The following is a 115,343-nucleotide window of genomic DNA, read 5'->3' as shown; positions in this document are numbered from 1 at the left end:
CCCGGATTATTACTACCGCGACCGCGACAATCGGGATCGGGATCGCGACCGAGATCGGGATAACCGGGATCGCGACCGTAACTGGCGCGAGCGGGATGGCGACCGAGATGGGCGCGACCGCGATCACGACTGGCGCGGCGACAATCAAAGGGACGATCGGCAACGGGACGATCGGCAAAGAGGTGAACGGCAGAGGGACGACCGGAGAGGCGATGATCGCAGGCCGGACCGCAGGGACTTTGATTGCCGCCCCGGCGATCCCTCCTGCGACGAATGAAACAGAAAGGGCACGGCAGCGCCGTCCTCTTTTGAGGTTTGCCAAGCCAAAGGGAAACACCCAAGAAAAAGCCCGGCGCTCCCTTGGGAGGGATGCACCGGGCCTGATGTCGATCGGCGCGCGTTGAGGGGAGACGGCCGATCATTCGCGGGACGTGAGGGGTTGTCCCGCTTCTCCATAAACAATCGCGAAGCCTATTGGTTCCGCCTGCTGCATAATTCCTTAAATCGGAGCGTCCTTTAGGCGTCTCGAAAAGACGCGCGGCGCGGTAATGTATGTCGTATCGCACGTAACTCACGCCACAGACTTCGGGCCTTTGTTTTCACGACGCGCGCCGCTTCGCCGGCGAGCGCAAGACAGGCGCCGCGGGGGAAGCATCGATCCCCGAATGCGGTCACCGACAATTTGATGTGAAGCCATCGCGAGGCTCTTGTTTTGCGGAATTCTTTAATGCAGTTTTGTGAAGTTGCGGATTGATTTTAATCCGTTCGAGGCTGGACCCTGATGACGCAAGACTACCTGGCTTTCTTCGGGCTTTTCGCCCCTCGGGCAGCCGCCATAGATGTTACCGTTTGGCATAAACATAACACACTCCTGCCTGTACGCCTTACCGATGGGGCGAACCTCAACCCTTCCGGCCAGATCTGGCGTCGCTTTCATCTGGGCGAGTGGGAATATAAGCAGGACCCGGAAACGCTCGACGATTACGAGGCCCGGCAGTTCTGAAGGCCAATACTGTCGCCCGGCGCGATATGCTTTACTTTCCATTGTTAACACCCCGTTAAATCGCCGCATTTACAGTTCAGTCGGGTGATCACGGTGCCTGCTGCAGCGCGCTTTGTGCGTCTGGAAAGACGCGCGGCGCTGCAGAAGAGGATCGTTATGCGAAGTTGGCTTCGCGATCGAACATGGGGTGTGACCGGTCCGCGATGGCAGGCAGAGGCAGATCAGGCGACAGAATAGAACCCTCCTTCAGCGGCCGCCCGGCGCGCGACGATGACGAATTCTCGCTCGATGCCGACGATCGCATCGCCGGAGGCCGATCTCAGCGCCGCGGCGGCTCGAAACCCCCGCCGCAACGCGCCGCCCCCCGGCGGCGGCGCGAGCCGCGGGAGCGTGAAGGCGGCGTTTTTTTCGGCTTCCTGCGCCGTGTGATCTACTGGTGCGTCGTGCTTTTCATCTGGGCCGGCATCGGCGTTGCCGGGCTTGTGGTCTATTATGGCTCGCGCATGCCGAGCGCCAGCACATGGGCAATCCCGGAGCGGCCGCCGAACGTCAAGATCACCGCCGTCGACGGTAGCGTCATCGCCAATCGCGGTGCCACCGGCGGCGAGGCGCTGTCGCTCGAAAACATGTCGCCCTATATTCCGGAAGCCGTCATCGCCATCGAAGATCGGCGTTTCTATTCGCATTTCGGCGTCGATCCGCTCGGCCTCGGCCGGGCTGTCGTGACCAATCTCACGGCTGGTCACATGGTGCAGGGTGGCTCGACGCTGACGCAGCAGCTTGCCAAGAACCTCTTCCTCTCCCCCGAGAGAACGCTGGAACGCAAGGTGCAGGAAGTGCTGCTGTCGCTCTGGCTGGAGCAGAAATACACCAAGGACCAGATCCTTGCCATGTATCTCAACCGGGTGTTCTTCGGATCGAACGCCTATGGCGTCGAGGCCGCCTCGCGCCGGTACTTCAACAAATCGGCGCGTGACGTAAACCTCGGCGAGGCCGCGGTGCTGGCCGGCCTGCTCAAGGCGCCGTCGCGGCTTTCACCGGCCCGCGATGCCGATGCGGCGAATGCCCGCGCCCAGCTCGTGCTCGCGGCGATGCGCGAGCAGGGTTTCATCACCGATTCCGAGGTCAAGACGGCGATGTCGCAGACCCCGGCTTCGGCCAAGAGCTACTGGTCGGGCGCCGGGCACTATGTCGCCGACATGGTGATGGACGAGCTGCCGGGTCTGATCGGCGACGTCAAGGAAGACGTCATCGTCGATACGACCATCGACAAGTCGCTGGAAAAGAAGGCCGAGCAATCGCTGGTCGACGTACTGGACAAGGAGGGCGGCAAGCTCGACGCCTCGCAGGCGGCCCTCGTCTCGATCGACGGCACCGGCGCGATCCGAGCGCTCGTCGGCGGCAGGGATTATGCGACGAGCCAGTTCAACCGCGCCGTCAAGGCCAAACGCCAGCCGGGTTCCTCGTTCAAGCCCTTCGTCTATGCCGCAGCACTCGAGAAGGGGCTGACGCCGTATTCGGTGTTCAACGACGCGCCGATCCGGATCGGCGACTGGACGCCCGAAAATTACGAAAAAAAATACAATGGCGAAGTGACGCTGGCGACCGCGCTTGCCAAATCGCTGAACACGGTGGCTGCGCAGCTGGTGATGTATGACGGGCCGGATCAGGTGATCAAGCTTGCCCACCGGCTCGGCATCGAAAGCGAGCTGCAGCCTAATGCCTCGATCGCGCTCGGCACGTCCGAAGTGTCGCTGATGGAACTCACCGCCTCCTATGCCGCCTTCATGAACGGCGGCTACAAGGCGACGCCGCACGTCATCCGCCGGGTGACGACGGCCGAGGGCAAGGTTCTCTACGAAAATACCTATGACAGCCCGCCGCGCGTGCTCTCCGAGCAGATCGTCGCCCAGATGGATACGATGATGATGGGCGTCATCGAGAGCGGCACCGGGAAAAGCGCCAAGATCCCCGGTTGGCAGGCGGCGGGAAAGACCGGCACGACGCAGAATTCGCGCGACGCGCTCTTCGTCGGTTTCACCAGCAACCTGACCACGGGCGTCTGGTTCGGCAATGACGACGGCAAGCCGATGAAGAAGGTGACCGGCGGCGGCTTGCCCGCCAAGGCCTGGAAGGAATTCATGATCGCCGCCCACAAGGGTCTTTCGCCGGCACCTCTCTTCGGCAACGGCCAGTTGATCGCCGATCCGAACAATGGTCAGCCAATGGCTGAGGCACCGGGCAATGGGCAGTTGGGCAGCGGGCAACCGATGACGGCCGAAGCGCCGCCTTCGACGATCGGCGGCATTATTTCCGGCGTCTTCGGCGGCGACGACAATGCAAACCGCTATCCGCAAGCGCCTGCCCGGCAGCAAGGGGCAAGCTTCGGCAATGGCGGCCCGGTTCCGCCCGCAGACATTGCCGAAGGCGGGGGTCCGAACTATGAGGGCATGGTTCCACCCGGCGATGTCGGGGGCGCGCAGACAACCTCTTCCGTCCAGCCGCGGCGCACGACGCTGCTCGATCTGATCATGGGCCAGTGAGATCTTTGCTGCATGTCCGGCACACGCCCGATGCTTTAAAGCGCGCCGCAATCTTTCAGATTCGCGCCTCGCGCTTAAGGTCTTTGTTTTACGCATGTCGTTGTCGCAAAACCGCCACACAGTTTTGCGCGACATGCCGTAAAAAACGACCGCTTTCCGGACATGGGGCGACCTCTTTCCCGGCTACTGTAAAAATTGAACGCAACACATTCGTTTTGCTGGATTCCGGGGCATTTCTCGCCTTGCAGTCCAGAAAACCGCTCCTTATATACGCCGCATCACCGCAATCACGATTGCGTAATCTCAAGTAGACCCATCCCGTAAGGGGCTGTCAGGGAAATGCCTTCTCGGGGTTCCGACAGCTTGCTTCAAGGAGAGAATGACATGGCAAAAGTAATTGGTATCGACCTTGGAACGACGAATTCCTGCGTCGCAGTCATGGACGGCAAGGACGCGAAGGTTATCGAGAATGCGGAAGGTGCACGCACGACCCCTTCCATGGTGGCATTTTCCGAAGATGGCGAACGCCTCGTCGGCCAGCCGGCCAAGCGCCAGGCAGTCACCAACCCGACGAACACGCTCTTTGCAGTCAAGCGCCTGATCGGCCGCCGATACGAAGATCCGACCGTCGAGAAGGACAAGCACCTCGTTCCCTTCACCATCGTCAAGGGCGACAATGGCGACGCCTGGGTCGAAGCCAATGGCAAGGGCTACTCGCCCGCACAGATTTCCGCGATGATCCTTCAGAAGATGAAGGAAACCGCCGAATCCTATCTCGGCGAAAAGGTCGAGAAGGCCGTCATCACCGTTCCCGCCTACTTCAACGACGCGCAGCGCCAGGCCACCAAGGATGCCGGCCGCATCGCTGGTCTTGAAGTCCTGCGCATCATCAACGAGCCGACCGCCGCAGCGCTAGCCTACGGCCTCGACAAGAAAGAAGGCAAGACGATTGCCGTCTACGACCTTGGCGGCGGCACCTTCGATATTTCGATCCTCGAGATCGGTGACGGCGTCTTCGAAGTGAAGTCCACCAACGGCGATACTTTCCTCGGCGGTGAAGACTTCGACATGCGTCTCGTCGAATATCTCGTCGGTGAGTTCAAGAGGGACAACGGCATCGACCTGAAGAACGACAAGCTTGCCCTGCAGCGCCTCAAGGAAGCTGCGGAAAAGGCAAAGATCGAGCTTTCGTCCTCGCAGCAGACCGAAATCAACCTGCCGTTCATCACCGCCGACGCCTCCGGCCCGAAGCATCTGACGCTGAAGCTGACCCGCGCCAAGCTCGAGAGCCTGGTCGACGATCTCGTCCAGCGCACGATCGCGCCGTGCAAGGCAGCGCTCAAGGATGCCGGTGTCACCGCTGCCGAAATCGACGAAGTGGTTCTCGTCGGCGGCATGAGCCGCATGCCGAAGGTGCAAGAAGTCGTCAAGCAGCTGTTCGGCAAAGAGCCGCACAAGGGCGTCAACCCGGATGAAGTCGTGGCGCTTGGCGCCGCCATCCAGGCCGGCGTTCTGCAGGGCGACGTCAAGGACGTCCTGCTCCTCGACGTGACGCCGCTGTCGCTCGGCATCGAGACGCTCGGCGGTGTCTTCACCCGCCTGATCGAACGCAACACGACGATCCCGACGAAGAAGAGCCAGACGTTTTCGACCGCCGAAGACAACCAGCAGGCTGTGACCATCCGCGTTTCGCAGGGCGAGCGTGAAATGGCTGCCGACAACAAGCTGCTCGGCCAGTTCGACCTCGTCGGCCTGCCGCCGTCGCCGCGCGGCATGCCGCAGATCGAAGTCACCTTCGACATCGACGCCAATGGCATCGTGCAGGTTTCAGCCAAGGACAAGGGCACCGGCAAGGAACAGCAGATCCGCATCCAGGCTTCCGGCGGTCTTTCCGACTCCGACATCGAGAAGATGGTGAAGGATGCCGAAGCCCATGCCAGCGAAGACAAGAAGCGCCGCGAGGCGGTCGAAGCCCGGAACCAGGCTGAAAGCCTGATCCATTCCTCGGAAAAGTCGCTGAAGGATTATGGCGACAAGGTTTCCGAGGCCGACCGCACCGCGATCTCGGATGCGATCGCCGCGCTGAAGACGGCGTCGGAAGCATCGGAGCCCGATGCCGACGACATCAAGGCCAAGACCCAGACGCTGATGGAAGTGTCGATGAAGCTCGGCCAGGCGATCTATGAAGCACAACAGGCCGAAGGCGGCGCTGCTGGCGATGCCTCCGCGGAAGGCGGCGACAATGTCGTCGATGCCGACTACGAGGAAATCAAGGACGACGACCGCAAGAAGTCCGCGTAATCCGCGACGGCGTGGTTATGCTTCAACACCTGATCCGGCTGCTCACCATGGCAGCCGGAAAATCCATTTCCGGGGTTTAATCCTTAATGGCAAAAGCGGACTTTTACGAAACTCTGGGTGTAGCCAAGACGGCGGACGAGAAAGAGCTGAAAAGCGCCTTTCGCAAATTGGCGATGAAATTCCATCCGGACAAGAACCCGGATGACAAGGACGCCGAGCGGAAGTTCAAGGAAATCAACGAAGCCTACGAGATGCTCAAGGACCCGCAGAAGCGGGCGGCCTATGATCGCTATGGCCATGCGGCCTTCGAGCATGGCGGAATGGGCGGCGGTGGCGGCGGATTTGCCGGCGGCGGTTTCTCCGACATTTTCGAGGATATCTTCGGCGAGATGATGGGTGGTGGGCGCGCGCGCCAGCGCTCGTCGGGCGGCCGCGAGCGTGGCGCCGATCTTCGCTACAACATGGAAATAACGCTGGAAGAATCTTTCTCCGGCAAGACGGCGCAGATCCGCGTTCCGACATCGATCACCTGCGACGTCTGTTCCGGTTCAGGCGCCAAGCCCGGCACGCAGCCGAAGAACTGCGGCACCTGCCAGGGAACGGGACGCGTGCGCGCGGCACAGGGCTTCTTCTCGATCGAGCGGACCTGCCCGACCTGCCACGGCCGCGGCCAGATCATTCCCGATCCCTGCCCAAAGTGCCACGGCCAGGGCCGGGTGACGGAAGAGCGTTCGCTCTCGGTCAATATTCCCGCCGGCATCGAGGACGGCACCCGCATCCGCCTGCAGGGCGAAGGCGAGGCCGGCGCCCGGGGCGGACCGGCGGGCGATCTCTATATCTTCCTGTCCGTCAAACCGCATGAATTCTATCAGCGCGACGGAGCCGATCTCTATTGCGCCGTTCCGATCTCGATGACGACGGCGGCGCTCGGCGGCACCTTCGACGTGGCGACGCTCGACGGCACCAAGTCGCGCGTGACGGTGCCCGAGGGCACGCAGGTCGGCAAACAGTTTCGACTCAAGAGCAAGGGCATGCCGGTGCTGCGTTCGGTGCAGACGGGCGACCTCTACATACAGATCCAGATCGAGACGCCGCAAAAGCTCACCAAGCGCCAACGCGAACTGCTTCAGGAATTCGAGCAGCTTTCCTCCAAGGAGAATAATCCCGAATCGACGGGCTTCTTTGCCCGCATGAAAGAATTCTTCGAAGGCTGAGCCGCGACCGACATGCCCATTAAGAAAAGCCGGGACGGAAACGTTTCCGGCTTTTTTGTTTTAAGAATCCTGATTTGCGACATTCGCCGTCCATGCCGGCGAATCTGTCCCGGATCGATACGGCGGCGGGCGGGACGACGACTTGCGTTAACGCAGCCAGATGATGCCGCTTGCAAGTTTTCCAAATGAATTCAGTCTCTGCCGTCAGTGCATGACCCCGAGAATCGGAATCGATTTCGGGGTCATGCACCAAATCAAAGTGATAGAGCGTCCTTAGCGCTAGCGGGAACAAACAAACCAAGGGTATCGACCATGGCGCCAGCCTATTCATCTCAGTCCGAAGACGTCGACGTTCTCGCCGGCGCCATCTACACATGGTGCGCCGAGCGCAACATCAAGCTTCGCAGCCAGCAAGGCCTTTCCATCGCCAGCATCGCGATCGACCTCTATCATGCCGGCCACCAGACGCAGGACGATCTGCTGATGGCGCTGCACGAATGCGAGATTCACTGAAGCGCGCGGCATCGAACCTCAATCAGGCGGTCTGCTACCGGTCTTTGTCCTGATGCACGTCATCCCTCCAAGACCACATGCACACCTGCACGTGTCCGGAAATCATCCAGATCTTGAATAGGTCGTGCTTTTCCGTGGGAATCCTGATTGCCCAGTGGAATCAGGCGGCGGTTTCGGCCGCTTCGCCCGTCATGAGGGTGACGATCGTCTTGACCGCTTCCTTGCCTGCCGGTGAGTTCAGCTTGTCGTAGCTCAGCGCGAGCGCATAGGCGTCGGGGCTGAGTTCGACGCGGCTGCCGAATGGCGACATGCCGGCACCCTCGAAGAGAGCAGAGATCTCGACGTCGAGAAAAACCGCGATCTGATGCAGCTTGCTGGCGGAAACGCGGTTCGCCCCCTTTTCGTATTTCTGGATCTGCTGGAAAGTCAGTCCGAGTGCTTCGCCAAGCTCGAGCTGGGAAACACGGCGAAGGGCGCGAAACTGTCTGACGTTGCGACCGACGATAATATCAACCGGATCTGGCACTTCATCACTCTCTTATACATAAACGGTTCGTTTACCATATCGTCTGCGCCAGATAACTCAACCCTGCAGTTGCAAAATTCAACCGACTTTTTTTGGGCATTACGTAACGTCAATAGCCTTAAGGGATGGCGGCAAACCTTGAATATCCGGCGCTGGAAGACATTGCCAATGACTGTCGACGGGATCGGTTTGGCGATGTCAAACCATCTCCGGTGGTTGTATTTTTAACCGAATTTCGAAAGTGCCATGGCTGTCGTTCCATCGGGGGGATGTCGGACACAAGGGCTTTGGTCACGGGATCATCTGGAATATATGTCCTGTGTGGCGCCAGCCGCTGCGTCCCTACATACCATCAAAGACTTAATTTCCCGCAGCGCCGATGGTGCGCGATCCACGGCCAAAGAGCTGCCAGCCTTGCCATCAGCGCCGCTTCGGCTTAGCTGTCACGCTTTACGATTCCGGACATTCGATGCCGCACAAGGTTTCTCTTTCCCGTCTGAAGCTGACAGACTTCCGCAACTATGCGGCGGCGGCCCTTACCCTTGATGGTCGGCATGCCGTACTGACGGGAGACAACGGCGCCGGCAAGACCAATCTCATGGAGGCAGTTTCTCTGCTTTCGCCTGGCCGCGGTCTGCGCCGCGCGGCCTATGGCGACATTACCCGTGTCGGCGCCGCCGGCGGTTTTTCGATCTTCGCCGCACTCGACGGCATGGAAGGCGACGTCGAGATCGGCACCGGCATCGAAACGAGCGAGGAGACCACCGCCCGCAGGCTGCGCATCAATGGCACGACGGCAAAGACTGCCGACGAACTCACCGACCATCTGCGCCTTCTCTGGCTGACACCGGCAATGGACGGCCTCTTTACCGGCGCCTCTTCCGACCGACGCCGCTTTCTCGACCGGCTGGTGCTGTCGCTCGATCCCGCCCATGGCCGCCGCGCCAGCGATTTCGAGCGCGCCATGCGCAGCCGCAACAAATTGCTGGACGAAGGGCGCTTTGATCCCTCCTGGCTTGCTGGCATCGAGGAGCAGATGGCAAGCCTCGGCATCGCCATGGCGCTCGCCCGGCAGGAGATGCTCGGCCTGCTGACCCGGCTGATCGAGGAAACACGGGAAAGCTCGCCCTTCCCTTCGGCAGCGCTGCAGCTCTCGGGCTTCATGGACGGTCAGTTCTCGCGCCCCTCGGTCGACCTCGAAGATGACTACGCGGCGATGCTGGCGGAGAGCCGCTACCGCGATGCCGGCGCAGGGCGCACGCTCGAGGGGCCGCATCGGGCCGATCTCATCGTGCATCACCGCGAAAAGGCGATGGAGGCGGAGCGTTGCTCCACCGGCGAGCAGAAAGCGCTGCTAGTCGGCCTGGTGCTTGCGCATGCGCGGCTCGTCGGCAACCTCACCGGCCATGCGCCGATTCTGCTGCTCGACGAGATCGCGGCGCATCTCGATGAGGGCCGCCGCGCCGCGCTATTCGACCTTATCGACGGGCTCGGCGGCCAGTCCTTCATGACCGGAACGGATCGCGCGATGTTTGCGGCACTCGGCGACAGGGCGCAGTTTTTCACGGTTTCCGACGGAAGAGTGTTCGAATGACGGAGGCAGCTTTTCCCGGCGTCGGGCGTCATGATAACATCGGCGCCATGGAACCGCTCAGCCCGGAAGAAATCGCGCGCTATCACCGCCATATCCTGCTGCCCGAGATCGGCGGCGCCGGCCAGCAGAAACTGAAAGCCGCCCGGGTGCTGGTGATCGGCGCCGGCGGTCTCGGTGCGCCGGTCCTGCAATATCTGGCCGCAGCCGGCGTCGGCACGCTCGGTATCGTCGACGACGACCGGGTGTCGCTGTCGAACCTGCAGCGCCAGGTGATCCATGATTCCGGCACGATCGGCGAATTGAAGACGGAGAGTGCCGCCTTCGCCATCGCCAGGCTCAATCCGCATGTCCGGTTGATCCGCTTCGAGGAACGCTTCTCCCCGGAGGCGGGCCGCCGTCAGCTCTCCGGTTTCGATCTGCTGATCGACGGCTCCGACAATTTCGACACCCGTTATGCCGCCGCGGATGCCGCGGATGAAGGGCGCATCCCGCTCGTCACCGGCGCCGTCGGGCGCTTCGACGGTTCGCTGACTGTTCTCAAGCCCTATGAGACGGCTGAGGACGGAACGCCCAACCCCAGATATCGTGACCTGTTTCCGGAAGCGCCGCCGGCCGGGTTGATTCCCGCCTGCGCCGAGGCCGGGATCATCGGCGCGCTGACCGGCGTCATCGGCACGATGATGGCAATGGAGGCAATCAAGCTCGTCACGGGCACCGGTGAACCGCTGGTCGGACGGTTGCTGCTCTACGACGCGCTCTCGGCCCGGTTCGACACCATCCGCTACAAACGACGCCGTACGACACAGAGACAGGCCGGATGACGATTATTTCTCTTAATCAGACCTTCACGCGCTGGGACGAATTGCTGACACTCATCCTCGCCTCCTTCGCCTCGATGAACGGCAGGATCGACCCGCCATCTTCGGCGCTCAAGCTGACGACGGAATCACTGGCCGAAAAGGCCAGGACCGAGATCGGCCATGTCGCCATCGACGGCGAAAAACTGATCGGCTGCCTCTTCCTGCGGCCGGAGGCCGATTGTCTCTATGTCGGCAAGCTCGCCGTCCTGCCTGAGGTACAGGGCAAGGGCCTCGGCAAGCGGCTGCTGACGATTGCCGAGGAGACGGCTGCGGCGCTCGGCCTTCCCGCCTTGCGGCTGGAAACGCGCATCGAACTCACCGACAATCACGCCGTCTTTGCCGCCTGGGGATTTTCCAGAACCGCCGAAAAGGCGCATCCCGGTTTTGCCAGGACGACGTTCGTCGAAATGCGCAAGGTTCTTGCGCCTCCAATCTGCGTCGCCTGACTTACAGCATTCTTCAACGACCCGGCAGTACCCGATTCGGCGGCCTGTGACCGTCGATGAAGGTGCGGATATTGATGATGACCTTGTCGCCCATGTCGATGCGGCCTTCGATCGTCGCCGAACTCATATGCGGCAGCAGCACGACCTTGCCCTCATTGGCGAGCTTGATGAGCCTCGGGTTGACGGCGGGCTCGTTTTCGAAGACGTCGAGGCCGGCGCCGGCGATCCGGCCCTCCCTCAGGCACTTGATCAGTGCAGCTTCATCGACCACGTCGCCGCGCGCAGTGTTGACGAGATAGGCTGTCGGCTGCAGCAGCGCCAGACGGCGGGCCGAGATCAGGTGGAAGGTCGCCGGCGTCGACGGACAATTGATCGAAACGATGTCGACGCGGGCGAGCATCTGGTCGAGGCTTTCCCAATAGGTCGCCTCCAGTTCGTCCTCGACGGCCGGATTGACGCGCTTGCGGTTGTGATAGTGGATCGACAGGCCGAAAGCCTTGGCACGGCGGGCCACTGCCGTGCCGATGCGGCCCATACCGACGATGCCGATGCGCTTGCCGTGAATGCGCCGGCCGAGCATCCAGGTGGGAGACCAGCCTGCCCACTCGCCCGGCTTGTCGGTCAGCACGCGCGCACCTTCGCCGAGCCTTCTCGGAACAGCGAGAATCAGCGCCATGGTCATATCGGCGGTGTCCTCTGTCAGGACGTTCGGCGTGTTGGTGACGGTGATGCCCTTGCGCGCCGCCGCCTCGACGTCGATGTGATCGGTGCCGTTGGAGAAGCTCGCAATCAGCTTCATCTGCGGTCCCGCCTCTTCGATCAGCGCCGCGTCGATGCGATCGGTGACGGTCGGCACCAGCACGTCGGCGGTCTTGACCGCGGCGATCAGCTCGGCAACGGAGCGCGGCGCGTCGTCGATGTTCAGCTCGGCGTCGAAGAGTTCGCGCATCCGGGTTTCGACGGCATCCGGCAGCTTGCGGGTGATGTAGACCTTGGGTTTTTTCTTCGCTGTCATGGCTGCCTGTGGTGCCTTGTTCAGAGGTCTTTAACCAAGAGGGGTGATAATTTTCCCATCCGGGCATTTTCTACCAGACCCGCACGCGAAGACAAACAAAACTCGTGGTGCAGCCGGGGAATGTCAGAGCCCGGACCGCGAACAGGCCGGGCCTGCCCGCGAATTCGAGCAAACGGAAACTTCCATGCGCAGCAAAGTCCTGACGTCCTGCCTCGCCCTTGCCATCGTTCTGGCTGCATCCATGGGAAGCGTCGAGTTCGCCCATGCGCAGGCGGCCAAGGGGCCAAGCGGGCTGCCATTGCCGCGTTTCGTCACGCTGAAATCCAAGCGCGTCAACCTGCGCATCGGTCCGGGAACGGATTACGCCGTGTCGTGGATGTACCTGAAATCTGGCCTGCCGGTGGAGATTATCCAGGAATACGACAATTGGCGCCGTATCCGCGATGCCGACGGCACCGAAGGCTGGGTCAACCAGTCGCTGCTGTCAGGCCAGCGCGCGGCGATCGCCGCCCCGTGGATGAAGACCAAGGGCAAGGGCATCTATGTCAATCTGCGCCGCGAGGCGCAGCCCTCCGCCTCGATCGTCGCGAAGCTCGAACCCGGCGTGATGCTGACGATCGGCGAATGCAACGGCGACTGGTGCCGCGCCGAATCCGACGGCGCCTCTGGCTGGGTGGCGCAGTCGGAGATCTGGGGCGCCTATCCCGGCGAAGCCTTCAAATAAGCCCTGCCTGTTTGGCGGCCTCGGAAAGCGAGCTCATCGGACGCGGGCCGATCTGCTGGATGACGATGCCGGCAGCCAGGCAACCGAGCTTGCCGCAATCCTCAAGTGAACGGCCCTGCGTATAGCCATAGAGGAAGCCGGAGGCGAACAGATCGCCGGCGCCTGTCGTATCGACCACTTCCCTGATCCTGATGGCGTCGACGTAATAACGCTCTTTGCCCTGGAGGATGACGGCACCGTCCTCGCTCATCGTGACGGCGGCGATCTTGCAATCGGCCGCGATCCTGTTCAGCGCCTCTTCGAAATCGTCGGTCTCGTAGAGTGACAGCGCCTCCTGGCGATTGGCGAAGACGATATCGACCTTGCCTGAGCGCATCAGATCGAGGAATTCGTCGCGATAGCGGCCGACGCAAAAGCTGTCCGACAGCGTCATCGACACTTCGCGGCCGTTTTCATGGGCGATGCGGGCACAATCGAGGATCGCTTCCTTGGCGCGTGGCGGATCCCAGAGATATCCTTCGAAATAGGTAACCTTGGCGTCGGCCACGACGTCGGTCTCGACATCCTCCGGGCCGAGCTCGACGCAAGCGCCGAGATAGGTGTTCATCGAACGCTCGCCGTCCTCGGTGACGAAGATCATCGAACGCGCCGTCGGCGGGAAGGTGCCCTTCGGCCGGGTCTGGTAGTGGACGCCCTGGGCGCGGATGTCGTGCGCGAAGATGTCGCCGAGCTGGTCTTGGGCGACATTGCCGAAATAGGCAGCCTTGCCGCCGAGGCTGGCAACGCCCGCCGCCGTGTTGCCGGCGCTGCCGCCGGAAGCTTCGAGCGCCGGTCCCATGCGCGAATACAAGAGTTCGGCGCGTTCGGCATCGATGAGGTTCATCGCCGCCTTGGTGATCTGGTTGTCAATGAGGAACTGGTCGTCGCAACGGGCAATGATATCCACGATTGCGTTGCCGACTGTCAGAACATCGAATCTTGTCATGAAATGGGGGGTCCCGGAGTTTGTGATAGCCGGGGTTTGGTCTTAGCGAAATTTCCGCGGTTTGGAAGGATAAATGGTGGATGGCCTCTCTATTTCTTCGCAAAAGTGCCGCCTATTCGTCATGTCCCTGTCACTTTCGAAATCTAGAAATGCTCGCAAGAAGACCGGCATGAGCAGCTTTCAGTTGCAGCCGGGCGCACGAGGGATGATCCCTTCGATCTTACCGGCGCGTTGCTGACCACGGATGAACTGGCAGCTTCGTGATCCGGGTATCCGGCAAGGCCGGAGCGGAAAAGCGGGCTATGCCCGCTTTTTTTGTTTTGCCGATGCGCCTGATTGGACGGCGGTTGCCTTTTCAATCCAAGCAGTTTGCTGCTACTGCATAATTCCTTAAATCGGAATCGATTTAAGGAATTATGCAGCAATTCAAAGTGCTACAGCGTCCTTTGCGCGCCTGAAAAGACGCGCGGCGCTGTAGACGTCGAATATTCCCCCGCGCAGAGCAGCCTCCCCTATGTCAGCCATCATTCTCGACGTCCTTCCCATCTTCATCCTGATTCTCATCGGCTGGGTGATCGTCCGCAGCGGGTTGATGGCGTCGAATGTCGGCGAAGCGCTCAGCGAATTCGTCTTCAAGATCGCCGTGCCGCTTCTACTTTTCCGCACCATCGCCGAGGCGGATTTTCATGGCGCCTCGCCTTTTCGTCTCTGGGTCGTCTACTTTTCCGGCGTCGCCATCACCTGGACAGCCGGCCATATCGCCGCGACACGGCTCTTCGGCCGCGACGAACGTATCGGCGTGCTGGCCGGCGTCTCCTCGGCCTTCGCCAACAATATCTTCATCGGCCTGCCGCTCGTCGAGCGGACCGTCGGCGACGAAGGGCTGGTGGCGCTGTCGATCCTGCTTGCCGTGCATCTGCCCGTGATGATGGTCGCCGGCACGGTGTTGATGGAGCATGCGGAGCGCAAGATCGCCGGCAAAAGCGATCGCAGCATGATGCTCGTGCTCCGCCAGATCGCGGTCAATCTCGTGCGCAACCCGCTGGTGATCGGCCTTGCGGCCGGCATGGCCATGCACCTTTCCGGTCTCACCATGCCGACGACGCTGGCAACGGTCGTCGGGCAGATCGCCGGCATTGCCGGCCCGGCGGCGCTGATATCGCTCGGCATGGCGCTGGAGAGATACGGTGTCTCCGGCAATCTCGGCATCGCCAGCGTCACCTCAAGCCTGAAGCTGCTGCTGCTGCCTGGCTGCGTGTGGGCGGCGAGCCGTCTCCTCGGTCTCAGCCCCGAATGGACGGCAGCGATCGTGCTGACCTCCTCCGTCCCGACAGGCGTCAACGCCTGGCTGATCGCCAATCGCTTCGGCGTCGGTCACAGCCTCGCCGCCTCGACGATCACCGTGACGACGGCGCTCGGCGCCATCACGGTCTCGCTCTGGGCCTATTTCCTCGGCGCCTGAAGCGCGTCGTAGTCTAAAAACGGCTGCACAGTTTTGCGCGACATGTTTTAATTGGTTCTCTGCACAGCAAAAAGCCCGGCTTGCGGGCCGGGCTTCGATGTCATCCGATTGTCTGCCGCGTCACTGGGTCGCGGCGTTCGGATCCGGCAGCGGCACCGGCGAATCGGCGAGCGTGTGCAGGTAGAGAATGACGTTGGCGCGGTCCTGATCCTTCGCCAAACCGGCAAAGCCCATGGCGGTGCCCGGGACGTCCTTCTTCGGTGCCAGCAGGAACTTGTTGAGATATTCGAAGGTCCACTTCTCGCTGCTGCCCTTGGAGAAATCCTTCATGGGAGCGGAATAGGCGAAGCCTGCATGCGAGGCGATCGGGCGATCTACGACACCAAAGAGGTTGGGACCGACCTTGTTCGGTCCCCCTTTGGTGCCGTCATGACAGGCCTGACACTTCTTGAAGACCGTTTCACCGGCCTTGGCATCTGCAGAAGCGAGCAATTGCGCGATCGGAACGGCAACGGCAGGCGCAGCCTCGCCGCCAGCGGCGGGCGCCTCTTCGGCAACGATCGCGAAACCTTCCTTTTCCGGTGCTTCGGAATGGAAGATCCCTTCGGACGCGATGGAGACCGACATCAGAACGAAAATCGTTCCGAGCAGCGCCCCGACGGCCGTATTGACGTATGAATTCATCTGCAATGCTCCCCTTGCAGCCGGCAGACCATAAACCGGACCATCTTGAAATCGCGCGGAACCTATGTCTTTTGGTTGATCGTTGCAACTGTCTAAATGGTCTTGTGCGTGAGACTTTTTGACACTTTTCAGCCCGGAATAGAAGGCCCGAACAATGAGTGATTCAAATTTAGACGGTGTGCTCGTATTGATCCCGGCGCGCATGGCCTCCACCCGGCTTCCGGGCAAGCCGTTGGCCGATATTTGCGGTCTGCCGATGATCGTTCAGGTGGCGCTGCGCGCCAGGGAGGCAGCCATCGGCCGTGTCGTCGTCGCCGTCGACGACGCCCGAGTGTTCGATGCGGTGGCCGCCGCCGGCTTCGAAGTCGTCATGACCAGCACGGATCACCAGTCGGGTTCCGATCGGATCTTTGAGGCGCTGACGAAAGTCGATCCGGAGGGCAAGGCGAAAATCATCGTCAACGTCCAGGGCGATCTGCCGACGATCGATCCGGAAACAGTGCGCGCGGCTTTGCGCCCGCTCGAGAACGAGGCGGTCGATATCGGAACGCTGACAACCGAAATCGACAACGACGAGGACAAGACCGCGCCGCACATCGTCAAGATTGTCGGCTCGCCGATTTCCGGCAACCGGCTGCACGCGCTCTACTTCACGCGCGCAACCGCGCCTTACGGCCAGGGGCCGCTCTACCATCATATCGGCCTTTATGCCTATCGGCGTACGGCACTGGAACGGTTCGTCTCGCTCGGTCCCTCGACACTCGAAAAGCGCGAATCGCTGGAGCAGCTGCGGGCGCTGGAAGCCGGCATGCGCATCGACGCCGAGATCGTTGACACGGTTCCGCTCGGTGTCGATACTCCCGCCGACCTCGAAAAAGCGCGGCGCATCCTCTCCGCAAAGTCGAACTGACGGAACCATCATGAACATCAAGACCAACAGGATCGCCTTCCAGGGCGAATTCGGCGCCAATTCCGACATGGCCAGCCGCGACATGTTTCCGACCATGGAGCCGCTGCCCTGCCAGACCTTCGAGGATGCGTTCACGGCGGTCGACAACGGCGATGCCGATATCGGGATGATCCCGATCGAGAACACGATCGCCGGGCGCGTCGCCGATATCCACCATCTGCTGCCGGAGTCGCGGCTGCACATCATCGGCGAATATTTCATGCCGATTCGCTTCCAGCTGATGGTACTGCCCGGTGTTACCAAGGACGAGATCCGCACGGTCCACAGCCATATCCACGCGCTCGGCCAGTGCCGCAAGATTGTTCGCGCCAATGGCTGGAAACCGGTGATCGCCGGCGATACCGCAGGGGCGGCAAAGCTCGTGCAGGAAACCGGCGACCGCTCGATGGCCGCCTTGGCGCCCCGCCTTGCCGCCGATCTCTACGGGCTCGAGATCATCGCCGAAAATGTCGAGGATACGGAAAACAATGTGACCCGTTTCGTCGTTCTGTCCCGCGACGAGGAATGGGCGCAACGGAATTCGGCGGAAGAAAAGGTCGTCACCACCTTCGTCTTCAACGTCCGCAACATTCCGGCCGCGCTCTACAAGGCGCTCGGAGGTTTTGCCACCAACAACATCAACATGACGAAGCTCGAAAGCTACCAGCTCGGCGGAAAATTCGTGGCGACGCAGTTTTACGCCGATATCGAAGGCCATCCGAACGATCCGAACGTGCGCCGGGCATTGGAGGAACTGCGGTTCTTTTCCGAGAAAGTGCGCATCCTCGGCGTCTACAAGGGGCATGCGATGCGAGGCCTGCTTTAGACAGGATGATTTCAGGCCGGGTCGGCCTAAAATCATCCTGTCTAAATTAATAGTTGGAGCATGATGTTGTCCGAAAACCGCTCACACTTTTCGGCATCATGCTCTCGACAGGCCTCGCGTGTCCCTTAAATTATTTATCCGGCTCACAGACACGCAGCCGATGCCCATCCGGATCGAGCACGACGAAGGTCGGGCCGAAATCCAGTTCGGTCAGTTCCTGGGCGATCGGCAGGCCGCGCTGGCGCCAGTCTTCGTAGTGCCTGGCGACAGCATTTTCTCCCTCGACCATGAAGGCCACTTCGCCGCGATTGCCGATGGCGGAGGGCTGCGGTTCGACCTTGCTGCGCCGCCAGAGACCGAGCGTGAAGCCGCCCTCAAGCGGAAAAGCGACGAAATTCGGCGCCTCCACGGCCGGTTCGCGATTAAGCAGGTTCCGGTAGAAGCTGGCGCTTTCACCTGGGTCCTTGACGTAAAGAATAATGAGATTGGGGCTGGTCATTTCGGTTCTCCCGTTGTTGTAGAATGGCGCCGCGAGGGATCACCTGCTGACAATGGATGGCAGCAGAGTGCAGAGGGCGCAGCGGTCGCAACGCCCCCGTTCTCGTCGGGTGGAATGTTGATAAGGCTAGGGTGGCCTAAAGCGTCGCGATCTTCAGATTCGCTCCTGGCGCTTTAGGTCTTTGTTTTTACGCATGTCGTTGTCGCAAAACCGCGGCGCACTTTTGCGCGACATGATTTAGAGCGGGTAACGGTCCTCGCAATGCGGGTCGCGTCCATCCATGAAGCCAAGGTCGCGCTTCAGGTAGTCCGGAGTCGCGTCAAGGTCGAGGCTGGTGCGCTCTCCCCTGCGAAATCGGAAAACGTTCATCAACAAGTCCAGCAGGCCGGAGCGCGCTGACTGGCGGACATCGGCAAAAGTCTCGGCCGAAATGACATCGGCAAAGGACTCGGCAGTAAAACGGTCGTTCGCGAAATGAATGGCTGGAGGCGTTACCATGATCAGTACTCCTTTCCTGTTGGATTGGTACTGATAATAACCCCTCCTGCTGACAGTTTATGGCAGCAGCGTTCAGCTCTCGATCGGTACGTCCTGCGTCTCGCGCCATTCCTTGAGGAGCACCGTGCGGCGGCGCGGATAGCGCCCCTCATGCAACGCCATGTCGATGATGCGGTCGGTGCGGAAATGGCGAAAATCCTGGCGCAGTTCGCACCAGGCCATGAGGACGCGCACATGCTCATAATAGCCGAGCCCGAAAGGCCAGACGCGGCGGCGTGAGATACGGCCTTGCTCGTCGCCATAATGCAGTTCGAGGATACGCTCCAGGCGGATCGCCCTGCGGATGGCCGAAACGTCAGCCTTGTCCTCGTCCCTGCGTTTGGGACCGACAAAAAGCGCTGCCGAATCGATCATCTCGCGCATATCGGCCGGCAGCACGGCGGCAATCTTGGCCAGTGCATCGGCGCCGGCACCGGCAAGGCGCGGCTCGGCGGCGCGGGCCACCCAGCGCGAGCCGAGCACCAATGCCTCCAGCTCTTCTTCGGAAAACATCATCGGCGGCAGCATGAAGCCGGGCTTCAGCACATAGCCGATGCCGGCTTCGCCTTCGATCATCGCGCCCTGGGCCTGCAGGCTGGCAATATCGCGATAGAGCGTGCGCAGGCTCACCCCGGTCTCTTGTGCCAGCACCGTTCCGGTCACCGGTCGCCGGTAACGCCGGAGCGTCTGGAGCAGCGTCAGCAGCCGTTCCGAGCGGGCGACCGGCATGGCGCTAGCGCTTCCACTCCACCCAGTCGCGCATCAGGCGGTGGGCGATCGCCCCTTTCGGCGGCGAGGCCTTGCCTGTCGCGCTCGGGCGTTCCAGCATCTCGATCGTTTCCTCGCGGGTGAACCAGCGGCAATCTTCCAGCTCGGTCTCGTCGCGGCTGATTTCGGTCGATTTCGCCTCGGCATAACAGCCGATCATCAGGGAATGCGGCATCGGCCAGGGCTGCGAGGCATGATAGCGGATGCGGCCGGTGCGGATGCCGGATTCCTCCAGCGTTTCCCGACGCACGGCGTTCTCGATGGTCTCGCCGGGTTCGAGGAAGCCGGCAAGACAGGAATACATACCGGGCGCAAAATGCGGGCTGCGGCCGAGCAGGCAGAGGTCGCGCTGCTCGTCAACCGTCAGCATGATGACGACGGGGTCGGTGCGGGGGAAGATCATGTGCTCGCAGGCGGCACAGACGCGCTTATAGCCGCCGATGTGGATCTCCGTCGCCGAGCCGCAGCGGCCGCAGAAGCGGTTGTCACCGTTCCAGCGGATGAGGCTCGCGGCCTGGGCGAATTCGCCGAGCAACACCTCGTCGATCAGCATTTCGCGAAACAGCGTGCGGCCGTCGGCAGGCTTGTACTGGCTGGTGAGGTCGTCGACATCGATGCCGACGGGAACGGCAAGGCGCGGCTCGCCGGTCTTGCGGTAGCCGAGAAGCACCGTTGCATCCCAATCCGGCTGCAATCCCTGCAGCTCATAGCGGGCAAAGAGCGGGTCGAGCACCTGGCCGTCATGCTTCAGCACCAGCTTATCCCCCGCGAAGGCAAAGATATGGGTGCCTTCCTTGGCCAGCGCCTTTTCGACGGATTGTTCGTCGCGATGCTCGGAATCGCGGTTGAGGTCGTTGGCGGCAAAGGCCGTGAGATTGCTGGGTTCCGGATGCGGCACATCCGAATCGAAAAGCGAATGACTCATGATGAAAGGGCTTCCCGCAGCTTCGCTATAAATTCGTCTCTCTTTCCGTCTTCGTAGGGTTCCGCGCGCCCGAAGCCCCAGACGGGACCCGGCCAATTGGCATCGCCTTCGAAGCGGGCAATGACATGAACATGAAGCTGGCGGACGATATTGCCAAGAGCCCCGACATTGATTTTTGTCGCGCCGGTGATCTCCTTCAGCGCCTTGGCGACCAGCTCCGTCTCGAAGGCAAGCAGCACCTGGTCGAGCGGCGTCAGCTCGAAGATTTCGGTGATGTCAGCCCGGCGCGGCACGAGAATGAGCCAGGGCCAGCGGGCGTCCCTCGACAATCTCAGGTCACAGAGACCGGTGACCATGATGCTGACGCTGTCGTTTTCCAGCCGGGGATCGAGCGCGAAACCTTTCAAAGGGCATTCTCCTCATGTTTTCCAACGACTAGCAGTTTTTTCGCATGTTGGCTTGCTTTTGATGACGATATTGCCGATATGTGCATCCGGGAGGTTGGTGGTGGACGAGCCACTCGCCAACCGGGTCAGGTCCGGAAGGAAGCAGCCCTAACGAGCCCGGCACGGGTCATCGTGCCAGCCTCCCACCTTCTCTCCACGAAGTGCCCGATAGCCGGGCGACAAGCAGGGCGATGAGCGACACCGAGCGACAATCAAAAGATGCCGCCTCGACGGGCACCGGATACCGAGTGCTGGCTCGCAAATACCGCCCCAAGGATTTCACGGACCTGATGGTCGGCCAGGAGCCGATGGTCCGCACCCTCACCAACGCCTTCGAGACCGGTCGCATCGCCCAAGCCTACATGCTGACCGGCGTGCGCGGCGTCGGCAAGACGACGACGGCGCGCATCCTGGCGCGGGCGCTGAACTACAAGACATCAGAAATCGACAAGCCGACGATCGACCTTCGCACGCCGGGCGAGCACTGCCAGGCAATCATGGAAGGCCGGCATGTCGACGTGATCGAGATGGATGCCGCTTCCCATACCGGTATCGACGATATCCGCGAGATCATCGAGCAGGTGCGCTACCGGCCGGTTTCGGCGCGCTACAAGGTCTATATCATCGACGAAGTGCATATGCTGTCGACGCAGGCCTTCAACGGCCTGTTAAAGACGCTGGAAGAGCCGCCGGAGCATGTGAAGTTCATCTTCGCCACCACCGAGATCCGCAAGGTACCGATCACCGTGCTGTCGCGCTGCCAGCGTTTCGACCTGCGCCGCATAAGCGCCTCGGATCTCGTTGGGCTGTTCACGACGATCGCGGCCAAGGAAGGCATCGAGGCGGAAGCCGACGCGCTGGCGATGATCGCGCGTGCTGCCGAAGGCTCGGCGCGCGACGGCCTGTCGCTGCTCGACCAGGCGATCGCCCATGGCGCGGGCGTCGTGCAGGCGGAAGCCGTGCGCAGCATGCTCGGCCTTGCCGATCGCGCCCGGATCGTCGATCTCTTCCAGCATATCGTCAAGGGCGATGTGGCCGCCGCACTCGGCGAGTTCCAGAACCAATACGAAGCTGGCGCCAATCCGGTGGTAGTGCTGACCGATCTTGCCGATTTCACCCATCTGGTGACGCGGCTGAAATATGTGCCGGATGCGGCCAACGACCCTTCGCTCAGCGAGGTCGAGCGCACCAAAGCGGCTGAATTTGCCAAGGGCGTTGCGGTGACGACGCTGTCGCGGATCTGGCAGATGCTGCTCAAGGGCATTCCGGAAACGGAAGGCTCGTCACGGACGGCAGGGGCCGCCGAGATGGTGCTGATCCGGCTTGCACATGCCGCCCATCTGCCGGCGCCTGAGGATGCGGCGCGGCGACTTGCCGAATTTTCCGGCGACAATGCCGGCCCGCGGCCCGCGGCTCCGCCGTCCGGCAATGGCGGCGGCAACGGGACACGGGTTTCCTATCAGAACAGTGTCGCGGCGCGCGCCGCGGAAACCGCACCGAGCCCGCCGCAGCCTTCCGCGCCGGTGGCGATGCTGCGTGCCGTGCCGAGCAGCCAGCCCGAGACCATGTCTGTCGGGCGGATCGAGCCAAAGCCCGCGGAAGCCCTGAAGCCGCTCGTCCCGGTCAATTCGGTCAATGATATCGTCAACCTCGCCACCGAGAAACGCGATCCGAAGCTGAAGGCGATGGTGCGCACCTTCCTGCGCCCGGTCCGGATCGAAGCCGGCCGGCTCGACGTCAGCCTGGCTCCCGGTGCGCCGACGACGCTGCTCAACGAGCTTGCCGTCAAGCTGAAGGAATGGACCGGCATCCACTGGATCGTCAGCCTCAGCCGCGACGAGGGCCAGCCGACGCTTGTCGAAGCGGAGGCCAGGACGCGGGAACAGCATGTGATCGACGCGCGCCAGGACCCTGACGTGGCGGCGATCCTTGCGCATTTTCCGGGTGCCAAGATCATCGACGTGCGCGTGCGGGCGCCCGAACCGGAGGAGGAAGGCGAGGCGACGCCGCCGGCCGCCGCCGAATCCGAGGAAGGTGACATCCTGCCGGGCGACGATATAGAATTCTAGGTTTAAGAAGGAGCGAGACGATGCGCGACATCATGGGCATGATGGGCAAAGTCAAGGAAATGCAGGCCAAGATGGAGCAGATGCAGGCGGAGATCGCCGAGCTCACGGCCGAAGGCAAGGCGGGCGGCGGTCTCGTTGCCGTCGTCATATCGGGCAAGGGCGAGCTGAAGAGCCTGAAGATCGATCCGTCGCTGTTCAAGGAAGACGATGTCGAGATCCTCGAGGACCTGATCGTCGCCGCCCACAAGGACGCCAAGGACAAGGCCGAGGCACTCGCCGCCGAAAAGACCAAGGCACTGACCGCAGGCCTGCCGATCCCGCCCGGCTTCAAGCTGCCGTTCTGAGGCGGTCCACATATCAAGGTGTGTGAGCTAGTGTGCTTCGTCGGCTTGGGATTCCAGCATGGCCCGAAGCTTGTAGTGAATTGGGGCCGCGAGATATCGCGCCCGATCTGCGCCCTGAAGCCTTCGGCCGAAGGTCTCCATTAGCTCGGGCATCGTAATCTTGTCTCCCGAAAAAGACGTGTATTCCATCGGCATCCCGGGCTCGACCACGCCGCCTCGGATGACGCGGCAATAGATGCCGGGACGGGCGGCGGCGGTATAACGCTTGACGAATTTCGGATCGACCATCCTGGCGGCGAAGGTGGCGCAGGGCATACGGCATGCAGTGACCTCGAGGATGAGATCGCCAGCGGCGAAGCGGTCACCGACGGCGACGTCGCGATTGTCGAGATCTGATATCACCATGTTCTCGCCGAAAGTACCCGCCTCGTAGGGTCGGCCCAGTTCCTGCGCCCACCAGTCGAGCGTTAGCGATCCCTCGACATAGACCGCCTGGTCGACGCCGCCATGGTGTTTGCGGTTACAGATCGCATCGCCGACAAGACCTTCGGCGTCGATCATCACCGCGCCGTTGACGGCATGTTTGAAGATGCCGGTCTTGTAGCTCTTGCCCGGCAGTCTTTCCGGATTGCCGGTGCACAAGGCCAGGATTTTCATGGGACGGGCAATCCTTCCGCGATTCCGTTTTCGTCCCATATCAGTTAAGAACGGCGCATGGCAAAACGAGTCACCGGCCCCGAAATCGAAAAACTCATCCAGCTTCTGGCGAAGGTGCCGGGCCTCGGGCCGCGCTCGGCGCGCCGGGCGGCACTGCATCTGATCAAGAAGAAGGACCAACTGCTCGGCCCGCTGTCGAATGCAATGGGCGAGGCCTATGACAAGGTGAAGATCTGCTCGCGCTGCGGCAATGTCGATACGGTCGATCCCTGCATTGTCTGCACCGACGTCCAACGCGATCAATCCGTCATCATCGTCGTCGAGGACGTCTCGGATCTCTGGGCGCTGGAACGGGCAGGCGCGATGAACGCCGCCTATCACGTGCTCGGCGGCACGCTGTCACCACTCGACGGGGTCGGTCCTGACGATCTCAATATTCGCGGGCTGATCGACAGGGTCGGCGAAGGCGGCATCCGGGAACTGATCATCGCGGTCAATGCCACCGTCGAGGGACAGACGACAGCGCACTACATCACCGACCAGTTGCAGGGGCTCGATGTGAAGATCACCCGGCTGGCGCATGGCGTGCCTGTCGGCGGCGAACTCGACTATCTCGACGAGGGCACCCTTGCGGCGGCACTTCGGGCGCGGACGGTGATATAGGGAGGCTTGCGTATGTTGCACCACACCCCCCTCTGCCCTGCCGGGCATCTCCCCCACAAGGGGGGAGATCACAAGTGGCTTTGGTTTCCCGCTTCATTGTCAGCTTGCCGCGCAGAAACGTCGATTGTCGGCGGAAACCTCCGCGCCCAGCCGATCTCCCCACCTGTGGGGGAGATACCCGGCAGGGCAGAGGGGGGTGTTCCACGGCGGCTGCGGATATTCGCACTCACATTGGCGGCAGCTCTCCTGCCCCTCTCCTGTTACGCGGCCCCTTCGAAAGCCGATGTCGAGGCGCAGTTCGAGAAATGGGTGCAGAGTGACCTCTGGCCGGAGGCGAAGGCGAACGGCATTTCGGAGAAGGTCTTTCAAGCCGCTTTCTCCGGCATCACGTTGAACTGGAACCTGCCCGATCTCGCCCCGCCCGGTTTCCCGCCGCCGAAGGAGCAGAAGCAGACGCAGGCCGAATTTTCCTCGCCCGCTCCCTATTTCAACGAAGACCAGCTGAAGAAACTTGCCGCAACAGGTCGCGGCTTTGCCGCCCAATACGGCTCGACGCTGAAGCGGATCGAAAAGACCTATGGCGTGCCGGGCTCGATCGTGCTGGCCATCTGGGGCCGTGAGACCGGCTTCGGTGCGGCGAAGATCCCGAATTCGGCGATCGAGGTGCTGGCGACCAAGGCCTTCATGTCGACGCGCAAGGAGATGTTCCGCACCGAGCTGGTGGCCGCACTCCATATTCTCGACGGCGGTGACGTCACACCTGCTAATTTCAAGGGTTCGTGGGCGGGCGCACTCGGCCAGCCGCAATTCATGCCGACCAGCTATCTGAAATATGCCGTGGATTTCGATGGCGACGGCCACCGCAATATCTGGACCTCGGTGCCCGATACGCTCGCCTCGATCGCCAATTACCTGGTCAAGAAAGGTTGGCAGCGCGGCCGCGACTGGGGCTTCGAGGTGTCGATACCGGAGGCGGTTTCCTGCGCGCAGGAAGGACCCGATCTGGCAAAGCCGCTGTCGCACTGGGCCTCGCTCGGCATCGACCGCATCTCCGGCAAGGGCTTTCCCTCCGGCGAGATGAAGGCTGAGGGCATGATGCTGGTTCCGGCCGGCCGCGACGGACCGGAATTCATCGTCACGCCGAATTTCTACATCATCAAGGAATACAATAATTCCGATCTCTACGCGCTCTATATCGGCAACCTCGCCGACCGGATCGCCCATAATGACGGCGCCTTCCAGGGCAGATGGGGTGATGTCGGCAAGATGCTGCGCTCGGATGTCACCGCCATGCAGAAGGCGCTGGAACGGCAGGGCTATGATGTCGGCGGTTCCGACGGTCTGCCGGGCTACAAGACCCGGCGTTCAATCGGCCAGTGGCAGGCAAAGAACGATATGAAGCCGACATGCTTTCCGGAGGCGACGATGAAGGGCAAGCTGAAGTAACCGGCTTCAGAGATTGCGTTTCAAACCTTCATGGCTGGCGACGAAACCGAGCCTCTCGTAGAAGTGGATGGCATCCCCTCGCGTCTTGTCCGATGTCAGCTGCACCAATCCGCAGCCGCGCTCGGCGCATTGGGCGATCGCCCATTCGATGAATTGCGCGCCGAGGCCAGAACCGCGAAGATCGCTTGCCACACGCACGCTTTCAACCTGGCCGCGCCACCTACCCGTCCTCGAAAGACCGGGAACAAAACTCAGCTGCAGGCAGCCGACGACCCGATCGGTCGCATCGCTTGCGACGGCCAGAAGCTGATTGGCGTCCGCCTCGATTGCGGCAAAGGCCGAGAGATAACGCGCGTCGACAGGATCCGAAACGATCTCCCTGCTGCCGCCAAGATCGTCATCGGCCAGAAGCCGGATGATGGCGGCCAGATCGGATTGGCGGGCGAGCCTGAATCTATACATTTTTGATCTCTGCTAGCTAGTCTCAATGATGCAGATCGATCGGCGCCTTGTGGAAGACGTCGTCGCCGGGCGGAATGGCCTGGCGTTCGATCATGCGGTGGACATGCAGCGGACCTTCGCCGCGGTGAAGCGCACGCAGCCTGTCGGTATTTTCGGCATCGGCCTGCGTGCGCCGCTGGTTGTGTCTAATATATTCGACCCAGGTCGGCGTGTGGTAGGTTTCCGTCCAAAGGCTGGGATTTTCGAGATCACGCATCAGCGCCCAGTTGCGGGCGCCGTCGCGGATGCGGATGCGTCGGCGTTCCCCCATCAATTCCATGAACTCGGCAAGGTCCTCATCGGCGATCTCGTAATCGACCTGGATGACGATCGGGCCGCTGCGCGGTGTAATGTCGAGACTGAGGGCCGGCTCGGTGAAGCGATTCAGTGGATCGAGATTGAGCGAGGCGAAGGCCGGCATCGAAAAACGCAGGCCGATGGCGATGCCGAGCAGCATGACGACGGATGACATCAGCAGCGCATCGGCAACGCCGTAACGATCGGCGGCGACGCCCCACAGCCAGCTGCCGCCGGCAATGCCGCCGAAGGTGACGGTCTGGTAGAGCGACAGCGCCCGGCCGACCACCCAGCGCGGCGTCGAAAGCTGGACGATGGTGTTGAAGAGCGAAAGTGCGGAGACCCAGCAGGCGCCGGAAACGAGCAGCCCGGCAGAGGTCAGGACGGCGCTCGGACTCACGGCTGCGATGACCGCGCTCAATGCGAAGCCGGCAAAGGAGAGGCGGATAATCATCTCGCTGGAAAGCACCTGGCGAAGCCTGGCATTCAGCACCGCACCGCCAATCGCGCCGATGCCGAAGGCGCCGAGCATGAAACCATAGGTCAGCGGCCCGCCGGCAACGAGATCGAGGGCGACGACCGGCAGCAGCGCCAGGATCGAGCTGGCGCCGATGCCGAAGAGCAGTCCCCTGACAAGGACCTTTTCGAGATTGGGCGACATCGAGACATAACGCAGGCCGGCAAAGATGGCGCTGCCGAGCGCCTCGCGCGGCAGGGTCGAGACGGGCGCGGCTGGACGCCAGCGCAGCAGGGCATAGATCAAGGCGAGGTAACTCAGCGTATTCACCGCGAAGGCCGCGGCCGCGCCGGCGGCCGCGACGATGACGCCGCCGATCGCCGGGCCGACGCTGCGGGTGATGTTGAAACCCATGCTGTTCAGCGTGACCGCGGCCGGCAGATCGGCACGCGGCACCATATCGCCGACCGAGGCCTGCCAGGAGGGATTATTGAGCGCGGTGCCGCAGCCGATCAGAAAGGTGAAAAAGAGCAGCAGCCAGGGCGTGATCCAGCCGAGAAGGGCTGAGGCCGTCAGCAACGCCGAGACGGTGAGCATCATGCACTGCGCCGTCAGCATAACCCGGCGGCGGTCATAATTGTCGGCGAGCGCACCCGATATCAGCGAAAACAGCATGATCGGCAGCGCCGTCGAGGTCTGCACCAGCGCCACCATGTCCTCCGAGGCGGTGATCGTCGTCATCATCCAGGCGGCGCCGACCGCCTGGATCAGGCCGCCGAAATTCGAGGAAAGGCTCGCGAACCAGATGGTGCGGTAGGTATCGTGCCGCAAAGGCGCCAATGTCGAGGAAGTGTAGGCCACGATTTCTCCCGCTTTTGTTATTGCGCGCCAACGGCAATATATGCGCAAGACCGGCGCTGGCCATAGGCCTCATCACGTCGCCGGAAGCGAATTGGCCGAATCGGTCGCAGACCTTGCAATTTCGGAAAAACCCGACTATATGCCTCTCAAATTCTTGATCGCTTGATGAAGAGTGGGCCGCAAGGACCCGCTCTTTTTTATTAGCGTGATCGCCAAAAAAGCATGAAATTGCGAGGAGCGCACCGCTTGTCGGATCTGACAAACGCAGACAACGAACGTGAGCCGCGGCTGATTACCGAAACCGGGCTCGACCAGCGTCTTGCCGATATCATCGAACCCGTTCTCGTCGACCTGGGATTCCGGCTTATCCGCGTCCGCATGATGAACCAGAACGGCGCGACGATGCAGGTCATGGCCGAACGCGACGACGGCACGATGACGGTCCAGGATTGCGAAGAAGTCTCGATGGCGATTTCTCCCGTCCTCGATGTGGAAGATCCGGTCGATAAAGAGTATCATCTGGAAGTGTCTTCGCCCGGCATCGACCGTCCGATGGTGCGGAAATCTGATTTCGTCCGCTGGCAGGGCCACCTTGTGAAATGCGAGACGTCGATCTTGATCGACAATCGCAAGCGCTTCCGCGGCAAGATCGTCGAAGCAGGCACAGATGGTTTCACGCTCGAGCGTGACCAGATCGCCTATGGGGAAGAGCAGAAGGTCACCATTCCCTTCACGGCGCTTAGCGATGCGAAGCTCATTCTGACCGACGACCTGATCCGCGACGCGTTGCGCGCCGACAAGCTGGCGAAAGCCCAGGCCGCCAACCAGAACGAAGCGGACGACGAAGAATAACCGATCAACAGACCGCTCCAGGGACGGGAACCCTGGAGTAAAGACGGAGAAACAAGACAATGGCAGTCAGTGCGAACCGGCTCGAACTTCTGCAGATCGCAGATGCAGTGGCGCGCGAAAAAGTCATCGACCGCGAGATCGTGCTGGCCGCAATGGCCGATGCCATCCAGAAGGCGGCACGCTCCCGTTACGGCACCGAGTCCAACATCCGAGCCGACATCAATCCGAAGACCGGCGAAATCCGCCTGCAGCGCTTGCTCGAAGTCGTCGAGAAGGCCGAGGATTATTCGACGCAGATCCCGCTGGAGCTGGCCCGCGACCGCAACCCGGACGCCGCACTCGGCGATTTCATCGCCGATCCGCTGCCGCCGATGGATTTCGGCCGCATCGCCGCACAGTCGGCCAAGCAGGTGATCGTGCAGAAGGTGCGTGAAGCCGAGCGCGACCGCCAGTTCGACGAATTCAAGGATCGCGTCGGCGAAATCGTCAACGGTACCGTCAAGCGCGTCGAATACGGCAACGTTATCGTCGATCTCGGCCGTGGCGAAGGCATTATCCGCCGCGACGAAATGATCCCGCGCGAAAACGTCCGTTATGGCGATCGCGTCCGTGCCTATGTCTATGATGTCCGTCGCGAGCAGCGCGGCCCGCAGATCTTCCTGTCGCGCACGCATCCGCAATTCATGGTGAAGCTCTTCACCATGGAAGTGCCGGAGATCTACGACGGCATCATCCAGGTGAAATCGGTCGCCCGCGACCCGGGTTCGCGCGCCAAGATCGCGGTGATCTCGAACGACAGTTCGATCGATCCGGTCGGTGCCTGCGTCGGTATGCGCGGCTCACGCGTTCAGGCCGTGGTCGGCGAGCTTCAGGGCGAAAAGATCGACATCATCCCGTGGAGCCAGGACCCGGCGACCTTCGTCGTCAACGCCCTGCAGCCGGCCGAAGTCGCCAAGGTCGTTCTCGACGAGGATGCCGAGCGTATCGAAGTGGTCGTTCCCGACGAGCAGCTGTCGCTTGCGATCGGCCGCCGCGGCCAGAACGTCCGCCTCGCTTCGCAGCTGACCGGCTGGGATATCGACATCATGACGGAGGCCGAGGAATCGGAACGCCGCCAGAAGGAATTCAACGAGCGCACCAACCTGTTCATGGATTCGCTCGATGTCGACGAGATGGTCGGCCAGGTTCTGGCTTCGGAAGGTTTTGCCGCAGTTGAAGAACTGGCTTATGTCGATCTCGACGAAATCTCCTCGATCGACGGTTTCGACGAGGAGACGGCGCAGGAAATCCAGCAGCGCGCCCGCGAATTCCTCGAGCGTCTCGAAGCCGAGATGGACGAGAAGCGCAAGGCGCTCGGTGTCCAGGACGAACTGCGTGAAATCAACGGCATGACCGCCCAGATGATGGTGGCGCTCGGCGAAGACGGCATCAAGTCGATCGAGGACTTTGCCGGCTGCGCTGCCGACGATCTCGTGGGCTGGTCGGAACGCAAGAACGGCGAAACGAAGAAGTTCGAGGGCCTGTTCTCGAAGTTCGACGTCTCACGCGTCGAAGCAGAACAGATGATCGTCCAGGCCCGCCTTTCGGCTGGCTGGATCACGCAAGAGGACCTGGATAAGGGGACCGAAGAAGAGGTCACCGAAGCCGAACAAGAAGCATGATGACCGCGCATGAACCGGACGCTCCTCTCGAGGACGACGATCTTGCAGGTTATGACGTGAACGGACGTATGTGCATCGTGACGCGCGAAAGCGGATCGCCGGAAGAGCTGATCCGCTTCGTCGCCGCTCCCGATGGAACAGTTGTCGCCGATCTGAAGCGCGAGCTTCCGGGACGCGGATGCTGGGTGAAGATCGACCGGTCGCTGGTCGACAGGGCAGTGGCGAAGAAGCTCTTCGCCCGCGCGCTGAAGACGGATGTAAAGGCGGCGGACGATCTCGGCGCGAGTGTCGATCGGCTGCTCGCGGCGCAATTGATGCAGATGATGAACATGGCGCGGAAAGCCGGCCAGTTCGTCAGCGGCTCCTCGAAAGTGGATGCCGCGGTCAGAAGTGGAGCAGCCCTTGCGGTGTTCCACGCGACTGGTGCAGCGGACGACGGCGTCCGGAAAATCGACCAGGCCCGCAAGGCCTGGCACCTCGGAATGGAGACCGAGGAGGAGATACCTTCCTTCCGTCTCTTCTCGGAGAGCGAAATGGAAGGCCTGATGGGCCAGAATGCTTTTATCCATGCCGCAGTGCTTGCAGGGCAGGCGGGTGAAGGTGTAGTGAAGCGCGCAAAGATGCTCGAACAGTACCGTATTGGCGGTCAGTCCCGGGCAGCGGGCGGCGCTGGCCGGCTAAAACAATGAGGCGGTCACCGGCATCGGCCGGTCCCATCCTCATTGATCGACAGTATTGAACGACAGGGTCTGATCTAGTCATCGCTCCCTGTCCGAAGGAACGGGAACGAATGACCGATAGTAACGACGACAAGACAATCAGCGTAGCGGGCAAAAAGACACTCACCCTGAAACCATCGGGGATGAGCCAGGGTACCGTTCGCCAGGATATGGGTCGAGGTCGCACCAAGGCGGTCGTCGTCGAGACCCGTAAGCGGCGCCCGATGCGCCCGGAAGACGAAAAGCCGGTCACGCCCGTCGCTCCGGCGGCCCCCGTGCGCGCAGCCGAACCGGCGCCCGCGCCCGTGCAGGCGCGTCCGCAGCAGCCGACGCCGGCACCGCGGGTTCAGCAGGGCAACAACAACCAGACGAACCAGCGTCCGCCGCAGCAGTCTCACCAGCCGCCGCGCCAGAACGATCGTCCGCGCCCGGTGGTGCTGAACCATCTGTCGCCGGAAGAGATGGACGCCCGCCGCCGCGCGCTTGCCGACTCCCAGGCGCGTGACGCGCAGGATGCGATCCGCCGCGCCGAGGAAGAAAAGCTCCGTGCCGCCGAAGAGGTTATCCGCAAGGCAGCCGAAGCGGAAGAAGCTGTCCGCCGGGCCGCTGAAGAGGCTATCCGGCAGGCTGAGGCACCCGCTGTTGCTGAACCTGCAGCCGCAGAACCGGCTCCGGCCGAAGCACGCACCGACGTGGCACGGCCGCAGCAGCCCGCATCGTCGGCACCGGCCGCACGCCGGCCCGATGCGGCTGGAGCACCTGCTGCCCGTCCGGCAGCCGGCGCTGCCGTCCCTGGGGCCGTTCGCGGCCGCCGCGACGAAAAGGAAGAAGACGATCGTGGCGCAGCGCGTGGCGGCCCAGTCCGTGGCCGCGTCGTTCGCCCGGAACCCGCAAAGCCGGTCACGACTCGTCCGAAGACGGATGAAGAGCGCCGTCGCGGCAAGTTGACGATCACCACTGCCAACGTCGACGGCGAGGACAATGCCCGCGGTCGTTCGCTCTCGGCGATGCGTCGCCGGCAGGAGAAGTTCCGCCGCGGTCAGATGCAGGAAACCCGCGAGAAAATCTCCCGCGAGGTGGTTCTGCCCGAGACCATCACCATTCAGGAGCTGTCGCAGCGCATGTCCGAACGCGCCGTCGACGTCATCAAGTACCTGATGAAGGAAGGCCAGATGATGAAGCCGGGCGACGTCATCGACGCCGACCTTGCCGAAATCATCGCCGGCGAATTCGGCCATACGGTCAGGCGCGTGTCGGAATCCGACGTCGAACTCGGCATCTTCAACGTGTCCGACGACGATGGCGAACTGGTTTCGCGCCCGCCCGTCGTTACCATCATGGGCCATGTCGACCACGGCAAGACCTCGCTGCTCGACGCCATCCGTCATGCCAACGTAGTCTCCGGCGAAGCCGGTGGCATCACCCAGCATATCGGCGCCTATCAGGTGGAGCAGAACGGTCAGAAGATCACCTTCATCGATACGCCCGGCCACGCCGCCTTCACGGCAATGCGTGCCCGTGGTGCGCAGGCGACCGACATTGCGATCCTGGTCGTCGCAGCCGACGACAGCGTGATGCCGCAGACGATCGAATCGATCAACCACGCCAAGGCGGCCGGTGTCCCGATCATCGTGGCGATCAACAAGGTCGACAAGCACGAGGCTGATCCGCAGAAGGTCCGTAACCAGCTGCTGCAGCACGAAGTTTTCGTGGAATCCATGGGCGGCGAAGTGCTTGACGTCGAGGTTTCGGCCAAGACCGGCAAGAACCTCGACAAACTGCTCGAGGCGATCCTGCTGCAAGCGGAAATTCTCGATCTCAAGGCCAATGCGAACCGGACGGCGGAAGGCACTGTCATCGAAGCCCAGCTCGATCGTGGCCGTGGTTCGGTCGCGACCGTGCTCGTGCAGAAGGGCACGCTGCGTCCCGGCCAGATCATCGTCGCCGGCGACGTCTGGGGCCGCGTGCGCGCTCTCGTCACCGACAAGGGCGACCATGTGAAGGAAGCCGGTCCGGCAACGCCGGTCGAGGTTCTCGGTCTTTCCGGCACGCCGCAGGCGGGCGACAAGTTCGCCGTCGTCGAAAGCGAAAGCCGCGCCCGCGAAATCTCGGAATATCGTCAGCGTCTGGCCCGCGACAAGGCGGCTGCCCGCCAGTCGGGACAGCGCGGTTCGCTGGAACAGATGATGATGCAACGCCAGAGCGTCGGCATCAAGGAGTTCCCGCTGGTCATCAAGGGTGACGTGCAGGGCTCGATCGAAGCGATTGCCGGTGCGCTGGAGAAGCTTGGCACCGACGAAGTGCGCGCCCGCATCGTCCATTCGGGCGCCGGCGGCATCACCGAGTCGGATATCTCGCTCGCCGAAGCCTCGAACGCGGCCATCATCGGCTTCAACGTCCGTGCAAATACGCAGGCACGCCAGTTCGCCGAACGCGAAGGCATCGAAATCCGCTACTACAACATCATCTACGACCTCGTGGATGATGTGAAGGCAGCGATGTCGGGCCTCTTGTCTCCGGAGCGGCGCGAAACCTTCATCGGCAATGCCGAGATCCTCGAGGTGTTCAACATCACCAAGGTCGGCAAGGTCGCAGGCTGCCGTGTCGTCGAAGGCAAGGTCGAACGTGGTGCGGGCGTCCGCCTCATCCGCAACGACGTCGTCGTTCACGAAGGCAAGCTCAAGACGCTCAAGCGCTTCAAGGACGAAGTGTCCGAAGTGCCGATGGGTCAGGAATGCGGCATGGCCTTCGAAAACTACGAGGACATGCGCGCCGGCGACGTCATCGAGTGCTTCCGCGTCGAGCATATCACGCGCACGCTCTAAGCTGCTGCGCCTGAACTTTTCCGAAAGCCATCCGCCAGCCGGCGGATGGCTTTCGGGCATCTGCTGACTTGACCTTTTGGACCAAAAGAGTCATGGACGCTCTCCTTTGACGGGTTCGATTCCCAGCCGCATCGGCAAATAGAGATAACAATGACCAGACCAACTTCTTCCGCGCCTTCGCAGCGCATGCTGCGCATTGGCGAACAGGTTCGCGCCGCTCTCACCCAGGTGCTGCAGCGCGGCGAAGTGCGTGACGAAATCATCGAGGCGACCGTGATCTCGATCTCGGAAGTGCGCATGTCGACGGACCTCAAGATCGCTACCGCCTATGTGACGCCGCTCGGCGTTTCAGACCACAGCATCGTCATCAAGGCGTTGAACCGCCATGCAAGGTTCATCCGTGGCCGGCTCGGGCCGCAGCTTCGGCAGATGAAATACATGCCGGAGGTACGCTTCCGCGACGATACCAGCTTCGACAACTACAAGAAGATCGACGAGCTGCTGCGTTCGCCCGAGGTGAGCCGCGACCTCGACGGCGATAATGACGAACAATAAACAGAAGAGACGCATGTCCAAACCACGCAAACCCAAAGGCCGGCCGATTTCCGGCTGGCTGATCCTCGACAAGCCGGTGGATTTCGGCTCGACGGAAGCCGTCTCCAAGATCAAGTGGCTCTATAAGGCTGAGAAGGCCGGTCATGCCGGCACGCTCGATCCGCTCGCCTCCGGCATGCTGCCGATCGCGCTTGGCGACGCGACGAAGACCGTCCCCTACGTGATGGACGGCCGCAAGATCTATGAATTCACGGTGAGCTGGGGCGAGGAGCGGGCGACCGACGATCTCGAGGGCGAAGTGACGGAGAGTTCGGACAAACGCCCGAGCGAACAGCAGATCCGCGACATCCTGCCTGGATATATCGGTACCATCAGCCAGGTGCCGCCGCAGTTTTCCGCTATCAAGATCGCAGGTGAACGCGCCTATGATCTGGCGCGCGAAGGCGAAACCGTCGAAATCCCCTCGCGTGAGGTCGATATCTTCCGGCTGACCTTGATTGCCTGCCCGGACGCCGATAGCGCGCATTTCGAAGTGGAATGCGGCAAGGGTACCTATGTCAGGGCGCTGGCGCGCGATTTCGGGCGCGAGCTCGGCTGCTACGGCCATGTGTCCGGGCTGCGGCGCACCTTCGTCGCGCCTTTCGCGGAAGAGGCCATGGTGCCGCTCGCTGATCTCGTGGCGCTGGAGGCGATCGAGGATATGGACGAGCGCCTGGCGGCCCTCGACGCGCTGCTGATCAACACCTGCGAAGCGCTATCCTCCCTGCCCCATCTGGTCATCAATGACGACCAGGCGCACCGGCTGAAGATGGGCAACCCGATCCTGGTGCGTGGCCGCGATGCGCCGGTTGCCGAAAGCGAAGCCTATGCGACGGCCCGCGGCAAGCTGATCGCGATCGGCGAGATCGGCCAGGGCGAGTTTCGCCCGAAGCGGGTTTTCGCCTGAGCCTATCTGGCTTTCCGACAAGACAGCGATTGTCAGCCGGTCGCGATGCGATATCTTCCCTGTCGGGCAGCCATAGCGGCCCGAGGGGCCATGGGGGCCTGACAGAGGGAAAGATTATGCGCGTAACTGCTATCGGAATCCTGACGTTCTTTTCGATGTTTCTCGCCGTCACCGGCGCTCAATCCGCCGAGCGCTGGGCCGAGCTTCCGGCCTTTCCTTCGATGCCGGTGGCAAAGACGAGCGGCATGGCCGAGGTGAACGACATCAAGATGTATTACGCCGAATACGGCGAAGGCGACCCCATCCTGTTCATTCATGGCGGTCTTGGAAATGCCGAGGTCTGGGGTCACCAGGTCGCCGATTTTGCCAAGGATCATCGGGTCATCGTTGCCGACAGCCGCGGCCATGGACGTTCGACGCGCAGCCAGCAGCCCTTCGGCTATGACCTGATGACATCGGATTATGTGGCACTTCTCGACTATCTGAAGATCGACAAGGTGACGCTTGTCGGATGGTCGGACGGCGGCATCATCGGCATCGACATGGCGATGAAACACCCGGAAAAATTGACCCGCGTCATTGCCCAGGCAGCCAACGTCACAACAGACGGCGTCAAGGCTGACGTCATGGACAACAAGACCTTCAACGACTACATCAACGTCGCCGGCGAGCAGTACCGGAAGCTTTCGCCGACGCCGAACGAATACGACGCCTTCGTCAAGCAGATCTCCGAAATGTGGGCAACCCAGCCGGCCTGGACGGCCGCCGATCTTGGCAAGATCTCGGTGCCGGTCACACTTGCCATCGGCGATCATGATGAAGCCGTAAAGCTCGACCATACGGAAATGATGGCAAAACAGATTCCGGGCGCCAAACTCGTTATCCTGAAAGATGTGAGCCATTTCGCCATGCTGCAGGATCCTGCAGCCTATGACGGGATGGTCCGGGGCGCCATGGCGGGCCGTTGAAGCCGCCAAGGACGACCCCTCTTTCCATCGATCCATATTTGGTTTATAGGCAGCGCCAGCATCGGGTACGCCCGTTTGCATTCACGGCCAAAGCTGGACGACATCCCGGCTTTTGGCGACTTTATCTCCTCCTCTTAGAAAGGATAACCCGATGTCGATCACTGCTGAGCGCAAGTCTGCGCTGATCAAGGAATATGCGACCGTTGAAGGCGATACCGGTTCTCCGGAAGTCCAGGTCGCTATCCTGACCGAACGCATCAATAACCTGACCGAACACTTCAAGGACCACAAGAAGGATAACCATTCCCGCCGTGGCCTGTTGACGATGGTTTCGAGCCGCCGCTCGCTTCTTGATTATCTCAAGAAGAAGGATGAAGGCCGCTATTCCAAGCTGATCACCAGCCTGGGTATCCGCCGCTAAGATTGTCCGGCGGGCGCTTTCCGAGCGCCCGCCGGATCTGTTTCGGGACACGTCTCCCGATGAAATGTTCCAGCCGCGCCCTATCTTTTAGCGGTGGAAAGACCGGCAGACCCGGATGGGCCGGTTCTGCCAAACCAACCGTTGACCTGTCATGGGGCAGGATTGCCGGATGCTTTCGGCCAAGGCTTGTCAATGAGCTTTGGCCCGGTTTCTCAGGAATGCCTGAGGAAACCGAGGATGAAAAGCCTCCCGTTGTCTTGCCCGTGATACGTCACATTGATTGCGGTCGACTGTGCGCTGCGCCTTGATATCGGCGATGGCGCGTGCTCCCGCATTGAAGGACAAGACATGTTTGATACACACACAGTGGAAATCGAGTGGGCTGGCCGCCCGCTGAAACTCGAAACCGGCAAGATCGCCCGTCAGGCCGACGGCGCCGTTCTCGCCACCTACGGCGAAACCGTCGTTCTCGCCACCGTCGTTTCGGCCAAGGCGCCGAAGGCCGGCCAGGACTTCTTTCCGCTCACCGTCAACTACCAGGAAAAGACCTATGCCGCCGGCAAGATCCCCGGCGGCTATTTCAAGCGCGAAGGCCGTCCGAGCGAAAAGGAAACCCTGGTTTCCCGCCTGATCGACCGCCCGATCCGCCCGCTCTTCCCTGAGGGCTACAAGAACGACACGCAGGTTGTCGTTACCGTTATCCAGCATGACCTCGAAAACGATCCCGACGTGCTGTCGATGGTTGCCACCTCGGCTGCGCTGACGCTGTCCGGCGTTCCCTTCATGGGCCCCGTCGGCGGTGCGCGCGTCGGCTACATCAACGGCGAATACGTTCTCAACCCGCATCTCGACGAGATGGACGAATCGAGCCTCGACCTCGTCGTCGCCGGCACCTATGACGCCGTGCTGATGGTGGAATCCGAAGCCAAGGAACTTAACGAAGACATCATGCTCGGCGCCGTCATGTTCGGCCACAAGGGCTTCCAGCCGGTTCTCGACGCGATCATCAAGCTCGCCGAAGTGGCCGCCAAGGAGCCGCGCGACTTCCAGCCGGCAGACTACTCCGCTCTCGAAACCGAAATGCTCGGCCTTGCCGAAGGTGAACTTCGCGAAGCCTACAAGATCACCCAGAAGGCTGATCGCTACGCCGCCGTCGACGCCGTCAAGGCGAAGGTGAAGGCGCATTTCCTCCCCGAGGAAGGCGAAGCCAAGTACACGGCCGAGGAAGTCGGCGCGATCTTCAAGCATCTGCAGGCGAAGATCGTCCGCTGGAACATCCTCGACACCAAGAGCCGCATCGACGGCCGCAACCTCGAAACCGTTCGTCCGATCGTTTCGGAAGTCGGCCTTCTGCCGCGCACCCACGGTTCGGCACTCTTCACCCGCGGCGAAACCCAGGCGATCGTGGTTGCCACGCTCGGCACCGGCGAAGACGAGCAGTATGTCGACAGTCTGACGGGCATGTACAAGGAGCGCTTCCTGCTCCATTACAACTTCCCTCCCTACTCGGTTGGCGAGACCGGCCGCATGGGCTCCCCGGGTCGCCGCGAAATCGGCCACGGCAAGCTCGCATGGCGCGCGATCCGTCCGATGCTGCCGACGCCTGAGCAATTCCCCTACACGCTGCGCGTCGTCTCCGAGATCACCGAGTCGAATGGTTCGTCCTCGATGGCGACCGTCTGCGGTACCTCGCTCGCTTTGATGGACGCCGGCGTTCCGCTGGCAAAGCCGGTTGCCGGTATCGCCATGGGTCTGATCCTGGAAGGCGATCGCTTCGCTGTCCTGTCCGACATTCTCGGTGACGAAGACCACCTCGGCGATATGGACTTCAAGGTCGCCGGTACCGCCGACGGCATCACCTCGCTGCAGATGGACATCAAGATCACCGGTATCACCGAAGAGATCATGAAGGTCGCCCTTGGCCAAGCCCAGGGCGGTCGTGTCCACATCCTCGGCGAAATGTCCAAGGCCATCACCGAAAGCCGCGGCCAGCTCGGCGAATTCGCTCCGCGCATCGAAGTCATGAACATCCCGGTCGACAAGATCCGTGAAGTCATCGGCTCCGGCGGCAAGGTCATTCGCGAAATCGTCGAAAAGACCGGCGCGAAGATCAACATCGAGGATGACGGCACCGTCAAGATCGCCTCGTCTTCGGGCAAGGAAATCGAAGCGGCCCGCAAGTGGATCCACTCGATCGTCGCCGAGCCTGAGATCGGCCAGGTCTACGAAGGCACGGTCGTCAAGACCGCCGACTTCGGCGCCTTCGTCAACTTCTTCGGTGCCCGTGACGGCCTCGTCCACATCTCGCAGCTCGCTTCCGAGCGTGTTGCTAAGACGCAGGACGTCGTCAAGGAAGGCGACAAGGTCTGGGTCAAGCTGCTCGGCTTCGACGAACGCGGCAAGGTTCGCCTGTCGATGAAGGTCGTCGACCAGGCCACCGGCCAGGAAATCCCGAACGAGAAGAAGAAGGAAGAAGCGGCCGAATAAGCCGCCTTCGAGATTCAATACCGGGCGCGGGAATGCTTCCGCGCCCTTTTTTGTATCCTAAAGCGCGGCGCGATCTTTCAGATCGCTAGCGCATAACCCCGAAAGTCGGAATCGATTTTCGGAAAGGGTTATGCGCAGATTCAAAGTGATAGAGCGTCCTTAGCGCGTCTGAAAAGACGCGCGGCGCTCTAGCCGCACTTCAGGTCTTTGGTTTTGCGCATGTCGTGCTCGCAAAACCGCTGAACACTTTTGCGCGACATGCTTTAGGACGAGACGAGACCATGAGCAGCGAGACGCTGAAGACCCTGTTCCATCCCTTTGCCAGCGGCACAGTCGCGGCGCCCGGCGAGGGCGAGCGCGTGCTCTTCCTCGGCGCCGAGGCAGGCTTTGCGCTGCCGGAAGGCTTTGCCGCCTCGCTCAGCGCCGTCCAGGGCTTCCGGCCGCTCTATCGGCAGCTGCTGGCCCAGCGGATCGAAGCGAAGCCGGAGATCGACGGCGAAGACTACGATGCGGCTCTGGTGCTCTGCACCAAGCACAAGGGCGAGAACGAGGCCAATCTCGCCGCTGCGATCGCCCGCACCCGGCTCGGCGGCCTGATCGTCGTTGCCGGCGCCAAGGAAGACGGCATCCAGCCGCTACGCAAGCGGATGGAAGGTTTCAATATTGCCGTCGACTATATGCCGAAATATCACGGCGTCGCCTTCTGGTTCGGCCGGCCGGCGGATGCAGACGAGATTATCTCCAAGCTGGCAAAGGCGCCGGTCCGCGTCGATGGTCGTTTCCAAGCGACTCCAGGCATGTTCTCGCATGACCGCATCGATGCAGGATCGGAGCTGCTGGCGTCGCGCCTGCCTGAGGATTTCACCGGCGACGTTGCGGATTTCGGCGCCGGATGGGGCTATCTCTCCGTCGAGCAGGCGCAGAAGTCGCGTGGACTGACGCGTCTCGACCTCTACGAGGCCGATCACGCGGCTTTGGAGGCTGCCAGGGGTAATCTGGCTAAGAACTGCCCGAACGCGCCTGCACGCTTCTTCTGGCACGATCTGGCGGGTGAGCCGGTCAAAGACAAATACGATCTCGTCATCATGAACCCACCCTTCCATGAGGGACACGCGGCCGATCCGGCGCTCGGCCAGGCAATGATCAAGACGGCCGCATCCGCCCTTCGCGGCGGCGGCCGCCTGCTGCTCGTCGCCAATCGCGGCCTGCCATACGAGCCAGTTCTGGCGGCGAATTTCAAGGAAAGCGGCGAAACCTGCCGCAACGCCCGGTTCAAGGTTCTCTGGGCGAAGAAATAGGGCTCAGGCGGCTTCGACGCTGATCCTATCATCGAACAACAAAAAGGCCGTGCGCATCATCTGCGCACGGCCTTTGAGTTTCAAATGGGGTAGCCGTTTACTCGACGTCCGCTTTGCTCAGCGTTTCCAGCGTCGGCATGGAGGTGACGTTGAAGCCGGCGTCGACGAAGTGGATTTCGCCGGTGACGCCGGAGGAAAGGTCGGAGAGCAGGTAGAGAGCCGAGTTGCCGACCTGATCGATGGTCACGGTCTTGCGCAGCGGCGCATTGCGCTGGTTCCAGGAGAGGATCGCGCGCGCATCGGAGATGCCGGCGCCGGCAAGCGTACGGATCGGGCCGGCGGAAATGGCATTGACGCGGATGCCGCGCGGGCCGTAGTCGGCAGCGAGATAACGCACCGAAGCCTCGAGCGCTGCCTTGGCAACCCCCATGACGTTGTAGTTCGGGATGACGCGCGTCGAGCCATTATAGGTCAGCGTCAGCATCGCACCACCATCTTCCATCAACGGAGCGCAGCGCTTGGCGATCTCGGTGAAGGAGAAACAGGAAATGACCATGGTGCGGCTGAAATTCTCCCGCGTCGTATCGGCGTAGAGACCCTTCAGCTCGTTCTTGTCGGAAAAACCGATGGCATGGACGATGAAATCGAGCTTGCCCCAGCGCTCCTTGATCGCGTCGACCACGGCATCGACCGAGGCGACGTCCTCGACGTCGCAGGGCAGCACGAAATCCGAGTTGACCTCGGCAGCAAGCGGCTTGACGCGCTTGCCGAGCGCATCGCCCTGATAGGTGAAGGCGAGTTCCGCACCCTGTGCGGCGAGAGCTTTTGAAATCCCCCAGGCGATCGAGTGGTTATTGGCGACGCCCATAACGAGCCCGCGCTTACCCTGCATGAATCCCGTCATATTATTATCCGTTATAACGCTGGAAGACGAGCGTGGCGTTGGTGCCACCGAAGCCGAAGGAATTGGAGAGGGCAATGTCGATCTTGGCGTCGTCGATGCGCTTGCGCACGATCGGGACACCTTCGAATTCGGGATCGAGCTCGGTGATATGAGCGCTTTCGCCGATGAAGCCTTGCTGCATCATCAGCAGGGAATAGATCGATTCCTGCACCCCGGCAGCGCCAAGCGAATGGCCGGTCAGCGACTTGGTCGACTGGATATGCGGGATCTTCGAGCCGAACACTTCGCGGATGGCGCCGATTTCCTTGCTGTCGCCGACCGGCGTCGATGTGCCGTGGGTGTTGACGTAGTCGACGTCGCCTTTGACGGTGGCGAGCGCCTGGCGCATGCAGCGGATAGCGCCTTCGCCCGAGGGGGCGACCATGTCGTAGCCGTCCGAGGTTGCGCCGTAGCCGACGATTTCTGCGTAGATCTTGGCACCGCGGGCCTTAGCGCGCTCCAGCTCCTCAAGCACCAGCACGCCGGCGCCGCCGGCGATGACGAAACCGTCGCGGTTGACATCATAGGCGCGCGAGGCGCTGTCCGGCGTGTCGTTATATTTGGAGGACATGGCGCCCATGGCGTCGAAGAGGTTGGACATCGTCCAGTCGAGATCCTCGTGGCCGCCGGCGAACATCACGTCCTGCTTGCCCCACTGGATCATCTCGGCGGCGTTGCCGATGCAATGCGCCGAGGTCGAGCAGGCCGACGAGATCGAATAATTTACGCCGTGGATCTTGAACCAGGTGGCGAGCGTGGCCGATGCGGTCGAGGACATCGCCTTCGGCACGGCGAAGGGGCCGATGCGTTTCGGGCTGTTATTTTTTATGGTGATCTCGGCAGCTTCGATCAGGGTGCGGGTGGACGGACCGCCGGAGCCCATGATGATGCCGGTACGCTCGTTCTGAGCGTAGTCTTTCTCTTCCAGGCCGGAATCGGCAAGTGCCTGTTTCATGGCGACATGGTTCCAGGCGCCGCCCTGCGACAGGAAGCGCATGGCGCGGCGGTCGACCAGTTCGGCAAGTTCCGCCGAACCGAGCTTCGGACTGCCCCAGACCTGGCACTTGAACCCATGTTCGGCGAAATCGCTCGAAAAGGAGATACCCGACTTTGCCTGCCGCAAGGATTCGGTGACTTCGGCCGCGTCGTTTCCGATCGAGGACACGACACCCAGGCCCGTGACAACTACCCGTCTCATCTGATCAAACCTTTGTTGTTTTCGTCAGCCGCTCGAAATGCGGTTTCAGGCCGCCTTGTCTTTCGATAGACCGACGCGAAGGTCGGCCGCCTGATATATGGTCTCGCCGTCCGCCTTTAGCCAGCCGTCGGCCGTGCCGAGGACCAGACGGCCGCGCATGACACGCTTGAAGTCGATGCCATATTCGATCAGCTTCGTCTGTGGCCGGACCATGCCCTTGAATTTCACTTCGCCGGTCGAAAGCGCCATGCCTCGGCCTTGCTCGCCGAGCCAGCCTAGAAAGAAACCGGTCAGCTGCCACATTCCGTCGAGACCGAGGCAGCCCGGCATGATCGGATTGCCTTCGAAATGGCAGGGGAAATACCAGTCGTCGGGGCGTACGTCGTATTCGGCCCGGAGGTAGCCCTTATCGAAGGTGCCGCCCGTTTCGGAAATGTCCGTGATGCGGTGAACCATCAGCATGGGCGGCAGGGGCAGCTGCGCATTGCCGGGCCCGAACAGCTCGCCATGTGCGCAAGCGATGAGTTCTTCATACGAGAAGCTGGACTGTCTGGTCGTCATAAAGTTTCTTTTCCTCCCGCATCAAGCCGATGGATGTGAACGTGTAGTCCAAGTTCTTCAGAAAATGAAGCACGAGCAAGGCAGCTTCATTCATCGCCCCGGACCAGGCTTGCGCCATTATTTGGTGGTCGCATACAGGAAGGCTAGGGCCGGGACCAGACCTATTTGCGTCAAAAGCCCGTTTTTGCCGCGTTTATCAGGCTCCTGTCCCCATTGAACTATTGAAAGGCTCCGATGCAAAAGTTATACCCCTTAAAGAAACATGATTGCTTTATGCCAGAATAACCGGAGTTGGTTTTGATGACGGGTGCACTCCCGATCGCAATAGAGGTAAGGCTGCGCGGTGCAGGCCTGCGCCCCACCCGCCAGCGTGTCGCGCTCGGCGACCTCCTGTTTGCCAAGGGCGATCGGCATTTGACCGTCGAGGAACTGCATGAGGAGGCGGTTGCCGCCGGCGTGCCAGTCTCCTTGGCAACCGTCTACAACACGCTGCACCAATTCACCGAAGCCGGTCTCATCCGGGTTCTCGCCGTCGAGAGCGCCAAGACCTATTTCGACACCAATATATCCGACCATCACCATTTCTTCGTCGAAGGCGAGAACGAGGTGCTCGACATTCCCGTCAGCAACCTGACGATCGCCAATCTGCCGGAACCGCCGGAGGGCATGGAGATCGCCCATGTCGACGTGGTGATCCGCCTGCGAGCGAAGCAGGGCTGACGACTAAAGCGCATCGCACCGCATCGGGCTAATACGACGCCCTTTAAATCTTTATTTTTATGCATATTGTTGTCCCAAAACCGCTGCGCACTTTTGGGCGACATGCATTAGGCTTCACATGACATCGTCGGGATGCCGGCCGGGCTTGTGCCTGTAGGTCGGGAAGGTCCAGCCGAACCACAGGGCTCCACCGCGAGCGGCAAAGGCCGCCACGACGCCGCAGGCAGACGCCAGATAGAGCTGCATTCCGAGCGCATTCGCGGCCGTGAACACGCCGGCGCCGATAAGGGCTGCGGTCACGTAGATTTCCGGCCTCAACAACACCGAAGGCTCGTTTGCCATCAGATCGCGCAGGATGCCGCCGAAGGTCGCCGTCAGCGTGCCGGTGACGATCGCGATGGTCGGCGAACCGGTGGCGGCGAGGCCCTTGGCGGCGCCGATCACGCAATAGGCGGCAAGGCCGATCGCATCCAGCCAGATCAGCAGGCGATAGCGCGATTCCAGCAGATGGGCGGTGAAAAAAACGATGACGCCGACGATGCAGCAGACGAGGATATAGGCGGGGTTCAGCACCCAGAAGACCGGCACACGGCCGAGCACGATATCGCGTACGGTGCCGCCGCCCGTTCCCGTCACCATGGCGAAAAACAAAAAACCGATCAGGTCCAGTTGCTTGCGCGAGGCGGCGAGCGCGCCTGTTGCTGCAAACAGCGCAATGCCGGCATAATCGAGATAGACGAGCAGAGACATGCGAGCCCCGGAACCGGCGGAAGTTTTGCGGAATCAATCACGGCGGCAAGGGCGGCGCAAGGCGGCGCGGCCATAAAGCTGAAGTCTTTGATATAATGCATGTCGTTGTCCCAAAACCGCTGCACAGTTTTGGGCGACATGCATTAGGAGCCTTTATCCAAAGAGGAAAGCCGTGAAAACGCTGGTGCTCGCCGTTCTGAATATCGTCCTGCTGCTTGCCATGCCGGCTGTCGCCCTCAGTCAGCAATCGCTGATTTCCGATCCTGAGATCTACGAGAAGAAACATTTTCAGGAGCAGTGCAAGACGGCTGAATTTGCCGACGGCTTCATCATCCGGCAGGACATCAACAATGACGGCCTGATCGACGCCGTGGTCAACGAGGGCCAACTGACCTGCGACGGGCAGAAGGGGCCGCAATGCAATGACGACGGCTGCACCTATAATTTCTACCTGCAGGTTGCCGAAGGCGGTTATTTCATGATCGCGACCGCACAGATCTATGGCTACGATTTCGTCCAGCGCTTCGGCAACATGGTGCTGGCGATGAAGATGCATCCGCGTTTCTGCGACCGCACCGAAGGTGATCCCTGCATCGTGACGGCGCGTGTCCGCGGCACGAAATTCGTCACCATCTCGAAAAAGTAAATTTCAGCGCATAATCCCGAAAGATTTTCGGGATTATGCGCGAATTCAAAGTGATAGAGCGTCCTTTGCGCGTCCTATCGGACGCGCGGCGGTCTATTGCGGATAAAGTTCGGATGTGCGGCCGGCGAGATAATATCCTACCAGCCCGTACCATTCGCGGATCGCCGTCGCCATGTTCTGCGCATTGAGGTTCGGCTGAGTGAAATCGAGCCCGAGCCTCACCTGGCCGTCGGTGCGATAATCGGTCGGCCAGGGCACGATATCGATGCCGAGCTTGCGGAAGATGCCGACGGAGCGCGGCATGTGGAAACCCGATGTGATCAGCAGGCAATTTGAAAGACCCTGGCTTGCCAGGAATTCCTTGGTGTTGACGGCGTTTTCGAAGGTCGTGCGCGATTGCCTCTCCTCGATCAGGCGATCCCTGCCGACGCCGAAGAGCGGGAAGAAACGCTCGGATGCCGCCGCATCACCTTCATAGATGCCTGACATGGAGCCGTCGCCGCCCGACACCAGAATGCGCGACTGCGGAAATTTCTGCGCGAGCCGCAGGGCTTCGATGAAGCGATCGGCTCCGCCGTTGAATTCTATGCCGTGGCGCGCCGTGTTCACCTCGTTTTCGAAGCCGCCGCCGAGCACGATCATGCATTGCAGGCTATCGGGATCTGCGGCAGGCTTTGCGAAGCGCTGCTCGAGACCTTGCATCAGCAGGTTGCCGGCCGTGGTGTAGAGCGTGACGAAGAGGATGAGGGCTGAACCGGCTGCGCCGAGGATACTTAAGATACGCCAGCGCAGAAGGCCGGCAAGCAGGGCAAGGAAGACGAGGAAGAATGCCAGCGACAGCGGCTGAGCAAAAATCCAGACAAGCTTCGAAATCAGGAACAAGACCCACTCCTTGAGGATTGGCGGCGATCCTTCCTATCCGATTCGACGGTGACAGGAATGCGACGGTTTTATTTCGCGCGCGTGATGGCCGATCCGCTCGGTGCAACCTTCTGATTGAAGCGGCGCTGAAGCGGCCGCGGGATGAGCGTGGCGGCAAGTGCAAGCAGCATGGCGAAGAGGGAGACCAGCCACAGCGCGTGCGCACCGGTCAGCCGCGTCAGGACGGCGCCGGCGATCGCGCCGAGCACCATGCCGCCCCAGGGCACGATCTGGATCGTCCATTCGACACGACGATCGCCGATGATCCAGCGGCCGATGCCCCGGCCGAAGCGCGACAGGGCGCCGGTCACATAGGTCAGCCCGATCGGCAGGCCTTCGATATGCTCGACGGCAGCGTTCACCATGCCCATGGAAAAGACGATCATGTAGAACCGCGCGAACAGCATGTTCTGCACCGTCATCATCGAGGCGAGCGCCAGAACCAGCCCGACGCAGCCGAGCACCACAAAGATCCGGCGCTCGGAGACATGGGAGATGACGACGCCAGCCGCATTGCCGAGCACGAAAACGACGATGGCGGAGATCAGGACAGCCGCGTGATAAAGATTGCCCTCACTCAAGGCCAGTGCGGCCCGCGTCGTGTTCCCCGTCATGAAGGAGACAAAGTCGCCGGTCAGCAGAAGACCAGTCGCATCGGTCATGCCAGCCAGAAACGAGATCGAGCCGACCAGGGCGAGCCCGGTCAGGGTTCGTCGAGTCCGGATGATGCGGCGGCGTCTTGCTCTGGTCATTGGCTGAGGGTCCTGGAGCCGAATCGCTGAGATTCCAGCAACGAACATACATCCTCTCATTGAGGAATTGGCAAAGGCGATCCGAAGGGGATGGGGTGGACTTGAACGGCAACACATTTTCGGCCATAGAAACGGCGTTGCTTCAGATCGAAGCTCCGTAAGCGTTTACGTCAATCAACGCGCAACCCGCCGATCGGCGCTGCGCAATTGCCTGATCGGCACCTTACGGAGATCAAAATGCCCAAAGGCAAACTCCCCAAACGTTACAATACGATCGTCATGCCGCTCATTCTCTCGCTGCTGATGACATCAGTCGTCTCAGCGATCAGCATCGTCAGAGCACAGGGCCTGACCGCCCCTGCCCTTGCCATGTGGCCCTCCGCTTGGGCGCTCTCCTGGGCGATCGCCTTTCCCGTCCTGCTATTGATGCTGCCGGTGGTAAAGCGGGTGACGGCTGTTATCGTCGAGATGTGAGGTGCGAGGCGCCGGCGGGCTGTGAGAGCGGCCTGCCGGAGGTGATGTAGGGCGGCGCGATTTCAGGTTACTCGTCACGCCAACCTCGCCCAGACAAGCCTACCCCAGGCCTCAGATCATATACTCCGGTTCAGACAAGGTCTGGTCCATCGTGATGCCCGGGAGGTTGAAGTGGCGCTTGCCCACCTGCCTCGCCGGAATGCCGGCGACCGATGTGTAGGCTGCAACAGCATTTATGACCACGCTGCCTGCACCCACCTTGGCGCCGACACCAATTTCGATGTTGCCGAGAATCTTGGCCCCCGCTCCGATCAGAGCGCCGCGCCGTACCTTGGGGTGCCGGTCGCCGGTCTCCTTGCCCGTCCCTCCCAACGTGACGTTCTGGAGTATCGATACATCGTCTTCGACAACAGCCGTTTCGCCGATGACCAGGCCGCTCCCATGATCGAGCATGATGCTCCTGCCCATCTTTGCGGCGGGATGAATATCGACGCCGAAAACTTCAGAAATTCGGCTCTGGATGTGGCGCGCCAAATGGAGGCGGTCATGATGCCAAAGCCAGTGAGCGACGCGTTGTCCCTGCAGAGCCACAAAGCCCTTGAAATAGAGGAATGGCGTCAGGATTTCCGTGTTCGATGGATCGCGTTCCTTGATCGCGGTGAGGTCCGCCGCAGCATCGGCGACAATATTGCGATTGCCGACGAACGCCTGGGCAATCACCGCCAGCAGCTCGTCATGGTCGAGGTCGTGATTGGCCAGTTTGATCGCGACCCGCTGAGCGAGCGCCTGGGCGAAACTCGCATGATAAAGCACCGCGGAATTCATGGCGCGCGTGAGTGCTGCATCCTTGGCCGAAGCATTGACGGCCTCCGCGCAAAGAGCCTCCCATATCGCGGCGACCTGAGGCGAGGGGGATGGCTCCGTCGACAGATTGCTCAAGCTGACCAGTGGAACCGTCATGCTAGCTTCCTTCTGCATGCGGGATGTCGCGACATCCAGCATGCAGACGTTAGGTTAATCTGGCCGGCGATAGATGGTCTAAAATTACGTGGATCTTTGTAGCCGCTCTAAAATTCCTCTCTTTTTTCGCCGGAACCGGGAAAAAATTTCCAAGTCGCTGTATCGCCCGTCAGCCGTGCTCCGGAATGCGTAAAGCCGGCAGCCGGAAGGGAGGCCAAGGCCCGCCAGCCGCCAAAACCGCCCAGTCATCATTTCAAGTCGAATGGTGCTTGCGTTCGGGACATGGTTGTCTATTATTTTGATAGAGAATTATGCGACTGGTCGGATCGGGCGAATTTATGCCGACCGGTCCAACGCAGAAGGAGCCGATGAATGACTCTTCTCTCGTCACGTTCTTCGAATTCGGAGACCCAGGAAGCGGACCATCTCGCAAGGATTGCGATTGTCGGCCGAGGCTTCACGGGGATCATGACCGCAATCGCTCTGTTCAAAAGAGTTGAGCGGCCTTTCCATCTGGTGATGTTCGATCCGCGAGCAAAGATAGATATCGGCGAGGGCATAAGTCAGCCCGCGTCGACGGTGCTGACCAGCCGCGTTCGCGACCTTTCTGTTGATCCCGGCCTGCCGGATGATTTTCGTCGATGGCTCGAAACCGATGACACGTGGCGCGATCGCCTGATCTCGGATCCTGCAGGTCTCGAACACGCCTTTGTGCCCGGAGAAATTTTCAGCACCTATGTGTACAAACGCTTCTCCGAAGCTCTGACCCATCGGCCTGATGTCATCGTCCAGTTTGGCTCGGATACCGTAACGGCGATCGATAGGCATCTGGACGGAGGATATTCGGTTTTCCTTGGAGCGGAGCAGCGAACCCGCTTTGACGCTGTGTTTCTCGCGACTGGTTACGGAATGCGGGAAAGTTCGGACGTGGCTCCTGCCAGTGGAACGCAAAACGCTGTCGTGATCGGCGGCGGCATCCACGCGGTCGACAGGGCGCTCGGATTGCTGGCCGACGCGAAGATTTCCCATGTCACTTTGATCTCGGAATCGGGCTTTCTGCCTCAGTCGCATGCTCCTGCCGCCGTTGGATCTGTTGTCACCGACCAACCCATGCCGGGGACGCTCCGCGGCGCATTCCGTTTCCTGCGTGAGGCCGCCAACAGAGCCGATCTGGAAGGTTCGGGATGGCAAGGCATTATGAACGGCTTTCGTTCACGTGCGCGTGACCTTTGGGTGGGACTGACGCCGGAAGAGCGCGCACGGTTCAAACGCCATGTGAAGGCTATTTACGACAGTCATCGCAACCGCTTGCCGCCGGAGCACTATCAGCGCCTGCATCATGCGATCGCCAGCGGCGCGATCGCCGTGAGGAAGGGAAAAGTGAATTGCATCGCCACAAACGGCGTGCTGTTTTCGGCCCCGACCGGGCTTGAGGTCCTTCCCGCGGACCTGACGATAGACTGCCGCTTCCGGCCGTCCGGGACCGATAGTCCGCTTGTCCGTTCGCTTATCGTTGCGGGGCTTGCAACGCGTGACGAACTCGAGATCGGTATCGTCGTAGATGAATGCGGGCGGACCAAGGCGAGCGCGTTGCATGGGCTGTTCGCAATGGGACCGCTCGGCCTGGGCAGCCTTCCGGATATCGATCTGGTGCCTCAGATCGTCTCGCAAAGCCATGCGGCAGCGTCATTGCTCAACGGTTGGATTGGTGACGTGGCTAAAAGCGCAGCACGTCGTCAAAGCCTGTGACGACGTGGGAGAGTTATTGTTCCAACCTGTGAATGGACGGCAACAGCCGGCCAAAGCCGCATCGCCGCTCGGAGCGATGCGCTGGGTCGGGAATGGCTTGCCGTCAGGCCGTTCGCGATGCCCGGATGACTGTCGGCGGCGCAAGCGGCGGCAGTTCCAGATTGGAGCGGAAATCCTCTCCGACATAATCGGTGTCGATCAGTTGACGGCGCCGGAGCTCAGGAAGCAAACCGTTTACCTGGAGGTCCTCCTGGTCGGGATTGCCGAAGCCGTGCATCGATAAGACATCGAGAACACCTGACTTGACGCGCTCTTCGATCGCATCCGTCAGCTGTTCCGGCAACCGACCAGTGGCCGGTTTCCTGCGTTTGAATGATCAGTTCGCGCAGCGTCAGTCCCTGGCGCGCGCAGCGTCGAAAGATTTCCACTCTCCCGCGCCCGGAATGAGTCTCGCTGGGAGGAGACAGACGAAAGCCTCGCCATCCTGCCGACAGCACCGCATCGAGCAATTGTCTCGCAGATCTTCTCGCTGGCCGGTAACTCAGATCTTAAAGTGGGCATCACGCCTTGCCCTTGCGGACAACGTCGGCAATCGTCACCTCCTTGGGAATGAGCTTCAGTTTGAAAAAGGTGTCGGCGATGTTCTGCTGCTGCGCGACGACGGTGTCGTCCAGGCTCTTGACCCCGTAGGACTGGCGCTCGAGCGCCTTGACGAGGACAGGTTCGGGGATGCCGACCGATGGTGAGAGCTCCGCAGCCGCAGCCGCGGTGTCGGACTTGGTCCATTCGTCGATCTCGGAAATGGCGTCGATCACGACATCGATCGCCTCGGCGTGACCGTCGACCAGCGACTTGGTGCCGAGATAGAACTGGTGATTGGGGACGATGCCTTCGCCGTTTCTGAGTTCTCGCGCTTCGACCGCGACTTCCGCCGCGGCCTGGAAGGGATCCCAGATGACCCAAGCATCAACCGCGCCCTTTTCGAAGGCTGCGCGGCCGTCGGCCGGAGCGAGGAAGGATGATTCGACGTCCTCATAGGTCAAGCCGGCTTCTTCGAGCGCCTTGACGAGCAGGTAATGCACGTTCGAGCCCTTGTTGAAGGCGACCTTCTTGCCTTTCAGTTCCGCGACGGACTTTATGGGGCTGTCCTTCGGGACCAGTATGGCTTCTCCGCGCGGGGCGGGCGGCTCGTGTGCGATATAGACAAGCGGAGCGTTTGCGGCCTGGGCGAAGATCGGCGGCGTTTCGCCGGTCGATCCGAAATCGACAGCACCAGCGTTCAGGGCCTCGAGCAATTGAGGACCGCCCGGAAACTCGGTCCATTCAACGGTGTAGCCGATGGGTTCCAGTTTCTTCTCCAGCGTGCCTTTGCCCTTGAGAAGCACCAGCGTTCCATATTTCTGGTAGCCGATACGCACGGCCTTGTCAGCGGCGCCGGCCAGCCGAACGTGGGTCAAAGGTGTCGCGATGGCACCTGCCACCACTGCAGTGAAAGCTCGCCTTGTGATCTTCATCATACCCTCCGGAATAAGACGAGACCAAATTAAAGTGTCTCTATATTTTTGATAGAATATATGTGCTCCGGTGTCGGCCTCTTCGGGATTCGCTTTTTTGTTCTGTTCCGACCGTGAGCAAAAAGAACTGCGCCGCGAAATAGAGAACGCCGAGGCTATGTTCGGGGCGCGACGCGCACGATCAGCTTTCCGAAATTTTTCCCTTCCAGGAGGCCAAGGAAAGCCTCGGGAGCGTTTTCAAGGCCGTCAACGAGATCTTCCTTGTACTTGAGCCGCCCTTCCGAGATCCACGCTCCGGCCTGATGGGAGAAGTCGGGACGCTGGTCGGCAAATTCGCGCTGTATGAAGCCTCGTATGGTGAGGCTTTTCCGCAGGATGGCACGCATCACCGCAGGAAGCTGATCACCTCCGTTCGAGACAGAGGATCCTTCGTTGTAATGCGCGATGAGGCCACAGACCGGTATCCGCGCGAAGTCGTTCAGCAATGGAAACACCGCGCTCCAGACGTGGCCACCAACATTCTCGAAATAGACATCGATTCCGTTCGGACAGGCGGCTGCGAGTTGTGCCGGAAAATCGCTCGAATGATGGTCTATCGCGACATCGAAGCCGAGCTCTTGGCGTAAGTGGTCACATTTCTTGGACCCGCCTGCGATTCCGACAACACGCGCACCGTATTAGTCGTTGACAGCGTAGTGCTGGGTCGCGCGATTATCCCAGATTGCGACGTCACCGGCTCTCCAGTGCCAGCGCACGGTATTTTCCGGCGCGGTAACATAGGACTGGAACACCTCGTAGAGTTTTGCGGAGTCGCTCTTCGACAAGCCGACGAGACGCTGAACGAAATTGCCGAGCAGCAGCGATCTTTCGCCGGTTTCGGGATGGACACGCACGACTGGATGCTCGGTCTCGTAGATGGTCGACGTGAAAACTTCCTCGAAATGCTTCTTCTCGTCAGCGGTGGCGCGAGGGCGCACGGCTGCGTAGTCATAGGCATTGCTGTGAATGGCCCACAAATTGTCCGCCAGCAATTTGAGCGATGCTGGCAGACTTTCGTATGCGGCATGGGTGTTGGACCAGATCGTATCACCTCCAGCCGCCGGAATGACGACGCCGCGAAGGACCGAGAATTTGGGATAGGCATCCACGAAGGTGACGTCGGTGTGCCACTGGTCCGCCCTGCCGCCTCCGCGGCTGGAATCGAGATTGAGGATGGAAGCCGTGCCGGCCACCGGACCCTGAGTTGGATGAGGCACAAGGTCGCCCAGGCGGCGCGCGAACGATTCCTGTTCGGAATCGCCAAGATGGTCCTGATCGCGGAAAAAGATGACTTTGTGTTTCAGGAGAAGCTGGTTGATGGCTGCGACCGTCGCGTCGGAAAGGTCTCCGCCGAGGCGAATACCCCTGATTTCGGCTCCGACGCGGCCGGTCAGCGGCACGACATCGGACTCGGGAATGATCTGATTGACGAGAACTGGATTGCTCATGGATATCTCCTGGCTGATCTTGGAAGAAGACGGCAAGTCACATGCGCCCAACGACGCATTCGCCGGACGTTCGAAAATCTTATTGTTAAAATCGACAGGGCTATGGAACGCTATAATCCATCAAATCAATAGACAAAATATTCTAATTTTGACTGTTTGCCCGAAACAGCCGCCTTCGATATTTTCTTATTGCCGGTGAATTCTCACTTGGGCCTTCAGCGATGCATCTTTCGATAGCCAAGCGGCTTGCGCGTGGATGCCTCGTACGGGGCTCTCATTCATCGCGGTTCCAGCCTTTGCTTTCGGCTGTCTTTGTGACGCGCACCAAAGGATGCGGCAGCGCGTTTTAGTCCGCCTTGGAAGGTTGCGTCATCAAGGCCGCTATAAGGCTCTCCTTCGGAATTCGTCACATTGAGGAAGATCTGTTCGTCTCCGAACGCGGTATATCCGCCGCCCAAGCCCTTTTCGTTGCGTCTGCTGCCTCGAAGAATTTCTGCACGACGGTGGCGGAGATCAGGACCGCCGCGTGATAAAGATTGCCCTCACTCAAGGCCAGTGCGGCCGCGTCGTGTTGCCTGTCATGAAGGAGATGAAATCGCCGGTCAGCAAGGCGCCGGCGGGCTGTGGAGGCGTCCTGCCGGAGTTGAGGTGGGCCGGCTAGAGTCTTTTCTTTGCGAAAGCTCTGCCTCAAGCCGACTTCAGATATTTCTCGAAAGCGAAGGCCTGCGTTTCATCGGAGAAAGCGAGATAGGTCTTGAGAGACCAAGGAAGATATTTCGAGGTGTGAGAAACCTCGCCGGCGTTGTGTTTTGCCAAGCGCGACTTCAGATCACTCGTCACGCCAACATAATAGCGATCCGGAAATTCAGTGCTATGGAGAATGTAGACGTACTTCATGGAAGGATCGTAGCCCGCTATGTTGCTTCGCAACTTCGGCGCGGCAGCCTCCGCTTCCTTCTCGCCCTCGTCCCGTCAAGCCTGCCGGCTTGCCGAGCCGAAGCTCGAAGAGCGTAGGCTGGTGGAGCTAAGCGGGATCGAACCGCTGACCTCTTGCATGCCATGCAAGCGCTCTCCCAGCTGAGCTATAGCCCCATCAAGGTGGTCCGGCTCGCGGCCGGTCCTGGGATACTCCTCAAGGCGTGCCCTTCGGAGTGGCGGCTTATTACTTCCGGATTCCGGAGATAGCAAGCCTAAAAAATCTGGCCCGGAGAATTTTTTCCTCGCCGGGCCGAAATGCGGTCTCAGACTTCGTCGTCGTCGCCGGTCACGCCGATGATGTCGCTCATGTCGTCATCATCGTCATCCTCGTCGGGTGTGAGGAAGGTATCGTCGTCGTCGTCGCCTTCGATTTCGACATCGTCATCGCCGATATCGGGGATGTCGTCACCGCTGGCGGCGTCATCGGCATCTTCCAGCGAAACCAGTTCGACTTCGGTGTTTTCAGTATCGACTTCCGCGACCTCCTCTTCCTCGGCAACTTCGGCGATCGCCGAGGTTTCTTCGAAGAAGGACAGAGGGTAGGACTTGCCGGTATAAGGAGAGACGATCGGATCCCGGTTCAGATCATAAAACTTCTTGCCGGTTTCCGGATCGGTACGCTTGGTTCCAAGTTCCGCTTTCGCCACTATAAGCCTCGTGTGAATGACCGAATGCAAGATTCGGCAAATGCCGATCAAGCCGGCGTTCCATCGGAATTTATAAGCCGGTCCCCTTAATCGCTGTGGCTTCCCATGTCAAAGCCAAACTTTGCGAGCCGGGCGCCGGGTTTTTGGCAAGCCGACGGATGACCGCCCGGCGCGTTTATGTTAACGAGCCGCAACAGCTGCAGAAGCGGACGGGAATTGCGACCGGCCAAGCCTGTCTCGCGGCAAAAATAGACTGCATTTGCAAAGGATTGCGCCATGCTGAACGGCTCCGCGCCAAAGCCCGCCACCGCCCGCAAATCCGCCGGTCTTACGGGCAGCGTCCGTATTCCGGGCGACAAGTCGATCTCGCATCGTTCCTTCATGTTCGGCGGGCTCGCCTCCGGCGAAACGCGGATCACCGGTCTGCTCGAAGGCGAGGACGTGATCAATACCGGCCGGGCGATGCAGGCGATGGGCGCCAGGATCCGCAAAGAAGGCGAACAATGGGTGATCGACGGCACCGGCAACGGTGCACTGCTTGCGCCTGACGCGCCGCTCGACTTCGGCAATGCCGGCACCGGCGTACGTCTGACCATGGGCCTCGTCGGCACCTACGATTTTCGCTCCACCTTCACAGGCGACGCCTCGCTTTCGAAACGGCCGATGGGCCGCGTGCTCAATCCACTGCGCGAAATGGGCGTGCAGGTCAGCGCCTCCGAGGGCGACAGGCTGCCGGTGACGCTCAGAGGCCCGGGAACGCCGAGCCCGATCCGCTATCGGGTGCCGATGGCATCCGCCCAGGTGAAATCGGCCGTGCTGCTTGCCGGCCTCAATACGCCGGGTATCACCACGGTCATCGAGCCGGTGATGACGCGCGACCATACCGAAAAGATGCTGCAGGGTTTTGGTGCTGCCCTGTCCGTCGAGACCGATAGCGAGGGTGTGCGCACAATCCGGCTCGAAGGGCGCGGCAAGCTGGCGGGCCAGGTGATCGACGTTCCGGGCGACCCCTCCTCCACCGCCTTCCCGCTGGTTGCGGCGCTGCTTGTTCCCGGCTCCGACATCACCATCGTCAACGTGCTGATGAACCCGACCCGCACCGGGCTGATCCTGACGCTGCAGGAGATGGGGGCCGACATCGAGGTGGCGAATGCGCGTCTTGCCGGCGGCGAGGACGTGGCGGATCTGCGCGTGCGCCATTCCGAACTCAAGGGCGTCACCGTTCCCGAAGAACGTGCGCCGTCGATGATCGATGAATATCCTATCCTCGCCGTCGCTGCCTGTTTCGCCGAGGGCGCGACGATCATGAAGGGGCTGGAGGAACTGCGCGTCAAGGAGTCCGACCGTCTTTCCGCCGTCGCCGATGGCCTCAAACTCAATGGCGTCGACTGCGACGAAGGCGAGGATTTTCTCATCGTGCGCGGCCGGCCAGACGGCAAGGGCCTCGGCAATGCTGCCGACGGCAGGGTCAGCACACATCTCGACCATCGCATCGCCATGAGTTTCCTTGTCATGGGGCTTGCCTCGGAGCATCCTGTCACGATCGACGACGCGGCGATGATCGCGACCAGTTTTCCGGAATTCATGCAGCTGATGACCGGCCTTGGAGCGAAGATCGCGGAGGTGCCGGAATGATCTACCGGCCGCGGCAATCCGCGAAGACAAACTCATTCGCCGTTTCGGCGCTGCCGCAGGATTGATCGTATGACGAACGAGACCTTCACCATCGCCATCGATGGCCCGGCGGCGGCGGGCAAGGGCACTCTCTCGCGCCTCATCGCAGAGCGCTACGGATATCACCATCTTGATACCGGCCTGACCTATCGCGCCACAGCCAAGGCGCTGCTCGATGCCGGCCTGCCTCTCGACGACGAGGCGGTGGCGGAAAAGATCGCAAGAGAGGTTGAACTCGCCGGATTGGATCGCGATATACTTTCCAAACATGAGATCGGCGAAGCCGCCTCGAAGATTGCCGTCATGCCGGCGGTGCGCCGGGCGCTGGTCGAGGCGCAGCGACGGTTTTCGACGAAAGCGCCGGGAACGGTGCTCGATGGGCGCGATATCGGCACGGTCGTCTGCCCGAATGCGGCGGTGAAATTCTATGTGACGGCGTCGCCGGCAGTCCGCGCAAGACGCCGTTATGACGAGATCCTCGGCAAAGGCCTGACTGTGGATTTCGATGCGATCTTCGAGGACGTCAAGCGGCGCGACGAACGCGACATGGGACGGGCCGACAGCCCTTTGAAACCAGCTGATGATGCGCACTTGCTTGATACGTCGGAAATGAGTATAGAGGCCGCGTTTCAAGCTGCTCAATCGATCATCGATGCGGTCTTGAGCCGAAATGCCTAAATTCAAGCGATTTTGCGTGCTCTGAGCATGGATCGCTTCTAATACAGCAAGCCTGAAATTCCGTCCAAGCGCCGGATTGCCTTCGTCAGAGAGGGCGGACTGGGTTCAGGCCCGTTCAACGCAAACCAACCGGCGCATACGTGTCCGCTTCCATTTCAGGACACGCAGGAGATTTTATGTCAGTAGCTACCCCCTCCCGCGAGGATTTCGCGGCTCTTCTCGAAGAGTCCTTTGCCAAGAACGACCTGGCCGAAGGCTATGTCACCAAGGGCATCGTCACGGGCATCGAGAAGGACGTCGCCGTTGTCGACGTCGGCCTGAAGGTTGAAGGCCGCATCGCGCTGAAGGAATTCGGCGCGCGCGCCAAGGACGGCCTGTTGAAGGTCGGCGATGAAGTCGAAGTTTATGTCGAGCGCATCGAAAACGCGCTTGGCGAAGCCGTTCTGTCGCGCGAGAAGGCTCGCCGCGAAGAAAGCTGGGTCAAGCTCGAAGCCAAGTTCGAAGCTGGCGAGCGCGTCGAAGGCGTGATCTTCAACCAGGTCAAGGGCGGCTTCACGGTCGACCTCGACGGTGCGATCGCCTTCCTGCCGCGTTCTCAGGTCGATATTCGTCCGATCCGCGACGTGACCCCGCTGATGCACAACCCGCAGCCCTTCGAAATCCTCAAGATGGACAAGCGCCGCGGCAACATCGTGGTTTCGCGCCGTACGGTTCTGGAAGAATCCCGTGCCGAGCAGCGTTCTGAAATCGTTCAGAACCTCGAAGAAGGCCAGGTTGTTGACGGCGTCGTCAAGAACATCACCGATTACGGTGCGTTCGTTGACCTCGGCGGCATCGACGGCCTGCTGCACGTCACCGACATGGCATGGCGCCGTGTGAACCATCCGTCGGAAATCCTGAACATCGGCCAGCAGGTCAAGGTTCAGATCATCCGCATCAACCAGGAAACCCACCGTATCTCGCTCGGCATGAAGCAGCTCGAGAGCGATCCGTGGGATGGCATCCAGGCCAAGTATCCGGAAGGCAAGAAGATTTCCGGTACCGTCACGAATATCACCGATTACGGTGCATTCGTCGAGCTGGAGCCGGGCATCGAAGGCCTGATCCACATCTCGGAAATGTCCTGGACCAAGAAGAACGTTCACCCCGGCAAGATCCTGTCCACGAGCCAGGAAGTCGAAGTCGTCGTTCTCGAAGTCGACCCGTCCAAGCGCCGTATTTCGCTCGGCCTCAAGCAGACGCTGGAAAATCCGTGGGCAGCATTTGCCCGCAGCCATCCGGCCGGCACTGAAGTCGAAGGCGAAGTCAAGAACAAGACCGAATTCGGCCTGTTCATCGGTCTCGACGGCGATGTCGACGGCATGGTGCACCTCTCCGACCTCGACTGGAACCGTCCGGGCGAACAGGTCATCGAGGAGTTCAACAAGGGTGACGTCGTCAAGGCCGTCGTTCTCGACGTCGATGTCGAGAAGGAACGCATCTCGCTCGGCATCAAGCAGCTCGGCAAGGATGCAGTCGGCGACGCCGCTGCTTCCGGCGACCTGCGCAAGAATGCAGTCGTTTCCTGCGAAGTGATCGCGGTCAACGACGGCGGTGTCGAAGTGAAGCTCGTCAACCACGAGGACATCACTTCCTTCATCCGCCGTGCCGACCTCGCCCGCGACCGCGACGAGCAGCGCCCCGAGCGCTTCTCGGTCGGCCAGGTGTTCGACGCCCGCGTTACCAACTTCTCCAAGAAGGACCGCAAGATCATGCTGTCCATCAAGGCTCTGGAGATTGCGGAAGAGAAGGAAGCCGTTGCCCAGTTCGGTTCGTCCGACAGCGGCGCTTCGCTCGGCGACATCCTGGGCGCAGCCCTGAAGAACCGCGGCGGCGAATAAGCCTCGCATCCGCCTTTGAATTGAAGAACCCGCCGGAGCGATCCGGCGGGTTCTTCATTTTCAGCCAATGAAAATGTTATTCCCAACCGACCATGCGCTGATAGAGCGCGTAGACCGGGTCATCGTCCGGGCGACCTGGCTGATAAGCCGACGGTTCGGCATCAATCATCCTCGGCGTCCTGCGTTCGGGTGCCGCATCGGTCGTTTCGGCATCGGGCTCGGCATCCTCGCCACCGGACTGTGCCTGTTGCTGATCCTCGGACCCGTCGTCGCGTTGGTGCTGATGCTGGTGGTGCGTTTCGCCTGCCTTCTCGTTCGACGGTGTATCCTTGGCGAATTGGTAGGGCAGCTGGCTATAGGCAAATCCCTCCGGCATCCTTGCCGCCAGCGGCAGATAGGAAGCCTCGGACGTCTCGGGTATCGGCATCATCTGCGGTCGCGCGGAGATTTCTTTCGGCTGACGGGCTGCCGCCGCCGCGGCCTCATCCATCTGCGGTGGGCGGAGTGCTGCTGATTGGCGGGGATCGGGTGCGGTGAATTCGACCGGCTGCCTGGTCAAGGTCTCGGTCGCATCGCTGATGACGGCGTCGTCGAGGATCGTGTCGATCTCCACTGCCGCCTCGACGGGAACATCGTCCTGCACGGTTTCGACGTCTTGCTCGCGGATGATCGTGGCGATCAGCTCGGAGACTTCTTCGGTCATGGAGGCAACAATTCCTGCCCAGTTCCTGGGAATGACAGGATCGACCTTTTCCGACATCGCACTGGTTTGGATGGCAGGCGGCTCCGGCGTTGCCTGCGTATCGTCGGCTGCTGCGGCTTCCGTCGGCAGCGGTTGCCCGGCTTCGATCTCCTGCGGCGCAGATTTTTCCGGGGCGATCTCTCTTGCCGTCGCCGGGGCGGATTGAGCCCGGTTCTCAGCCTTCGGCGCTTCCGGATCGGCAGCTTCCACGGCTTCGGCGATGACCGCCTCTTCGGCCGCCGCCGATGCTGCGGCTTCGATAAGCGAATCGGCCGGCACGGGCAGCTTGTCTGCCGGCTGGCGCAAGGCGGCAGGCAGGCTGTCCTCATGCAGCCGGATCTCGGGCAGCCGGATCTCGGGGCGAGGTTCGGCGCGCATCGGCGATGCATCGTTCTGGCCATAGGAGCGGACGACCGCGCGGGCGGCGAGATCGCGATCCTTATAGCGGACAATCTCCAGATAGGCGACGATGCGAGCGGCTTCAGGGCCTGTCGGGTTCTTCAGGGCCTCGGCGATCGTCCGGAGCGGCACGCTATGCCCATTCTCGGTGAGCTGGCGCTCGACCTCGTCGATTCTCGCGGCCGGCAGCCGCCGGATCGCATCGGCAAGCCGGGAGGCGAAGGCAAGATTGCTCTCATCATCTCCACGATCCAGCGAAATCGAGCGGCCTGCCGCATCAATGACATCGAGAAGGGCTTCGACCATGCGCTCGCGCGCCGCAAGGAGCAGAATATTGAGTTTGCCGGCAATGGCGGAATTGAGGTCCGCGGCTTCGACGGCGTTGACAGGCGCGGGGGCAATCACCGAGTGGCCGAGACCACTGGCGACGATCGCCGCTGTCTGACCCTGGGACGAAAAGCTTGCATTGGACGCTGCACGAACGGGAGTCAACATGGCATGCTCCTTTCGTAAAGTGACGATGAAAGCAGGCTCTAGAAAAGGACCGCGCTCATCCGGTCCCCTTGCATCCCAGCAGATCCTCCTGTCCGCATGACGCAGTTCCGGCGCCATCGAATGCATAAAAATTAACAGGAATGTTAATAAACAGGCGTTAATGAATCGCTAACGGCCGCGGACAAGTCTGCCGCGCGGTTATTAGCAAACGCAGAATGAAAGCAATTCGCTCAGCTATGGGCGAAGATATCGGCCTCTTCCCAGCCGAGCAGGTCGAGCTTGGCGCGGGTCGGCAGGAATTCGAAGCAGGCCGTCGCATGATCATAGCGGCCGTCGCGGATCAGGCGTTCCGTCAGCTTATCGCGCAACGCATGCAGATAAAGCACGTCGGAGGCGGCATATTCGAGCTGCGCCGGAGACAGCCTCTCGGCCGCCCAATCGGAAGATTGCTGCGCCTTGGAGACGTCGACGTCGAGCATCTCCTTGAGATTGTCCTTGAGGCCGTGGCGATCCGTATAGGTCCGGATCAGACGCGAGGCGATCTTGGTGCAGAACACCGGGGTCGCGGTGACGCCGAAGGTATGGAAGAGCACGGCAATATCGAAGCGGCCGTAATGAAAGATCTTTTGATGGGTGGGGTCTTCAAGCAGGGCGACGAGATTGCGCGCCTCTTTCTGACCGGCGGCGATGCGGATGATATCGGCGGTGCCGTCACCCGGCGAAAGCTGGACGACGCAGAGCCGATCGCGGCGCGGCACCAGACCGAGCGTTTCGGTGTCGATCGCGATCGCGCCGGTGTAGCGGGCGGCATCGGCCGCGGAAATATCGCCTTCGTGATAACGTATGGTCGCCGCCATGAGACTGTCTTTCGTTCGATGCATCCCCTACAGCGCCGTAGCACTTTGAATGGCTGCATTATTTTATCCTTAAATCGATTCCGATTTAAGGAATTATGCAGCAGCGCTATAGCGCAAAGGCGCAGAGCGCGAAACCGCTTTCCCGCCGCTAGAGCGCCGTGCGTCCTCTTGGACGCACATAGGACGCTCTCCCTCTTTTATCTCCGCATCAAAATGTTGGCGGCGTATTGATCCAGAGAAGCACGGTTTCGCCGTCGTGACGGTTGCGCCAGGAATGATCGCGGCGGCTTTCGAAATAGAGTGAATCGCCGGGGCCGAGATCGAAGAACTGATCGCCGTCGAGCACCAGTTCGAGCCGACCGGACAGAACATGCATGAATTCCTCGCCCTCGTGGCGATAGGCGCCCTCGCTGGCAGCACCCGGCGCCAACACGAAACGATGGCAATCCATCATCCGGCGACCTTCGGCGAGGAGCTGCACCGCGACACCCGGCGTCGTTTCCGGCCAGGCGCGCCATTCGCCGGCGCGCACATGCGCCGATACCTCCCCGCTTTCCTCACCGGAGAGGCGGGAGACGGTGGTGCCGTAATATTCGGCGAGATCATGCAGCGTCTTGAAGCTGACGCCCTGCGAGGTGCGCTCCAGCGTCGAGAGCGTCGACGAGGTGACGCCGATGTCGCCGGCCACCTGATCGAGCGTCTTGCCGCTCGCATGCCGCAGGCTGCGCAGCTTGCGGCCGAGGCCGGTATCCTGGCTTGCCTCGGCGCCATCGGCGGAAGGTTCCTCGCTCTCCAACGCCTCGCGGATTGCCGCGGGATTGAGCCCGCGCTCGACACGATACCAGGAGATGCGCTTCAACCGCGCCACATCGTCGGCGCTGTATTGCCGATGGCCGGTTTCGGAACGACCGGGAACCACCAGACCCTGGCTTTCCCAGAGGCGCAGCGTCGAGGCCGAAACACCCGCCAGCCGCGCGGCTTCCGCCACCTTGTAGCGTACAGGCCCATTATCGTTCATTCGAAACTATCCCCGATTCCAATCCCCCCAGAACCTCCATTAAAAAGCGTGATGTTTGAAGCAAAAAATGCCTCTTGTTTTCTTGCAGGAAAAATGTAGGAGTTTTATATAGATCTTGCAGAAATTATACAAGATAGCTTTCCAACCCTTTCAGCGCAGGAGCCATCGATGACCGCGACAAGCCTTACCGACCGGAAGAACGCCGCTATTTCACGCGGCGTCGGCATGACCACTCAGATCTATGCCGATCGCGCAGAGAATGCGGAGATCTGGGACAAGGAAGGCCGGCGTTACATCGATTTCGCCGCCGGCATCGCCGTTCTCAATACCGGCCACCGCCACCCCCGGGTCATCGCAGCGGTCAAGGACCAGCTCGACCGCTTCACCCATACCTGCCATCAGGTAGTTCCCTATGAGAGCTACGTACACCTTGCCGAACGGCTGAACGCGCTGCTGCCTGGTGATTTCGAGAAGAAGACGATCTTCGTCACGACGGGCGCCGAAGCGGTTGAGAACGCCGTCAAGATTGCGCGCGCCGCAACCGGCCGCTCGGCCGTCATCGCCTTTGGCGGCGGCTTCCATGGCCGCACCTTCATGGGCATGGCGCTGACCGGCAAGGTCGTGCCCTACAAGGTCGGCTTCGGCGCGATGCCTGGCGACGTGTTCCATATTCCTTTCCCGGTCGAGCTGCACGGCGTCACCGCCGATCAGTCGCTGGCGGCGCTGAAGAAGCTCTTTGCCGCCGATGTCGATCCGCAGCGCGTCGCCGCCATCATCATCGAGCCGGTGCAGGGCGAAGGCGGCTTCTATGCGGCCCCCGCCGCCTTCATGAAGGCGCTGCGCGAGCTCTGCGACCAGCACGGCATCCTGCTGATTGCCGACGAGGTGCAGACCGGTTTTGCCCGCACCGGCAGGATGTTCGCGATGGATCATCACGAGGTGGCGCCCGACCTGACGACGATGGCAAAGAGCCTGGCCGGCGGCTTTCCGCTCGCCGCCGTCACCGGCCGCGCCGAAATCATGGATGCGCCGGGACCGGGCGGGCTCGGCGGCACCTATGGCGGCAATCCGCTCGGGATCGCCGCCGCCCATGCCGTGCTCGACGTCATTGTCGATGAGAATCTCTGCAATCGCGCCAACCAGCTTGGCGGACGGCTGAAGCAGCGGCTGGAATCGTTGCGCGAGACGGTGCCCGAGATCGTCGATATTCGCGGACCGGGCTTCATGAATGCGGTTGAATTCAACGACCGGACGACGGGACTGCCGAGCGCGGAATTCGCCAACCAGGTGCGGCTGATCGCGCTCGATAAGGGCCTGATCCTGCTCACCTGCGGCGTCCACGGAAATGTCATCCGCTTCCTCGCGCCGATCACCATCCAGGACGAGATCTTCGGCGAAGCGCTCGATATTCTCGAGGCCTCCATGCTGCAAGCAAGCGCGGCCAAGTGATCGCACCCTAGAGCGGTTCAGCTTTTCACGGAAGCGCAGAACCGCTCTAACTTTTTGTTTTACGCAATTCCGGACGGAAAACCGCTGCGCACTTTTCCTGGAATTGCTCTAGCCGGATTTCAATGGCTGCCGGCAACCGGCAGCCGCACTCCCAAGGAGGATATGACATGGCTTTCACCAGCGCACTGACCAAGCACGTTCCCTTCTCCTCGCCCCTGCTGCGCGATGCCGGCTATATCGACGGCGTCTGGACATCAGGCGATGCCACTCGGACTTTCGACGTGCTGAACCCGGCAACCGGCGAGTTGCTCGCCTCACTGCCCGATATGGGCGCGGCCGAGACGCGGACGGCAATCGATGCGGCCCATGCCGCCCAGCCGGGCTGGGCGGCCCGTCCGGCCAAGGAGCGCAGCACGATCCTGCGCAAATGGTTCGACCTGATGGTCGCCAATGCCGACGAACTCGCGGCGATCCTGACCGCCGAAATGGGCAAGCCGTTCCCGGAAGCGCGCGGCGAGATCCTTTATGCCGCGGCCTATATCGAATGGTATGCGGAAGAGGCCAAACGCATCTATGGCGAGACGATCCCCGCGCCTTCCGACGATAAACGGATGATCGTCATCCGGCAGCCAGTCGGCGTCGTCGGTACGATCACGCCGTGGAACTTCCCGGCGGCGATGATCACCCGCAAGATCGCCCCGGCGCTTGCCGTCGGCTGCACCGTGGTCTCGAAGCCGGCCGAACAGACGCCGCTGACGGCGATCGCGCTTGCCGTGCTCGCCGAGCAGGCCGGCATTCCGGCCGGCGTCTTCAACGTCATCGTCGGCGTGGATGGCCCGGCGATCGGCCGCGAACTCTGCGGCAATGAAAAGGTGCGCAAGATCAGCTTCACCGGCTCGACCGAGGTCGGCCGTATCCTGATGCGGCAGTGCGCCGACCAGATCAAGAAGGTGAGCCTGGAGCTCGGCGGCAACGCGCCCTTCATCGTCTTCGACGATGCCGATCTCGACGCTGCCGTCGAAGGCGCGATCGCCTCCAAATACCGCAATGCCGGCCAGACCTGCGTCTGCGCCAACCGCCTCTACGTCCAGTCGAACGTCTATGACGCCTTCGCCGCCAAGCTTGCCGCCAAGGTCGCCGAGATGTCGGTCGGCGACGGCTTCAAGCCGGGTGTCGTGATCGGGCCGCTGATCGACGAGCAAGGCCTTGCCAAGGTGGAGGACCATGTCAGCGACGCGCTTGCCAAGGGCGCCAAGGTACTGACCGGCGGCAAGCGCATCGACGGCGCCGGCACCTTCTTCACGCCGACGGTCCTGACAGGCGTTGCGCGCGGCATGAAGGTAGCGCGCGAGGAGACCTTCGGGCCGGTGGCGCCGCTCTTTCGCTTCGAGACGGTCGAGGATGTCATCGCCCAAGCCAATGATACGGAATTCGGCCTCGCCGCCTATTTCTACGCCGGCGACCTGAAGAAGGTCTGGCGGGTGGCGGAAGCGCTGGAATACGGCATGATCGGCATCAATACCGGCCTGATGTCATCCGAGACGGCACCCTTCGGCGGCATCAAGCAATCCGGCCTCGGCCGCGAGGGCTCGCGGCACGGCGCCGACGACTATCTGGAAATGAAATATCTCTGCATCGGCGGCGTCTGATTGATCATCCTAATGAGACGGGCACGCGGCATTGCGCCGCGTGCCGTCAATAATGCGGCGGGCGGGTAATGCCAGGCGCTTCCAATGACTGCTCTTCCAGCGACAGGAAGCGTTCGGTGAGCCGGTCGAGCTTGGTGCGCATCTGCTCGACCGTCTTCCATTGCTCGGCGAGCTGATCGGAAAGCTCTTCGATCGTCTTTGCCTGGTGGGCCAGCATTTCTTCCAGCTGGGTGATGCGGTTCGTCTCGTCGGACATCGATCCTCCTTTGCCGAATCCGGCAGAACAGATGGTTCTGCAAATCGGAAATAGGCCGCCGCGTCAATGCTTTCCATGCCCGACGCGGCCATGCGCAAAACTGTACCGTTTGGTTACTAAAAGACCTTGCCGCGCCGGATGTTGTGGGGTAGGCCGTTATCCATCTGGGAGGAATACTGATGGATGCAGGAAACGGCTTTCTTCATCCGGACCGGCTTTTTCCGGCTGATCCGGCAACACGGACCATCGCGCGAGATCTCTACGAGACGGTGCGCAATCTTCCGATCGTCAGTCCGCATGGGCATACTGAACCCTCCTGGTTCGCCGACGACAAGCCCTTTGAAGACGCGGCCTCGCTGCTGGTCATTCCCGATCACTATCTCTTCCGCATGCTGCACAGCGTCGGCGTCACGTTAGACGAGCTCGGCGTGCCGCGGCTCGACGGCAAACCTGACGCAACGGGACGGGCGATATGGCGGACTTTTGCCGCGCATTATCACCTTTTCCGCGGGACGCCTTCGAGCCTTTGGGTCGACCACGCCATGTCGGCCGTACTCGGCTGCACCGAGCCGCTGACATCTGACAATGCCGATGCGCTCTACGACCATATCAATGCCCAGCTTGCCCTTCCCGAATTCCGCCCGCGGGCGCTGCATCAGCGATTCGGCATCGAAACGATCGCGACGACGGATGGGGCGCTCGATCCTCTGGCGCATCACCAGAAGATGGCGGCCGACGGCTGGATCGGCAAGGTGCGCACCACCTACAGGCCAGACGGCGTCACCGATCCCGACGCCGTCGGCTTCCGCGACAATCTCGTCAAGCTCGGAGAGATCACCGGCACTGAGGTAACGCGCTGGGACGGCCTGATCGAGGCGCATCGGCGCCGGCGCGCCTATTTCCGCCAGTTCGGCGCCACCGCGACCGATCACGGCGTGCCCACAGCCTTCACCGCCGACTTGCCGCTCGCCGAAAAACAGGCGCTGCTCGAGAAGGCGCTGAAGGGCCCGCTTTCGGCCGGGGAGGCCGAGCTCTTCCGCGGCCAGATGATGACCGAGATGGCCGGGCTTTCGGCCGAGGATGGCATGGTGATGCAGATCCATGCCGGCTCCAGACGCAATACCGACCGCGGACTTTTCTCGACCCGGGGTCCCAATATGGGCGCCGATATCCCGACAAGCAGCGACTGGGTCGGCGGCCTGAATGCGCTGCTTTCCAGATACGGCCATGCGCCGGGGCTGCGCGTGCTGCTCTTCACGCTCGACGAGACGACCTATGCGCGCGAGATGGCGCCAATGGTCGGCCATTGGCCCTGCCTGATGATCGGACCGCCCTGGTGGTTCCACGACAGCCCGAACGGCATCCGCCGCTACCTCGACCAAGTCGTCGAGACGGCGGGCTTTGCCAATATGGCGGGTTTCAACGACGATACGCGGGCGCTGCTTTCGATCCCCGCGCGGCATGACGTCTGGCGCCGCGAAGTCTGCCGCTTCCTTGCCCAGCTTGCCGCCGAGCACCGAATTTCGAAGCGGGAAGCCGAGATCGTCGCGGGCGAGCTCTCCTATGGCAATGCAAAGAAGGCCTACAAGCTGTGACCGAACGACTGCAGACCCTTTCCGGCCTCGCCTCGACGGCGAAGCTTCCCGCCTATGACCGCGACCAGCTGAAAAGCGGCATCCTGCATCTTGGGCCAGGCGCCTTTTTCCGCGCGCATTTCGCGCCGTTTACCGATGCCGCACTTGCCGCAGTGGGCGGAGACTGGGGCATCGAGGTGGCAAGTCTGCGCACTGCTGATGTCGCCGATCACCTGAACGAACAGAACGGCCTCTATACGATGCTGATCCGCGATACGTCGGGCACGGTGGCGCAGGTGATCGGCCCCATTTTGCGGGCACATGTGGCGACACGCGATCCGTCAGGACTGCTGGATCGTCTGGAAGATCCGACCATCCGCATCGTCAGCCTGACGGTGACGGAAAAAGCCTATGGCATGGATACCGCGACGGGAGGGCTCGATCTCAACCATGCCGATGTGGCGGCCGACCTTGCCAACCGCCATGCGCCGCGCGGCGTCATCGGCTATCTGGTCGAGGGACTGTCCCGGCGCCGGGCGAAGGGCATCGCCCCCTTCACACCGCTCAGCTGTGACAATCTTCCGAGCAACGGCGCCGTCCTGAAGCGGCTGGTTCTCGATTTTGCCGAACGCGTCGACCCCTCGCTTCGTCAATGGATCGAGGCAAATGTGCCCTTCCCCTCGACCATGGTCGATCGCATCACGCCGGCCAGCACCGAGGCGACTTACCAGGATGCCGAACGGCTGACCGGACGGCAGGATCTGGCGGCGATCGAGACCGAACCCTTCACGCAATGGGTGATCGAGGATGATTTCGCCAATGGCCGGCCGGCCTGGGACAAGGCCGGCGCGCTGATGGTCACCGATGTTTCGGCTTACGAGAAGATGAAGCTCCGGATGCTGAACGGCGCGCATTCACTGCTCGCCTATCTCGGTTATATCGGCGGCTATGAATTCATCCGCGACGTGATGGATGATGCCGGCCTGGCGGCCCTTGCCTACCGCCACATGCATGCGGCGGCGAGAACGCTCGATGCGGTTCCCGGCATCGACCTCGATGACTATGCCAGCGAATTGATAGCGCGCTTTGCAAACAAGGCCATCGCGCATCGCACCTATCAGATCGCCATGGACGGCACGCAGAAACTGCCGCAGCGGCTGCTGGAACCGGCAACCGAGGCACTGGCGCATGGCGACAAGGCGGAGACCTATGCGATCGCCGTTGCGGCATGGATGCGCTATGCGATCGGCGAGCACGGCAACGGCGAGCGCTATGAACTGCGCGATCCCCGTGCTGGCGAAATCGCCGCTCTCATCGCCGATGTTCCACGCACCGGCCTGGCGATTTCGGCCGCTCTCTTCACCCTTCCGGGACTCTTCCCGGCAGCTTTGACAGAAAATCGGGCGTGGACGCAGGATGTCTCCGACAAGCTGGAGATCCTGATCCAAGACGACCGGCTGCCGCTGTTCTGAGGCTTGGAGCCTCTGGCTCAGGCTCTTCTTTAGCCGAGGAGAGTCGTTTTCCGCAAATATAGTAGGTCACGCCAACGCGGGGTGGCTGGGTTCTTGTAATGAGAGGGCGTGCCGCGGTCGCCCCCCTCTGCCCTGTGTCCGGCCGATAGATGGGTAACAGATTGAACCGGATAGATGGGTTACAGTTCTCCCCCTTGTAAACCAGTGTCCGCCCCTGCGCCGGCTGGTCGGGGTTGCAGGGCGCTGGGGCGGACAAGCCGCTTGGTCTTCTTGTCGATGATGCCGAGCGGATGGGCATGGAAGCGTAGCGTCCAGATGCCCGCTTCACTCTCCTCGATCGCCACGACCTCGCCGGCCAGCGCTGCTGCGACATAGACGAGGTCACCGTTCCATTTGATCTCGCCATTGGAGCGCACCCGGCGCACCGCCGCCTCGGCCGGATAGTCCGGTTCAGGCAGGCGGTCGGGCAGGCGCCGCAGTGATGGTCGGTAATGATCAGCAGGCACGTCCATAGCGAGCGCCTCGTGTGGACGCTCGGCGTTGTAATTCTGGCGAAATGCGTCAAAGACCGCCTGCTGCGCGGCATGGTCGACCTCCGGCGCCATGGCCAGCGGCAGCATCGTCAGATGGAAGCGTTCGTGGCGGCCGTTCTGCTGCGGTTTGCCCGGCTGGATGCGCTCCAGGCCGATGCCGAGCTTGATGAACCGTACAGCAAGCGTCGTCAGCCCGGTGACGCCGATCGCCACGAAGGGCGAACCGTTGTCGCTGCGAAAGCGCTCCGGCAGTCCGTGCTCGGCAAACAGCCGCTCGAACACCGGCCAGGCCTCTACCTCGGCCGGCGTCGCGCAGGCTTCCAGCGCCAGCAGAAAGCGGCTCGCCGTATCCATCACCGTCAGTGGCTCGCAGCGCCGCCCATCGCGGGTCCTGAACCAGCCCTTGTAATCGGCGCTCCACACCGCATTGGGCCCGTTGGCCGGCGCGAACGGGCCGCAACCAGCCGCCCGCCAGCGATGCCGCCGGCGCCCGACCAGCCCGTGTCGCTTCAGGATCTCGCCTATCGTCGAGGCCGCCGGCCAGCAAAGCTGCGGCGCCGACCGCTTCAGCCGCGCCAGCACCTTCTTCGGCCCCCACTGCGGATTCGCCTCCTTCTCCGCCACGATCCGCGCCACCAGCTCCGCCGCCGTTGCCCGCCCGTGCTCAAGCGGCGCCCGCGGCAGGTCGATAAGCCCCGCAGGGCCGAGCGCCCGATACCGCTCCAACCATTTGTAGCCCGTCTTGCGCGATATCCCGTAGGCCGCACACAGCGCCGTCATCGTCTCCTCGCCCGCAAGACATTCCCCAACAAAGCGCAGCCGCTCGTCCATGATGCCAGTCTCTCTCCAAACCATCGCCGGGCCCTCCCGGCTGCTAGAGAACTGTCACCTATGTAAACGGTCCGTTCTGTTACCTATCTATCCGGGTCCGACACCTGCCGGGCATCTCCCCCACAGGTGGGGAGATTGGCTGGGCGCGACGGCTTCCCCAAACAACTGGTGTCACAGCAGGGCGAAACGGTAGATGGGCACGAAGGTTTAGCCACTTGTGATCTCCCCACCTGTGGGGGAGATGCCTGGCAGGGCAGAGGGGGCTCACACGGCGTGCCCTCTCCTCGTCATCTCTGTTCAAAGCTTCGCTCGAAAGCAAAGAATGAGAGAGTTCCGATCGTCAGGCCTTCACCCGCGCCATATCGGGATCGTAGAGCGGCGATAGCGACACCTTGCAGGGGATGCGTTGCCGCGCGACATCAAGCTCATAGGTGCCGGAGAGGACGAAATCTTCCGTCACTCCCTCGGGGCTGCGGACGTAGCCGTAGCCGATGGGCTTGCCCAGCGTGTAGCCGAAGCCGCCGCTCGACAGCCAGCCGACGCGCTTGCCGTCGCGATAGATCGTTTCGCGGCCGAGCAGCACAGCATCGGCATCCTCCGGAATGAAACAGGCGAGGCGCTTCTTGACGCCTCCCGAAAGCTGCCGCTCGATCGCCTCGCGGCCGCGGAACGGAATATTCTTGCGCATTTTCACCGCCCAGCCGAGACCGGCTTCAACAGGCGTATGGTCGGGACCTATATCCGAACCCCAGGCGCGATAACCTTTTTCCAGGCGGCAGCTCTCAATGGCGCGGTAGCCGGCATTGACGAGGCCGAGCTCACCACCCGCGGCCATCAGCACGTCGTAGACCGTGGTCGCATATTCAATGGGAATATGCAGTTCGTAGCCGAGCTCGCCGACATAGGTGATGCGCAACGCCCGCACCGGGCAACCTGCAATGCCGATGGTCACGGTCTTGCCGAAGGGGAAGGCAGCATTCGAGACGTCGCTGCCCGTCACCTTTTCCAACACGGCGCGAGAATTCGGTCCCATCAGCGACAGCACGGAATAGGCAGATGTGACGTCGACCAGCTCGGCATGCATCTCCGCCGGGATATTGCGTGCGATCCAGTCGAAGTCATGGGTGGCGAAACCGGTACCAGTGACGACGTAAAATTCGTTCTCGGCGATGCGGGCGACCGTCACGTCGCATTCGATGCCGCCCTTGTCGTTCAGCATCTGCGTGTAGACAAGCGAGCCGACCGGCCTTGCGACATCGTTGGCGGCGATCCAGGACAAGGCTGCCTCGGCATCCCTGCCCTTCAGGACGAATTTGGCAAAGGAGGTCTGGTCGAAGATGACGGCCGCTTCGCGCACGGCCTTATGTTCGCGGCCGACGGCGTCGAACCAGTTCTGCCTGGTGTAGCTGTAGACATCCTTCGGCTCCTCGTTGGCGAAGAGATCGGCAAACCAGTTCGGCCGTTCCCAGCCGAGCTTTTCGCCGAAACAGGCGCCCTGCGCCTTCAGCCGGTCATAGAGCGGTGATTTGCGGCAAGGGCGCCCGCTCGAATGTTCCTCGAACGGCCAGGCCATGGTGTAATGTTTGCCATAGGCTTCGAGCGTGCGCGTGCGCACCCAGTCGGTATCGAAATGCGGCCGGCCGAAACGGCGGATATCGACCGGCCAGAGATCATAAGGCGGTTCGCCCTTCGTCACCCATTCGGCAAGCGCCATGCCGGCGCCGCCGGCCGAGGCAATGCCGAAGGCGTTGAAACCGGCGCCGACAAAGAAATTCTTCAGCTCCGGGGCCTCGCCGAGAATGAAGTTGCCATCCGGCGTGAAGCTTTCCGGGCCGTTCAGCAACTGCTTGACGCCGACGCTCTCCAGCGCCGGAACGCGGCCGAGCGCCTGTTCCATGATCTGTTCGAAATGGTCGAAATTGCTGTCGAGCAGCGTGTAGTGGAAACCTTCGGGGATGCCGGCTTTCGCCCAGGGAATGGGGTTCGGCTCGTAACCGCCCATGACGATGCCACCGACCTCCTCCTTATAGTAGGTCAGGCGATCGGGATCGCGCAGCGTCGGCAGGTTGGAGGGCGCGCCGAAGGATTCGGTGATGATGTATTGATGCTCGACCGAGACCAGCGGCACGTTGACGCCGAAGCGGGCGGCGAAGGCGCGCGTCCATTGGCCGGCGCAGACGACGACGCGCTCGCATTCGATGCGCCCTTGCGCCGTGACGACGGCACGAATCCTTCCCTTGTCGATTTCAAGGTCGAGGACTTCGGTATCCTCGAAGATCGAAACGCCTGACATGCGGGCGCCCTTTGCCAGCGCCTGGGTGATGTCGGAGGGGTTGGCCTGGCCGTCGGTCGGGAGGAAGGCAGCGCCGACGAGATCGTCCACCGTCATCAGCGGCCAGAGATCGAAGGCTTCCTGCGGCGTCAGCAATTGCATTTCGAGACCGAAGGACTGGGCGGTGGTCGCCTGGCGCCTGACCTCGGTCCAGCGTTCCTCATTGCAGGCAAGGCGCAGGCCGCCATTCATCTTCCAGCCGGTGCCGAGACCCGTTTCCGCCTCCAGCCGTTTGTAGAGATCGACGGAATAGCCGAGAAGCTGGGTGATGTTGGCGCTGGTGCGCAGCTGGCCGACGAGGCCGGCGGCGTGGAAGGTGGTGCCCGAGGTAAGCTTCTTGCGCTCCAGCAGGACAGTATCGGTCCAGCCGAGCTTGCCGAGATGATAGGCTGTCGAGCAGCCGATGATGCCGCCACCGATGACCACGGCTTTCGCCGTCTTCGGTAATTCCTTCGTCATTTATTGGTCCTGTTCAAAGGCTTGATAGGCGCGCTCGAAGCGCGCGAGATTTTCGGCCGTGTAGCCGGCGTAATCGAAATCGATGGTGGAATGGATTTCCGAAATCATGCTCCAGAGCGTCTCGCGCAGCAGCGAGGCGCATTTCATCGCGGTATAGCGCCGGCTGAGATTATCGGTCAGCGGCCGGTCGAAATAGGTTTCCAGCATCGCGCGCTCGGCCGCTTGCGAGAGTTCGTTGTTGGAGGCCAATCCGCCGAGATCGAAAAGCGGCGTGTTGAAACCGGCATAGTCCCAGTCGATCAGCCAGAGCCTCTTGCCGTCATCGAGAAAGTTGGCGGCCAACAGATCGTTGTGGCCGAAGGCGATCTCGAAAGGCCCTGCCGCTTCTTCCAGCGTCTCAGCCCTGCCGATGAGCCCCGACAGCAGAGGGAGATAGGCACTCTCCGACGCCTTCAGATTGGCGGCATAATCGCGGATGACGTGGAAGACCCAGAAGATCATCGCCTGGCCGCGGAAATGCCGGGCGATGTCGCGATGGCAGGCGCGGACGAGCGGAACGACCCGGGCGAGCGTATCAGGTGTCCTGATATCCTCCGGCGAAAGCGCTCTCGCCTCGATATATTCGAGCACCAGGACGCCCGGCGAATGGTGGATGACCGCCGGCGAAATGCCGGCTGCATGGGCGGCACGGCTTGCGGCAAGCTCGTTCTGCCTGGTGATGTGATGGATCGGAATATCGGTGCCGAGCCTGACCACACAGCGCGCGACGGCATCGCTGACCAGATAATTCCTGTTGGTGATGCCGCCTGCTATCGGCGAAATTTCGATCGGGCCCTGCCAGATGCCAAGTGCATGAATCCTATCTTCAGGCGTCATGCTCATCCCCTTCTGCCCCTTCCGAAATGATGGGGCAGAGGAGGATCTGATGTCAAGCGGCGGTGCGCTTAGATCGTCTTGCCGGCCGCGTCGAAGACGTGGCAGCGGGCCGGATCGAAGGAAGCCTTCACATTGGCGCCGCGCTCCACCTTCTGCTGGCCGTCAAGCGCGACGGTCAGGAGCTGGTTATCCGGCGTCGTGGTGTAGAGCATGGTGGCGCCGCCGAGATTTTCGACGAGATCGACGTTGACGGTCGAGAGCGCGATTGCGCCTTCGGCCAGCGAAAGATGCTCGGGACGGATGCCGAAGGTGACCTCCTCTCCGGCTCCGCCTTTCAGCCGGCGCGGCAGGCGGACGGAATTGCCGCAGACATGGATGCTGGTTTCGGTCTCGCCGACCTGCTCGATGCGGGCCTTCAAAAAATTCATCTTCGGGCTGCCGATGAAGCCGGCGACGAAGCGGTTGGCCGGGTTGTTATAGAGATCGAGCGGCGCGCCGACCTGCTCGATGCGGCCGGAATTCAACACCACGATCTTGTCCGCCATCGTCATGGCTTCGACCTGGTCATGCGTGACATAGATCATCGTATTGCCGAGGCTGCGATGCAGGCGGGAGATCTCGACGCGCATCTGCACGCGCAGTTCGGCATCGAGGTTCGACAGCGGCTCGTCGAACAGGAAGATCCGCGGCTCGCGCACGATGGCGCGGCCGATGGCGACACGCTGGCGCTGGCCGCCGGAGAGCGCCTTCGGCTTGCGCTCCAGCAGCTTCTCGATCTGCAGGATCTCGGCGGCGCGCTTCACCTTCGGCTGGATATCGGCCTTCTTGTAACCCGCCGTCTCCAGGCCGAAGGCGAGGTTCTTGTAGACCGACATATGGGGATAGAGCGCATAGGACTGGAAGACCATGGCGATGCCGCGCTTGGCAGGCGCCACCTCGTTCATGCGTTCGTTGTCGAGCAGCAGCCCGCCGCCGGTGATCTCCTCGAGACCGGCGATCATGCGCAGAAGGGTCGATTTTCCGCAGCCCGAGGGACCGACAAAAACGACGAATTCGCCGGGATCGATCGTCAGATCGATGCCATGGATCACATCCAGCGAGCCGTAGCGCTTCTCGACCTTCTGAAGAACGACACTGGTTGCCATCTTCTCAAAACCCTCTCTTCTTGTTTTATCGGTTACTTCGTTCTTGCGCGCCAATCGGCGTATTTCGGACTGTCGGGACCGACCGGCAGCGGCACGTCAGCGCCGCTGTCGGAAGATTGGTAGATGGCGGTGACGAGTTCCAGCGCCCGGCGCGCGTCCCAGCTCGTTACCGGCAGCGGCGCATGGCCACTCAAAAAGGCATGGAACTGGCCCATCTGCGTGGTGAAACGCGGCGCGACCGGCTGCCAGTCGCCAACCACCCGTTCGATCTTTTCCCGCACGTCGTCATTCGCGGCGATGATCTTCCAGGGGTCCTTGCCGGGGGTATAGGGTTCGTGGCTGCTTTCGAAAGTGACGTTCTCGAAGTGCAGCCTGAGCCGGCTAATCTGCTCCTGCGAACCAAGCGTGCAAGACAGCGAGACAAAGGCGCCGTTTTCCATCAGCAGGCTGGCGGAGGCACAATCCTCGACCTCGATATCGTTGACTCGGGTGGCGACGCGGCCGAAGACCCTTGCCGCCGGACCCATCAGATGCATGAGCATGTCGTGCAGATGCAGGGCATGGGTGACGAGCACGCCGCCAAGCTCCGTCGCCCATTTACCGCGCCAAGGCACAGCGTAATATTCCGGCTTGCGCAGCCAGAAGGTTTCGACCGAAGCGGTATAGGGCTTGCCGGCAATACCGGCGTCGATGATCCGCTTGGCCTTCTGAATGCCGTCACCGTAACGATACTGGAAGATCGGCATCAGCACGCCTTTGGCGGTCTTTTCCGCTTCCATGATGGTATCGACGGCGGCAAGCGAGCCTGTCAGCGGCTTTTCGCAGACGACATGTTTGCCGGCAGCCAGGGCCGCGACCACCTGTTCCAGATGGATGCCGGGAGGGGTGCAGATATCGATGATGTCGATCGTGTCGTCGGCCAGCAGTTCCGCAAAAGAGGTGGTGCGCCGTTCGATGCCGAACTCGTCGCCGACCGCCGCCATGCGCTGCTCGTTCAGGTCGCAGATCGCCACGACCTTGAACTTATCGGAATGCGGCAGGTAACCCTCGACGATGTGGGAGCGGCCGATACCGCAACCAACGATCGCCACCGTCCTGATGCTCATGTCGCTCTTTCCCGTTACCGCCATCAACGCTTCATACCCGTCGTGGCAATGCCCTCGATCAGCAGGCGCTGGAAGAACAGGAAGAAGAAGAACACCGGCACGAGCGTCAGCGTCGACATGGCGAACAAACCGCCCCAATCCGATGCACTGGTGGAATCGACGAAGGTGCGCAGGCCGAGCTGGATCGTATAAGTGTTCATATCGTTCAGGTAGATCAGCGGACCGAAGAAATCGTCCCAGGTCCAGATGAAGGAGAAGATCGCAGCCGTTGCCATCACCGGCAGCGACAGTGGCAGCATGATCTTCCAGTAGATGCGCCAAGCGCTGCAGCCATCCATCATCGCCGCCTCATCGAGTTCGCGCGGGATGCCGCGGAAGAACTGCACCATCAGGAAGATGAAGAAGGCATCGCTTGCCAGGAACTTCGGCACGACAAGCGGCAGGATGGTGTTGACCCAGCCGAGATCGAGAAAGAGCACATATTGCGGGATCAGCGTCACGTGATAGGGGATCATCAACGTGCCGAGCATGATCGCGAACCAGAAGTTCCGGCCGACAAAACGCAGCCGCGCAAAGGCGAAGGCTGTCAGCGAACAAGCGATGACATTGCCTGTCACCACCAGCAGCGAGATGACCAGCGAATTCCAGAAGAACCGGCCGAAGCTGACATCGAGGCCGACCCAACCGCGCGCATAGGAGGAGAAATCGATCGACGACGGGATGAGCGAGGTCGACGAGAAGATCTCGTTTTCCGGCCTGACCGATGCCGAAACCATCCACAACAGCGGATAAAGCATCAACAGTGAAGCAGCGATCAGCAGGGCGTGGATGATCAGCGACGCCGGCAGGCTGCGTTTGGTGATGTCGGATGGCGGCCTGGCCGCAGTGACGGAAGCGGTCATCTCAGTCATCGTAGTGCACCCAATAACGCGAGGTCAGGAAGGAGAAGGCGGTGAAGATCGCGATGATCACCACCAGGATCCAGGCGAGCGCCGAGGCGTAGCCCATGCGGAAATTGCCGAAGGCTTCCTGATAGAGGTAGAGCGTGTAGAACAGCGTCGAGTTGATCGGACCGCCGGTGCCGCCTGATATGATGAAGGCCGGCGTGAAGGCCTTGAAAGCATCAATCGTCTGAACGACGGCATTGAAAAAGATCACCGGCGTCAGAAGCGGCAGCGTGATCTTGTAGAATTGCCGGAACTTGGAGGCGCCATCGAGGCTCGCGGCCTCATACATATCCTGCGGGATCTGGCGCAGGCCGGCCAGGAAAATAATCATCGGCGAGCCGAACTGCCAGACGGAAAGAGCCACCAGCGTGTAGATCGAATAGTTCGGATGCGAGATCCAGCTTGGACCTTCGATACCGAAATATGAAAGCGCGGCATTGACGAGGCCATCGCTGGCGAAAAGCTGACGCCAGAGCACGGCGATCGCCACGCTACCGCCCAGCAGTGACGGCAGATAGAAGATGGCACGATAGACCGACAGCCCACGCAAGCCGCGGTTCAGCGCCATGGCGACCAGCAATGCGAAGGTCAGCTTGAACGGCACCGAGAAGACGACATAGGTCAGGGTGACATGCATGGCGGCCGAGAATTTCGGGTCCGCCGTGGCGATGCGCACGTAATTCGCCATTCCCACCCACCGCGGCGACTGAAGCATGTCGAAGTCGGTGAAGGAAAGGTAGAGCGAAATCAGGGCCGGCCCGAGCGTCAGCCCGAAAAAGCCGATGAGCCATGGAAGAAGGAAGAGATAGCCGGGAGCATTGGCATTCCAGAGACGCCTGAAGCGTCCTTCGGCCACGGCCCCCTGATATCTTTCCACATTGATGGCCCCTGCGGGCGTGCGCATCGCATTGCTCATACGGGATCAGCCTCGTGCGAGAATCTGCGTGATTTCAGCGACAAGCTGTTTGCCGCCGTCGGAGGGAGACAGCTGTCCGAAGCCGACCTGTTCGGCGATGTTGCGTAACATCAACTCACCTTCACCGGCGCCGGCAGGCGGCGGCGGCGGCAATTTGCCGGCGAGATCGCCCAGGCCGCTGACATAGGCCAGCGCAACCTTGCCGTTCTCATCAAGCTTCGCCGCGACGACCTCACGCATGGCGCTCGATTCCGGAATGCCGCGTTCGACATCCAGAAGCAGCGCTGCCTCGGGGTTCTTGACGAAGAAATTGACGTAGTCCACGGCCAGGTCCACGGCTTTCGACTGGGCGGAGACCGAGAAGAACATCGAAGGCTTGCGATAGTGGCCGCCCTTCGATTCCGGCTTAATGCGCATGTAGTTGGTCAGCGCCAGCTTGTCCTTGTTCATTGCCTGATAGGCGACGAACTGGTTGGAATGGGCAAAACCGGCGGCCGACTTGCCGAGCGAAACCGTGTTGGTGTCGATATCGTTCTTGTCGAGAGCCTGGACATCGGCAGGAACGCAGGCGCCGGCCGCACGGAACTTGGCCCACATGTCGTACCATTCGGAGGCATCGTCCACGTCGAAGGCGATCTTGCCGTCGGCGGTATAAAGCGCCTTGCCGCGCTGACGCAGCCAGTTTTCGAACAGCGGTTCGCCGCCGCTGCCGTCGGCCAAGCCGAACATGCCCTTGCGTTTGCCTGCCTTGGTGATCTCCGCACCCATGCGGGCGAACTCTTCCCAGGTGGTCGCCTGGGTCGGCAGATCGACGCCGGCCTCCTTGAAGGCGGTGGTGTTCAGGACCGTGGCGGCCGAATTCGCCCCGAGGCTGACGCCGTAGAGATGGCCGTCGACGCTGCCGCCTTCGATCTGCGCCTTGTCGAAATCGTCGAGGTTGAGTTTGGCCGGCATATAGGATTCGAGCGGGGCGAGCGCGCCGCGCCGCGCATACTGGACGATATAGCGATAATCCATCTGGATGACGTCGGGCGCGTTGCGGCCGGCGACCTGGGTCGCAAGGCGCGGCCAGTAGTCGCCCCAGCCGAGGAATTCGCCGGTCACCGAGGTGCCTGGCTTCTTCGACTGATAGAGCTGCGACACCTTGTTGGTGCGATCCGCACGCGGCTGCGAGCCCCACCACAGGAGACGCAAGCGCGTTTCCTGTGCCAAAGCGCTGGTTCCCAGCGCCGAGAGCGAAAGAAGCGTCGCTCCTCCCGCAACGAAATTACGTCTGCTTACACGGAATGTCATTTCTTTTCCTCCTCCAAAGGGAAGCGCCTCCACACGCTTCCGGACCTAGTTACCCTTGCATAAATAACTAATTGGTTACAAGCTACGGGCAAAGCGGCGAGCGTGTCAAGCGGTGTCGCTCGCGGGCTTTTCAAATTCGGTTTTTACAATTTCGCACCGAAGGCTTATGAGCGCAACATGGGAAGGCGGAGGTGGAGAAATGAACGACAGCGGCGAGAACGGGGAAAAGAAAAGGTCTCGGCGCCCACCTGCCGAACGAACGGCCCAACGCGATCCGGAGCGGACGCGCGCCGCGATCCTTGACGCGGCAACCCGGGAATTTGCCGAAAACGGCATGGGCGGGGCTCGTGTCGACGCCATCGCCGAGCGCGCCGGCACCAACAAGCGCATGCTCTATCATTATTTCGGCGACAAGGAGCAGCTCTACCTCAGAGTGCTCGAAGAGGCCTATGTCGGCATCCGGACCGCCGAACGCGCGCTGCATATCGGCGACCGCAGCCCCGAGGAAGGCATCGGCGAACTGGCGCTCTTCACCTGGCGTTACTTCCTCCAGCATCCGGAATTCCTCAGCCTGCTCGGCACGGAAAATCTGCATCGGGCCCGCTGGCTGCGCCAGTCCGTCCGGCTCAAGGAATTGCATTCGCATTTGATCGGCGAGCTTTCGGACGTGCTCGAGCGGGGAAAGAAGCAGGGCGTCTTCATCGAGACCGCCGATCCCTTGCATGTCTACCTGACGATCGCGTCGCTCGGTTATTTCTACCTGTCCAACCAGTACACGCTTTCGACGATCTTCGGCCGCGATCTGATCGAGCCGACCCATCTCAATGCCTGGGAAAGGCATATCGTCCACGTGACGCTGACCTCGATCAAGCGCTAGACCCTTTCCGGGTTAGATTGCAGCATTCTGTTGGCTCAAACGGAGTCGGATGGTCGACCGGCCCGTTTCAGCCAACCCGAAGGGCCGGGCATCTTTCCGCCAGGGCAAAGGCGATCGCCTCGGACGTACCAAGGTATGCCCTTCGCCAATCGCCTTTGCCCTGACGAAAACCTGCTCCGGCAGAATGCCGCAATCTGACCCGGAAAGGCTCTGATCTCGAAATTCCGATTTGACTATTGACAGCCGCGCTGCTCTTCTGCCATCAAGTAACTGTTTAGTTACCGGCTCGGGAGGACCGGACGAGGATGCCCGCTCCCGCCGCAAAAATCTGCTGGGAGGAAAAAATGGCACGCTTGGGGATCATCTTGCACGGGGTCACCGGCCGCATGGGTTACAATCAACACCTGGTGCGTTCGATTCTCGCCTTCCGCGACGAGGGCGGCATTACGCTGAAATCGGGTGAGAAACTCGAGATCGACCCGATCATCGTCGGCCGCAACGGCGCCAAGATGGAAGAGCTGGCGAAGAAGCACGGCATCAAGCGCTGGTCGACCGATCTCGATGCGGCTCTCGCCAATCCCGACGACACGATCTTCTTCGACGCCGGCACAACGCTGATGCGGGCCGAGCTGCTGTCCAAGGCGCTCGATGCCGGCAAACATGTCTATTGCGAAAAGCCGATTTCCGACGATCTGCAGGTGGCACTCGACCTTGCCCGCAAGGCGCGCGGCTCCGGCCTCAAGCATGGCGTCGTGCAGGACAAACTCTTCCTGCCCGGCCTGCGCAAGCTGGCGCTGCTCAGGGATTCCGGCTTCTTCGGCAAGATCCTCTCGGTGCGCGGCGAATTCGGCTACTGGGTTTTTGAAGGCGATTGGGGCGTACCGGCCCAGCGCCCGTCCTGGAACTACCGCAAGGGCGACGGCGGCGGCATCATCCTCGACATGCTCTGCCACTGGCGCTACGTGCTCGACAACCTGTTCGGGGAGGTCAAAGCCGTATCCTGCCTCGGTGCTACGCATATTCCGCGCCGCATCGACGAGCAGGGCAAGCCCTATGACTGCGACACCGACGATGCGGCCTATGCGACCTTCGAGCTCGAAGGCGGCGCGATCGCGCAGGTCAATTCTTCCTGGGCCGTCCGCGTCCGCCGCGATGACCTCGTCACCTTCCAGGTCGACGGCACGCATGGTTCGGCCGTCGCCGGTCTGACGAAATGCTGGAGTCAGCACCGCGTCAACACGCCGAAGCCGGTTTGGAATCCGGACCAGCCGCAGACGATCGACTTCTACAAGACCTGGGATGAGGTTCCAGACACGCAGGCCTTCGAAAACGGTTTCAAGGCGCAGTGGGAAATGTTCATCCGCCATGTCGTCGAAGACGCGCCGTGGCCCTATGGCCTGGAAGCCGGCGCCAAGGGCGTGCAGCTTGCCGAACTCGGCCTGAAATCCTGGGCCGAGCGTCGCTGGCTCGACGTTCCCGCACTGGAGTTCTGAGCCGTGACGACGATCAATCTCCCTCTCGACGGCAAGATCGTTCCCTACACGCTGACCGGCACGCCGATCGTGCTCGCCAAGCGCGACGCCAAGGCCTTTCCGCGCATCGCCTTTGCCGCCGCCCATGTCGTCGCCGATCCGCTCGCCGACAACGATCCCTGGCTGACGCCGGCGATCGATTGGGAGCGCACGCTCGCCTTCCGCCATCGGCTCTGGGATCTCGGCCTCGGCGTTGCCGAAGCGATGGATACGGCGCAGCGCGGCATGGGCCTCGGCTGGCCGGAAGCGCGCGACCTCATCCGCCGGGCGCTCAGTGAGGCGGCCGGCCGCAAGGATGCGCTGATCGCCTGCGGCGCCGGCACCGACCATCTGACGCCGGGACCCGACGTCACTATCGACACGATCCTCAGGGCCTACGAAGAGCAGATCGAAACCGTGGAGGCGGCCGGCGGCCGCATCATTCTGATGGCAAGCCGGGCGCTTGCCGCTGCCGCCAAAGGGCCGGACGACTACATCCGCGTCTATGACCGGATCCTCCGCCAGGTCAAGGAACCTGTCATCATCCATTGGCTCGGTGAAATGTTCGATCCGGCGCTCGAAGGTTACTGGGGCAATGGTGATCATATCAAGGCAATGTCCACCTGCCTCGAGGTAATCGAAGCCCATGCCGAAAAAGTCGACGGCATCAAGATCTCGCTGCTCTCCAAGGAGAAGGAAGTGGCGATGCGCCGCCGGCTGCCGAAAGGCGTGCGCATGTATACCGGCGACGATTTCAACTATGCCGAACTGATCGCCGGCGACGAAGAGGGCCATTCCGACGCACTGCTCGGCATTTTCGATGCCATCGCTCCGGCAGCCTCGGCGGCCCTCGAGGCGCTCGGCCGCAAGAGCAACCATGAATTCTTCGACCTGCTGGAGCCGACCGTGCCGCTGTCGCGCCACATCTTCAAGGCGCCGACCCGCTTCTACAAGACCGGCGTCGTCTTCCTCGCCTATCTCAACGGCCTGCAGGATCATTTCGTCATGGTCGGCGGCCAGCAGAGCACCCGCTCGCTGACGCATCTGGCCGAACTTTTCCGCCTGGCCGACAAGGCCCGGGTTCTCGCCGATCCGGAACTCGCAACGGCGCGCATGAAACAGGTGCTTGCCGTCCACGGCGTCAACTGAAGCACGGGCTGCTGCATAATTTTGTCCTTAAGTCGGAACCGATTTGAGGACAAAATTATGCAGCAATTCAAAGTGCTACAGCGTCCTTTGCGCGTCTGAAAAGACGCGCGGCGCTGTAGTGATGGGAGGAGAATGACATGCAGGTCGAAGGACTTTCGATCAACCTGGCGACGATTCGCGAGCAATGCGGTTTTGCCGAAGCCGTCGATATCTGCCTCAAACACGGCATCACTTCGATTGCACCGTGGCGCGACCAGGTCGCCAAGGTCGGTCTCGACGAGGCGGTGCGGATCGTCAAATCGAACGGCATCAAGCTGACCGGCCTTTGCCGCGGCGGCTTCTTCCCGGCGGCGAACGATGCCGACTGGCAGAAAAACCTCGACGACAACAGGCGGGCCATCGATGAGGCGGCAGCGTTTTCCGCCGATTGCCTCGTGCTCGTCGTCGGCGGTCTGCCGGATAGTTCGAAGGACATCGTCGCCGCGCGCCGAATGGTGTTCGACGGCATCGCCGCCGTTTTGCCGCATGCGCAGGCTGCCGGCGTGAAGCTCGCCATCGAACCGCTGCATCCAATGTATGCCGCCGACCGTGCTTGCGTAAATACGCTCGGCCACGCGCTCGATATGTGCGAGCAGCTCGGCGAGGATGTCGGCGTTGCGGTCGATGTCTACCATGTCTGGTGGGATCCCGATCTTGCCAATCAGATCGCTCGCGCCGGGCGCATGAAACGTATTTTTGCCCACCACATCTGCGACTGGCTGGTGCCGACAAAGGACATGCTGCTCGACCGCGGCATGATGGGCGATGGTGTGATCGACCTCAAAGGCATAAGACGGATGGTGGAGGCCGCCGGTTTCTTCGGCGCTCAGGAGGTGGAGATCTTTTCGGCCGAAAACTGGTGGAAACGCCCGGCCGACGAAGTGATCGCCACCTGCGTCGAGCGCTTCAGGAGCTGCTGCCAGGCCTGATTTCAGTATCTGTTTCATCACGTATGCAGGAGGATCATTCGATGGAGAAACGCCGTTTTGCCTTGATCGGTACGGGAAACCGCGGCACCACCATGTGGGGCAAGGATCTGCTTGCCGGCTGGCGCGAGCATGTCGACCTGACCGCCATTGTCGAGAAGAATTCGCTGCGCGGCGAGCGCGCCCGCAACATGATCGGCAGTAATGCGCCGCTCTACGAAAACATCGATTCGATGCTTGCTGAGCAGAAGCCGGATCTCGTCATCGTCTGTACGCCCGACCATACGCATGACGATATCGTCGTGCGGGCGCTGGAGTCCGGCATCGACGTCATCACCGAAAAGCCAATGACGACCTCGGTCGAGAGGATTCGCCGGATTCTGGATGCCGAAAAGCGCACTGGTCGCCGGGTCGACGTGTCCTTCAACTATCGCTATGCGCCGACGGCCGCGAAGATCAAGGAATTGCTGAATGCCGGCGAGATCGGCCGAGTCACCTCAGTCGATTTTCATTGGTATTTGAACACTAAGCACGGCGCCGACTACTTCCGCCGCTGGCATGCCTATACGGAAAATTCCGGCAGTCTGTTCGTCCACAAGGCAACGCATCATTTCGATCTGCTGAACTGGTACCTCGACAGCGATCCCGATGCCGTCACCTCTTTCGCCGACCTGCAGAATTACGGCCGCAAGGGCCCGTTCCGCGGCCCGCGCTGCAAGCTCTGTCCGCACGCGCATGAATGCGACTATTATCTCGATCTCGAGGCCGATCCCTTCCTTGATTCACTCTACGAGGATCCCTCGAAGATCGACGGCTACTTCCGTGACGGCTGCGTCTTCCGCGAGGACATCGACATTCCCGATACGATGGTGGTGTCGCTCCGTTACCGCAACAATGTCCACGTCTCCTATTCGCTGAACACCTTCCAGCCGATCGAAGGCCATCACCTTGCCTTCAACGGCACCAAAGGGCGGATCGAGCTTCGCCAGTATGAAGCCCAGCCCTGGGAAGAGCCGAAGCAGGACACGATCCTGCTCATCCGCAATTTCCCTGATGGTAAGGAGGCAGTGGAGCGCATCGTTGTTCCGCATTTCACCGGCGGCCATTACGGCGGCGACGACCGGATGCGTAACATGATCTTCAAGCCCGATATGGAAGACAAGCTTGCGCAACGCGCCGGCACGCGGGCGGGCGCCATGTCGGTGCTTTGCGGCATTGCGGCGCTGGAGAGCTCGCGCACCGGCAAGGTGGTCAACATTGCCGATCTCATGCCCGAACTTGCCAATGACGGTTCGCCAAATTCGCTGAGGACGTCGCGCTGATACCCTTCGCCTGAGCCCGCCTCAGGCGATGTTTTCGAGATTTGCCTGGTGGATCTGGTAAAGCAGCGGCTGGCCGGTCACGAAGCGTTCTATTTCATCCACCGCCATCTCGCCGAGGCGCGCCCGTTCCAGCCCGATGGCGCCGGCAATATGCGGCGTCAGAAAGACATTCGGCAGATCGTAGAAAGCGGAGCCCGCCTCCGGGATCTCCGGGTCGGTGACGTCGAGGACCGCGTCGATACGGCGGGTCTTCAGCACCGAAAGCAGGGCGGCCTCATCGATGAGAATGCCGCGTGCCGTGTTGATGAGCGTCGCGCCGTCCTTCATCAGCGACAGCCTTCGCGCATCGATCATATGCTGTGTCGACGGCAGCGACGGCGCATGCAGGGAAACGATATCCGCCTGCCGCATCAATTCGTCGAGATCGACCTTTTCCGTTCCGAGGGCCGCTGCCTCGGCGGCATCAAGCGTCGGGTCGGCGAGCAGCAATCTATAGTCAAAGGGTTTCAGGAGCTCGATCACGCGCCGGCCAATGCGCGAAGCGCCGACGATGCCGACAGTGCGGCGGTAGTTTCCGATCGCTTCGCGCTGCATCAAATGTGTCCGGTTGCGATTTCGGTCGGCGACGTAGAGGTCGCGGAAACGGAAAACACGCTTGCCGGCGAAGATGATCGCCGCCAGCGTGAATTCGGCCACCGGCACGGCGTTGGCCTCGGCCGAATGGCTGACCGGGATACCGGCTTCGAAGATGGCGTCGTCGATGACGCCCTTTACCGTGCCCGCGGCATGAACGATGAGCTTCAGATGCGGTGCTGCGGCGAGGATTTCAGGCCCGACATAGGGCCCGCCCCAGCCGGTGATCAGGATTTCGGCTTGGGCCAGCAGACGCCTCGCACGCTCGTCGTCGAAGCGCTGTAGCGGCTCAGAATCCAGCAGGCGACCGATGCCGCCCAGGCGGCGCAGGACCTCATCCGGCAGGACATGCTGCGTGCGCGACGGTTGCATGGCAAGGATAATGGCCGGCTGGCTCATGGCATTTGTCCGGGCGCTTCGATGGCACTGACTGTCACGCCCTTTTCCCTCACCAGGGCCTCCAGCGCTGCAATCTCAGGCGCTTTCGGCGGTCTCGTCCAGGCAGACAAGAGGGCGGCGGGATCGTCAAGCGCCAGCACTGCCGTCATCAGGATGGTTTCACCGGTCGGAATCTGCCCGCGCAGCTGCGGCACGAGGGTTTTCGCGACGATCACATTGGTGTTGGGCATTGCCTTCTGGACAACACCCGAACGTTTGACCGAAGAGCCGAGATCGAGAATGCCTGTGAAGTCGGCTTCGCCGACCGCATAGGCAAACCCACCCGAAGCGGACAGGGTATCCAGCTCAAAGTCCCGGCGGCCGATGGCAAATCCGCCTTCGGCAATCCGTAGCGGCCGGCTTGTCCTGATCCTATGGAGGCGGATATGCCAAGGTGCAGCGGGCACGAGCCAGGTTTCAACGTCGACATCGGCAAAAGGCGACCATTTCGCATAAAGCACCTCCCCTGCGAGCTTGGCTTCCTCGTTCGTTTCGCGGACGCGGTAGTGCAGGCCGTCATCGCTGAAGGCAAGCGCTGAATCGAAGGCGGCAAGCGCAAAGGCACGCTCATCGGCCTCGACGCTGAAGCCGTAGCGGGCCGAATAGGCGAACTTCGCATATTTTTCCGTGCCGCACCGCATCTGCAGGTTTTCCTGGCCGGACGACAGCGCAATGACATCGCCGCCCGCCCGCATGATCACCATGCCGGGATGACGTTGGGGGACGATCTCAGGTGCTTGTTCCGGCACTTTCTCCTTCGCCGTCCAGAATGGGTGATCCTCAGCGATCGCCAGCGGCAGGAAGGCCTTGAAGGCCCAGTAAGGCGAGCCGGCGGAATTGTAACTCTCCGACATCAGCAGGTTCGGATAGCCGAAACCGATCGACAGCACACCGTCGCGATCGGCAATCGGCTTGTCCTTCCACCAGCGCAGATGCTGCAGGCAGAGATGCTTGACCTCGCCCCAGGGCAGAGCCTCGAGATCGGCAAAGGCGAGCGCCGACCAGAAGCCGGCGCAGGCAAAACGATAGGTCAGGCTGCGGCCGAAGGGGATCGTCGCCCCGTCGGCGGCAAACCAATGCCGGAAATCGCGAGCGAAGAGGACCGCGCGCTCGCGGTAGCGCTTTGCATAATCGTCGTCGACGAGCTTCGAATAGATCAGGCCATAGAAATGCATGGCGAAGGGAATGTAGTGGTCGATGCGGCGGACGTTTCCGTCGCGATACCAGCCGTCGCCGATATAAAAGCCTTCGAGCTCCTCAAGATATTGCCGCGTCAGGCTGCGGTCGAAATCGGCGCCGAGACGATCGAGCGCGATATCGACAAAGATCCGGAAGAATTTCCAATTGTTGTCGGCATAATCGAACTGCCGGGCATGCTTGAGATAGGCGATGACATTGCTACGGGCGCGCGCATCGAGCGGCTCCCAGATCTTTTCGGGCACCAGAGCCAGCGCAAAACCCAGAGCCGCAAGCTCGACCATCCGCTGGTCGCGGCCATTGACCGTTCCCCAATATTCGGGATGGGCGGGATCGGTGCCGTTTGCGAGACCTTCGGCAAAACGATGCCAGTGGGCGAAGTCGCCGTTGCCGGCGCCAAGCGGCGCCAATCCCCAGAGCGGGCGGGCGAACCCTTCCAGATCGGCCGCCGCCCGGTCGAAATGGGCGCCGCCGCCATTGAGCGTGACGCGGGCATTGCCGTTCGAGAAACAGGCAAGCAGCGGATCGAAGAGCGCAAGAAGGGCGCGGCTCATATCGGCGCGGGTTTCCAGCGGATTGCCGGCGAGCGGGTTGGCGCTGGCGGGATCATAGGGCATCGGTATCACTCACAGGTTCTAGAGCATGACGCCGAAAAAGTGTGAGCGGTTTTCGGACGCCATCATGCTCTAACTCTTTAATTTAGAACAGGATTCAGATTTTAGGCCTCGGCCTCAATCATCCTGTTCTAGGCGTTCGGAACGGTCCCTCCCGGAATGGGAACGACCGCCTGGCAGATGTGGCGCGCAGAGGCCGTCCTGTTGCGGAAACGGGACAGCATCAGCGAAACGGCCTCGCGCCCGAGGGCAGCGCGGTCGACACGCATGGTGGAAAGTTGCGGATTGGTCATTTGCGCGCAGGGCAGATCGTCGAAGCCGACAATCGCGAAATCCTCCGGCACACGCAGGCCGGCCTCGGTGACGGCTTCGAGCACGCCGACGGCGATGAAATCATTCATGCAGAAGGCGGCGGTAAAACCGGCATCCTCGGCAAGTGCTGCTACCGTGCGTTCATGCGCCTCTCGGCTGGCGCTGCCTTGAAGGGCCAGGGACAGGAGACGGCCCTCAGCGCCGGGGACGGCGGCGATCGCCGCCTCGAAACCGCGCACGCGCTCCCGGATCGTATGGCGGTGAGAACCGCTCAGATGCAGGATGCGGCGATGGCCGGCTTTTGTCAGCCGGCTGGTCGCCTCATAGGCACCAAAGAAATTAGCCGGCGAAACGCCATCGAACTGCATCCTCGGATCGGTGCCGTTGACAAGAACCGTGGGTGTCATGCTGGTTTGCAGCCAGTCGCGCAACGTCTCGTTCGGATCGATGCCGACGAGAAAGAGGCCTTCGGCGCCTGCCGTCTGCATATAGTCACGCACGGCATCCGGGGTGGTTCGGTCCTCGCGGACCAACCGGACTTCGAAAGGCATGCCCGCTTCGGCAGCGCCGGCACGCAGGCCGTCGACGATCGCTTCATAAAAGACGCTGAGAGTGCCGGTGACGCCGTCACTGGCAATCAGTGCCAGCCCCCCCGCAACGGCCTCGGAAGCAGGCTTGACGGGATAGCCGTTCTCGGCCGCCACCTTCAATATCTGGCGGCGCACCGTTTCGCTGATACCAGGTTCGTTGGCGAGCACGCGTGACACCGTGGAGACGGAAACGCCGGCCAATGTAGCTATATCGGCCTGACGCGGCCGTCTGATCTTTTGGTCGTTCATAGGCAAACATTATGCAAGTAATGCAAATTTGCAAGAAAATGGTTGCTTCTTGCAATAATATTTTTTTTGCGTAATCTGATTGCCGAAGTGCTCGATAATGCCGTTGGAGGATGGCAGCGGGCAGTTGGGACAAGGAGGATTATCAATGCAGGTCAATCGCCGTTCATTTCTGATGGGTTCAGCCGGTGCGGCCGCCGGTCTCGCCCTTGGTGCCGGAAGCGCCATTCCGGCTTTTGCCGAAGACGCACAGCTCCGCGCCATGTGGTGGGGATCCAACGACCGCGCCAAGCGCACGCTTGAGGTTGCCAAGCTCTATCAGTCGAAATCGCCTGGCGTCACTCTCGTCGGTGAATCACTTTCGGGCGACGGCTACTGGACGAAGCTCGCAACGCAGATGGCCGGGCGCTCGATCGCCGACATCTTCCAGCTCGAGCCGGGAACAATTTCAGACTACTCGAAGCGCGGCGCCTGCCTGCCACTCGATGAATTCGTGCCCTCCACGCTGGACGTTCAGTCCTTTGGCGCCGACATGCTGAAACTGACCACCATCGACGGCAAGCTCTATGGTGTTGGCCTCGGCCTCAATTCCTTCTCGATGTTCTTCGACACAGTCGAATTCGAAAAGGCAGGCATCCCATTGCCGACGCCCGACCTCACCTGGGATGAGTACGCCAAGCTCGCCGTCGAACTCGCCAAGTCTTCCGGCAAGGGCGGCGGCCCCTATGCGGCGCGCTACGCCTATGTGTTCGATGCCTGGCTGCGCCAGCGCGGCAAGAGCCTCTTTGCGAGGGAAAGCGTTGGGCTCGGCTTCACGGCCGACGATGCCAAGGAATGGTTCGACTACTGGGAGAAACTGCGCAAAGCGGGTGGCACCGTTGCCGCCGACGTGCAGACGCTCGATCAAAATACAATCGACACCAATTGCCTTGGTCTCGGCAAATCGGTGATTGGGATGGCCTATTCAAACCAGATGGTCGGATATCAACTGATCATCAAGAACAAGCTTGGCATCACCATGCTGCCACGGGACAAGAAGGGCGGTCCGTCCGGCCATTATTACCGTCCGGCACTGATCTGGAGTGTGGGCGCGACGAGCAAGCATGGCGAAGCTGCCGCGAAGTTTATCAGCTTCTTCGTCAACGATCCCGAAGCCGGCAAGATCCTTGGCGTGGAACGCGGCGTGCCAATGTCGCCTACCGTGCGCGAAGCCATCCTGCCGCAACTCAACCCGACAGAGCAGGAAACGGTCAAATACGTGAATCTGCTCAAGGATCAGGTCGGCGAATATCCGCCACCGGTGCCGATGGGCGCAACCCAATTCGACCAGCGCGTGCTGCGCCCGCTTTGTGACGAACTCGCCTTCGAACTGATTTCGCCCGCCGATGCGGCGACCCGGCTCATCGAAGAGGGTAAGGCAACGATCAAGGGATGATCGGTCGCCCGACATGCGGAGAGGCCCGCAACACCCCGGCGGGCCTCTCCGTTTTTCAAGCCTCTGTTTTCCGGACTATCAGTTGCCCAGGTTTTCGGCCACGCGCCAGTCCGGCCGGCCAAGATCGAACGGCCATGCATGCACATCCCGGTCGTTGAAATAGACGACCTCCTGCAGATTCGGGAAGGCGCTCTGCTTCAGTGTGGCAGTTTCGATCCACGGCCTGATATAGGCGTCGCCGCCTTCATAGCCCAGCTCCGCCACCCAGATTGGCTTTCCGTAGCCGGCGACGAGATCATATCCCTGCTTCAGCGCTTCCGAGAATGTTCGGTGCTCATTGTAGGCGAGTTCGTCGTAGCGCTGCAGGCCGAAGACCGAGAGCCCAACGAGGTCGACATAATCGTCGCCGGGATAATAGGCCTCAAGGCCAGGCTCTCCCTTTGGCGACCACATGAGCTCGGTGCTGGGCGCCTCCTGGCGGACGATGTCCATCATCCGCTTGTAGGCCGTGATATAGTCCTGCGGGCTCCAGCCGGACCATGAGAACCGCCCTGACTTGTCCTCCATCTCCTGTCCCCAGCGGACGATCACCGGGCTTTTCAGCTCAGATATCATATGCGCGATCGAACGCATGTTGACATCATAGTCACCGCGCAGAACCTTGGCGCGAAGCTCTGCGGAGGTCAGCCGCCAATCGACGTCCCAAGACCATGGCTCCACGGTGATCAGCAGGTTGCGGCCTCTGGCCTGCGCATAGGCATCGGCGACGCGCAACGTCTCGAGATCGACGTCCTCCCATGGCAGAAACAGGGCTTCGGTCGCGACATTCGCCTGCGCGCCGAAATCGCCGTGCGGATCGTAGGCCCCGAACTTAATGCCGTCGGTGTGAAGGACGGGGCGCTTATCGATGATCGTCCGCACGGCCGCCGCCGGGTTCGGGGCAATGCCGGCATATTGCACTTCGCTTCGGCCCGGCAGATCCGCGACGCACAACAGCAACAGCGCTAACGCGGCGGTCGAGAGGTTTTTTTTCATCAGCTTCTTCATGGCTCACCCTCCTTTTCGGGCTACTTCCTGGCTCAGCAGGATCTGCTTCACTTCGCTTGCCTTCGCGCTCACGGTGTCCATGGGAACGAGCTTGCCGAACTCGTCGTCCGGGAGTCCCGATGCATGGCGGAAGACGTACCACTTGCCGTCCGGCTGGCGCCGCTGATAGATCGTGTTGCCGATCTTGCGATGCCCGAAACAGGTGCTGGCGCGGGCCGCGCCCTCGGCATTCGTCCAGGTGGCGCGCATGCAGAGTTGGCCGAGATCGTCGACCACCCATCTGCCTTCGGCGAAGGACGGCCTCCCCTTATCATTGCTCCAGGCGACGAACCGTCGGCCCTCATCGAAGAAACGGCCGCCGCCGGTGTTCCAGGTCCAGGTCTTGTCGCCATAGATCCGATAGAGCTCATAGGCGCTGAGCGGCGTCGGCGCCTTCATTTTGGCAACCTCGGCGCCGTGCGCTGCCACCGGCAGGCACAGGCTGAGAGCAAGCGCTGCTCCCCATAGTCTCGATCCGATACCCATTACATCCTCCATACTCGACACCTGCCGGTTCCGCCGGCTCACGCACCCTGTTCGTCTCGGCCGGTTCTGCCGAAACCATTCCATCTCAGGTGGAATTTCACGATCCTGGTCTTGCCGCCGCCGAGGCCGGCGCCGGCCACGGCAAATTGCGTCTCGGTGAAACTGACAAACGTCTGGCCGTGCGAAAGAGCTTCGAGGCCGCGCAGGCCGTGGCTCCCCGCCTGCGTGCCGCCAGCGACGAAAATCGCCAGTCCGGTGGCTGTCGCAAGCCACAGCCCGCGCGATTGCGGCAGCAGCGGCAGATCGTTTTCGACCGCATGGCGAACGACGATCAGCACCGTCAGCGACAGGTAGACCGAGAGGTTGATCATGGCGAAAACATAAAAGCCCTGGGCGGCCGCGGCATCGGTCGCAAACATCATTGCAGCGGCGGAAAGGGCAGCGAGCCCGATATAGGGCGAGATGACGCGCAGCGGCAAAGACCGCTGCTGCTGCTTTCCCTTCGGCGTGATGCGGAAATCGACGAAGGAGCCGCAGATATAGTCGCGAACAGCAGCAAGACTGCCGGCCAACGACCACGGCCAGCGCAGAAAGATGAAGGCAAGCCCTTCCCAGCCGAGCAGTTTCGCATCGTGCGGCCTGAAGGTTGCCGTTGCCCGCCAGAAGAAGGCAAACAGCGTCAGTACGATCGACATCGGCACGAAATGCAGCAGGAAATCCGGATAGGTGACATTGACGAAGACACGGCCCGTCAGCAGCGCGGCAACCGGCAGCAGGAACATCATGGCCATGAAGACGGAAAAGAGCGGGTACCAGAGCTGCGAGAACACGAACTGGAACCTCAGCCGCCAAGGCAGCTGCATGATGTGGCGGCGGGAATGTTGCAGCAGAATGGTGACCAGGCTGCGCGACCACTGGAATTCCTGGACGACGAGATCGGCGAAGCTCGCCGGTCCGTCGCCATGAGCGATCGCATCGACCGCATGCACGCCACGCCAGCCGCCGGCATTCATCATCAGCGTTGTCGAATGGTCTTCCGCAAGTTCTGGGCCGAGGCCGCCGATCTGACGAAGGGCTGATGTGCGAACCGCATAATGGGAACCGATGCAAAGAGGCGCCCAGCCATTGTTGTAACCCGTCTGCAGCGAACCGTGCAGGCTTGCCTCGGCATAGAGCCTGCCGCGCGCCGCCCATCTTGCCCCGGCATTGGCATCGCAGATGCTGGGAGCGGAGACATAACCGATGCCGGGATCGGCAAAGGGGCGCAGGACTTCACGGAGGTAGGTCGGCGTCGGCACATGGTCGGCATCGAACTGGGCGACGAAATCGTAGCGCGCATAGCCGAAGTGGTCGTAGAAATAGGCGAGGTTGCCTTCCTTGCAACGCGTCCGGCGCGGCCAGGTGGTGCGATGATACTCCGCCACACCCTTTCGGGTGGAGATCAGCACGCCGTGCGCCGCACACCAACGCCTGGTTTCCTCCGAAGGGTCCTCGTCAGCCAACCAGACATCGAAATCGACGCCGATCTGGTCGAGCATCGCCTGCAAAGTGGTGCGGACGACGGCAAAGGGCTCGGACGGCGCCTTGGTGACGACCATAGCCACCCGCCCTTCTGGCAGCCCTGCGCGAGGGCTGACCGTCCTCGCATCGACAAAGATCAGGATGAAATAGGCCGGTACAAGCGTGATCCAGGCAAGCACGAGGGTGACGAGCACGAATGTGGCCCAAGAAATGATATGGGCGGACTGGCACCACCAGATCCAGAAAAAGCCGAGTGCCGTCAGCCAGCAGAGAATGCCGAAGCCATAGGCGACACGGTTCCAGCCGGTGAAAACAAGATCGAATGCATCAGCATTGACGGCTTTGGCGGTCCTGACGCCATGGCCGATTTGCGAAACATTGCTCATGCCCTCATCTCCAGCCCGAAGGTGGGGCCGGCAGTGCGGATGATCGTATCGATATCCGAGAAAGCCGGCGCGAAGCCGAGTTCCGCTTTCGCCCTTGCGGTATTGGCAAAGAGGATCGGCGGATCGCCGGCGCGGCGGGAGCGATAACGCACGGGGACTTCGCGGCCGCTGGCGCGACGGATCGCCTCGAGAATCTCGCGCACCGAGGTGCCCCGGCCGGAGCCGAGATTGACGCTGAGCGAGCCGCCGTCCGCCATCAGATGATTGACGGCGGCGAGATGCGCCTGCGCGAGATCGCTGACATGAATATAGTCGCGAACGCAGGTTCCGTCCTCGGTTGCATAATCGGTGCCGAAGATATCAAGCCGCTCCAACCTGCCGGCGGCAGCGAGAAGGGCGCGCGGGATGAGATGGGTCTCGGGTTGATGGCGCTCGGCAAGCTCACCATCAGGGTCGGCTCCGGCCGCATTGAAATAACGCAATGCGGCAAAGCGGATGCCGTAGGCGGCGGCAAAGTCCTCCAGCGCCATCTCGAAGATCAGCTTGGTGCGCCCATAGGGATTGACCGGATGCTGCGGGCTTTCCTCCCGTATCGGCAATGAAGCGGGGACGCCATAGGTGGCGCAACTGCTCGAAAAGACGATCCGATCGATCTCCTGATCGAGGCAGGCCTCGAGCAACGTCAGACTGCCGACGACGTTATTCCGGTAATATTTCCTGGGCATGTCGACGGATTCGCCGACATAGGCATTGGCACCACAATGGATGACGCAATCGGGCGAAAACTCCGCAAGAGTCCGGCGCAACGCGGCGGCATCGGCAAGCTCAGCCCGGATGAGCGGCCCCCAGCGTACACTGTCGGCATGTCCCGTGGAGAGATTGTCGTAGGTAACCGGGATCATGCCGGCGCGCGACAGCGCTTTGCAGATATGACTGCCTATGAAACCGGCGCCGCCGGTGACGAGAATGTAGCGGGGCATCTCATAGGACCTCCGCCTTCTCTGTGCCGGCCAGCAGTCCGTCGAAATATTCGACGGTGCGAGCCAGGCCGGCTTCGAGCCCGATGCGGGGCTTCCAGCCAAGATCGGCCATGGCGCGGGAAATATCCGGCCGCCGCTGACGAGGGTCGTCGGTGACCGCAGGCAGGTGGACGATCCGGGAACGCGAGTTCGTCAGGTCCCGGATGATTTCCGCCAGGCGCCGAACGGACATTTCGGTTGGATTGCCGAGGTTGATCGGGCCGTTGCAGGCGCTGCCCGCGGCCGAAAAACGCAGGAAACCCTCGATGAGATCGTCGACATAGCAGAAAGAACGGGTCTGCTGACCATCGCCATAGATCGTCAGGTCGGCATTGCGCAGGGCCTGCACGATAAAATTGGAAACCACCCGCCCGTCGTCCAGGCGCATGCGCGGTCCGTAGGTATTGAAGATGCGGCCGACCTTGATGTCGACACCGTAAGTCCTGTGGTAATCGAAGAACAGCGTTTCGGCGCTGCGCTTGCCTTCGTCGTAACAGCCGCGCGGTCCGATCGGGTTAACATTGCCGCAATAGGATTCGTGCTGCGGGCTCTGGGTTGGGTCGCCATAGACCTCCGACGTCGACGATTGGACGACGATCGCACCGGTCTTTCGCGCGCAATCAAGGGTATTGACGGCGCCAAGCACGTTGGTGAGCAGCGTTCCCACGGGATCCCGTTGATAATCGGGCGGAGAGGCGGGGGAGGCGAAATTGAAGATGAGCGACGCGTCAATATCGAAGGGCTGCCTAACATCGTGCTCGACGATGCGGAAGCGGGTGTTCGATGCAAGATGAGCGACATTCGCACGACGGCCGGTCGAAAAATTATCGAGGCATGTGACGCTGTGGCCGCGCTGCAGGAGCCTTTCGCAGAGATGTGAACCGAGGAAGCCGCCCCCGCCATTCACAAGAACGGTGCGTCGCCCTTGGAGCACCGGTATGCCTGACACTTTAGAATAGCCTTCGTTGGGAACGAAACTACGCATTACAAACTCCTTCCCAGGTATTTAGTCTTTTGATTTATTTATGCGCCTCAAGTCTTCCTTATCCGCCTGGATGTTCGTGAACCCTCCTATCAAGACGCTAATAACTTTGTAGTTATTCTTCGGATAACTGAATTACTACTCAAATGATAAGACGATTAGCGTGGAGGTCAACTTTAAAAATTCCAAGTATCCAAAATAATTACACAAGTATTCTTCAAGATAACGAATGATTAATCACTCTAGTCATTTTTCCGATCCGCAACAACGCCTCTCACTCGCCGCTTAAGCTTCACTCAATGCAGCTAATATACGAGGGAAGGCGGGAGATTGGCCGCGCTCAACGGCACGGCCGGTCTTGCATCCTGAAGCGCCATATGCGAGGGGTTTTGGCCATGTTAGAAAAACAAGATACACCGCAGCTGAAAGGCCGGCGTTTCCGCTTGGCGATGTTCGTCTGGGGAACGGCGCTCGTTGCAATCGGACCAACGGCTTGCGCGGTCGTTGATGACGATATCGCGGTCGTCGCGAAAAAGAACATCGTCGTGGTCGAGGCACCGCGCGTCTCGAAGGCCTATGCCTATCCGGCAAATCGGGCCGAGCGCCCGACTGCAGCAACGGCCCGCAGCGTAGCCTATCATGGCTCGGCGCCTTATATCTGCTCTCCAAGCGGCTTCGGACAGAAGTCGCGTTGCTTTGCGCGTCCTTCGATCTGAAGCAAAAGAAAGCGTTAGATCAGTTGCGCCACCGACCGGACATGTCGCCTTCACCGGCGGAATGCTCATTGAAGAAGCGGGATGCAGCTTCCGTGCGGTTTCGGACGTTCATCTTCTTGTAGATGTTGCGGACGTGAACCTTCACGGTATTTTCGGAAAGATGCAGCTTGTCGGCGATGATCTTGTTCTGCGTGCCCTTGCATATGAGATCCAGAATCTGAACCTCACGGGTGGTCAAAGCAGAGATGCTGTCGCGTCTCAGCTTGAGCGCATTGCTGCGCGCCGCATCGACCGATTTTGTCTGATAGAGCGAAGGCTCCAGCTGGGCGTTATTGTTGGTGAGGCGATTGAGAAGTGCTGACGGAAAATGTTCGCCGCCCTTCATTAGCAGATCCACTGCAGCCATAAAGACATCGAGCCGCAGGTTGAGTGGCAGGACGCCATCGATGATCCGCGCCTCTACCAGCCGGCTGACATAGGGCTCGAGCATATCGATCGCTTCGACGACAAGTCCAATCGAGGTTTCAGGGTGGTTTTCGCGGGCAGCCTGCAGCGCTTCATGAAGCTCCGGGCCGGGTATATGATAGAATAAAACAAGCTTAAAATCGCTGGTATCTTTTTCCAGCATCGGCTTTGTACTCGTTATGCTTGCCACTTCACAGTTCGGAAATTTCTTTGCCAGTGCTTCTACCATGCATTCCGAAAACAGATCCGCCTTGGCTACCACTAGTATAGTATCTCCGGACGTACTCAACTTTCTTCCCTGGTCAGAATTCTCCATCCCTGAGCCTGTCATGAACATATACGCCTCCCCTAGCGTTACACTTTACTCAAACGTGGAGCGATGGCGGGTATAAGATAGTAAGAAATGCCGACCCCGGATGTCACCGCTTTATTTTTTAGACATTTCTTAATTATGTTAATACGGATTGAGAAGGAAGGAAATGGCCCAAAGTGATTAGTTTTCGCGGACGAAAAACGATACGATACAATGCCTTGGTTGTATTTTCACTATGATATATACTTCAAGGCTATATTTGCTTCGACTATAGATGTTCAGTTGAATGTAATATTTCAGTACAAATTGTCATATTTTCGTCATGCAGGGTGGGTCGGATATGAGACAGGGAAACGTCGAAAGGTGCTCCTCAACCCTGCAGCGAATGCCGGGAGCCCCGGATTGTCGCTGCTCGCCGACGCCGCTGCCGAACAGATCTTAGTACTCCGACGACAGGGACTATCTGCGGGCTATCCGGACAGGGCGGATCCGCCTTAGCCCGAATTGGTGTCTATCGGATCCGCATTTTTTCCAGCATTCTGTGATCGTCGTCCAAGTGGCGACTGGAAAATCCAGGTATCGTCATGCATTTTTGATACATGGCTTCCATTTAGGGCAACTCAACGAAAAGAAAGCCTGAATACTCCTTATCCTTTTCAGGATTCGGAGCTGGATATGTGCGGCCTTGTACTGAGTACGTACGTTCCCAATACCAACGATTTGATCAACAAATCGCGACGAAGCTGCAGATGACTAGTATCGAATACATCTGCCGATCTTAACCGTATCGGAGCGAGCGCGAGTAAAATCCCATTTGAGATGAGAGGGATTTCGAAAAGCTGCTCCGGTTTTTTCTGGAGAATGCAATGTCTGACGACACCGAAATCACAAAGGTCGGGGCGCTTGCCGACGGCTTTGCCAATAGCGCGATCAATTCGACTGAAATCGAAGACGATTCGACCGGTTATGTCGGCGGCGTCGCCAATGGCGACAATCGCGACAATACCGACAATAGCGTCGACGTGGACGTCAAGGCGGAGATCGACGTCGCCGCCAACAATGGCGACAACCGCGACAACGAATATGACTGGAGCTACAAGTCCGACGACGATACGAGCACCAAGACCACGACGATCACCGATACCGACACCAAGACCGACTACGACTGGAGCTATGACAGCAAGTCGTACAGCGACAACGACACCGACACCAAGACGATCACGGACACCGATACGAAAACCGTGACCGACACCGATATCAAGACCGTTACGGAGACGGATACGGATACGAAGACGGTCTCCGACAGCAACAACACCTCCGACAGCTTCAACAAGACGGACACAGACTTCGCCGTCATCGAGGACGTCAAGGACTCCAACCTCGGCGTTGCCGGACACGACCTCACCTTCGACCTCGGCGACGACTTCTCCTTCACTCTCGACGTCGACAGCATCCTCAACAATTCGCTGACCGGCGAAGGCAATGACAGCGGCTTCAGCGCCGTCCAGGCGAACCATCTGGCTGACCAGGATAGCGCCTGGAACGTCAAGATGGACAACGAAGGCGCTCAGAACAACCTGAATGCCAATGGCGGCACCGCCGACAGCGCAGAAGGCATGGAGATGGACGGCAAAGGCTGGGATCTCAAGGCCGGCGACGACGCCACTGGCTCGAGCGCGGCCGATGCTTCGGCAATCCTTGCCAATTCGGGCTTCCACCTCGAGTTCGTTCAGGGTGCGAACCTGCTCAGCAATACGGTCGACTCCAGCGTCATCGGCGGCAATTCTCATGTCTCCGACGTCGGCGAGGATACCGGCACCTGACACCGACCTCCAGCGACCAAGACGAACTGCACCGGCTCTAGCCGGTGCAGTTTGACTGCTTGAAAACGATTTGACGACCACACGACGGCTCCCGGCGGGTGCCTCCAAGGCCGATCGTCATCTCGAATGGGAGGGCCGAACCATGCATATCGAGAAGATTTCGGAAATCATTGCGCACTTCATCGGTCTCTTCGAGATGACGACCGACGAGATGCGGTTGCGTACGAACTATGCCGAAGGTGCAGGACCGGGCGCGGATGGACCGGCTCTGCCGGATCAGGATGCCTTTACCGCCGCCTTCTCTTCCGATCTCCAGCTCAAGGACTACGATCCGGGCATCATCTACAAAAGCGGCAGCTACGACATCGAATTTGGCCCGGCGCGCCATTTCGGCCGCGTCTTCGAAGAGAGCCTCGAGAAGCTGGCGGCGATTGCCGGAAAGGACATCCCGTTACCGCATTTCGGCGATCCTACGGATATCGTGCTCACGGATGAGCCGGAACTGACAGTCTTTGCCGGGCCTGGTTCGGCGATCAGTCATGTCCTCCAGGTCAACGTCCTCTACGACGACGATTATCTGGATATGACGGACGGCGTCCATCCCCTTCGAGACACGAGTTTCGTCATCGAGCGGCTCGCGGATTTCAGCACCGAGGCCGAGATCTTCACGCCTTTTGCGAGCCTCCACCGGACAGATACCTATGATGGCGCGCTGAAGATCGCCGAGGATCTCGAAAGCTATATCCAGAATAGCAAGGACAGTGGGCCGGCCTCGCCCAGCAGCGGCGACGCGACGCATGATTTCAGCACCACCGCCCCCAAGAACGACACGGTCTATGTCAACGGCGAGGAGACGACCGATATCCCTGTCCTCGACGACTTCCTGCCCGACCGCGGTCTCGCCAAGCTCCAGGAAGAACCAGACGACAGCAGTACATCCGTCGAGCAGACCGACCCGAGTGGCAACAGCCTTGATGTGACCGCCGGTGCAAACCTCCTTGTCAACGTCGCCTCGGTGATCAATACCGGCGTCATCGCCTCGGTCACGGCGGTGATGGGCAACTATCACCAGATCGACGCGATCTCCCAAGCCTTTGTCTACAGCGACAACGACGAGATTGCTTCGACGCTGCATTCATCCGGCCATTCCGCCGATGACGCGGGAACGGTCGCCAAGAATATCGCCCTCTTCGAACACAGCACCTTCGAAGCATCGAGCCATGCCGACAACGATGCTGTCGAGCCGACTTTCCCGAACAGCTGGCGCGTCAGCGTCATCGACGGCGACGTCTCCTTCGTACAGTGGATCGAGCAATATCACTTCGTCACCGACAACGACACGATGACGGTCACCACTTCTGGATCCGAAGCCACGGTTCTGACCGGCGGCAATACCTCCATCAACTTCTCCTCCTTTTTCGGGATGGGCATGCAGTATGATCTGGTGATCATCGGCGGCAATGTGCTCGACATCAACAGCATCACGCAGATCTCGCTGCTCTACGACAATGACTGGGTGCGGGCCGAAGACGGCGTCGATCCCGGCGCCGACATACAGACCGGCAACAACCTGCTCTGGAATTTCGCCTCGATCCACAATGTCGGGACGGACAGCCCGTTCGCGGCCATGCCGGACTACATGGTCGCGACGCAGAAGGCGATCGAGGACCGCGATCCCGACATGGCGGAAGGGCTGTCCTTCGATATGAATTTCCAGGGCTATGCCGGCCTCAATGTGCTCTATATCACCGGCAATCTCTACGACATGACGATCATAAAACAGGTCAGCATCCTCGGCGATTCCGACGATGTGACCCTGGCGGCATCAACCATCCTCGAAAACAATCCCGACGCAACGGTTACGATCGACACGGGCAGCAATGCGGTCGTCAACATCGCCGAAATCGTCGACTACGACAGTTTCGGCCAGACGACCTATCTGGCAGGCCAGCTCTATTCAGACGCCATCCTCATTCAGGGCGGGCTGGTGGAGCATGACACGACACAGCCGCAGCCGGCCGACGACAGGCTCGCCAACGAAGTCATCGCCTTTCTCGACAACGACGATCCGGCGGGCGGCAATTGCGCTGACGGCGTCATCAATGCCGGGAATGATTTTTCATGGTCGTCGACGCACCCCGCCGACGTAATGCAAGCCATGGTCGCGTGACCTTGAGTATTGCGAGGGAACCACGATGAACCAGATTTCGAAACAAATCTTTGCGGCAGGCAGCGCCCTCGATCTGAGATCGGGCACTATTCCCTCCGCTGCCCCTTCGGAAGCGACGATGACCGATTTGTGCATCTCGGCGATCGACGAGGCGGTCGAGAACCTTCGCAGGCTGAGCGGTGCCGCTGCTTCGTCTCCCGATGGCGGCAAGCAGACGTCCGAAGCTGCAGCAACCGAGGCTGCCGATACCGGACGCGCAAGCGCAACGCAGGCGCCCCTCCCGGAAAAGACGGCGGTGCCGGAAGCTAAAGTGGAAACGGCGCCTGCTGTCGCGGTGGCGCAGGGCCCGGCGACAGCAAAACCGGCGGAAGCGCCGGCCCAGCCGCAGATCGAAGCACGGGTGGCCCCCGAACTGCCGACAGAGAAGACCGAGCTTAAATCGAGCCCGACGATGCCTTTCGGCAAGACCATCGAAGGAGAAAGCGGTCCGATCAGCGAGAACGACAGGCGGCTGCGCACCGGCGGCGGCGGAAACGGCAAGAATTCCGATCCCGGGGGCAGCGGGGGCGGGGGCGGGGGAAGCGGCGGCGGTTTTCACAAGCGCAGCGAGCCTGTGAATTTCGCCGCCAGCCTCTCGCGCGGGATGGTGGCGGTACGGCGCAACATGGTGGTCGTAATGGTGTTTACGGTCGCCATCAACGTCCTTCTGCTGGCGATACCGCTTTATCTCTTCCAGATATCCGACCGGGTGCTGACAAGCCGCTCCGTCGACACGCTCGTCATGCTCTCGATCGCCGTGATCGGCGCCGTGCTGCTGCAGGCCTTCATGGATACGGTGCGGCGCTTTATCCTGATGCGCACCGCGGTGGAGCTCGAAGTTCAGCTCGGCGCGCCGATCCTCAGCGCCGCGGCGAGGGCGTCGCTGCATGGCAGCGGCAAGGATTATCAGACGCTGCAGGACCTGCAGCTTTTGCGCGGCTTCTTGACATCCGGCACGCTGATCGCGTTTCTCGATGCGCCGCTGATGCCGTTCTTCGTGGTCGTCGTCTATTTCGTGCATCCGCATCTCGGCATCATCATCATGGTCTGCTGCGCGGTGCTTTTCGTGATCGCCTATCTGAACCAGAAATTCACCGCCCGGCAATTTGCCGAATCCAACGGCTATCTCAGCCGGGCAAATTTCCATCTCGATTCCATGTCGCGCAATTCGCAGATTATCAACGCAATGGCGATGATCCCCGAGGCGGTGAAGATGTGGGGCCGGGAAACGGCGGGCTCGCTGAAATCGCAAGTCGAAGCGCAAGACCGCAACATCATCTTCTCCGGCATATCGAAGGCTTGCCGCATGATCACCCAGATCACCCTGCTGGGCTGGGGTGCGCATCTGTCGCTCTCCGGTGAGTTGACGGGCGGCATGGTGATTGCGTCCTCGATCATCTCGGGACGCGCCCTGGCGCCGATCGAAGGCGCCATCGAAGGCTGGCATCAGTTCAACCGATCGGCAGCCGCCTATGGCAGGATCAAAGGACTGCTGTTGAACTCCCCATTGAACTTCCCGCGCCTGCGTCTTCCCAATCCCGAAGGCCGGCTGGATGTCGAACGCATTCTCTTCGTGCCGCCGCCGCAGAAGAAGGTCATTCTCAACGGCATCTCGTTCTCGCTCAGGAAGGGGGAATCACTTGCGATCATCGGTAATTCCGGGTCCGGCAAGACGACGCTCGGCAAGATGCTCGTCGGCTCGATCGTCCCGACATCGGGGAATGTTCGCCTCGACCTGATGGATCTGCGCAACTGGGACCAGCGCCAGTTCGGCGAAAGCATCGGCTATCTGCCGCAGGATGTGCAGCTCTTTCCCGGTACGATCAAGGCCAATATCTGCCGCATGCGTGACGACGTCGACGATCACCAGATCTATGAGGCCGCTGTGCTCGCTGACGTGCACGAACTCATCGCAGGCTTCCCGCAGGGCTACGAAACAATTGTGGCGGGTGACGGCGCTCCGCTTTCGGGCGGCCAGAAGCAGCGCATCGCGCTGGCCCGCGCCTTCTTCGGCAATCCGAAGTTCGTGGTCCTCGACGAGCCGAACTCGAACCTCGATACACAAGGCGAGGCAGCTCTTGCCAAGGCGCTGATACACGCCAAGAAGCAGGGCATCACCACCGTCACCATCACCCAGCGCCCGGCCCTTCTCCAATGCGTCGACAAGATCCTCGTGCTCAAGGAGGGTACTGTCGCCATGTTCGGGGAAAGGATCGAGGTGCTGCAGGCGCTTTCCAAGAACAACGGCAATAACGGTCAACAAGCACCGCGCATCGAGGGATGAACGACATGGGACGGAAAAATCAGGAGACGGCCGGTCCGGTGCAGCTCGAATGGTATAGCGACGTGCCGCGCTCAATCCGGATGCACAGCATCGTCGGCCTGACGGTTCTCTTCACCTCGTTCGGAGGCTTCGGCTTCTGGGCGGCGACGGCGCCGCTCGCCTCCGCCGTTATCGCGCAGGGAAGCTTCGTCGCGACCGGCAACAACAAGATCGTCCAGCATCTGGAAGGTGGCATCATCAAGGAGATGCGCGTCAGCGAAGGCGATACGGTCAAGGAAGGCGATATCCTGCTGACCCTCGATCCTACAGCATCCCGCTCAAACGAGCGGATGCTGCAGCTTCGCCGTCTGCGCCTGGAAGCCATTGTCGCAAGGCTCCGTGCCGAAGCGCAGGGCCTGCGTGAACTCCAGCTTCCCAATATCGTGACGAAGGAGGCCAGCGATCCCGATATCAACGCGATCATCCAGAGCCAGAACGTCGTCTTCCACAGCAAGCAGATCAAGCTCGAAGAGCAGCTCAATCTGATCGGGAAGAACATCGCGTCGCTGGAATTCCGGTTCGCCGGCTATAGGGGCCAGAGAGATTCCTTCGAAAGGCAGCTGTCGCTGCTGACCGAGGAACGCGACTCCAAGGCTCGGCTGGTGAAGGTCGGCTATATGCGCAGGACGGATCTGCTGGCAATCGAGCGGGCGATCGCCGATGCGATGGGCGACATTGCTCGACTGAACGGCGAGCTCAACGAGAGCGAGGCCGAGATCGCCAAATTCCGCCAGGAAGCCGTCATCGCCGTCAACTCCAACAAGCAGGCGGCACTCGATGCACTCGAGACCGCCGAAACCGATCTGGACAGTGTGCGCGAACAGATGCGCGAGGCCGCCGGCGTGCTCGAACGGACCACTATCCGTTCGCCGGTGTCGGGCACGGTGGTGCGCTCCTATTTTCACACAGCCGGCGGTGTCATCACGACAGGAAAGCCGATCATGGAAATCCTGCCGTCGCACGTGCCGCTGATCCTGGAAGCGCAGGTATTGCGCACCTCGATCGACCAGTTGCATGAGGGAGAAACGGCCTCCATCCGCCTCACGGCGCTCAACCGGCGCACGACCCCTGTTCTGCAGGGCAAGGTCTTCTACGTCTCGGCCGATTCGATCGAGGAAAATTCGGGAGCTTCGGTCAAGGACGTCTATATCGTCCGCGTCGGCATACCCGATTCCGAGATTGCGCGGGTGCACAATTTCCATCCCGTTCCCGGCATGCCGGCCGAAGTGCTGATTCAGACATCGGAACGCACCTTCTTCGAATATCTGAGCAAACCGATCACCGACAGCATGTCCCGGGCATTCAAGGAGCGCTGATCGCTCGCGATCCGGCACGGGCGGACCTGTAGATATGACGGACTTGCGCGTTGTTCTAATGTAATGTCCACATGTCATCCCTTGAGGGATGGATTCCCTCCGGGGAGAAAGGGTCAAGCATGGCGGCGATGTCCGATGTCCTGCTGCGGGTCGGCCGCCTGAACTATGTCTGGACGAACACCGAAAGCCTGCTGATCTACATCATCGCCCATCTTCTCCGGGTGGAAAAGGATGCAGCAATCGTCGTGTTCCTGACGCTGAACACCACGCGCGCACGGATCGATCTCATCGAACGGCTGTCCAAGCTCGCTTCGACCTCCCCTTCCGACCGGAAGGCGATCCTTTCAGCCATGTCGCGGTTGAAGAAAGAATCCAAGATACGCAACAAGTACAATCACTGCATCTATTCCTTCGACGAAAAGGGAGAGATCTCGAGCACACAGCTGATGCGGCTCGTCGAGGACGACAAGCAGATCCGCTACGGCAAGATCGAACAGATGGACGCGCGCGAGCTCGACCTTCTGGAAAAGTCGATCGCCGAGATCGTCGCCATCAGCCGGACGCTCTGGGCCTTCATCCATGCGAGCCCGCGGATCTCCGGCGAGCTCTGATCTAATCCTTATGTACTCATGTTCTCAAAACCGCTGCACACTTTCGGGCGAGGTCCGTTGAAGCTCGGCATCCTTCAGGACGCGTTTGGCTCTATCGCTTTGAATCTGTATATGATTTTGACCAAACCGATTGCGATTTTGGGTTATGCGCCGGGCTCAGGACTAATCCCATTTAGGCGCCTCAAATCATCCGGACGGTTTATTTGAAGATCGGTGTTTCCCTTTAGAATGAAACCTCCCAAGTGACGTATGGGGTATTGGGGGGCGGACATGCGCATAGATATCATCGATACCATTGCGGGGTTCGAGGCGGTGCGCGAGAACTGGGATCAGGTCTTCCTGGAAGATCCAGACGCGCAGCATTTCCTCTCCTGGATATGGCTGAAGAACTATCTGTCGCGCCGACGCCGCTGGTTCATCCTCGCCCTTCGCGAACGCGATCCCGAAGCACCCTATGTCGCCTTCCTTCCGCTGCGCCTCATCACGCATCTGAACGAAAAGACCGGGCTCTTCTATGACGAGATCATCATGGCCGGGAATTTTGCGGCCGATTATACCGGCTTCATCGTCAGGCCGGATTACGAGCATCACGCCATTGCGGGCTTTGCTTCGTTTATCAAACATCAAAACTGGACCGACCTGAAACTCGAATATTTCAGCGGTCCTGCCAGCCGGCGCGAGAAGATGATCGAGGCGCTGCAGGGACCGGAGGTGATGTTTCGCGACAGCTCGCCCAAGAACAGCGAGAATATCGACAATACGATCTGTCCCATCGTCCCCCTGCCGGCAAGCTTCGACGACTATCTCGAGCAGCGCATGAGCAGCCAGACGCGCCAGAAGCTCCGGCGGTTCCTGCGCAAGGTCGAAGGCGACGATATTTACAGGATCACGATGGCAACTCCCGAGACCATCGATCGGGACCTGGACACCCTCTTCAATCTCTGGCGGATCAAATGGAGTGCCCGCAAAGGCGCAGAGCGGACCGAGCGGCTGATCGTCACCACGCGCGAGATGCTGATGGACAGCTTCAACTGCGGCAATCTCGAGGTGCCGGTCCTTTGGTATGGCGACCAGCCGCTCGGCGCGCTGGCGAATATCGTCGACCGGCAGAAGAAGGCCATCCTCTTCTATATCACCGGCCGCGACGAGAACTGGAAGACGCCGTCTCCCGGCCTCATCCTGCATGGCTACTGCATCCGGCGGGCGATCGAGCAGGGCTTCAAGACCTATGACTTCCTGCGCGGAAACGAACCCTATAAGTACATGTTCGGGGTGGAGGAAAGGCGGATCAGCTGCACCCTGTTCCGCACCCGCAACGGCCAGAACCTGCATGGCGCGCTCAACCCGCGCAGCATTCGTTTCGTCTATGAACAGGCGCTCGACATGTACCGCAATGGAGCCCGGAGCAAGGCGGAGATCGCCTTCAACCAGGTCCTGCAATCGGCGCCAGGCCATACCGGCGCGGAATTCGGGCTCGCCAATCTGCTGTTCGACCGAGGCAAACTGACGGAGGCATTGACTGCCTACAAGGCTCTCGTCGAGCAAGCACCCGACCCGACACCGATCCAAATGCGGCTTGGCGACACGCAACTTGCGCTGCATCAATATGAGCAGGCCGCAGAGACTTTCCGTCAGATCGGCGAGATCGGGCCGCATCTCATCCAGGCGCATTACAAGCGTGGTATCGCCCTTGCGGCGAGCAAACGGCTGGCCGAGGCGGAGGCGGTTTTCGCCGCGATCCAGGACGTGCATTCGGACGATCCGACCGCACTCGATTATGCCGCCAAGGCGGGCGTTGCCCTCGAACGCCTGCGCTCGATCACCGAGCCCGCCGCTGGCAAGACGGACGTCGTGCCGGAGACCATCGCCCGCTGGAACCGAGGACGGCAGCTCAGCGAGCGACGCCGGCCACGTCTGCATTGATGTGGTTTCGCCATGGTGCGGAAATGCGGTCCGGCAGCTCCGGGACGCACAGTCACCATGGTCTTTGATTTTGCGCTGCGATCGTTGCTAAAAGAAGCGCGAGCCTATTTTTGCAACTCCTCAGTGAGAAGTCATGCAGACGAATGCAGACGGCGCCGAAAGGGAACGGCTTCTGGCCATTCTCGATTTCTGGCACAAAATCGAGTTCTTCATTCCTTACGATCTCTCCAGTCGTATCGTCTCCGGTGAAGGCCGAAGTGTTTTCTGGTTGCATGCGAAAACGCTCGGCGATGACGGTGCCGCACTCAGTCGTCCAGCGATCCCCGAGGAGAAGCAGATCACGGGTTTTACCCTGTTCCTCGGCGTTTTCAGCAAATCCGAAATTGCCGATATTCGCAGACACTTCGATTGCGTTGCGACCGATACCGCCGAATATGACGACGCCGAACGCAGCGACCTCGATGGCGATACCTGCTTTGCCAGCTTGCAGCTCTCTCCCTTGGGACAGCCGCTGTTCGAAACATTTTCAGTTTCCACGCTGCCATGGGCTCTGGGACGGGTGCGGAAATCCGGCCTCTCCTCGCTCGGCTACCAGGCATTTGCCGACAGCAAGCGGCAACTCTCGGAATTGCTTCAAAACTTTCGGGCGCAGCGGCATCTGAGATCTTCATCCTCCGAGGACACGACCGATCAGCCGATCGATGCTGCCGAAATCCTGACGCTGCATGAATTGCTCTGCGATTGGGCCGGCTTTGCCTCGAAGCAGGAGAAACCCATTGCCGCTGTTGAAATGCGTTACCGGGACCGGGTGGAAAAATCAGAGTTCATCTCCTTGCCACCACCGCCGGAAAGCAATGCGCTCGATGCCGACGACGAGGAGGATGAGAGTACCAGTGCTGAAGACGATATCGGTATCTTGAACAGCTTCTTCATCGAGGACATCGAGCGGGCGATGATACGCGTCACGCATGGCGATGTCCCCGCGCCGCTCAGGCAATATCTCACCCCGCTGGTGCATGAGAAACGGATCGACCTCTACTCGGAGGATGGACGCCGGGCGATCGTTCGGGCCTTGCATCCTGGAAAACTCAACCGCGGGCGCTGGCTCAGCGAACCTCACCACGCCATGAGCCTGATGCAACAGTTCGCGATCAATTCGGCAATCGACGAGCTGTCGGAAACGGGACTGTTCTCGGTCAACGGCCCGCCAGGGACGGGAAAGACGACGCTGCTTCGCGACATGTTCGCAGATAATATCGTTCGGCGCGCTCGCATCCTGGCCTCCTTGAAGACGGCGCGCGAAGCCTTCGATGGCGCGCCGCGCCGCATCATTTTCGCGGACCGGAGCACTGCCACGATATCGGCGCTGATCCCGGCCCTGGCAGGATTCGAAATGGTTGTCGCCTCCTCCAACAACGCCGCCGTGGAGAATATTTCGCGCGACCTTCCGAAGCGAAGCTCGGTCGCGAGAACGTCTTCCTTCCAATATCTGCAGACCATCGCGCACAAAGTCGCTTGCCAGAAGGACAATGGGGCGGTCGTCAGGCTCTCGGACGGCGACCGCCCATGGGGGCTAATCGCCTGTGCGCTCGGCAATTCCCGGAATCGCCGAGCTTTCAAGGAACGTTTCGCCTTCATGGAGATCGCCGAAAGGCCGAAGCCCGGCTGGTCCGGTGCCGACAAACCACAGACCATCTGGGAGTGGCTAAAGGGTTATAAGGGACCAAACTTCGCCGAAGCATCGGCGGCATTTCAGGCCGCCGACAAGGTGGTTCGCGACAAGATCGGCGAATATGCACGCTATGCCGATCTCCATGACGAAATCGCCCTGGTTTCGCAGGATGGTTTCTGCCGCGAGGCGCTTGAAAAGGTCAGAGCAGGTGCGGCCGAACTTCGACACGCACAGGACCGATGCGATATGGTTGCCGCCGACATGCTCCGCCTCAGGGAAGGGTTGTCTCCTCTGAAGGAGGAGGAACTGCTGCTCGACCGAGGCGCTCCTGCGTGGTGGGAGAAAGTGCTGTCGACCAACCCTGCCCGGCAGCATCGGCACAATGTCGTCGCCAATGCACGAAGACAGCTGGAACTGCGCAAGGCGCTGGCGGAATGCGAACATCACCTTACGAAAACCCTCAGACCTGCGCTGGAACAGTCTTTGCGGAGACATCGACGTGCCGAACAGGCACTGCGGTCGCAACGAGAAATCTGGTCCAGAAAAAGGGAGGAGTTTGGCCGCCTAGGGGAAATTCTCAATCACCCCACCCTACCTGGTCGCCTGACCGATCTCGAGACCGATCAGTTCCAGATTGACGGTCTGTGGCATCAGGACGAACTGGCAGGTCTGCGTTCGGCATTGTTGGAAGCAGCGTTGACGCTGCATGAAGCGTGGCTGGCGGATGTGGGCAAGAAAGGCGGAGGTTTTGGAGGGAACATCGTCGCCATCAACAAACTGCTTTCCAACAACGGTCCCGCCGACGGCGAGCACATTGCGTTGATCTGGCAGAGCCTTTTCATGATCGTTCCCATCGTCTCGACAACCTTCGCCTCCTTTGCCCGGCAGTTCCACGGTCTCGACACCGGCTCGGTCGGCTGGGTCTTCATCGATGAAGCTGGTCAGGCGGTGCCGCAGGCGGCCGTCGGCGCCCTGTTGCGGGCGCGGCGCGTCATGGTGATCGGTGATCCCCAGCAGATCGAACCGGTCTTCACGCTGCCCAGCGCGCTGATCACCGCCACCTCGGCTCTCTCGCCGCATACGGCGGCAGGACAATATTCGCCGAACAGTGCGTCGGTGCAGATGTTGGCCGATGCCAACAACCGCTATGGGACGACGGTCTCGGGCGAGGAGGCCGATGGGCTCTGGATCGGCAGTCCCCTCAGGGTACATCGGCGCTGCATCGATCCGATGTTTGGCCTTGCCAACCAGATCGCCTATCAGAACAAGATGGTCTTCGGGCTGGAAGAGCGCCGGCCGGCCGGTGACGCTCCGCCGTTTTATGGCGACAGCGCCTGGATCGACGTCAGGGGAAGGGTGTCAGGCAAACAGGCCGTTCCAGAACAAACGGGCTTCATCGTCGATCTCCTCACCGCCACTTATCGCCGGGACGGCGGATTGCCAGACCTCTATATCATTTCGCCGTTCAAGGAGATCAAGAACAGTCTGAAGCAGGCTCTGGCCCATGCAACATGGGTTGATTGGAACGGAAATACGCGCTCGGCTCCGCCAAGACTGTCGAAGTGGCTGAAGGAAAGGATCGGCACGGTGCATACCTTCCAGGGCAAGGAAGAAGACGTGGTTTTCATGGTGCTCGGCGCCGATGCCGCTCATAGCGGGGCTGCAGCCTGGGCCGCATCGAAGCCGAACCTGTTGAACGTTGCCCTGACGCGCGCCAAACGCCGCTTCTATATCGTCGGCGATCGCACCCTCTGGGAAACCCTGCCTTACTTCAGGGAGACAGCGAGTGCCTTGAAGACAATACAGGCAGCCGAATTCCTGGCCCGGAATGAATTGAACTGAAGGATCCGAATCCGATTACTGATCCTGGATGTTTGCCTCGACCACATCTGGCAAAAAGCCCGCACGAGGCGGGCTTTTGCGTATTATTGGGAATTTGGTTTCGGTTTGAGGCTTTGCCCCGTTGGGTCTTAAACAGTTCAGTGGACTGTTTTATCGGGCGGGCCCGATCGACCGCTCACCCTTCAGGTTATGGTGAGCTCTGCGAACGAGGAGCTACCATCGCCAGGGAAAGCGAAGCTTTTCCGCCAGCGATAAGAAGGTAGATGCTGATCTTTAAAAGGAAGGATTTGGTTTCGGGGGCAGGCTTTGTAGTTTTCTGTCCCGCTGCGTCGGCTTTGCCTTCTTGCGGGCCCCTGATTAGGCATTAAACCCTCGACCCGTTACCAAACAAAAAGCCGCCCTGAAGGCGGCTATTTGTTTGGTTGCGGGGGCAGGATTTGAACCTGCGGCCTTCAGGTTATGGTCCGCAGGACGAGGAGCTACCATCGCCAGCGAAGATGAAGTCTTCGCGCCAGCGATATTGCTCTCTTCTGGCAACACAAAAAGCCCCTGCATGGCAGGGGCTTGGGAGTATCTAAGGGAAGGATTGGTTGCGGGGGCAGGATTTGAACCTGCGGCCTTCAGGTTATGAGCCTGACGAGCTACCGGGCTGCTCCACCCCGCGCCAGAGCAAATCATTGAGATTTGCTGATGTATTGTAACACAAAAGGCCGCTTGTGAGCGGCCCTTTTTGTTCGGCATGGGCCGCAGAGTTTGTTCTGAGAAGATTGTTTTACATCAGTTGCGTTTTGCAGACCTGGCAGCGACCTACTCTCCCGCGTCTTAAGACGAAGTACCATGGGCGCAGGGGCGTTTCACGGCCGTGTTCGGAAAGGGAACGGGTGCAGCCACCCCGCCATAACCACCAGGTCGGCAAAGCGCAACTATATGTTTTGAGAAGCTGGCAGGCGTTAGCCTGTTTTCTTTTTTTGAACACGTCTTTGAACCTTCTTGAGGGCGTCGGAGCAGCGCTCCGCAAGGCCAAGTGGCCGTCGCGCCTTGTGGCGCGGCCCGTCCGGAGCGAAGCGGCAAAGCCGCGACAGCGCCAGGACAAAGGTCTGGCACATCGAACGAAGTTCGATGAGCATAGTCAATGAGAACGATCAAGCCAATCGAGCTATTAGTACCGGTAAGCTTCATGCGTTGCCGCACTTCCACACCCGGCCTATCAACGTGGTCGTCTTCCACGGCTCTGATAGGGAATACTCGTTTTCAGGTGGGTTTCCCGCTTAGATGCCTTCAGCGGTTATCCCGTCCATATGTAGCTACCCTGCTATGCCCTTGGCAGGACAACAGGTCCACCAGAGATATGTCCATCCCGGTCCTCTCGTACTAGGGACAGATCCTGTCAATATTCCTACACCCACGGCAGATAGGGACCGAACTGTCTCACGACGTTCTGAACCCAGCTCACGTACCGCTTTAATTGGCGAACAGCCAAACCCTTGGGACCTGCTCCAGCCCCAGGATGCGATGAGCCGACATCGAGGTGCCAAACAACCCCGTCGATATGGACTCTTGGGGGTCATCAGCCTGTTATCCCCGGCGTACCTTTTATCCGTTGAGCGATGGCCCTTCCACGCGGGACCACCGGATCACTATGACCGACTTTCGTCTCTGCTCGACTTGTCAGTCTCGCAGTCAGGCGGGCTTATGCCATTGCACTCGACGACCGATTTCCGACCGGTCTGAGCCCACCATCGCGCGCCTCCGTTACTCTTTCGGAGGCGACCGCCCCAGTCAAACTACCCACCATACACTGTCCCGGACCCGGATGACGGGCCGCGGTTAGACATCCATGACGATAAGGGTGGTATTTCAAGGATGGCTCCACGGAAACTGGCGTCCCCGCTTCAAAGCCTACCACCTATCCTACACATGCCGACACGAATGCCAGTGTAAAGCTATAGTAAAGGTGCACGGGGTCTTTCCGTCTGACCGCAGGAACCCCGCATCTTCACGGGGAATTCAATTTCACTGAGTCTATGTTGGAGACAGCGGGGAAGTCGTTACGCCATTCGTGCAGGTCGGAACTTACCCGACAAGGAATTTCGCTACCTTAGGACCGTTATAGTTACGGCCGCCGTTTACTGGGGCTTCGATTCAAAGCTTGCACCTCTCCTCTTAACCTTCCAGCACCGGGCAGGCGTCAGACCCTATACGTCGTCTTGCGACTTCGCAGAGCCCTGTGTTTTTGATAAACAGTCGCTACCCCCTGGTCTGTGCCACCCCATAATAGTTGCCTACCATGGGGTCACGCTTCTTCCGAAGTTACGCGTGCAATTTGCCGAGTTCCTTCAACATAGTTCTCTCAAGCGCCTTGGTATACTCTACCTGACCACCTGTGTCGGTTTCGGGTACGGTCTATACGGTGGAGCTATTTCCTGGAACCGCTCCGCTGCCCATCCAATCCAATAAGAATGAACAACTTGTGCAATCCGTCACTACCACCAGGCCCACGAATATTAACGTGGTTCCCATCGACTACGCATTTCTGCCTCGCCTTAGGGGCCGGCTAACCCTGCTCAGATTAACTTTAAGCAGGAACCCTTGGTCTTTCGGCGAGAGGGTCTCTCACCCTCTTTATCGTTACTCATGTCAACATTCGCACTTCCGATACCTCCAGGAGCCCTCACGGGTCTCCCTTCATCAGCTTACGGAACGCTCCGCTACCACTTGCGATTACTCGCAAATCCTCAGCTTCGGTGCATGGCTTCAGCCCCGTTACATTTTCGGCGCAAAGACCCTTATTTAGACCAGTGAGCTGTTACGCTTTCTTTAAATGATGGCTGCTTCTAAGCCAACATCCTGGTTGTTTTGGGATCCTCACATCCTTTCCCACTTAGCCATGACTTGGGGACCTTAGCTGGAGGTTAGGGTTGTTGCCCTTTTCACGACGGACGTTAGCACCCGCCGTGTGTCTGCCGAGTAGTACTCCCCGGTATTCGGAGTTTGGTTAGGATCAGTAAGACGGTGAGTCCCCATAGCCCATCCAGTGCTCTACCCCCGGGGGTATTCGCTCGACGCTCTACCTAAATAGATTTCGCGGAGAACCAGCTATTTCCGAGTTTGATTGGCCTTTCACCCCTAGCCACAAGTCATCCCAATCTATTGCAACAGATGCGGGTTCGGTCCTCCAGTTGGTGTTACCCAACCTTCAACCTGCTCATGGCTAGATCACTCGGTTTCGGGTCTAATGCAACAAACTAAATCGCCCTATTCAGACTCGCTTTCGCTTCGCCTACACCTACCGGCTTAAGCTTGCTTGTTACACTAAGTCGTTGACCCATTATACAAAAGGTACGCCGTCACCCTTGCGGGCTCCGACTGTTTGTAGGCATCCGGTTTCAGGTTCTATTTCACTCCCCTTGTCGGGGTGCTTTTCACCTTTCCCTCACGGTACTTGTTCGCTATCGGTCATGCACGAGTACTTAGGCTTGGAGAGTGGTCTCCCCATGTTCAGACAGGATTTCTCGTGTCCCGCCCTACTCTAGGACAATCATGATATCTACGCGTACGGGGCTGTCACCCACTACGGCCGCACTTTCCAGAGCGTTCCACTTTAATCACAATTGCCACTGGCCTGGTCCGCGT

At 60.7% G+C, this 115,343-nt stretch carries 96 protein-coding genes, 2 tRNA genes, 2 rRNA genes, 1 other RNA gene and 3 pseudogenes (2 of these 104 only partly in view); 53 read left to right on the top strand and 51 right to left on the bottom strand.

The genetic code is table 11. The features are described 5' to 3' along the window. The 6 genes from AC25BC_RS22405 to AC25BC_RS22380 form a co-directional block, all read left to right on the top strand. On the top strand, window positions 1–277 hold the 3' end of the coding sequence (locus AC25BC_RS22405) for an SH3 domain-containing protein (RefSeq protein WP_012759677.1). It extends 398 nt beyond the left edge of the window; 277 of the gene's 675 nt are visible here — the last part of the coding sequence; its start codon lies beyond the left edge, outside the window; it ends in the stop codon at window positions 275–277. Window positions 278–781: 504 nt separating this feature from the next. After that, window positions 782–1,003: a hypothetical protein gene (locus AC25BC_RS22400; protein WP_012759676.1), complete on the top strand. Its 222-nt coding sequence runs from the start codon at window positions 782–784 to the stop codon at window positions 1,001–1,003. A 203-nt stretch (window positions 1,004–1,206) separates the two neighbouring features. Beyond that, window positions 1,207–3,546, top strand: a complete 2,340-nt coding sequence (locus tag AC25BC_RS22395) for a transglycosylase domain-containing protein (protein WP_012759675.1) — start codon at window positions 1,207–1,209, stop codon at window positions 3,544–3,546. 384 nt (window positions 3,547–3,930) lie between these two features. Continuing rightward, a complete protein-coding gene (dnaK, locus tag AC25BC_RS22390) occupies window positions 3,931–5,847 on the top strand; it encodes a molecular chaperone DnaK (protein ID WP_012759674.1) in 1,917 nt (638 codons plus the stop codon). Between the two features lie 86 nt (window positions 5,848–5,933). Further along, window positions 5,934–7,061 (top strand): molecular chaperone DnaJ, encoded by a 1,128-nt coding sequence (gene dnaJ / locus AC25BC_RS22385; protein WP_012759673.1) that lies wholly within the window; start codon window positions 5,934–5,936, stop codon window positions 7,059–7,061. A 312-nt stretch (window positions 7,062–7,373) separates the two neighbouring features. Continuing rightward, a complete protein-coding gene (locus tag AC25BC_RS22380) occupies window positions 7,374–7,574 on the top strand; it encodes a hypothetical protein (RefSeq protein WP_012759672.1) in 201 nt (66 codons plus the stop codon). Between the two features lie 160 nt (window positions 7,575–7,734). On the opposite strand, the gene AC25BC_RS22375 is transcribed toward AC25BC_RS22380, so the two are convergent. Further along, a complete protein-coding gene (locus AC25BC_RS22375; RefSeq protein WP_003544369.1) occupies window positions 7,735–8,100 on the bottom strand; it encodes a helix-turn-helix domain-containing protein in 366 nt (121 codons plus the stop codon). A 469-nt stretch (window positions 8,101–8,569) separates the two neighbouring features. Here AC25BC_RS22375 and recF point away from each other — a divergent pair, with 469 nt between their 5' ends. Genes recF through AC25BC_RS22360 form a run of 3 tightly spaced genes read left to right on the top strand, consistent with a single transcriptional unit; the run spans window position 8,570 to window position 11,000 of the window. Continuing rightward, a complete protein-coding gene (recF, locus tag AC25BC_RS22370; RefSeq protein ID WP_012759671.1) occupies window positions 8,570–9,694 on the top strand; it encodes a DNA replication/repair protein RecF in 1,125 nt (374 codons plus the stop codon). Beyond that, a complete protein-coding gene (locus tag AC25BC_RS22365; protein WP_012759670.1) occupies window positions 9,691–10,515 on the top strand; it encodes a molybdopterin-synthase adenylyltransferase MoeB in 825 nt (274 codons plus the stop codon). The genes recF and AC25BC_RS22365 overlap by 4 nt, the downstream gene beginning before the upstream one ends. Next, the gene (locus AC25BC_RS22360; protein ID WP_012759669.1) at window positions 10,512–11,000 is read left to right on the top strand and encodes a GNAT family N-acetyltransferase; all 489 of its coding nucleotides are present in this window, start codon (window positions 10,512–10,514) and stop codon (window positions 10,998–11,000) included. Before AC25BC_RS22365 ends, AC25BC_RS22360 begins: the two co-directional genes overlap by 4 nt. A 13-nt stretch (window positions 11,001–11,013) precedes the next feature. On the opposite strand, the gene AC25BC_RS22355 is transcribed toward AC25BC_RS22360, so the two are convergent. Continuing rightward, window positions 11,014–12,015 carry a 2-hydroxyacid dehydrogenase gene (locus tag AC25BC_RS22355; protein WP_012759668.1) on the bottom strand — a complete coding sequence of 334 codons (1,002 nt, stop codon included), beginning with the start codon at window positions 12,013–12,015 and terminating at the stop codon, window positions 11,014–11,016. Between the two features lie 184 nt (window positions 12,016–12,199). Between AC25BC_RS22355 and AC25BC_RS22350 the strand changes: the two genes are divergently transcribed. Further along, window positions 12,200–12,739 (top strand): SH3 domain-containing protein, encoded by a 540-nt coding sequence (locus AC25BC_RS22350; protein ID WP_012759667.1) that lies wholly within the window; start codon window positions 12,200–12,202, stop codon window positions 12,737–12,739. On the opposite strand, the gene AC25BC_RS22345 is transcribed toward AC25BC_RS22350, so the two are convergent. Continuing rightward, on the bottom strand, window positions 12,732–13,724 hold the full coding sequence (locus AC25BC_RS22345; RefSeq protein ID WP_012759666.1) for an adenosine kinase: 993 nt from the start codon (window positions 13,722–13,724) through the stop codon (window positions 12,732–12,734). The two genes, AC25BC_RS22350 and AC25BC_RS22345, sit on opposite strands and share 8 nt — an antisense overlap. Window positions 13,725–14,238: 514 nt before the next feature. Between AC25BC_RS22345 and AC25BC_RS22340 the strand changes: the two genes are divergently transcribed. Continuing rightward, a complete protein-coding gene (locus AC25BC_RS22340) occupies window positions 14,239–15,186 on the top strand; it encodes an AEC family transporter (protein ID WP_012759665.1) in 948 nt (315 codons plus the stop codon). 120 nt (window positions 15,187–15,306) lie between these two features. On the opposite strand, the gene AC25BC_RS22335 is transcribed toward AC25BC_RS22340, so the two are convergent. After that, complete coding sequence (locus AC25BC_RS22335) at window positions 15,307–15,870, bottom strand: c-type cytochrome (RefSeq protein WP_012759664.1); 564 nt, start codon at window positions 15,868–15,870, stop codon at window positions 15,307–15,309. A 154-nt stretch (window positions 15,871–16,024) separates the two neighbouring features. Between AC25BC_RS22335 and AC25BC_RS22330 the strand changes: the two genes are divergently transcribed. Together AC25BC_RS22330 and AC25BC_RS22325 are read left to right on the top strand one after the other, a co-directional pair. Next, window positions 16,025–16,780: a 3-deoxy-manno-octulosonate cytidylyltransferase gene (locus AC25BC_RS22330; protein WP_012759663.1), complete on the top strand. Its 756-nt coding sequence runs from the start codon at window positions 16,025–16,027 to the stop codon at window positions 16,778–16,780. 10 nt (window positions 16,781–16,790) lie between these two features. Then, the gene (locus AC25BC_RS22325; RefSeq protein ID WP_003544355.1) at window positions 16,791–17,645 is read left to right on the top strand and encodes a prephenate dehydratase; all 855 of its coding nucleotides are present in this window, start codon (window positions 16,791–16,793) and stop codon (window positions 17,643–17,645) included. 130 nt (window positions 17,646–17,775) lie between these two features. On the opposite strand, the gene AC25BC_RS22320 is transcribed toward AC25BC_RS22325, so the two are convergent. The 5 genes from AC25BC_RS22320 to AC25BC_RS22300 all read right to left on the bottom strand — a co-directional run bounded on the left by AC25BC_RS22320 (window position 17,776) and on the right by AC25BC_RS22300 (window position 20,781). Next, window positions 17,776–18,144: a VOC family protein gene (locus AC25BC_RS22320; RefSeq protein WP_003555800.1), complete on the bottom strand. Its 369-nt coding sequence runs from the start codon at window positions 18,142–18,144 to the stop codon at window positions 17,776–17,778. 237 nt (window positions 18,145–18,381) lie between these two features. Further along, window positions 18,382–18,642 carry a hypothetical protein gene (locus AC25BC_RS22315; protein ID WP_012759662.1) on the bottom strand — a complete coding sequence of 87 codons (261 nt, stop codon included), beginning with the start codon at window positions 18,640–18,642 and terminating at the stop codon, window positions 18,382–18,384. Between the two features lie 72 nt (window positions 18,643–18,714). Beyond that, entirely contained in the window at window positions 18,715–19,410 is a 696-nt protein-coding gene (locus AC25BC_RS22310; RefSeq protein ID WP_012759661.1) for a helix-turn-helix transcriptional regulator, read from the bottom strand. A gap of 4 nt (window positions 19,411–19,414) precedes the next feature. Beyond that, complete coding sequence (gene nudC, locus AC25BC_RS22305; RefSeq protein WP_012759660.1) at window positions 19,415–20,374, bottom strand: NAD(+) diphosphatase; 960 nt, start codon at window positions 20,372–20,374, stop codon at window positions 19,415–19,417. Next, window positions 20,371–20,781 (bottom strand): HIT domain-containing protein, encoded by a 411-nt coding sequence (locus AC25BC_RS22300; RefSeq protein WP_012759659.1) that lies wholly within the window; start codon window positions 20,779–20,781, stop codon window positions 20,371–20,373. Before AC25BC_RS22300 ends, nudC begins: the two co-directional genes overlap by 4 nt. Before the next feature lie 89 nt (window positions 20,782–20,870). On the opposite strand from AC25BC_RS22300, the gene ffs reads away from it, so the two are divergent. The 3 genes from ffs to AC25BC_RS22285 all read left to right on the top strand — a co-directional run bounded on the left by ffs (window position 20,871) and on the right by AC25BC_RS22285 (window position 23,233). After that, an RNA gene (gene ffs / locus AC25BC_RS22295) (signal recognition particle sRNA small type) lies at window positions 20,871–20,967 on the top strand. 44 nt (window positions 20,968–21,011) lie between these two features. Beyond that, window positions 21,012–22,889, top strand: coding sequence for a DNA polymerase III subunit gamma/tau (locus AC25BC_RS22290; protein WP_012759658.1), 1,878 nt, complete (start codon window positions 21,012–21,014; stop codon window positions 22,887–22,889). 20 nt (window positions 22,890–22,909) lie between these two features. After that, complete coding sequence (locus tag AC25BC_RS22285) at window positions 22,910–23,233, top strand: YbaB/EbfC family nucleoid-associated protein (protein WP_003555794.1); 324 nt, start codon at window positions 22,910–22,912, stop codon at window positions 23,231–23,233. Window positions 23,234–23,260: 27 nt separating this feature from the next. Here AC25BC_RS22285 and AC25BC_RS22280 read toward each other — a convergent pair whose 3' ends face one another. After that, complete coding sequence (locus AC25BC_RS22280) at window positions 23,261–23,890, bottom strand: MOSC domain-containing protein (protein ID WP_012759657.1); 630 nt, start codon at window positions 23,888–23,890, stop codon at window positions 23,261–23,263. 57 nt (window positions 23,891–23,947) lie between these two features. On the opposite strand from AC25BC_RS22280, the gene recR reads away from it, so the two are divergent. Together recR and AC25BC_RS22270 are read left to right on the top strand one after the other, a co-directional pair. Further along, the gene (gene recR, locus AC25BC_RS22275) at window positions 23,948–24,553 is read left to right on the top strand and encodes a recombination mediator RecR (RefSeq protein WP_003544338.1); all 606 of its coding nucleotides are present in this window, start codon (window positions 23,948–23,950) and stop codon (window positions 24,551–24,553) included. Between the two features lie 174 nt (window positions 24,554–24,727). Then, the gene (locus tag AC25BC_RS22270) at window positions 24,728–25,999 is read left to right on the top strand and encodes a lytic murein transglycosylase (RefSeq protein WP_041935705.1); all 1,272 of its coding nucleotides are present in this window, start codon (window positions 24,728–24,730) and stop codon (window positions 25,997–25,999) included. 6 nt (window positions 26,000–26,005) lie between these two features. Here AC25BC_RS22270 and AC25BC_RS22265 read toward each other — a convergent pair whose 3' ends face one another. Further along, window positions 26,006–26,461 (bottom strand): GNAT family N-acetyltransferase, encoded by a 456-nt coding sequence (locus AC25BC_RS22265; protein ID WP_012759654.1) that lies wholly within the window; start codon window positions 26,459–26,461, stop codon window positions 26,006–26,008. A 22-nt stretch (window positions 26,462–26,483) separates the two neighbouring features. After that, entirely contained in the window at window positions 26,484–28,163 is a 1,680-nt protein-coding gene (locus AC25BC_RS22260; RefSeq protein WP_204337289.1) for an MFS transporter, read from the bottom strand. 198 nt (window positions 28,164–28,361) lie between these two features. Between AC25BC_RS22260 and rimP the strand changes: the two genes are divergently transcribed. The 10 genes from rimP (at window position 28,362) to AC25BC_RS22210 (ending at window position 40,847) form a co-directional block, all read left to right on the top strand. Continuing rightward, on the top strand, window positions 28,362–28,967 hold the full coding sequence (gene rimP / locus AC25BC_RS22255; RefSeq protein ID WP_012759653.1) for a ribosome maturation factor RimP: 606 nt from the start codon (window positions 28,362–28,364) through the stop codon (window positions 28,965–28,967). 59 nt (window positions 28,968–29,026) lie between these two features. After that, on the top strand, window positions 29,027–30,628 hold the full coding sequence (gene nusA / locus AC25BC_RS22250) for a transcription termination factor NusA (RefSeq protein WP_003544328.1): 1,602 nt from the start codon (window positions 29,027–29,029) through the stop codon (window positions 30,626–30,628). Beyond that, window positions 30,625–31,317, top strand: a complete 693-nt coding sequence (locus AC25BC_RS22245) for an RNA-binding protein (RefSeq protein WP_003544325.1) — start codon at window positions 30,625–30,627, stop codon at window positions 31,315–31,317. Before nusA ends, AC25BC_RS22245 begins: the two co-directional genes overlap by 4 nt. A 101-nt stretch (window positions 31,318–31,418) precedes the next feature. Next, window positions 31,419–34,172, top strand: a complete 2,754-nt coding sequence (gene infB, locus AC25BC_RS22240; protein WP_012759652.1) for a translation initiation factor IF-2 — start codon at window positions 31,419–31,421, stop codon at window positions 34,170–34,172. A gap of 150 nt (window positions 34,173–34,322) precedes the next feature. Next, window positions 34,323–34,727: a 30S ribosome-binding factor RbfA gene (gene rbfA, locus AC25BC_RS22235; protein WP_012759651.1), complete on the top strand. Its 405-nt coding sequence runs from the start codon at window positions 34,323–34,325 to the stop codon at window positions 34,725–34,727. A gap of 13 nt (window positions 34,728–34,740) precedes the next feature. Further along, entirely contained in the window at window positions 34,741–35,673 is a 933-nt protein-coding gene (gene truB, locus AC25BC_RS22230; RefSeq protein WP_012759650.1) for a tRNA pseudouridine(55) synthase TruB, read from the top strand. 116 nt (window positions 35,674–35,789) lie between these two features. After that, a complete protein-coding gene (locus tag AC25BC_RS22225) occupies window positions 35,790–36,641 on the top strand; it encodes an alpha/beta fold hydrolase (RefSeq protein WP_012759649.1) in 852 nt (283 codons plus the stop codon). A 151-nt stretch (window positions 36,642–36,792) separates the two neighbouring features. Continuing rightward, window positions 36,793–37,062 (top strand): 30S ribosomal protein S15, encoded by a 270-nt coding sequence (gene rpsO, locus AC25BC_RS22220; protein WP_003544317.1) that lies wholly within the window; start codon window positions 36,793–36,795, stop codon window positions 37,060–37,062. Window positions 37,063–37,410: 348 nt separating this feature from the next. Further along, window positions 37,411–39,549: a polyribonucleotide nucleotidyltransferase gene (pnp, locus tag AC25BC_RS22215; protein ID WP_012759648.1), complete on the top strand. Its 2,139-nt coding sequence runs from the start codon at window positions 37,411–37,413 to the stop codon at window positions 39,547–39,549. A 281-nt stretch (window positions 39,550–39,830) separates the two neighbouring features. Then, window positions 39,831–40,847, top strand: a complete 1,017-nt coding sequence (locus AC25BC_RS22210) for a class I SAM-dependent methyltransferase (RefSeq protein WP_012759647.1) — start codon at window positions 39,831–39,833, stop codon at window positions 40,845–40,847. 97 nt (window positions 40,848–40,944) lie between these two features. Here the strand turns inward: AC25BC_RS22210 and fabI are convergent, their stop codons facing one another. The 3 genes from fabI to fabA are packed head-to-tail and all read right to left on the bottom strand — an operon-like array spanning window position 40,945 to window position 43,549. Then, window positions 40,945–41,751 carry an enoyl-ACP reductase FabI gene (gene fabI, locus AC25BC_RS22205; RefSeq protein WP_003555777.1) on the bottom strand — a complete coding sequence of 269 codons (807 nt, stop codon included), beginning with the start codon at window positions 41,749–41,751 and terminating at the stop codon, window positions 40,945–40,947. 4 nt (window positions 41,752–41,755) lie between these two features. Further along, complete coding sequence (gene fabB / locus AC25BC_RS22200; RefSeq protein ID WP_012759646.1) at window positions 41,756–42,988, bottom strand: beta-ketoacyl-ACP synthase I; 1,233 nt, start codon at window positions 42,986–42,988, stop codon at window positions 41,756–41,758. A gap of 45 nt (window positions 42,989–43,033) precedes the next feature. Next, entirely contained in the window at window positions 43,034–43,549 is a 516-nt protein-coding gene (gene fabA, locus AC25BC_RS22195; RefSeq protein WP_012759645.1) for a 3-hydroxyacyl-[acyl-carrier-protein] dehydratase FabA, read from the bottom strand. 300 nt (window positions 43,550–43,849) lie between these two features. Here fabA and irrA point away from each other — a divergent pair, with 300 nt between their 5' ends. Next, window positions 43,850–44,269: an iron response transcriptional regulator IrrA gene (irrA, locus tag AC25BC_RS22190; RefSeq protein WP_012759643.1), complete on the top strand. Its 420-nt coding sequence runs from the start codon at window positions 43,850–43,852 to the stop codon at window positions 44,267–44,269. A gap of 114 nt (window positions 44,270–44,383) precedes the next feature. Here irrA and AC25BC_RS22185 read toward each other — a convergent pair whose 3' ends face one another. Then, the gene (locus tag AC25BC_RS22185; RefSeq protein ID WP_012759642.1) at window positions 44,384–45,019 is read right to left on the bottom strand and encodes a trimeric intracellular cation channel family protein; all 636 of its coding nucleotides are present in this window, start codon (window positions 45,017–45,019) and stop codon (window positions 44,384–44,386) included. Between the two features lie 172 nt (window positions 45,020–45,191). Between AC25BC_RS22185 and AC25BC_RS22180 the strand changes: the two genes are divergently transcribed. Continuing rightward, on the top strand, window positions 45,192–45,665 hold the full coding sequence (locus AC25BC_RS22180) for a hypothetical protein (protein WP_003544300.1): 474 nt from the start codon (window positions 45,192–45,194) through the stop codon (window positions 45,663–45,665). A 93-nt stretch (window positions 45,666–45,758) separates the two neighbouring features. On the opposite strand, the gene AC25BC_RS22175 is transcribed toward AC25BC_RS22180, so the two are convergent. Both AC25BC_RS22175 and AC25BC_RS22170 read right to left on the bottom strand, forming a co-directional pair. Then, complete coding sequence (locus AC25BC_RS22175) at window positions 45,759–46,547, bottom strand: YdcF family protein (RefSeq protein ID WP_012759641.1); 789 nt, start codon at window positions 46,545–46,547, stop codon at window positions 45,759–45,761. A 68-nt stretch (window positions 46,548–46,615) separates the two neighbouring features. Further along, the gene (locus tag AC25BC_RS22170; protein WP_012759640.1) at window positions 46,616–47,338 is read right to left on the bottom strand and encodes a YoaK family protein; all 723 of its coding nucleotides are present in this window, start codon (window positions 47,336–47,338) and stop codon (window positions 46,616–46,618) included. Between the two features lie 237 nt (window positions 47,339–47,575). Here AC25BC_RS22170 and AC25BC_RS22165 point away from each other — a divergent pair, with 237 nt between their 5' ends. Further along, on the top strand, window positions 47,576–47,812 hold the full coding sequence (locus AC25BC_RS22165) for a DUF2798 domain-containing protein (RefSeq protein WP_012759639.1): 237 nt from the start codon (window positions 47,576–47,578) through the stop codon (window positions 47,810–47,812). 111 nt (window positions 47,813–47,923) lie between these two features. On the opposite strand, the gene cysE is transcribed toward AC25BC_RS22165, so the two are convergent. Beyond that, the gene (cysE, locus tag AC25BC_RS22160) at window positions 47,924–48,772 is read right to left on the bottom strand and encodes a serine O-acetyltransferase (RefSeq protein ID WP_012759638.1); all 849 of its coding nucleotides are present in this window, start codon (window positions 48,770–48,772) and stop codon (window positions 47,924–47,926) included. A gap of 372 nt (window positions 48,773–49,144) precedes the next feature. Here cysE and AC25BC_RS22155 point away from each other — a divergent pair, with 372 nt between their 5' ends. Then, on the top strand, window positions 49,145–50,521 hold the full coding sequence (locus AC25BC_RS22155; protein WP_012759637.1) for an FAD/NAD(P)-binding protein: 1,377 nt from the start codon (window positions 49,145–49,147) through the stop codon (window positions 50,519–50,521). Between the two features lie 103 nt (window positions 50,522–50,624). Here the strand turns inward: AC25BC_RS22155 and AC25BC_RS22150 are convergent, their stop codons facing one another. The 8 genes and pseudogenes from AC25BC_RS22150 to AC25BC_RS22115 all read right to left on the bottom strand — a co-directional run bounded on the left by AC25BC_RS22150 (window position 50,625) and on the right by AC25BC_RS22115 (window position 55,147). Then, window positions 50,625–50,864: a hypothetical protein gene (locus AC25BC_RS22150; protein WP_041935606.1), complete on the bottom strand. Its 240-nt coding sequence runs from the start codon at window positions 50,862–50,864 to the stop codon at window positions 50,625–50,627. A 217-nt stretch (window positions 50,865–51,081) separates the two neighbouring features. Next, the gene (locus tag AC25BC_RS22145) at window positions 51,082–52,035 is read right to left on the bottom strand and encodes a sulfonate ABC transporter substrate-binding protein (RefSeq protein ID WP_012759636.1); all 954 of its coding nucleotides are present in this window, start codon (window positions 52,033–52,035) and stop codon (window positions 51,082–51,084) included. A gap of 155 nt (window positions 52,036–52,190) precedes the next feature. Continuing rightward, window positions 52,191–52,712: pseudogene (locus AC25BC_RS22140) on the bottom strand (zinc-binding dehydrogenase); the annotation flags it as partial. A 3-nt stretch (window positions 52,713–52,715) separates the two neighbouring features. Further along, window positions 52,716–53,522, bottom strand: a pseudogene (locus tag AC25BC_RS22135) (TauD/TfdA dioxygenase family protein); the annotation flags it as partial. A 496-nt stretch (window positions 53,523–54,018) separates the two neighbouring features. Then, window positions 54,019–54,137, bottom strand: a pseudogene (locus AC25BC_RS22130) (YoaK family protein); the annotation flags it as partial. A gap of 72 nt (window positions 54,138–54,209) precedes the next feature. After that, complete coding sequence (locus tag AC25BC_RS22125) at window positions 54,210–54,419, bottom strand: GIY-YIG nuclease family protein (protein ID WP_012759633.1); 210 nt, start codon at window positions 54,417–54,419, stop codon at window positions 54,210–54,212. 119 nt (window positions 54,420–54,538) lie between these two features. Then, window positions 54,539–54,614 (bottom strand) — tRNA-Ala (locus tag AC25BC_RS22120). Window positions 54,615–54,763: 149 nt separating this feature from the next. Then, window positions 54,764–55,147: a TIGR02300 family protein gene (locus AC25BC_RS22115; protein WP_012759632.1), complete on the bottom strand. Its 384-nt coding sequence runs from the start codon at window positions 55,145–55,147 to the stop codon at window positions 54,764–54,766. A gap of 276 nt (window positions 55,148–55,423) precedes the next feature. Between AC25BC_RS22115 and aroA the strand changes: the two genes are divergently transcribed. From aroA to rpsA, 3 genes are all read left to right on the top strand, one after another. After that, window positions 55,424–56,782 (top strand): 3-phosphoshikimate 1-carboxyvinyltransferase, encoded by a 1,359-nt coding sequence (aroA, locus tag AC25BC_RS22110; RefSeq protein WP_012759631.1) that lies wholly within the window; start codon window positions 55,424–55,426, stop codon window positions 56,780–56,782. A gap of 69 nt (window positions 56,783–56,851) precedes the next feature. Then, window positions 56,852–57,499: a (d)CMP kinase gene (gene cmk / locus AC25BC_RS22105; protein ID WP_012759630.1), complete on the top strand. Its 648-nt coding sequence runs from the start codon at window positions 56,852–56,854 to the stop codon at window positions 57,497–57,499. Between the two features lie 176 nt (window positions 57,500–57,675). Further along, window positions 57,676–59,379 (top strand): 30S ribosomal protein S1, encoded by a 1,704-nt coding sequence (rpsA, locus tag AC25BC_RS22100; RefSeq protein ID WP_003544285.1) that lies wholly within the window; start codon window positions 57,676–57,678, stop codon window positions 59,377–59,379. Window positions 59,380–59,455: 76 nt separating this feature from the next. Here the strand turns inward: rpsA and AC25BC_RS22095 are convergent, their stop codons facing one another. The 3 genes from AC25BC_RS22095 to AC25BC_RS22085 form a co-directional block, all read right to left on the bottom strand. Next, window positions 59,456–61,015 (bottom strand): hypothetical protein, encoded by a 1,560-nt coding sequence (locus AC25BC_RS22095; RefSeq protein ID WP_012759629.1) that lies wholly within the window; start codon window positions 61,013–61,015, stop codon window positions 59,456–59,458. Between the two features lie 230 nt (window positions 61,016–61,245). Then, window positions 61,246–61,872, bottom strand: coding sequence for a ribonuclease D (locus AC25BC_RS22090; protein ID WP_012759628.1), 627 nt, complete (start codon window positions 61,870–61,872; stop codon window positions 61,246–61,248). Window positions 61,873–62,080: 208 nt separating this feature from the next. Beyond that, a complete protein-coding gene (locus AC25BC_RS22085) occupies window positions 62,081–62,890 on the bottom strand; it encodes a MerR family transcriptional regulator (RefSeq protein ID WP_012759627.1) in 810 nt (269 codons plus the stop codon). A 168-nt stretch (window positions 62,891–63,058) separates the two neighbouring features. Here AC25BC_RS22085 and AC25BC_RS22080 point away from each other — a divergent pair, with 168 nt between their 5' ends. Both AC25BC_RS22080 and AC25BC_RS22075 read left to right on the top strand, forming a co-directional pair. Then, window positions 63,059–64,339 carry a 4-aminobutyrate--2-oxoglutarate transaminase gene (locus AC25BC_RS22080; protein WP_012759626.1) on the top strand — a complete coding sequence of 427 codons (1,281 nt, stop codon included), beginning with the start codon at window positions 63,059–63,061 and terminating at the stop codon, window positions 64,337–64,339. Window positions 64,340–64,506: 167 nt separating this feature from the next. Next, entirely contained in the window at window positions 64,507–65,988 is a 1,482-nt protein-coding gene (locus tag AC25BC_RS22075) for an NAD-dependent succinate-semialdehyde dehydrogenase (RefSeq protein WP_012759625.1), read from the top strand. 46 nt (window positions 65,989–66,034) lie between these two features. Here the strand turns inward: AC25BC_RS22075 and AC25BC_RS22070 are convergent, their stop codons facing one another. Continuing rightward, the gene (locus AC25BC_RS22070; RefSeq protein ID WP_012759624.1) at window positions 66,035–66,244 is read right to left on the bottom strand and encodes a SlyX family protein; all 210 of its coding nucleotides are present in this window, start codon (window positions 66,242–66,244) and stop codon (window positions 66,035–66,037) included. Between the two features lie 179 nt (window positions 66,245–66,423). On the opposite strand from AC25BC_RS22070, the gene uxaC reads away from it, so the two are divergent. Both uxaC and AC25BC_RS22060 read left to right on the top strand, forming a co-directional pair. After that, complete coding sequence (gene uxaC, locus AC25BC_RS22065) at window positions 66,424–67,839, top strand: glucuronate isomerase (protein ID WP_012759623.1); 1,416 nt, start codon at window positions 66,424–66,426, stop codon at window positions 67,837–67,839. Beyond that, the gene (locus AC25BC_RS22060) at window positions 67,836–69,290 is read left to right on the top strand and encodes a mannitol dehydrogenase family protein (RefSeq protein WP_012759622.1); all 1,455 of its coding nucleotides are present in this window, start codon (window positions 67,836–67,838) and stop codon (window positions 69,288–69,290) included. The genes uxaC and AC25BC_RS22060 overlap by 4 nt, the downstream gene beginning before the upstream one ends. 179 nt (window positions 69,291–69,469) lie before the next feature. Here the strand turns inward: AC25BC_RS22060 and AC25BC_RS22055 are convergent, their stop codons facing one another. The 8 genes from AC25BC_RS22055 to AC25BC_RS22020 all read right to left on the bottom strand — a co-directional run bounded on the left by AC25BC_RS22055 (window position 69,470) and on the right by AC25BC_RS22020 (window position 79,728). After that, complete coding sequence (locus AC25BC_RS22055; protein ID WP_487778529.1) at window positions 69,470–70,678, bottom strand: helix-turn-helix domain-containing protein; 1,209 nt, start codon at window positions 70,676–70,678, stop codon at window positions 69,470–69,472. Between the two features lie 316 nt (window positions 70,679–70,994). Next, window positions 70,995–73,445 (bottom strand): GcvT family protein, encoded by a 2,451-nt coding sequence (locus tag AC25BC_RS22050; RefSeq protein ID WP_012759621.1) that lies wholly within the window; start codon window positions 73,443–73,445, stop codon window positions 70,995–70,997. After that, on the bottom strand, window positions 73,446–74,321 hold the full coding sequence (locus tag AC25BC_RS22045) for a phosphotransferase (RefSeq protein ID WP_012759620.1): 876 nt from the start codon (window positions 74,319–74,321) through the stop codon (window positions 73,446–73,448). 68 nt (window positions 74,322–74,389) lie between these two features. Further along, a complete protein-coding gene (locus AC25BC_RS22040; RefSeq protein ID WP_012759619.1) occupies window positions 74,390–75,466 on the bottom strand; it encodes an ABC transporter ATP-binding protein in 1,077 nt (358 codons plus the stop codon). 32 nt (window positions 75,467–75,498) lie between these two features. Next, on the bottom strand, window positions 75,499–76,596 hold the full coding sequence (locus tag AC25BC_RS22035) for a Gfo/Idh/MocA family protein (RefSeq protein ID WP_171815706.1): 1,098 nt from the start codon (window positions 76,594–76,596) through the stop codon (window positions 75,499–75,501). After that, entirely contained in the window at window positions 76,596–77,483 is an 888-nt protein-coding gene (locus tag AC25BC_RS22030; protein WP_026157525.1) for a carbohydrate ABC transporter permease, read from the bottom strand. Before AC25BC_RS22030 ends, AC25BC_RS22035 begins: the two co-directional genes overlap by 1 nt. Beyond that, window positions 77,476–78,435 (bottom strand): carbohydrate ABC transporter permease, encoded by a 960-nt coding sequence (locus tag AC25BC_RS22025; RefSeq protein ID WP_003555743.1) that lies wholly within the window; start codon window positions 78,433–78,435, stop codon window positions 77,476–77,478. Before AC25BC_RS22025 ends, AC25BC_RS22030 begins: the two co-directional genes overlap by 8 nt. A gap of 6 nt (window positions 78,436–78,441) precedes the next feature. Next, on the bottom strand, window positions 78,442–79,728 hold the full coding sequence (locus AC25BC_RS22020) for an ABC transporter substrate-binding protein (RefSeq protein ID WP_012759617.1): 1,287 nt from the start codon (window positions 79,726–79,728) through the stop codon (window positions 78,442–78,444). Between the two features lie 199 nt (window positions 79,729–79,927). Here AC25BC_RS22020 and AC25BC_RS22015 point away from each other — a divergent pair, with 199 nt between their 5' ends. The 5 genes from AC25BC_RS22015 (at window position 79,928) to AC25BC_RS21995 (ending at window position 85,552) form a co-directional block, all read left to right on the top strand. Next, window positions 79,928–80,605 carry a TetR/AcrR family transcriptional regulator gene (locus tag AC25BC_RS22015; RefSeq protein ID WP_012759616.1) on the top strand — a complete coding sequence of 226 codons (678 nt, stop codon included), beginning with the start codon at window positions 79,928–79,930 and terminating at the stop codon, window positions 80,603–80,605. 344 nt (window positions 80,606–80,949) lie between these two features. Continuing rightward, on the top strand, window positions 80,950–82,098 hold the full coding sequence (locus AC25BC_RS22010; protein WP_012759615.1) for a Gfo/Idh/MocA family protein: 1,149 nt from the start codon (window positions 80,950–80,952) through the stop codon (window positions 82,096–82,098). Window positions 82,099–82,101: 3 nt separating this feature from the next. After that, a complete protein-coding gene (locus tag AC25BC_RS22005; protein ID WP_012759614.1) occupies window positions 82,102–83,265 on the top strand; it encodes a dihydrodipicolinate synthase family protein in 1,164 nt (387 codons plus the stop codon). Between the two features lie 137 nt (window positions 83,266–83,402). Then, complete coding sequence (locus AC25BC_RS22000; RefSeq protein WP_012759613.1) at window positions 83,403–84,233, top strand: sugar phosphate isomerase/epimerase family protein; 831 nt, start codon at window positions 83,403–83,405, stop codon at window positions 84,231–84,233. Window positions 84,234–84,274: 41 nt separating this feature from the next. Next, window positions 84,275–85,552, top strand: coding sequence for a Gfo/Idh/MocA family protein (locus tag AC25BC_RS21995; protein ID WP_012759612.1), 1,278 nt, complete (start codon window positions 84,275–84,277; stop codon window positions 85,550–85,552). Between the two features lie 21 nt (window positions 85,553–85,573). On the opposite strand, the gene AC25BC_RS21990 is transcribed toward AC25BC_RS21995, so the two are convergent. The 3 genes from AC25BC_RS21990 to AC25BC_RS21980 form a co-directional block, all read right to left on the bottom strand. Then, window positions 85,574–86,584, bottom strand: a complete 1,011-nt coding sequence (locus AC25BC_RS21990; protein ID WP_012759611.1) for a hydroxyacid dehydrogenase — start codon at window positions 86,582–86,584, stop codon at window positions 85,574–85,576. Then, window positions 86,581–88,437 carry a DUF2264 domain-containing protein gene (locus AC25BC_RS21985; RefSeq protein WP_012759610.1) on the bottom strand — a complete coding sequence of 619 codons (1,857 nt, stop codon included), beginning with the start codon at window positions 88,435–88,437 and terminating at the stop codon, window positions 86,581–86,583. Before AC25BC_RS21985 ends, AC25BC_RS21990 begins: the two co-directional genes overlap by 4 nt. 128 nt (window positions 88,438–88,565) lie before the next feature. Beyond that, window positions 88,566–89,585 carry a LacI family DNA-binding transcriptional regulator gene (locus AC25BC_RS21980; RefSeq protein ID WP_012759609.1) on the bottom strand — a complete coding sequence of 340 codons (1,020 nt, stop codon included), beginning with the start codon at window positions 89,583–89,585 and terminating at the stop codon, window positions 88,566–88,568. 145 nt (window positions 89,586–89,730) lie between these two features. Here AC25BC_RS21980 and AC25BC_RS21975 point away from each other — a divergent pair, with 145 nt between their 5' ends. Continuing rightward, window positions 89,731–91,017 carry an ABC transporter substrate-binding protein gene (locus tag AC25BC_RS21975; protein WP_128440350.1) on the top strand — a complete coding sequence of 429 codons (1,287 nt, stop codon included), beginning with the start codon at window positions 89,731–89,733 and terminating at the stop codon, window positions 91,015–91,017. A gap of 78 nt (window positions 91,018–91,095) precedes the next feature. Here the strand turns inward: AC25BC_RS21975 and AC25BC_RS21970 are convergent, their stop codons facing one another. From AC25BC_RS21970 to AC25BC_RS21950, 5 genes are read right to left on the bottom strand one after another with little or no spacing between them, the layout of a single operon-like run. Continuing rightward, entirely contained in the window at window positions 91,096–92,064 is a 969-nt protein-coding gene (locus AC25BC_RS21970) for a glycoside hydrolase family 26 protein (protein WP_012759607.1), read from the bottom strand. A 3-nt stretch (window positions 92,065–92,067) separates the two neighbouring features. Further along, window positions 92,068–92,589, bottom strand: coding sequence for a DUF995 domain-containing protein (locus AC25BC_RS21965; RefSeq protein WP_012759606.1), 522 nt, complete (start codon window positions 92,587–92,589; stop codon window positions 92,068–92,070). Window positions 92,590–92,627: 38 nt separating this feature from the next. Then, entirely contained in the window at window positions 92,628–94,496 is a 1,869-nt protein-coding gene (locus AC25BC_RS21960) for a glycosyltransferase family 2 protein (RefSeq protein ID WP_128440349.1), read from the bottom strand. Continuing rightward, the gene (galE, locus tag AC25BC_RS21955) at window positions 94,493–95,476 is read right to left on the bottom strand and encodes a UDP-glucose 4-epimerase GalE (protein WP_012759604.1); all 984 of its coding nucleotides are present in this window, start codon (window positions 95,474–95,476) and stop codon (window positions 94,493–94,495) included. The genes AC25BC_RS21960 and galE overlap by 4 nt, the downstream gene beginning before the upstream one ends. Before the next feature lies 1 nt (window position 95,477). Further along, window positions 95,478–96,500: a UDP-glucuronic acid decarboxylase family protein gene (locus AC25BC_RS21950; RefSeq protein ID WP_017995624.1), complete on the bottom strand. Its 1,023-nt coding sequence runs from the start codon at window positions 96,498–96,500 to the stop codon at window positions 95,478–95,480. 392 nt (window positions 96,501–96,892) lie between these two features. On the opposite strand from AC25BC_RS21950, the gene AC25BC_RS21945 reads away from it, so the two are divergent. Further along, window positions 96,893–97,213: a hypothetical protein gene (locus AC25BC_RS21945; RefSeq protein WP_012759602.1), complete on the top strand. Its 321-nt coding sequence runs from the start codon at window positions 96,893–96,895 to the stop codon at window positions 97,211–97,213. 19 nt (window positions 97,214–97,232) lie between these two features. Here AC25BC_RS21945 and AC25BC_RS21940 read toward each other — a convergent pair whose 3' ends face one another. Beyond that, window positions 97,233–98,015 carry a helix-turn-helix transcriptional regulator gene (locus AC25BC_RS21940; protein ID WP_012759601.1) on the bottom strand — a complete coding sequence of 261 codons (783 nt, stop codon included), beginning with the start codon at window positions 98,013–98,015 and terminating at the stop codon, window positions 97,233–97,235. An 842-nt stretch (window positions 98,016–98,857) separates the two neighbouring features. On the opposite strand from AC25BC_RS21940, the gene AC25BC_RS21935 reads away from it, so the two are divergent. From AC25BC_RS21935 to AC25BC_RS21905, 7 genes are all read left to right on the top strand, one after another. Then, window positions 98,858–99,814: a hypothetical protein gene (locus AC25BC_RS21935; protein ID WP_012759600.1), complete on the top strand. Its 957-nt coding sequence runs from the start codon at window positions 98,858–98,860 to the stop codon at window positions 99,812–99,814. 142 nt (window positions 99,815–99,956) lie between these two features. Beyond that, window positions 99,957–101,984, top strand: a complete 2,028-nt coding sequence (locus AC25BC_RS21930) for a hypothetical protein (RefSeq protein WP_128440348.1) — start codon at window positions 99,957–99,959, stop codon at window positions 101,982–101,984. Between the two features lie 25 nt (window positions 101,985–102,009). After that, on the top strand, window positions 102,010–104,307 hold the full coding sequence (locus AC25BC_RS21925) for a type I secretion system permease/ATPase (RefSeq protein ID WP_128440347.1): 2,298 nt from the start codon (window positions 102,010–102,012) through the stop codon (window positions 104,305–104,307). Between the two features lie 5 nt (window positions 104,308–104,312). Further along, window positions 104,313–105,662, top strand: coding sequence for an HlyD family type I secretion periplasmic adaptor subunit (locus tag AC25BC_RS21920; protein ID WP_113547941.1), 1,350 nt, complete (start codon window positions 104,313–104,315; stop codon window positions 105,660–105,662). 119 nt (window positions 105,663–105,781) lie between these two features. Continuing rightward, window positions 105,782–106,273 carry a hypothetical protein gene (locus AC25BC_RS21915; protein WP_012759596.1) on the top strand — a complete coding sequence of 164 codons (492 nt, stop codon included), beginning with the start codon at window positions 105,782–105,784 and terminating at the stop codon, window positions 106,271–106,273. A gap of 270 nt (window positions 106,274–106,543) precedes the next feature. Then, window positions 106,544–108,196 (top strand): GNAT family N-acetyltransferase, encoded by a 1,653-nt coding sequence (locus AC25BC_RS21910; protein ID WP_012759595.1) that lies wholly within the window; start codon window positions 106,544–106,546, stop codon window positions 108,194–108,196. A 133-nt stretch (window positions 108,197–108,329) separates the two neighbouring features. Next, complete coding sequence (locus tag AC25BC_RS21905; protein WP_128440346.1) at window positions 108,330–111,710, top strand: DEAD/DEAH box helicase; 3,381 nt, start codon at window positions 108,330–108,332, stop codon at window positions 111,708–111,710. A gap of 587 nt (window positions 111,711–112,297) precedes the next feature. Here the strand turns inward: AC25BC_RS21905 and AC25BC_RS21900 are convergent. The 3 genes from AC25BC_RS21900 to AC25BC_RS21890 all read right to left on the bottom strand — a co-directional run. Next, a tRNA-Met gene (locus tag AC25BC_RS21900) sits at window positions 112,298–112,374 on the bottom strand. Between the two features lie 130 nt (window positions 112,375–112,504). Next, window positions 112,505–112,619, bottom strand: a 5S ribosomal RNA gene (rrf, locus tag AC25BC_RS21895). Between the two features lie 229 nt (window positions 112,620–112,848). Beyond that, a 23S ribosomal RNA gene (locus AC25BC_RS21890) occupies window positions 112,849–115,343 on the bottom strand (it continues 411 nt past the right edge of the window).

Source organism: Rhizobium sp. WSM409 (assembly GCF_057653825.1).
The sequence above is the reverse complement of the archived record's forward strand: the minus strand, read 5'-3'. Positions and strand labels throughout refer to the sequence as shown.

What these genes read in the sequence shown, in the direction of transcription:
- AC25BC_RS22310 (WP_012759661.1), bottom strand. Translation starts at nt 19,410, where the DNA reads ATGCCGGTCGCCCGCTCGGAACGGCTGCTGACGCTGCTCCAGACGCTC.
- AC25BC_RS22265 (WP_012759654.1), bottom strand. Translation starts at nt 26,461, where the DNA reads ATGTATAGATTCAGGCTCGCCCGCCAATCCGATCTGGCCGCCATCATC.
- AC25BC_RS22015 (WP_012759616.1), top strand. Translation starts at nt 79,928, where the DNA reads ATGAACGACAGCGGCGAGAACGGGGAAAAGAAAAGGTCTCGGCGCCCA.
- AC25BC_RS22355 (WP_012759668.1), bottom strand. Translation starts at nt 12,015, where the DNA reads ATGACAGCGAAGAAAAAACCCAAGGTCTACATCACCCGCAAGCTGCCG.
- AC25BC_RS22125 (WP_012759633.1), bottom strand. Translation starts at nt 54,419, where the DNA reads ATGAAGTACGTCTACATTCTCCATAGCACTGAATTTCCGGATCGCTAT.
- AC25BC_RS22380 (WP_012759672.1), top strand. Translation starts at nt 7,374, where the DNA reads ATGGCGCCAGCCTATTCATCTCAGTCCGAAGACGTCGACGTTCTCGCC.
- AC25BC_RS22400 (WP_012759676.1), top strand. Translation starts at nt 782, where the DNA reads ATGACGCAAGACTACCTGGCTTTCTTCGGGCTTTTCGCCCCTCGGGCA.
- recR (WP_003544338.1), top strand. Translation starts at nt 23,948, where the DNA reads ATGGCAAAACGAGTCACCGGCCCCGAAATCGAAAAACTCATCCAGCTT.
- AC25BC_RS21980 (WP_012759609.1), bottom strand. Translation starts at nt 89,585, where the DNA reads ATGAACGACCAAAAGATCAGACGGCCGCGTCAGGCCGATATAGCTACA.
- truB (WP_012759650.1), top strand. Translation starts at nt 34,741, where the DNA reads ATGTCCAAACCACGCAAACCCAAAGGCCGGCCGATTTCCGGCTGGCTG.
- rpsA (WP_003544285.1), top strand. Translation starts at nt 57,676, where the DNA reads ATGTCAGTAGCTACCCCCTCCCGCGAGGATTTCGCGGCTCTTCTCGAA.
- AC25BC_RS22245 (WP_003544325.1), top strand. Translation starts at nt 30,625, where the DNA reads ATGATGACCGCGCATGAACCGGACGCTCCTCTCGAGGACGACGATCTT.
- AC25BC_RS21985 (WP_012759610.1), bottom strand. Translation starts at nt 88,437, where the DNA reads ATGCCCTATGATCCCGCCAGCGCCAACCCGCTCGCCGGCAATCCGCTG.
- AC25BC_RS22010 (WP_012759615.1), top strand. Translation starts at nt 80,950, where the DNA reads ATGGCACGCTTGGGGATCATCTTGCACGGGGTCACCGGCCGCATGGGT.
- AC25BC_RS21925 (WP_128440347.1), top strand. Translation starts at nt 102,010, where the DNA reads ATGAACCAGATTTCGAAACAAATCTTTGCGGCAGGCAGCGCCCTCGAT.
- AC25BC_RS22075 (WP_012759625.1), top strand. Translation starts at nt 64,507, where the DNA reads ATGGCTTTCACCAGCGCACTGACCAAGCACGTTCCCTTCTCCTCGCCC.
- AC25BC_RS22080 (WP_012759626.1), top strand. Translation starts at nt 63,059, where the DNA reads ATGACCGCGACAAGCCTTACCGACCGGAAGAACGCCGCTATTTCACGC.
- AC25BC_RS22170 (WP_012759640.1), bottom strand. Translation starts at nt 47,338, where the DNA reads ATGACCAGAGCAAGACGCCGCCGCATCATCCGGACTCGACGAACCCTG.
- AC25BC_RS21935 (WP_012759600.1), top strand. Translation starts at nt 98,858, where the DNA reads ATGTCTGACGACACCGAAATCACAAAGGTCGGGGCGCTTGCCGACGGC.
- AC25BC_RS22185 (WP_012759642.1), bottom strand. Translation starts at nt 45,019, where the DNA reads ATGTCTCTGCTCGTCTATCTCGATTATGCCGGCATTGCGCTGTTTGCA.
- AC25BC_RS22040 (WP_012759619.1), bottom strand. Translation starts at nt 75,466, where the DNA reads ATGGCAACCAGTGTCGTTCTTCAGAAGGTCGAGAAGCGCTACGGCTCG.
- dnaJ (WP_012759673.1), top strand. Translation starts at nt 5,934, where the DNA reads ATGGCAAAAGCGGACTTTTACGAAACTCTGGGTGTAGCCAAGACGGCG.
- AC25BC_RS22155 (WP_012759637.1), top strand. Translation starts at nt 49,145, where the DNA reads ATGACTCTTCTCTCGTCACGTTCTTCGAATTCGGAGACCCAGGAAGCG.
- AC25BC_RS21940 (WP_012759601.1), bottom strand. Translation starts at nt 98,015, where the DNA reads ATGTTCATGACAGGCTCAGGGATGGAGAATTCTGACCAGGGAAGAAAG.
- AC25BC_RS22025 (WP_003555743.1), bottom strand. Translation starts at nt 78,435, where the DNA reads ATGAGCAATGCGATGCGCACGCCCGCAGGGGCCATCAATGTGGAAAGA.
- nudC (WP_012759660.1), bottom strand. Translation starts at nt 20,374, where the DNA reads ATGAGTCATTCGCTTTTCGATTCGGATGTGCCGCATCCGGAACCCAGC.
- AC25BC_RS22315 (WP_012759662.1), bottom strand. Translation starts at nt 18,642, where the DNA reads ATGGTAACGCCTCCAGCCATTCATTTCGCGAACGACCGTTTTACTGCC.
- AC25BC_RS21975 (WP_128440350.1), top strand. Translation starts at nt 89,731, where the DNA reads ATGCAGGTCAATCGCCGTTCATTTCTGATGGGTTCAGCCGGTGCGGCC.
- cmk (WP_012759630.1), top strand. Translation starts at nt 56,852, where the DNA reads ATGACGAACGAGACCTTCACCATCGCCATCGATGGCCCGGCGGCGGCG.
- fabB (WP_012759646.1), bottom strand. Translation starts at nt 42,988, where the DNA reads ATGAGACGGGTAGTTGTCACGGGCCTGGGTGTCGTGTCCTCGATCGGA.
- uxaC (WP_012759623.1), top strand. Translation starts at nt 66,424, where the DNA reads ATGGATGCAGGAAACGGCTTTCTTCATCCGGACCGGCTTTTTCCGGCT.
- rbfA (WP_012759651.1), top strand. Translation starts at nt 34,323, where the DNA reads ATGACCAGACCAACTTCTTCCGCGCCTTCGCAGCGCATGCTGCGCATT.
- dnaK (WP_012759674.1), top strand. Translation starts at nt 3,931, where the DNA reads ATGGCAAAAGTAATTGGTATCGACCTTGGAACGACGAATTCCTGCGTC.
- AC25BC_RS22050 (WP_012759621.1), bottom strand. Translation starts at nt 73,445, where the DNA reads ATGACGAAGGAATTACCGAAGACGGCGAAAGCCGTGGTCATCGGTGGC.
- fabI (WP_003555777.1), bottom strand. Translation starts at nt 41,751, where the DNA reads ATGACGGGATTCATGCAGGGTAAGCGCGGGCTCGTTATGGGCGTCGCC.
- AC25BC_RS22290 (WP_012759658.1), top strand. Translation starts at nt 21,012, where the DNA reads ATGAGCGACACCGAGCGACAATCAAAAGATGCCGCCTCGACGGGCACC.
- AC25BC_RS22000 (WP_012759613.1), top strand. Translation starts at nt 83,403, where the DNA reads ATGCAGGTCGAAGGACTTTCGATCAACCTGGCGACGATTCGCGAGCAA.
- AC25BC_RS22395 (WP_012759675.1), top strand. Translation starts at nt 1,207, where the DNA reads ATGGCAGGCAGAGGCAGATCAGGCGACAGAATAGAACCCTCCTTCAGC.
- infB (WP_012759652.1), top strand. Translation starts at nt 31,419, where the DNA reads ATGACCGATAGTAACGACGACAAGACAATCAGCGTAGCGGGCAAAAAG.
- AC25BC_RS22085 (WP_012759627.1), bottom strand. Translation starts at nt 62,890, where the DNA reads ATGAACGATAATGGGCCTGTACGCTACAAGGTGGCGGAAGCCGCGCGG.
- AC25BC_RS21905 (WP_128440346.1), top strand. Translation starts at nt 108,330, where the DNA reads ATGCAGACGAATGCAGACGGCGCCGAAAGGGAACGGCTTCTGGCCATT.
- nusA (WP_003544328.1), top strand. Translation starts at nt 29,027, where the DNA reads ATGGCAGTCAGTGCGAACCGGCTCGAACTTCTGCAGATCGCAGATGCA.
- AC25BC_RS22020 (WP_012759617.1), bottom strand. Translation starts at nt 79,728, where the DNA reads ATGACATTCCGTGTAAGCAGACGTAATTTCGTTGCGGGAGGAGCGACG.
- aroA (WP_012759631.1), top strand. Translation starts at nt 55,424, where the DNA reads ATGCTGAACGGCTCCGCGCCAAAGCCCGCCACCGCCCGCAAATCCGCC.
- AC25BC_RS22325 (WP_003544355.1), top strand. Translation starts at nt 16,791, where the DNA reads ATGAACATCAAGACCAACAGGATCGCCTTCCAGGGCGAATTCGGCGCC.
- AC25BC_RS22340 (WP_012759665.1), top strand. Translation starts at nt 14,239, where the DNA reads ATGTCAGCCATCATTCTCGACGTCCTTCCCATCTTCATCCTGATTCTC.
- AC25BC_RS22210 (WP_012759647.1), top strand. Translation starts at nt 39,831, where the DNA reads ATGAGCAGCGAGACGCTGAAGACCCTGTTCCATCCCTTTGCCAGCGGC.
- AC25BC_RS22360 (WP_012759669.1), top strand. Translation starts at nt 10,512, where the DNA reads ATGACGATTATTTCTCTTAATCAGACCTTCACGCGCTGGGACGAATTG.
- AC25BC_RS22285 (WP_003555794.1), top strand. Translation starts at nt 22,910, where the DNA reads ATGCGCGACATCATGGGCATGATGGGCAAAGTCAAGGAAATGCAGGCC.
- galE (WP_012759604.1), bottom strand. Translation starts at nt 95,476, where the DNA reads ATGCCCCGCTACATTCTCGTCACCGGCGGCGCCGGTTTCATAGGCAGT.
- AC25BC_RS22345 (WP_012759666.1), bottom strand. Translation starts at nt 13,724, where the DNA reads ATGACAAGATTCGATGTTCTGACAGTCGGCAACGCAATCGTGGATATC.
- AC25BC_RS22055 (WP_487778529.1), bottom strand. Translation starts at nt 70,678, where the DNA reads ATGGTTTGGAGAGAGACTGGCATCATGGACGAGCGGCTGCGCTTTGTT.
- AC25BC_RS21960 (WP_128440349.1), bottom strand. Translation starts at nt 94,496, where the DNA reads ATGAGCAATGTTTCGCAAATCGGCCATGGCGTCAGGACCGCCAAAGCC.
- AC25BC_RS22330 (WP_012759663.1), top strand. Translation starts at nt 16,025, where the DNA reads ATGAGTGATTCAAATTTAGACGGTGTGCTCGTATTGATCCCGGCGCGC.
- AC25BC_RS22070 (WP_012759624.1), bottom strand. Translation starts at nt 66,244, where the DNA reads ATGTCCGACGAGACGAACCGCATCACCCAGCTGGAAGAAATGCTGGCC.
- AC25BC_RS22350 (WP_012759667.1), top strand. Translation starts at nt 12,200, where the DNA reads ATGCGCAGCAAAGTCCTGACGTCCTGCCTCGCCCTTGCCATCGTTCTG.
- AC25BC_RS22165 (WP_012759639.1), top strand. Translation starts at nt 47,576, where the DNA reads ATGCCCAAAGGCAAACTCCCCAAACGTTACAATACGATCGTCATGCCG.
- AC25BC_RS22365 (WP_012759670.1), top strand. Translation starts at nt 9,691, where the DNA reads ATGACGGAGGCAGCTTTTCCCGGCGTCGGGCGTCATGATAACATCGGC.
- AC25BC_RS22095 (WP_012759629.1), bottom strand. Translation starts at nt 61,015, where the DNA reads ATGTTGACTCCCGTTCGTGCAGCGTCCAATGCAAGCTTTTCGTCCCAG.
- irrA (WP_012759643.1), top strand. Translation starts at nt 43,850, where the DNA reads ATGACGGGTGCACTCCCGATCGCAATAGAGGTAAGGCTGCGCGGTGCA.
- AC25BC_RS22280 (WP_012759657.1), bottom strand. Translation starts at nt 23,890, where the DNA reads ATGAAAATCCTGGCCTTGTGCACCGGCAATCCGGAAAGACTGCCGGGC.
- AC25BC_RS22145 (WP_012759636.1), bottom strand. Translation starts at nt 52,035, where the DNA reads ATGAAGATCACAAGGCGAGCTTTCACTGCAGTGGTGGCAGGTGCCATC.
- AC25BC_RS21920 (WP_113547941.1), top strand. Translation starts at nt 104,313, where the DNA reads ATGGGACGGAAAAATCAGGAGACGGCCGGTCCGGTGCAGCTCGAATGG.
- AC25BC_RS22335 (WP_012759664.1), bottom strand. Translation starts at nt 15,870, where the DNA reads ATGAATTCATACGTCAATACGGCCGTCGGGGCGCTGCTCGGAACGATT.
- AC25BC_RS21915 (WP_012759596.1), top strand. Translation starts at nt 105,782, where the DNA reads ATGGCGGCGATGTCCGATGTCCTGCTGCGGGTCGGCCGCCTGAACTAT.
- AC25BC_RS21930 (WP_128440348.1), top strand. Translation starts at nt 99,957, where the DNA reads ATGCATATCGAGAAGATTTCGGAAATCATTGCGCACTTCATCGGTCTC.
- cysE (WP_012759638.1), bottom strand. Translation starts at nt 48,772, where the DNA reads ATGACGGTTCCACTGGTCAGCTTGAGCAATCTGTCGACGGAGCCATCC.
- AC25BC_RS22320 (WP_003555800.1), bottom strand. Translation starts at nt 18,144, where the DNA reads ATGACCAGCCCCAATCTCATTATTCTTTACGTCAAGGACCCAGGTGAA.
- AC25BC_RS22090 (WP_012759628.1), bottom strand. Translation starts at nt 61,872, where the DNA reads ATGGCGGCGACCATACGTTATCACGAAGGCGATATTTCCGCGGCCGAT.
- AC25BC_RS21945 (WP_012759602.1), top strand. Translation starts at nt 96,893, where the DNA reads ATGTTAGAAAAACAAGATACACCGCAGCTGAAAGGCCGGCGTTTCCGC.
- AC25BC_RS21910 (WP_012759595.1), top strand. Translation starts at nt 106,544, where the DNA reads ATGCGCATAGATATCATCGATACCATTGCGGGGTTCGAGGCGGTGCGC.
- AC25BC_RS22030 (WP_026157525.1), bottom strand. Translation starts at nt 77,483, where the DNA reads ATGACTGAGATGACCGCTTCCGTCACTGCGGCCAGGCCGCCATCCGAC.
- AC25BC_RS21970 (WP_012759607.1), bottom strand. Translation starts at nt 92,064, where the DNA reads ATGAAGAAGCTGATGAAAAAAAACCTCTCGACCGCCGCGTTAGCGCTG.
- AC25BC_RS22045 (WP_012759620.1), bottom strand. Translation starts at nt 74,321, where the DNA reads ATGACGCCTGAAGATAGGATTCATGCACTTGGCATCTGGCAGGGCCCG.
- recF (WP_012759671.1), top strand. Translation starts at nt 8,570, where the DNA reads ATGCCGCACAAGGTTTCTCTTTCCCGTCTGAAGCTGACAGACTTCCGC.
- AC25BC_RS21995 (WP_012759612.1), top strand. Translation starts at nt 84,275, where the DNA reads ATGGAGAAACGCCGTTTTGCCTTGATCGGTACGGGAAACCGCGGCACC.
- fabA (WP_012759645.1), bottom strand. Translation starts at nt 43,549, where the DNA reads ATGACGACCAGACAGTCCAGCTTCTCGTATGAAGAACTCATCGCTTGC.
- AC25BC_RS21965 (WP_012759606.1), bottom strand. Translation starts at nt 92,589, where the DNA reads ATGGGTATCGGATCGAGACTATGGGGAGCAGCGCTTGCTCTCAGCCTG.
- AC25BC_RS22035 (WP_171815706.1), bottom strand. Translation starts at nt 76,596, where the DNA reads ATGGCGGTAACGGGAAAGAGCGACATGAGCATCAGGACGGTGGCGATC.
- AC25BC_RS22225 (WP_012759649.1), top strand. Translation starts at nt 35,790, where the DNA reads ATGCGCGTAACTGCTATCGGAATCCTGACGTTCTTTTCGATGTTTCTC.
- AC25BC_RS21950 (WP_017995624.1), bottom strand. Translation starts at nt 96,500, where the DNA reads ATGCGTAGTTTCGTTCCCAACGAAGGCTATTCTAAAGTGTCAGGCATA.
- pnp (WP_012759648.1), top strand. Translation starts at nt 37,411, where the DNA reads ATGTTTGATACACACACAGTGGAAATCGAGTGGGCTGGCCGCCCGCTG.
- rpsO (WP_003544317.1), top strand. Translation starts at nt 36,793, where the DNA reads ATGTCGATCACTGCTGAGCGCAAGTCTGCGCTGATCAAGGAATATGCG.
- AC25BC_RS21990 (WP_012759611.1), bottom strand. Translation starts at nt 86,584, where the DNA reads ATGAGCCAGCCGGCCATTATCCTTGCCATGCAACCGTCGCGCACGCAG.